This is a genomic window from Caballeronia novacaledonica, from assembly GCF_900258035.1.
In the GTDB taxonomy this organism is placed as follows: Bacteria; Pseudomonadota; Gammaproteobacteria; order Burkholderiales; family Burkholderiaceae; genus Caballeronia; species Caballeronia novacaledonica.
The window spans coordinates 285,242-399,964 of sequence record NZ_OGTP01000001.1 but is presented as its reverse complement, the minus strand read 5'-3'; the positions used below and the strand labels follow the sequence as shown (position 1 = coordinate 399,964).

At 64.1% G+C, this 114,723-nt stretch carries 102 protein-coding genes and 1 pseudogene (2 of these 103 only partly in view); 55 read left to right on the top strand and 48 right to left on the bottom strand.

From position 1 onward, the window contains the following. Positions 1–1,297: the 3' portion of an MFS transporter gene (locus NOV72_RS01805; protein ID WP_106853233.1), read on the top strand. Its footprint begins 167 nt before the window's first position; the window shows 1,297 of its 1,464 coding nt (coding positions 168–1,464); its start codon lies beyond the left edge, outside the window; the stop codon is at positions 1,295–1,297. Between the two features lie 90 nt (positions 1,298–1,387). Then, positions 1,388–1,564 carry a hypothetical protein gene (locus NOV72_RS32140; RefSeq protein WP_181290790.1) on the top strand — a complete coding sequence of 59 codons (177 nt, stop codon included), beginning with the start codon at positions 1,388–1,390 and terminating at the stop codon, positions 1,562–1,564. 88 nt (positions 1,565–1,652) lie between these two features. Here NOV72_RS32140 and NOV72_RS01800 read toward each other — a convergent pair whose 3' ends face one another. Both NOV72_RS01800 and NOV72_RS01795 read right to left on the bottom strand, forming a co-directional pair. Then, a complete protein-coding gene (locus NOV72_RS01800; RefSeq protein ID WP_106852853.1) occupies positions 1,653–1,925 on the bottom strand; it encodes a hypothetical protein in 273 nt (90 codons plus the stop codon). Positions 1,926–2,043: 118 nt separating this feature from the next. Next, positions 2,044–2,862: a helix-turn-helix domain-containing protein gene (locus NOV72_RS01795; RefSeq protein WP_106852852.1), complete on the bottom strand. Its 819-nt coding sequence runs from the start codon at positions 2,860–2,862 to the stop codon at positions 2,044–2,046. Positions 2,863–3,121: 259 nt separating this feature from the next. Between NOV72_RS01795 and motA the strand changes: the two genes are divergently transcribed. Further along, on the top strand, positions 3,122–3,994 hold the full coding sequence (gene motA / locus NOV72_RS01790) for a flagellar motor stator protein MotA (protein WP_106852851.1): 873 nt from the start codon (positions 3,122–3,124) through the stop codon (positions 3,992–3,994). A gap of 18 nt (positions 3,995–4,012) precedes the next feature. Then, positions 4,013–4,993 (top strand): flagellar motor protein MotB, encoded by a 981-nt coding sequence (gene motB / locus NOV72_RS01785; RefSeq protein WP_106852850.1) that lies wholly within the window; start codon positions 4,013–4,015, stop codon positions 4,991–4,993. Positions 4,994–5,043: 50 nt separating this feature from the next. On the opposite strand, the gene NOV72_RS01780 is transcribed toward motB, so the two are convergent. Continuing rightward, positions 5,044–6,375: an Nramp family divalent metal transporter gene (locus NOV72_RS01780; protein WP_106852849.1), complete on the bottom strand. Its 1,332-nt coding sequence runs from the start codon at positions 6,373–6,375 to the stop codon at positions 5,044–5,046. A 305-nt stretch (positions 6,376–6,680) separates the two neighbouring features. Between NOV72_RS01780 and NOV72_RS01775 the strand changes: the two genes are divergently transcribed. From NOV72_RS01775 to NOV72_RS01750, 6 genes are all read left to right on the top strand, one after another. Further along, entirely contained in the window at positions 6,681–6,962 is a 282-nt protein-coding gene (locus NOV72_RS01775; protein ID WP_106853232.1) for a DUF4148 domain-containing protein, read from the top strand. 329 nt (positions 6,963–7,291) lie between these two features. Next, positions 7,292–10,477, top strand: coding sequence for an efflux RND transporter permease subunit (locus NOV72_RS01770; RefSeq protein ID WP_106852848.1), 3,186 nt, complete (start codon positions 7,292–7,294; stop codon positions 10,475–10,477). Between the two features lie 21 nt (positions 10,478–10,498). Then, entirely contained in the window at positions 10,499–11,737 is a 1,239-nt protein-coding gene (locus NOV72_RS01765) for an efflux RND transporter periplasmic adaptor subunit (protein ID WP_106852847.1), read from the top strand. Further along, positions 11,734–13,197, top strand: a complete 1,464-nt coding sequence (locus tag NOV72_RS01760) for an efflux transporter outer membrane subunit (protein WP_106852846.1) — start codon at positions 11,734–11,736, stop codon at positions 13,195–13,197. Before NOV72_RS01765 ends, NOV72_RS01760 begins: the two co-directional genes overlap by 4 nt. Before the next feature lie 108 nt (positions 13,198–13,305). Beyond that, positions 13,306–14,019 carry a heavy metal response regulator transcription factor gene (locus NOV72_RS01755; RefSeq protein WP_106852845.1) on the top strand — a complete coding sequence of 238 codons (714 nt, stop codon included), beginning with the start codon at positions 13,306–13,308 and terminating at the stop codon, positions 14,017–14,019. Further along, complete coding sequence (locus tag NOV72_RS01750) at positions 14,016–15,491, top strand: heavy metal sensor histidine kinase (RefSeq protein ID WP_106852844.1); 1,476 nt, start codon at positions 14,016–14,018, stop codon at positions 15,489–15,491. Before NOV72_RS01755 ends, NOV72_RS01750 begins: the two co-directional genes overlap by 4 nt. A gap of 10 nt (positions 15,492–15,501) precedes the next feature. On the opposite strand, the gene NOV72_RS01745 is transcribed toward NOV72_RS01750, so the two are convergent. The 9 genes from NOV72_RS01745 to NOV72_RS01705 all read right to left on the bottom strand — a co-directional run bounded on the left by NOV72_RS01745 (position 15,502) and on the right by NOV72_RS01705 (position 27,066). After that, on the bottom strand, positions 15,502–16,128 hold the full coding sequence (locus NOV72_RS01745) for a hypothetical protein (protein WP_106852843.1): 627 nt from the start codon (positions 16,126–16,128) through the stop codon (positions 15,502–15,504). Between the two features lie 142 nt (positions 16,129–16,270). Next, positions 16,271–17,242, bottom strand: a complete 972-nt coding sequence (locus NOV72_RS01740) for a hypothetical protein (RefSeq protein WP_106852842.1) — start codon at positions 17,240–17,242, stop codon at positions 16,271–16,273. Positions 17,243–17,384: 142 nt separating this feature from the next. Further along, positions 17,385–17,732, bottom strand: coding sequence for a hypothetical protein (locus NOV72_RS01735; protein ID WP_181290788.1), 348 nt, complete (start codon positions 17,730–17,732; stop codon positions 17,385–17,387). Between the two features lie 124 nt (positions 17,733–17,856). Further along, on the bottom strand, positions 17,857–18,207 hold the full coding sequence (locus NOV72_RS01730; RefSeq protein WP_106852840.1) for a hypothetical protein: 351 nt from the start codon (positions 18,205–18,207) through the stop codon (positions 17,857–17,859). A gap of 644 nt (positions 18,208–18,851) precedes the next feature. Continuing rightward, positions 18,852–21,578, bottom strand: coding sequence for a nitrate reductase (locus NOV72_RS01725; protein WP_425428696.1), 2,727 nt, complete (start codon positions 21,576–21,578; stop codon positions 18,852–18,854). After that, positions 21,575–22,846, bottom strand: coding sequence for an NAD(P)/FAD-dependent oxidoreductase (locus tag NOV72_RS01720; RefSeq protein WP_106853230.1), 1,272 nt, complete (start codon positions 22,844–22,846; stop codon positions 21,575–21,577). Before NOV72_RS01720 ends, NOV72_RS01725 begins: the two co-directional genes overlap by 4 nt. Then, the gene (gene nirD, locus NOV72_RS01715; protein ID WP_106852839.1) at positions 22,843–23,187 is read right to left on the bottom strand and encodes a nitrite reductase small subunit NirD; all 345 of its coding nucleotides are present in this window, start codon (positions 23,185–23,187) and stop codon (positions 22,843–22,845) included. The genes NOV72_RS01720 and nirD overlap by 4 nt, the downstream gene beginning before the upstream one ends. Positions 23,188–23,205: 18 nt before the next feature. After that, positions 23,206–25,728 carry a nitrite reductase large subunit NirB gene (gene nirB, locus NOV72_RS01710; RefSeq protein WP_106852838.1) on the bottom strand — a complete coding sequence of 841 codons (2,523 nt, stop codon included), beginning with the start codon at positions 25,726–25,728 and terminating at the stop codon, positions 23,206–23,208. Between the two features lie 12 nt (positions 25,729–25,740). Continuing rightward, positions 25,741–27,066, bottom strand: coding sequence for an MFS transporter (locus NOV72_RS01705; RefSeq protein WP_106852837.1), 1,326 nt, complete (start codon positions 27,064–27,066; stop codon positions 25,741–25,743). A gap of 588 nt (positions 27,067–27,654) precedes the next feature. Between NOV72_RS01705 and cobA the strand changes: the two genes are divergently transcribed. The 10 genes from cobA to NOV72_RS01655 all read left to right on the top strand — a co-directional run bounded on the left by cobA (position 27,655) and on the right by NOV72_RS01655 (position 39,751). Further along, on the top strand, positions 27,655–28,422 hold the full coding sequence (gene cobA, locus NOV72_RS01695) for a uroporphyrinogen-III C-methyltransferase (RefSeq protein ID WP_106852835.1): 768 nt from the start codon (positions 27,655–27,657) through the stop codon (positions 28,420–28,422). 19 nt (positions 28,423–28,441) lie between these two features. Beyond that, the gene (locus NOV72_RS01690; protein ID WP_106853229.1) at positions 28,442–29,014 is read left to right on the top strand and encodes an ANTAR domain-containing response regulator; all 573 of its coding nucleotides are present in this window, start codon (positions 28,442–28,444) and stop codon (positions 29,012–29,014) included. A gap of 15 nt (positions 29,015–29,029) precedes the next feature. Continuing rightward, positions 29,030–30,151 carry a CmpA/NrtA family ABC transporter substrate-binding protein gene (locus tag NOV72_RS01685; RefSeq protein WP_106852834.1) on the top strand — a complete coding sequence of 374 codons (1,122 nt, stop codon included), beginning with the start codon at positions 29,030–29,032 and terminating at the stop codon, positions 30,149–30,151. Positions 30,152–30,196: 45 nt separating this feature from the next. After that, positions 30,197–30,682, top strand: a complete 486-nt coding sequence (locus tag NOV72_RS01680) for an adenosine-specific kinase (RefSeq protein ID WP_106852833.1) — start codon at positions 30,197–30,199, stop codon at positions 30,680–30,682. Positions 30,683–30,935: 253 nt separating this feature from the next. Beyond that, entirely contained in the window at positions 30,936–31,529 is a 594-nt protein-coding gene (locus NOV72_RS01675; RefSeq protein WP_106852832.1) for a DUF2760 domain-containing protein, read from the top strand. Beyond that, positions 31,526–33,412, top strand: a complete 1,887-nt coding sequence (locus tag NOV72_RS01670; RefSeq protein ID WP_181290787.1) for an Hsp70 family protein — start codon at positions 31,526–31,528, stop codon at positions 33,410–33,412. The genes NOV72_RS01675 and NOV72_RS01670 overlap by 4 nt, the downstream gene beginning before the upstream one ends. Then, complete coding sequence (locus NOV72_RS01665; protein WP_106852831.1) at positions 33,413–36,199, top strand: Hsp70 family protein; 2,787 nt, start codon at positions 33,413–33,415, stop codon at positions 36,197–36,199. A 167-nt stretch (positions 36,200–36,366) separates the two neighbouring features. Continuing rightward, the gene (locus NOV72_RS32135; protein WP_181290786.1) at positions 36,367–36,525 is read left to right on the top strand and encodes a hypothetical protein; all 159 of its coding nucleotides are present in this window, start codon (positions 36,367–36,369) and stop codon (positions 36,523–36,525) included. 257 nt (positions 36,526–36,782) lie between these two features. Then, entirely contained in the window at positions 36,783–38,795 is a 2,013-nt protein-coding gene (locus NOV72_RS01660; RefSeq protein ID WP_245932852.1) for a hybrid sensor histidine kinase/response regulator, read from the top strand. Further along, a complete protein-coding gene (locus NOV72_RS01655) occupies positions 38,792–39,751 on the top strand; it encodes a nucleoside hydrolase (protein ID WP_106852830.1) in 960 nt (319 codons plus the stop codon). Before NOV72_RS01660 ends, NOV72_RS01655 begins: the two co-directional genes overlap by 4 nt. On the opposite strand, the gene NOV72_RS01650 is transcribed toward NOV72_RS01655, so the two are convergent. Next, on the bottom strand, positions 39,740–40,414 hold the full coding sequence (locus NOV72_RS01650; RefSeq protein ID WP_106852829.1) for an alpha/beta hydrolase: 675 nt from the start codon (positions 40,412–40,414) through the stop codon (positions 39,740–39,742). The genes NOV72_RS01655 and NOV72_RS01650 overlap by 12 nt on opposite strands. A gap of 18 nt (positions 40,415–40,432) precedes the next feature. Then, positions 40,433–40,822 carry an MAPEG family protein gene (locus NOV72_RS01645; RefSeq protein WP_106852828.1) on the bottom strand — a complete coding sequence of 130 codons (390 nt, stop codon included), beginning with the start codon at positions 40,820–40,822 and terminating at the stop codon, positions 40,433–40,435. Between the two features lie 104 nt (positions 40,823–40,926). Between NOV72_RS01645 and NOV72_RS01640 the strand changes: the two genes are divergently transcribed. Beyond that, entirely contained in the window at positions 40,927–41,322 is a 396-nt protein-coding gene (locus tag NOV72_RS01640; protein ID WP_106852827.1) for a PPC domain-containing DNA-binding protein, read from the top strand. On the opposite strand, the gene NOV72_RS01635 is transcribed toward NOV72_RS01640, so the two are convergent. The 3 genes from NOV72_RS01635 to NOV72_RS01625 all read right to left on the bottom strand — a co-directional run bounded on the left by NOV72_RS01635 (position 41,306) and on the right by NOV72_RS01625 (position 43,700). After that, positions 41,306–42,157: a metallophosphoesterase family protein gene (locus NOV72_RS01635; RefSeq protein ID WP_106852826.1), complete on the bottom strand. Its 852-nt coding sequence runs from the start codon at positions 42,155–42,157 to the stop codon at positions 41,306–41,308. The genes NOV72_RS01640 and NOV72_RS01635 overlap by 17 nt on opposite strands. After that, complete coding sequence (locus NOV72_RS01630; protein WP_106853226.1) at positions 42,154–43,143, bottom strand: diacylglycerol/lipid kinase family protein; 990 nt, start codon at positions 43,141–43,143, stop codon at positions 42,154–42,156. Before NOV72_RS01630 ends, NOV72_RS01635 begins: the two co-directional genes overlap by 4 nt. A 116-nt stretch (positions 43,144–43,259) precedes the next feature. Beyond that, complete coding sequence (locus tag NOV72_RS01625; RefSeq protein ID WP_106852825.1) at positions 43,260–43,700, bottom strand: CBS domain-containing protein; 441 nt, start codon at positions 43,698–43,700, stop codon at positions 43,260–43,262. A 258-nt stretch (positions 43,701–43,958) separates the two neighbouring features. Here NOV72_RS01625 and NOV72_RS01620 point away from each other — a divergent pair, with 258 nt between their 5' ends. Continuing rightward, positions 43,959–44,912, top strand: coding sequence for a chemotaxis protein (locus tag NOV72_RS01620; RefSeq protein WP_106852824.1), 954 nt, complete (start codon positions 43,959–43,961; stop codon positions 44,910–44,912). Between the two features lie 109 nt (positions 44,913–45,021). Here the strand turns inward: NOV72_RS01620 and NOV72_RS01615 are convergent, their stop codons facing one another. The 3 genes from NOV72_RS01615 to NOV72_RS01605 all read right to left on the bottom strand — a co-directional run bounded on the left by NOV72_RS01615 (position 45,022) and on the right by NOV72_RS01605 (position 46,439). After that, complete coding sequence (locus NOV72_RS01615; RefSeq protein WP_106852823.1) at positions 45,022–45,300, bottom strand: hypothetical protein; 279 nt, start codon at positions 45,298–45,300, stop codon at positions 45,022–45,024. Positions 45,301–45,596: 296 nt separating this feature from the next. After that, positions 45,597–46,031: a response regulator gene (locus NOV72_RS01610; protein ID WP_106852822.1), complete on the bottom strand. Its 435-nt coding sequence runs from the start codon at positions 46,029–46,031 to the stop codon at positions 45,597–45,599. A 63-nt stretch (positions 46,032–46,094) separates the two neighbouring features. Continuing rightward, complete coding sequence (locus tag NOV72_RS01605) at positions 46,095–46,439, bottom strand: hypothetical protein (protein WP_106852821.1); 345 nt, start codon at positions 46,437–46,439, stop codon at positions 46,095–46,097. A 281-nt stretch (positions 46,440–46,720) separates the two neighbouring features. On the opposite strand from NOV72_RS01605, the gene NOV72_RS01600 reads away from it, so the two are divergent. Together NOV72_RS01600 and NOV72_RS01595 are read left to right on the top strand one after the other, a co-directional pair. Next, positions 46,721–47,743, top strand: coding sequence for a transporter (locus NOV72_RS01600; protein ID WP_106853225.1), 1,023 nt, complete (start codon positions 46,721–46,723; stop codon positions 47,741–47,743). A gap of 72 nt (positions 47,744–47,815) precedes the next feature. After that, the gene (locus NOV72_RS01595; RefSeq protein ID WP_106853224.1) at positions 47,816–47,995 is read left to right on the top strand and encodes a CsbD family protein; all 180 of its coding nucleotides are present in this window, start codon (positions 47,816–47,818) and stop codon (positions 47,993–47,995) included. 23 nt (positions 47,996–48,018) lie between these two features. Here NOV72_RS01595 and NOV72_RS01590 read toward each other — a convergent pair whose 3' ends face one another. Continuing rightward, on the bottom strand, positions 48,019–48,486 hold the full coding sequence (locus NOV72_RS01590; protein WP_106852820.1) for a nuclear transport factor 2 family protein: 468 nt from the start codon (positions 48,484–48,486) through the stop codon (positions 48,019–48,021). Positions 48,487–48,583: 97 nt separating this feature from the next. Between NOV72_RS01590 and NOV72_RS01585 the strand changes: the two genes are divergently transcribed. Continuing rightward, on the top strand, positions 48,584–49,168 hold the full coding sequence (locus NOV72_RS01585) for a TetR/AcrR family transcriptional regulator (protein ID WP_106852819.1): 585 nt from the start codon (positions 48,584–48,586) through the stop codon (positions 49,166–49,168). Positions 49,169–49,179: 11 nt separating this feature from the next. Here NOV72_RS01585 and pdxR read toward each other — a convergent pair whose 3' ends face one another. After that, positions 49,180–50,670: a MocR-like pyridoxine biosynthesis transcription factor PdxR gene (gene pdxR / locus NOV72_RS01580; protein ID WP_106852818.1), complete on the bottom strand. Its 1,491-nt coding sequence runs from the start codon at positions 50,668–50,670 to the stop codon at positions 49,180–49,182. Between the two features lie 179 nt (positions 50,671–50,849). Here pdxR and NOV72_RS01575 point away from each other — a divergent pair, with 179 nt between their 5' ends. The 5 genes from NOV72_RS01575 to NOV72_RS01555 all read left to right on the top strand — a co-directional run bounded on the left by NOV72_RS01575 (position 50,850) and on the right by NOV72_RS01555 (position 55,971). Continuing rightward, complete coding sequence (locus tag NOV72_RS01575) at positions 50,850–51,947, top strand: ABC transporter ATP-binding protein (protein WP_106852817.1); 1,098 nt, start codon at positions 50,850–50,852, stop codon at positions 51,945–51,947. 69 nt (positions 51,948–52,016) lie between these two features. Next, positions 52,017–53,051 (top strand): ABC transporter substrate-binding protein, encoded by a 1,035-nt coding sequence (locus tag NOV72_RS01570; RefSeq protein WP_106852816.1) that lies wholly within the window; start codon positions 52,017–52,019, stop codon positions 53,049–53,051. A 65-nt stretch (positions 53,052–53,116) separates the two neighbouring features. Then, the gene (locus NOV72_RS01565) at positions 53,117–54,388 is read left to right on the top strand and encodes an ABC transporter permease (protein WP_106853223.1); all 1,272 of its coding nucleotides are present in this window, start codon (positions 53,117–53,119) and stop codon (positions 54,386–54,388) included. A 3-nt stretch (positions 54,389–54,391) separates the two neighbouring features. Continuing rightward, complete coding sequence (locus tag NOV72_RS01560) at positions 54,392–55,228, top strand: ABC transporter permease (protein ID WP_106852815.1); 837 nt, start codon at positions 54,392–54,394, stop codon at positions 55,226–55,228. Positions 55,229–55,503: 275 nt separating this feature from the next. Then, entirely contained in the window at positions 55,504–55,971 is a 468-nt protein-coding gene (locus NOV72_RS01555; protein WP_245932851.1) for a DUF3331 domain-containing protein, read from the top strand. A gap of 37 nt (positions 55,972–56,008) precedes the next feature. Here NOV72_RS01555 and NOV72_RS01550 read toward each other — a convergent pair whose 3' ends face one another. Continuing rightward, on the bottom strand, positions 56,009–56,623 hold the full coding sequence (locus NOV72_RS01550; protein WP_106852813.1) for an NAD(P)-dependent oxidoreductase: 615 nt from the start codon (positions 56,621–56,623) through the stop codon (positions 56,009–56,011). A gap of 440 nt (positions 56,624–57,063) precedes the next feature. On the opposite strand from NOV72_RS01550, the gene NOV72_RS01545 reads away from it, so the two are divergent. From NOV72_RS01545 to NOV72_RS01495, 11 genes are all read left to right on the top strand, one after another. Further along, positions 57,064–57,261: a hypothetical protein gene (locus tag NOV72_RS01545; RefSeq protein WP_106852812.1), complete on the top strand. Its 198-nt coding sequence runs from the start codon at positions 57,064–57,066 to the stop codon at positions 57,259–57,261. Between the two features lie 541 nt (positions 57,262–57,802). Further along, positions 57,803–58,258 (top strand): cellulose biosynthesis protein BcsD, encoded by a 456-nt coding sequence (bcsD, locus tag NOV72_RS01540; protein WP_106853222.1) that lies wholly within the window; start codon positions 57,803–57,805, stop codon positions 58,256–58,258. 122 nt (positions 58,259–58,380) lie between these two features. Then, the gene (bcsP, locus tag NOV72_RS01535; RefSeq protein ID WP_106852811.1) at positions 58,381–59,127 is read left to right on the top strand and encodes a cellulose biosynthesis protein BcsP; all 747 of its coding nucleotides are present in this window, start codon (positions 58,381–58,383) and stop codon (positions 59,125–59,127) included. Next, entirely contained in the window at positions 59,124–59,912 is a 789-nt protein-coding gene (gene bcsQ, locus NOV72_RS01530) for a cellulose biosynthesis protein BcsQ (RefSeq protein WP_106852810.1), read from the top strand. The genes bcsP and bcsQ overlap by 4 nt, the downstream gene beginning before the upstream one ends. After that, a complete protein-coding gene (bcsA, locus tag NOV72_RS01525) occupies positions 59,909–62,125 on the top strand; it encodes a UDP-forming cellulose synthase catalytic subunit (RefSeq protein ID WP_106852809.1) in 2,217 nt (738 codons plus the stop codon). The genes bcsQ and bcsA overlap by 4 nt, the downstream gene beginning before the upstream one ends. Beyond that, positions 62,125–64,614 (top strand): cellulose biosynthesis cyclic di-GMP-binding regulatory protein BcsB, encoded by a 2,490-nt coding sequence (gene bcsB, locus NOV72_RS01520; protein WP_106852808.1) that lies wholly within the window; start codon positions 62,125–62,127, stop codon positions 64,612–64,614. The genes bcsA and bcsB overlap by 1 nt, the downstream gene beginning before the upstream one ends. A gap of 1 nt (position 64,615) precedes the next feature. Next, positions 64,616–65,758 (top strand): cellulose synthase complex periplasmic endoglucanase BcsZ, encoded by a 1,143-nt coding sequence (bcsZ, locus tag NOV72_RS01515; protein WP_106852807.1) that lies wholly within the window; start codon positions 64,616–64,618, stop codon positions 65,756–65,758. Beyond that, positions 65,752–70,302 (top strand): cellulose synthase subunit BcsC-related outer membrane protein, encoded by a 4,551-nt coding sequence (locus tag NOV72_RS01510; protein ID WP_106852806.1) that lies wholly within the window; start codon positions 65,752–65,754, stop codon positions 70,300–70,302. The genes bcsZ and NOV72_RS01510 overlap by 7 nt, the downstream gene beginning before the upstream one ends. 37 nt (positions 70,303–70,339) lie before the next feature. Next, positions 70,340–71,293, top strand: a complete 954-nt coding sequence (locus NOV72_RS01505; protein ID WP_106852805.1) for a LysR family transcriptional regulator — start codon at positions 70,340–70,342, stop codon at positions 71,291–71,293. Between the two features lie 463 nt (positions 71,294–71,756). Continuing rightward, a complete protein-coding gene (locus NOV72_RS01500) occupies positions 71,757–73,982 on the top strand; it encodes a TonB-dependent receptor (RefSeq protein ID WP_106852804.1) in 2,226 nt (741 codons plus the stop codon). Between the two features lie 55 nt (positions 73,983–74,037). Then, a complete protein-coding gene (locus tag NOV72_RS01495) occupies positions 74,038–74,721 on the top strand; it encodes a Fe2+-dependent dioxygenase (RefSeq protein WP_106853221.1) in 684 nt (227 codons plus the stop codon). Position 74,722: 1 nt separating this feature from the next. On the opposite strand, the pseudogene NOV72_RS01490 reads toward NOV72_RS01495, so the two are convergent. Next, a pseudogene (locus tag NOV72_RS01490) lies at positions 74,723–75,169 on the bottom strand (LysR substrate-binding domain-containing protein); the annotation flags it as partial. Positions 75,170–75,494: 325 nt separating this feature from the next. On the opposite strand from NOV72_RS01490, the gene scpC reads away from it, so the two are divergent. Continuing rightward, entirely contained in the window at positions 75,495–76,991 is a 1,497-nt protein-coding gene (scpC, locus tag NOV72_RS01485; protein WP_106852803.1) for a succinyl-CoA:acetate CoA-transferase ScpC, read from the top strand. A 123-nt stretch (positions 76,992–77,114) separates the two neighbouring features. Continuing rightward, positions 77,115–77,471 (top strand): host attachment protein, encoded by a 357-nt coding sequence (locus NOV72_RS01480; protein WP_106852802.1) that lies wholly within the window; start codon positions 77,115–77,117, stop codon positions 77,469–77,471. Between the two features lie 51 nt (positions 77,472–77,522). On the opposite strand, the gene NOV72_RS01475 is transcribed toward NOV72_RS01480, so the two are convergent. Beyond that, the gene (locus tag NOV72_RS01475; RefSeq protein WP_106852801.1) at positions 77,523–78,911 is read right to left on the bottom strand and encodes an FAD-binding oxidoreductase; all 1,389 of its coding nucleotides are present in this window, start codon (positions 78,909–78,911) and stop codon (positions 77,523–77,525) included. A 401-nt stretch (positions 78,912–79,312) separates the two neighbouring features. After that, on the bottom strand, positions 79,313–84,178 hold the full coding sequence (locus NOV72_RS01470; RefSeq protein ID WP_106852800.1) for an NAD-glutamate dehydrogenase: 4,866 nt from the start codon (positions 84,176–84,178) through the stop codon (positions 79,313–79,315). 224 nt (positions 84,179–84,402) lie between these two features. Here NOV72_RS01470 and NOV72_RS01465 point away from each other — a divergent pair, with 224 nt between their 5' ends. Further along, positions 84,403–84,831 carry a cupin domain-containing protein gene (locus NOV72_RS01465; protein WP_106852799.1) on the top strand — a complete coding sequence of 143 codons (429 nt, stop codon included), beginning with the start codon at positions 84,403–84,405 and terminating at the stop codon, positions 84,829–84,831. Here the strand turns inward: NOV72_RS01465 and NOV72_RS01460 are convergent. Together NOV72_RS01460 and NOV72_RS01455 are read right to left on the bottom strand one after the other, a co-directional pair. Beyond that, positions 84,825–85,319, bottom strand: a complete 495-nt coding sequence (locus NOV72_RS01460) for an LEA/WHy family protein (protein WP_106852798.1) — start codon at positions 85,317–85,319, stop codon at positions 84,825–84,827. The two genes, NOV72_RS01465 and NOV72_RS01460, sit on opposite strands and share 7 nt — an antisense overlap. Positions 85,320–85,346: 27 nt before the next feature. Then, positions 85,347–85,862 (bottom strand): metal-dependent hydrolase, encoded by a 516-nt coding sequence (locus NOV72_RS01455; protein ID WP_106852797.1) that lies wholly within the window; start codon positions 85,860–85,862, stop codon positions 85,347–85,349. 260 nt (positions 85,863–86,122) lie between these two features. On the opposite strand from NOV72_RS01455, the gene NOV72_RS01450 reads away from it, so the two are divergent. Continuing rightward, the gene (locus tag NOV72_RS01450) at positions 86,123–86,629 is read left to right on the top strand and encodes a M48 metallopeptidase family protein (protein WP_106852796.1); all 507 of its coding nucleotides are present in this window, start codon (positions 86,123–86,125) and stop codon (positions 86,627–86,629) included. A 16-nt stretch (positions 86,630–86,645) separates the two neighbouring features. On the opposite strand, the gene NOV72_RS01445 is transcribed toward NOV72_RS01450, so the two are convergent. The 7 genes from NOV72_RS01445 to NOV72_RS01415 all read right to left on the bottom strand — a co-directional run bounded on the left by NOV72_RS01445 (position 86,646) and on the right by NOV72_RS01415 (position 95,765). Further along, positions 86,646–87,347, bottom strand: a complete 702-nt coding sequence (locus tag NOV72_RS01445; RefSeq protein ID WP_106852795.1) for a 4'-phosphopantetheinyl transferase family protein — start codon at positions 87,345–87,347, stop codon at positions 86,646–86,648. A gap of 291 nt (positions 87,348–87,638) precedes the next feature. Continuing rightward, positions 87,639–87,917, bottom strand: a complete 279-nt coding sequence (locus NOV72_RS01440; RefSeq protein ID WP_106852794.1) for a PAAR domain-containing protein — start codon at positions 87,915–87,917, stop codon at positions 87,639–87,641. An 11-nt stretch (positions 87,918–87,928) separates the two neighbouring features. Continuing rightward, a complete protein-coding gene (locus NOV72_RS01435) occupies positions 87,929–88,846 on the bottom strand; it encodes a hypothetical protein (protein ID WP_106852793.1) in 918 nt (305 codons plus the stop codon). Continuing rightward, positions 88,843–90,018, bottom strand: coding sequence for a DUF2515 family protein (locus NOV72_RS01430; RefSeq protein WP_106852792.1), 1,176 nt, complete (start codon positions 90,016–90,018; stop codon positions 88,843–88,845). Before NOV72_RS01430 ends, NOV72_RS01435 begins: the two co-directional genes overlap by 4 nt. Before the next feature lie 12 nt (positions 90,019–90,030). Next, positions 90,031–92,736, bottom strand: a complete 2,706-nt coding sequence (locus NOV72_RS01425; protein ID WP_106852791.1) for a type VI secretion system Vgr family protein — start codon at positions 92,734–92,736, stop codon at positions 90,031–90,033. 97 nt (positions 92,737–92,833) lie between these two features. After that, positions 92,834–94,753, bottom strand: coding sequence for a type VI secretion system baseplate subunit TssF (gene tssF, locus NOV72_RS01420; protein ID WP_106852790.1), 1,920 nt, complete (start codon positions 94,751–94,753; stop codon positions 92,834–92,836). A gap of 568 nt (positions 94,754–95,321) precedes the next feature. Further along, positions 95,322–95,765 carry a DUF3293 domain-containing protein gene (locus NOV72_RS01415; protein WP_245932850.1) on the bottom strand — a complete coding sequence of 148 codons (444 nt, stop codon included), beginning with the start codon at positions 95,763–95,765 and terminating at the stop codon, positions 95,322–95,324. 111 nt (positions 95,766–95,876) lie between these two features. Between NOV72_RS01415 and NOV72_RS01410 the strand changes: the two genes are divergently transcribed. Further along, complete coding sequence (locus tag NOV72_RS01410) at positions 95,877–96,071, top strand: DUF1059 domain-containing protein (protein WP_106852788.1); 195 nt, start codon at positions 95,877–95,879, stop codon at positions 96,069–96,071. 15 nt (positions 96,072–96,086) lie between these two features. Here NOV72_RS01410 and NOV72_RS01405 read toward each other — a convergent pair whose 3' ends face one another. From NOV72_RS01405 to NOV72_RS01385, 5 genes are all read right to left on the bottom strand, one after another. Next, positions 96,087–96,917 carry a GNAT family N-acetyltransferase gene (locus NOV72_RS01405; RefSeq protein ID WP_245932849.1) on the bottom strand — a complete coding sequence of 277 codons (831 nt, stop codon included), beginning with the start codon at positions 96,915–96,917 and terminating at the stop codon, positions 96,087–96,089. A 203-nt stretch (positions 96,918–97,120) separates the two neighbouring features. Continuing rightward, positions 97,121–97,360, bottom strand: a complete 240-nt coding sequence (locus tag NOV72_RS01400; protein ID WP_106852786.1) for a DUF3622 domain-containing protein — start codon at positions 97,358–97,360, stop codon at positions 97,121–97,123. A 298-nt stretch (positions 97,361–97,658) separates the two neighbouring features. Continuing rightward, positions 97,659–98,165 carry a cupin domain-containing protein gene (locus NOV72_RS01395; RefSeq protein ID WP_106852785.1) on the bottom strand — a complete coding sequence of 169 codons (507 nt, stop codon included), beginning with the start codon at positions 98,163–98,165 and terminating at the stop codon, positions 97,659–97,661. Positions 98,166–98,184: 19 nt separating this feature from the next. Further along, positions 98,185–98,979 carry an alpha/beta fold hydrolase gene (locus NOV72_RS01390; protein WP_106853220.1) on the bottom strand — a complete coding sequence of 265 codons (795 nt, stop codon included), beginning with the start codon at positions 98,977–98,979 and terminating at the stop codon, positions 98,185–98,187. Then, complete coding sequence (locus NOV72_RS01385; RefSeq protein ID WP_245932848.1) at positions 98,979–100,013, bottom strand: M14 family zinc carboxypeptidase; 1,035 nt, start codon at positions 100,011–100,013, stop codon at positions 98,979–98,981. Before NOV72_RS01385 ends, NOV72_RS01390 begins: the two co-directional genes overlap by 1 nt. Positions 100,014–100,250: 237 nt before the next feature. On the opposite strand from NOV72_RS01385, the gene NOV72_RS01380 reads away from it, so the two are divergent. Further along, positions 100,251–100,502 (top strand): DUF4148 domain-containing protein, encoded by a 252-nt coding sequence (locus tag NOV72_RS01380; protein WP_106852783.1) that lies wholly within the window; start codon positions 100,251–100,253, stop codon positions 100,500–100,502. An 11-nt stretch (positions 100,503–100,513) separates the two neighbouring features. On the opposite strand, the gene NOV72_RS01375 is transcribed toward NOV72_RS01380, so the two are convergent. Both NOV72_RS01375 and NOV72_RS01370 read right to left on the bottom strand, forming a co-directional pair. Then, positions 100,514–101,695: an acyl-CoA dehydrogenase family protein gene (locus NOV72_RS01375; protein ID WP_106852782.1), complete on the bottom strand. Its 1,182-nt coding sequence runs from the start codon at positions 101,693–101,695 to the stop codon at positions 100,514–100,516. A gap of 71 nt (positions 101,696–101,766) precedes the next feature. Next, on the bottom strand, positions 101,767–102,147 hold the full coding sequence (locus NOV72_RS01370; protein ID WP_106852781.1) for a nucleotide pyrophosphohydrolase: 381 nt from the start codon (positions 102,145–102,147) through the stop codon (positions 101,767–101,769). Between the two features lie 278 nt (positions 102,148–102,425). On the opposite strand from NOV72_RS01370, the gene NOV72_RS01365 reads away from it, so the two are divergent. Continuing rightward, positions 102,426–103,631, top strand: a complete 1,206-nt coding sequence (locus NOV72_RS01365) for an NAD(P)/FAD-dependent oxidoreductase (protein WP_106852780.1) — start codon at positions 102,426–102,428, stop codon at positions 103,629–103,631. 7 nt (positions 103,632–103,638) lie between these two features. On the opposite strand, the gene NOV72_RS01360 is transcribed toward NOV72_RS01365, so the two are convergent. Both NOV72_RS01360 and NOV72_RS01355 read right to left on the bottom strand, forming a co-directional pair. Beyond that, complete coding sequence (locus NOV72_RS01360; RefSeq protein WP_106853219.1) at positions 103,639–104,622, bottom strand: 2-dehydropantoate 2-reductase; 984 nt, start codon at positions 104,620–104,622, stop codon at positions 103,639–103,641. A gap of 70 nt (positions 104,623–104,692) precedes the next feature. After that, positions 104,693–104,881 carry a DUF2970 domain-containing protein gene (locus NOV72_RS01355; protein ID WP_106852779.1) on the bottom strand — a complete coding sequence of 63 codons (189 nt, stop codon included), beginning with the start codon at positions 104,879–104,881 and terminating at the stop codon, positions 104,693–104,695. Between the two features lie 329 nt (positions 104,882–105,210). Between NOV72_RS01355 and NOV72_RS01350 the strand changes: the two genes are divergently transcribed. The 6 genes from NOV72_RS01350 to NOV72_RS01325 all read left to right on the top strand — a co-directional run bounded on the left by NOV72_RS01350 (position 105,211) and on the right by NOV72_RS01325 (position 108,710). After that, the gene (locus tag NOV72_RS01350; RefSeq protein ID WP_106852778.1) at positions 105,211–105,645 is read left to right on the top strand and encodes an Hsp20/alpha crystallin family protein; all 435 of its coding nucleotides are present in this window, start codon (positions 105,211–105,213) and stop codon (positions 105,643–105,645) included. 13 nt (positions 105,646–105,658) lie between these two features. Further along, complete coding sequence (locus NOV72_RS01345) at positions 105,659–106,063, top strand: Hsp20/alpha crystallin family protein (protein ID WP_106852777.1); 405 nt, start codon at positions 105,659–105,661, stop codon at positions 106,061–106,063. Positions 106,064–106,211: 148 nt separating this feature from the next. After that, positions 106,212–106,991 carry an ABC transporter substrate-binding protein gene (locus tag NOV72_RS01340; protein WP_106852776.1) on the top strand — a complete coding sequence of 260 codons (780 nt, stop codon included), beginning with the start codon at positions 106,212–106,214 and terminating at the stop codon, positions 106,989–106,991. Positions 106,992–107,272: 281 nt separating this feature from the next. Next, a complete protein-coding gene (locus NOV72_RS01335) occupies positions 107,273–107,863 on the top strand; it encodes an H-NS histone family protein (protein ID WP_106852775.1) in 591 nt (196 codons plus the stop codon). A 131-nt stretch (positions 107,864–107,994) separates the two neighbouring features. Further along, positions 107,995–108,270 (top strand): hypothetical protein, encoded by a 276-nt coding sequence (locus NOV72_RS01330; RefSeq protein WP_146149934.1) that lies wholly within the window; start codon positions 107,995–107,997, stop codon positions 108,268–108,270. A gap of 179 nt (positions 108,271–108,449) precedes the next feature. Further along, a complete protein-coding gene (locus NOV72_RS01325) occupies positions 108,450–108,710 on the top strand; it encodes a hypothetical protein (protein ID WP_106852773.1) in 261 nt (86 codons plus the stop codon). A gap of 47 nt (positions 108,711–108,757) precedes the next feature. Here the strand turns inward: NOV72_RS01325 and NOV72_RS01320 are convergent, their stop codons facing one another. After that, on the bottom strand, positions 108,758–110,173 hold the full coding sequence (locus NOV72_RS01320; RefSeq protein WP_106853218.1) for an aminotransferase-like domain-containing protein: 1,416 nt from the start codon (positions 110,171–110,173) through the stop codon (positions 108,758–108,760). 147 nt (positions 110,174–110,320) lie between these two features. Between NOV72_RS01320 and aptA the strand changes: the two genes are divergently transcribed. Next, positions 110,321–111,649, top strand: a complete 1,329-nt coding sequence (aptA, locus tag NOV72_RS01315; protein ID WP_106852772.1) for an omega-aminotransferase AptA — start codon at positions 110,321–110,323, stop codon at positions 111,647–111,649. Positions 111,650–111,691: 42 nt separating this feature from the next. Here aptA and NOV72_RS01310 read toward each other — a convergent pair whose 3' ends face one another. The 3 genes in view from NOV72_RS01310 to NOV72_RS01300 are tightly spaced (at most 27 nt apart) and all read right to left on the bottom strand, a layout consistent with a single transcriptional unit that may run on beyond the window. Then, the gene (locus tag NOV72_RS01310) at positions 111,692–112,141 is read right to left on the bottom strand and encodes a PaaI family thioesterase (RefSeq protein WP_106852771.1); all 450 of its coding nucleotides are present in this window, start codon (positions 112,139–112,141) and stop codon (positions 111,692–111,694) included. Further along, positions 112,138–113,601: an efflux transporter outer membrane subunit gene (locus tag NOV72_RS01305; RefSeq protein WP_106852770.1), complete on the bottom strand. Its 1,464-nt coding sequence runs from the start codon at positions 113,599–113,601 to the stop codon at positions 112,138–112,140. Before NOV72_RS01305 ends, NOV72_RS01310 begins: the two co-directional genes overlap by 4 nt. A gap of 27 nt (positions 113,602–113,628) precedes the next feature. Further along, positions 113,629–114,723: the 3' portion of a DHA2 family efflux MFS transporter permease subunit gene (locus NOV72_RS01300; protein ID WP_106852769.1), read on the bottom strand. The gene runs 480 nt beyond the window's last position; only the last 1,095 of its 1,575 coding nucleotides appear in the window; the start codon falls outside the window, past its right edge; the stop codon is at positions 113,629–113,631.

Here is a 114,723-nt window from a genome sequence, read left to right as displayed (position 1 = left end):
ATGGACCGTCGACAGCTACGCGCTCGCCTTCGCCGCGCTGATGCTCTCCGCGGGTTCGCTCGGCGACCGCTTCGGCGCGCGGCGCATGTTCGTGGGCGGCCTCGCGCTTTTCGCGCTGGCGTCGCTCGCGTGCGCCTTTTCGCGCGATGCCGCCGAACTGATCGCGGCGCGCGCCCTGCAAGGCATCGGCGCGGCGGGCATGCTGCCGAACTCGCTCGCGCTCCTGAACGCCGCATGCGGCCATGACCGGCGCGTGCGCGCGCGGGCGGTCGGCTTGTGGACGGCGGCGGGCGCGGTGTCGATCGCGGCGGGGCCGATCGTCGGCGGGCTTTTGATCGCGGCGTTCGGCTGGCGCAGCATCTTCTGGGTCAATCTGCCGATCTGCGCGGCGGGCATCGTGGCGACGCTCCTTTGGGTCGACACCGCGCGCGCCAAGGATGCCGGACATGCGGGCGGCATCGACCTGCCCGGCCAGGCGCTCGCGATCGTCGCGCTCGCGGCGCTCGTCGGCGCGGTGATCGAACTGCGTCCGCTCGGACCGGCGCATCCGCTCGTCGTCGGCGGGCTGGTCCTTGCGCTGGCGGCGGGCGGCGCGTTCATCGCCGTGGAACGCGCAAGCCGCGCGCCGATGCTGCCGCTCTCGCTCTTTGCCGAGCGCACGTTCAGCGCGGCCGTCGTGTTCGGTATCGGGGTGAATCTCACCTATTATGGAATCGTCTTCGTCCTGAGCCTGTATTTGCAGCGTGTGCTCGGTCATACGCCCTTGCAGACGGGCCTCGCATTCCTGCCGCTGACGGGCGGCTTCCTGATCTCGAATCTGGCGAGCGGCCCGGTCGTCGCGCGCTTCGGCTCGCGCGGCCCGATGATATTCGGCGCGCTCCTCGATGCCGCAGGCTTCGCCGCGCTCGGTTTCGTCGATGCGTCGACGCCCACGGCGGCGCTGCTCGTGCCATTCCTGCTGATTCCATCCGGCATGGGCCTCGCGGTTCCGGCGATGACGACCGCGCTGCTCGGCACCGTCGGCCAGGAACGCGCGGGCACGGCGTCGGCGGTGCTCAACACGGCGCGGCAGGCGGCGGGCGCGATCGGCGTCGCGGCGTTCGGCGCGCTCGCGGCGCACGGCGACGGCGCGCCGGACGCGCAACACATCGTCGATGCGGTGCGCTGGTCGGCGGGCATTTCCGTCGTGCTTCTGCTGGGCGCCGCACTGATCGCGCGACAGGTCAAAAATCCGGCGAGCGCGAAGACCGAAGCCACGAAACGCGCGGGCGGCGCGCTTCCCGACAAAGCCGAATGAGAACGGGCGGCAGCGGGAACGCCCGTTGCAACGTCCGGAAAAAGCACGCCGGAAGATTCACTCATTCGAAGGAAGATTCAGGAGATCGCCATGTCGACAATGCCTCGCTCCCCCGACGAACCGCTCGAACCGCTCGAACCGGACCCGGACAAACTGCTCGATCCGGACGCCCCGCCGAACCCCGACGATCCGGACATGCCCGACGGCCCGGATTCCGCCACGCCCATGGTCCCCGCCGATCCGGAGAACGGCGAGCCGCGCATGTGACCCGCTGAACGACCGGCGAGCGGACAAAGCAATGCCCGCGCGGCCGCATGAGCCGCGCGGGCATTGTTTTTGATGGCTTCGGACGCGGCTACAGGCTGGTTGTCTGCACGGTGCCGGTTTCCAGCGCGCGCTCGATCAGCGCTTCCTGCTGCGCCTTGCGCACGGCATCGGCGACGAGCGTATCGGGCGCTTCGACTTCCGCCTTGATCGCGCCGATGATGCCGTCGGCTTCGACGATCACGAGCGACTTCGCCGAATCCGCGCTGCTGATGATGACGCGCGCCGGTCCGCCGCCTTCCGCGATGCTCGCGCAGAACTGCATCTTTTGCCCGCCGATCACTTGCTCGAATGTTTGAATCATCGCTGCCTTCCGCGTTGGTTGGACAAAAGCTGACACAGGCTGCCGCAGCCTGCCCTTTCATTGATCCGCGCATGTGCGCTTGGTTCAATTCTGTAAGCATGCGGCCAGCGACGCAAGCTCAACGTCTCGCGTCGTCGAGTTCGCGGAGGATGGTCGCGGTGGCGTCGTCGGCGGGAAAGAAGGCCTCGATCGCAAGCTCGGACAACGTGATGTCGACGGGCGTGCCGAAAACCGTCGTCGTGCTGAAGAACGACAGCACGCCGTGTGGCGTGCGCATGCGCAAGGGCACGACGACCGGATCGGTTTCCGCTCGTGGCGCGTGCCCGGCATGCGCGGGCGCGGGATACGCTTCGAGTTCCTTCATGAGCGCGGCGAGCGTCGCGTCGCCGGAGACGTCGATCTGCCGGCGCAGCCGCGCGAGCAGATGCGCGCGCCACTCGTGCCAGTTGTCGATGACACCGGCGAGCCCTTGCGGATGCATCGACAGCCGCAGCACGTTCACCGGCGGCGCGAGCCGTGGCGCATCCGCCGATTCGACGAGCGGCGCGAAAGCCGCGTTGGCCGCGATCATCGTCCAGTGACGATCGACGGCGAGCGCGGGATACGGCTCGTGCCCCTTCAGCACGAGATCGACCGCGCGGCGCGCGGCGGCGAGTTGCGGATCGGCCAGCGCGCGCTCGCGATAAAGCGGCGCATAACCGGCCGCGACCAGCAGCGTATTGCGCTCGCGCAGCGGCACGTCGAGTTGCTCGGCGAGGCGCATCAGCATCTCCCGGCTCGGCAGCGAACGGCCCGACTCGACGAAGCTCAGATGGCGCGTGGAGACGTCCGCGACGCCTGCGAGATCGAGCTGGCTCAGGCGTCGCCGCTGGCGCCATTCGCGCAACAGCGTGCCGACGCTCGACGGAACGACGGAGTGTGCAAGGGTCGAATTCATGCCCACGATGTTAGACGAGCACGTGCGCGCGATCCATTACCTGCGACGTCATCGCCCTGAACGACATGAACGCGCAGCGAACGAACGTAAGATTTACCCCGCAAACATTTGCGCAGAAAAACTTGCGCGCGTCACCCTAAATGTCCGGCGTTTAAAAGCCGATAAGCCCCACAACAAGCGAACAATGCGTCGCGAGCCGTGCGCGTCTCAATCCCGAGCACGCAAGGCTCGCGGCGCCCCGGACATTTGCGGAGAAATCATGTTTGTCATCATCGGATGGGTGTTGGTCATCGGCTCGGTGATCGGAAGCTTCATCGGCGTCGGCGGTCACCTCGCGGCCCTCGTTCAACCGTTCGAGCTGCTGTGCATTTTCGGCGCGGCGATCGGCGCGTTCGTCGTGTCGAACCCGACGGCCACGCTCAAGAAAACCCTGCAGTCCATTCCGAAGGCCTTCAAAGGTGGCGGCTACACGAAAGAGAAATACCTCGCGCTGATCGCGCTGCTGTACGAACTGCTGCAAAAGGCGCGCAAGGAAGGAATGATGGCGCTCGAAGCCGATGTCGACGCGCCCGAGTCCAGCCCCGTCTTCCAGAAGTATGAACACGTGATGGCCGATCATCATCTGCTCGATTTCATCGTCGACTATCTGCGCATGATGTCGGCGGGCAACGTCAACGCCCTTGAAATGCAGGATCTGATGGACGAGGAACTGGAGACGCATCACACCGAAAGCTCGGTCGCGGCCAATGCGATCCAGAAGATGGCGGACGGCTTGCCTGCGTTCGGCATCGTCGCGGCGGTGATGGGCGTCGTGCACACGATGGGCTCGGTAGGCGCCGCGCCCGCGGTGCTCGGCGAGATGATCGCGGGCGCGCTCGTCGGCACGTTCCTCGGCATTCTGCTGGCTTATGGCTTCATCGGCCCGCTCGCGGACCTGCTCAACGCCAAGGGCGCGGCCGAAGCGAAGCCGTTCCAGTGCGTGAAGTCCGTGCTGCTCGCGTCGATGAACGGCTATGCGCCGACGATCGCCGTCGAGTTCGGCCGCAAGGTGCTCTTCACCGCCGACCGTCCGAGCTTCAAGGAGCTCGACGAAGCGGTGCGTGCAACCAAGATGCCGAAAGCGGCTTCGTAACTTTACGGCATCGATACCATGGCTGAGAAACCGTCACGCGATCCGCTGCAATCGGTGCTTGCGCCCACCGTCGTCGTGAAGCGCAAGAAGAAAGCGCACGGACACGGTCATCATGGCGGCGCGTGGAAGATCGCCTACGCCGACTTCGTCACCGCGATGATGGCGTTCTTTCTGCTGATGTGGCTGCTCGGCTCGACATCGAAGTACGACAAGGAAGGCATCGAGCAGTACTTCAATACGCCGCTCTCCGCGCTGTTCGGTAACGACGGCGGTGCGTCGGCGCATACGAGCGTCATCACGGGCGGCGGCAAGGATTTGTCGAGCACGCGGCCCGGCGAAGGCAAGAAGAGTCAGACGCAGCCCGTGCCGCAATCGATCGCACGCGCGGCCGTCGCGACCGATGATTTGCAGAAGCTGCAGCAACTCAAGCAGAAGCTGATGGCGCTCATCGAGCAGATGCCCGCGTTGCGCGCGTTCAAGGATCAGATTCGCATCGCGATCACGAGCGAAGGACTGCGCATCGAGATCGTCGATTCGCTCAAGCGGCCGATGTTCGCTTCCGGCAGCTCGAAGCTCGAAGGCTATGTGACGACGATTCTGAGCAACATCGGCGCGTCGTTGAACGATGTCGATAACCGCGTGTCGATCGCGGGCCATACCGATGCCGTGCCCTATTCGGGCGGTCAGGCCGGCTATTCGAACTGGGAACTGTCGAGCGAGCGCGCCAATGCGGCAAGACGTGCGCTCGTTGCGGGCGGCATGAAGGAAAGCAAGGTGCTTCAAGTGCGCGGCCTTGCCGAGGTGCTGCCGCTCAACAAGGATGTCGTCGATGAGCCTACGAACCGGCGCATCAGTATTCTCGTGCTGAACAGGGCCGCCGAGCAGGCGTTCTTCCGCGATGGCGGACGGACCACGGTGGATGAAACGCAGCCGGTCGAGGCGGCGCTTCCGGCGGCGGTGACGGCGAAGTCGAATGCGCCTGTCGCCGTGGTGAAATAAGGCTTTTCGCGAAGCGCCATGTGCTCGACGAGCGCATGGCGCTTTTTTCATCAACCGACCCACTCCGCCGCCGTCTGCACGACGAGCCATGTGTTCGCCGCGCTGATCACCACGAACAGCAGCCACGCGACGAACTTCATATGCGGCTTGTTCGCGAAGGTTCCCATCAAATTTCGATCGTTCGTCATCCGAATCAGTGGATAAAGCGCGAACGGCAACTGCAGGCTCAGCACGACCTGACTCGCGACGAGCAGTTTCCCGACCGCGCCGTTGCCCATCACATACACGCCGATCAACGCGGGCACGAGCGCCAGCGCCCGCGTGATGAATCTTCGCTGATAGCAGGGAATCTTGAGATTCAGGAAGCCTTCCATGATCACCTGGCCCGCGATGGTCCCGGTGAACGTGGAGCTTTGCCCCGAAGCGAATAGCGTCACGGCGAACAGAATCGCGGCGAGCCCCGTTCCGACGATCGGCGCGAGCAACTTGTACGCATCCTCGATTTCGGTGACTTGCGTATGCCCCGTCGCATGAAACGCCGATGCCGCGAGAATCAGAATCGCCGCGTTGATGAGCAGCGCGAGCACGAGCGACACGATGGTGTCGAGCCGCGAAAGCGTGATCGCCGATGCGAGACTCTTCGTATCGCGATTCACCACGCGCGTCTGCACGATCGACGAATGCAAGTACAGGTTATGCGGCATGACGGTCGCGCCGAGAATGCCTATCGCGAGATAGAGCGGCTCGCGATCGCTCAGCGCGTGAATCGAAGGCACGAGCCCCGCCGCGACCGAAGGCCAATGCGGTTTGACGAGCACGAGCTCGACGACATAACCCAGGCCGATCGTCGCGATGAGTCCGAGCATGATCGCTTCGAGATCGCGAAAGTTCTTGCCCTTCAATCCGAGCACGATGAGCGTGTCGAACGCGGTGAGCACGACGCCCCATATCAGCGACACACCGAACAGCAAGTGAAACGCGAGCGCGCCGCCGAGCACTTCCGCGAGATCGCACGCGATGATCGATATCTCCGCCAGCATCCATTGCACGTTCGCGACCGGCTTCGAATAGCGTTCGCGTGAAAGCTGCGCGAGGTCCTTGCCCGTGACGATGCCAAGCCGCATCGAAAGGCATTGCAGCACCATCGCCGCGAGACTCGACAGCACGACCACGAAGAGCAGGCTATAGCCATAGCGCGAACCGGCTTCGAGGTCCGTCGCCCAGTTGCCGGGGTCCATGTAGCCGATGGAAATGAGCAGGCCCGGTCCCGCGAATTGCAGAAGCTTCTTCCAGAGCGGCGCACCCGGCGCGACGGCCACCGAGCCTTTGACTTCCGATGGACAAAACGGCGCGGTGGCCGTGGTCGGTAGATTGAACGGCAATTTGTCGATTCCTGATGCGATGTCGGAGACAACCCGTGACGCACGCGGACGTGCCGCGCACGATGTTCTTTTAAGTCGCTTACAAACCGCCTCACGCGGGCGAGTCTATCACCGGCTGCACACGATTTCAGACAGCCTTCGCTTGTTCAGCGCGAGCTCCAATCTGACCATAGCGCCATCTGATCGCCAGCATGTCGTCACCGTGCGGAACATAGAATTCGGTGGTGGCTGTGGTAAGCGTGCCGACGCTGCATATCGCGCAACCGCACGCCGCGTTCATCCTTCACTCGCATGAGGAGTACGCCATGAAACTGGTCACACGCATCGCCATCGTCGCACTCGCCGCCGCTCCGCTCACCGCGCTCGCGCAATCCGACGGCCTCACGCGCGCACAGGTCAAACAAGATCTGCAACGCGTCGAGCAAGCCGGCTATAACCCGTCAGAGCGCGACGCCTTCTATCCGAACGACATCCAGGCAGCGGAAGCGAAGGTCAACGCGCAAAGCGCCTATGGCGCTTCCACGGACGGCAGCTCGTCATCGGGACGCACGATGTCGACAACACCGCTCGGACAGACGCCGCAGTAAGCAAACAGACATCCTCAACACAGAGACCCGCGCGGCTCCCGTCGATCGCGAATGATCCCGCGCCGTCTCGCCACGTTTTTATACCTGCGCACACGCTCCGCTATTCCCGGCCTGTCTGCAAGCGCGCCCCTACCGTGCGCTTTCGCAAGCTTGCTTTCAAATCGCCTAATCTGACAAGCGCGCCATATTCACGTCATAGTGTCGTTGGCACCCGGCCACTACCATAGCGTCACGGATGGCGAACCGCACGCCTCGTTCCGTCATTGCGTCTCGCGCGCCGCATCCGCCACTTTCGCAGCGCCCTTCCCAAGCATCTTCCGAACGACTCAATGTGGATAGTCAACGTTGCGCTTAAGCGGCCCTACACGTTCATCGTGATGGCCATCATGATTCTGCTGGCGACGCCCTTCGTCCTCTTGACGACGCCCGTGGACGTGCTCCCCGAAATCGATATTCCCGTCGTCAGCATCATCTGGAACTACACGGGCCTTTCCGCGCAGGACATGGCCAATCGCATCACGTCGGTCAACGAGCGCAGCCTCACGACCACCGTGAACAACATCGAGCATATCGAGTCGCAGTCGCTGCCGGGCATCGCGATCATCAAGCTCTTTCTGCAACCGACCGCGAATATCCAGACCGCGATTGCGCAGACCGTCGCCGTCGAGCAGGCGCAATTGAAGCAGATGCCGCCGGGCGCGACGCCGCCGCTCGTCATCAGCTATTCGGCGTCGAGCATTCCGGTGATCCAGCTCGGTCTTTCCAGTCCGAGGCAGTCCGAGCAGGAACTGAACGACACCGCGCTCAACTTCCTGCGGCCGCAACTCGTGACGATTCCCGGCGCGGCCGTGCCTTATCCCTATGGCGGCAAGACGCGTCTCATCTCCGTCGATCTCGACACGCGCGCGCTGCTCGCCAAGGGCCTCACGCCGACCGATGTCGTGCAGGCCGTCAATGCGCAGAACCTGATCCTGCCGACGGGCACCGCGAAGATCGGCCCGCGGGAATACACGATCAACATGAACGGTTCGCCCGCGACCGTCGCGGGCCTGAACGACATTCCCGTGCGCACCGTCAACGGCGCGACGACCTACCTGCGCGAAGTCGCGCACGTGCGCGACGGCTTCTCGCCGCAGACCAACATCGTGCGGCAGGACGGGCATCGCGGCGTGCTGATCTCGGTGCTGAAGAACGGCAATGCTTCGACGCTTTCCATCGTCAACACGCTGCAGGATCTCCTGCCGCAAGCGCGCGCGTCGCTGCCGCCGGAACTCAAGATCAGCGCGCTTTTCGATCAGTCCGTGTTCGTGAAGGCCGCCGTGCAGGGCGTGGTGCGCGAGGCGCTGATCGCCGCCGCGCTCACCGCCGCGATGATCCTGCTCTTTCTCGGCAACTGGCGCAGCACGTGCATCATCGCCATCTCGATCCCGCTCTCGATTCTCTCCTCGCTGATCGTGCTGCATGCGCTCGGGCAGACCATCAACATCATGACGCTGGGCGGCCTCGCGCTCGCGGTCGGCATTCTGGTCGACGACGCGACGGTGACGATCGAGAACATCGAACGACATCTGCATCTGGGCACGAATCTGCACGACGCGATTCTCGAAGGCGCCGGCGAAATCGCGGTGCCCGCGCTCGTCTCGACGCTCTGCATTTGCATCGTGTTCGTGCCGATGTTCTTTCTCACGGGCGTCGCCAAGTTTCTGTTCGTGCCGCTCGCCGAAGCCGTCGTGTTCGCGATGATCGCGTCGTACATTCTGTCGCGCACGCTCGTGCCGACGCTCGCGATGCTCTTGATGGGGCACGCCCACGCACCCGATGCGAAAGCGAAGCCGAACCTCTTCATGCGCCTGCATCGCCGTTTCGATCGCGGCTTCGAGCGCATGCGCGGCGCGTACATCGTCATTCTCTCGACGCTGCTCGTGCGAAGGCGTCTCTTCGCCTCGCTGTTTCTGGGCTTCTGCCTGATCTCGGCGGGCCTCGTGTTCGTGCTCGGCGAAGACTTCTTCCCGAGCGTCGATGCAGGCGATATCCGCATGCACATGCGTGCGCCGACCGGCACGCGCATCGAGGAAACCGCGCGTCTCGCGGATGAAGTCGAAAAGGTCGTGCGCCAGATCGTGCCGCAAGACGAACTCTCGACGATACTCGATAACCTCGGCCTGCCTTATAGCGGCATCAACCTTTCGTACAGCAATGCGGGAACCATCGGCACGCTCGACGGCGAAATACAGGTCGCGCTCAATCCCGATCACGCGCCGACGCAGAAGTACATCGACGAATTGCGCTCGCTCCTGCCGCGCCGCTTTCCCGGCGTCGAGTTCTTCTTTCAGCCGGCGGATATCGTCACGCAGATCCTGAACTTCGGCCTGCCCGCCGCCATCGACGTGCAGATTCAAGGGCAGAACGCGCAGGCGAATTTCGAAGTCGCGAGCAAGCTGATGAAGCAGGTCCGCCTGATTCCCGGCAACGTCGATACGCATATCCAGCAGAAGCTCGACGAACCCGCGATCAACCTGCAAATGGATCGCACGCGTCTGCAACAACTGAATCTTTCCGCGAGCAATGTCGCGCAGAACGTGCTCGTTTCGCTGTCGGGCAGCTCGCAAACCGCGCCGGGTTTCTGGTTCAATCCGCGCAATGGCGTCGAATACAACCTTGCCGTGCAGACGCCGCAGTATCAGGTCTCGTCGATCGACGAGTTGCTGCGCACGCCCGTGTCCGCATCGATCAACGGTCCCACGCAACTGCTCGGCAATCTCGTGCGCATCTCGCCGGAAAATCAGTTCGCGGTGGTCACGCACTACAACATCCGGCCGGTGATCGATCTCTTCGTGAGCGTCGAAGGCCGCGATCTGGGCGGCGTCGCGCGTCAGGTGAATCATCTCGTCGACGAAGCGCGCAAGACGCTTCCGCGCGGCAGCCAGATCATCGTGCGCGGCCAGGTCGAGACGATGCGCACGTCGTTCCTCGGTCTCGGGCTCGGCGTCGCGATGGCGATCGTGCTCGTGTATCTGCTGATCGTCGTGAACTTCCAGTCGTGGATCGATCCGCTCATCATCGTGAGCGCGTTGCCCGCCGCGCTCGCGGGCATCATCTGGATGCTCTTTCTCACCGGCACGCATCTGAGCGTGCCCGCGCTCACCGGCGCGATCATGACGATGGGCGTCGCGACCGCGAACAGCATTCTGATGGTCTCGTTCGCGCGTCAGCGTCTGAACGCCGGCATGCCGCCGCTCACCGCCGCGCTGGAAGCGGGCGCGAGCCGCATACGCCCCGTGCTGATGACCGCGTTCGCGATGATCATCGGCATGATTCCGATGGCGCTCGGTCTCGGCGAAGGCGCGGAGCAGAACGCGCCGCTCGGCCGCGCCGTGATCGGCGGCCTGCTGTTCGCCACGGTTTCCACGCTCTTTTTCGTGCCGCTCGTCTTTGCGGGCATCCATGCGCGTCTCGCGCGCCGCGCCGCGCGCAACGGCCCGGCGCAACACGAAGACGGCAGCGGCCAACACTGACATCACAGCATCCCGACGAACATGACCGAAAAGAACCACGCATCGCTTGCGATTCCCGCGCGCGACCCGAACGAAGGGCCCGCGCTGCCGCCGCGCCATGCCGAATGGAAGCGCGCGAAGATCGCGCTCGTGATCGTGCTCGCGTTGCTTGCGATCGGCGCGGCGCGCACCGTCGTCACCGATGTGCTGCATAGCCGCTCGATCGCTTCGCGCACGCAACAAAACGCGCAGCAGTACGTGAACGTCGTGCTGCCGAAGCAGACCGACGGCGGCGGTGAAACGACCTTGCCGGGCACGTTGCGCGGCTTCGTCGAATCGCCGATCTACGCGCGCGCGACGGGTTATCTGCTGCACTGGTATGTCGATATCGGTACGCGCGTGAAGCAAGGCCAGTTGCTCGCCGATCTCGACACGCCCGAGATCGATCAGGAACTCGCGCAGGCGGTCGCGCAACGCGATCAGACGGCGTCGAGCCTCGGTCTCGCGAAAAGCTCGCTCGAACGCTGGCAGCAATTGCGTCAGCGCGATGCGGTCTCGCAACAGGAACTCGACGAGCGGCAAAGCACCTACAACCAGGACGTCGCGAACCTCGCCGCCGCCGATGCCAACGTGAAGCGCCTGCGTCAGCTCGAAGCGTTCAAGCGCATCGTCGCGCCGTTCGCGGGCGTCGTCACGCAGCGCAATGTCGATGTCGGCGATCTCATCGATGCGGGCAGCGGCACGAGCCGCGCGCTCTTCGCGCTCGCACAGTCCGATCCGTTGCGCGTGTTCGTTCAGTTGCCGCAGGCGTATGCGCAGAACGTGTCGCTCAATCAGGACGTGACCGTCACGCAGGCGGAACTGCCCGGCGAGCAGTTTCACGGCAAGATCACGCACATCTCCGGCGCGATCGACGTGCCCACGCGTTCGTTGCAGATCGAAGTGACACTGCCGAATCCCGATGGCCGCCTGCGTCCCGGCGCATATGTGCAGGTCGCCGTGCCCGCGACCGCGCATGCACGCCTTCTCGTGCCCGGCAATGCGCTGCTGTTCCGCTCGGAAGGCCCGCGTCTCGCGGTCGTCGATGCCGACGGGCACGTGCGTCTGCACAAGATCGTGATCGCGCAGGATCTCGGGCAATCGCTCGAAATCGAGAGCGGCATCGAGGCGACGGACAAGGTCATCATCAACCCGAGCGATTCGGTGGCGGATGGCGATCATGTCGTGATCGCACCGCAGAAGCCGCAGCAGCCCGCTTCGGATAAAAAGGCCGCATCATGAAAGCCGCGCTTTGCATCTCGCTCGTTGCGATGCTCGCCGCGTGCACCGTCGGGCCGGACTATCGCAGGCCGGTCGCCGAAACGCCGCCGACATGGAAGACGGATTCGTACTGGCGCGTGGGCGAGCCCTCGCATGCGCCGCTCGCGCTCGACTGGTGGCAGACATTCGACGACATCACGCTGAACGGTCTCGAAACGCAGGCGCTCGCGCAAAACCAGACGCTCGCCGCCGCGAGCGCGCACTACGCCCAGGCACGCGCGACGCTCGCGCAGACATCGGCGCTCGCGTTGCCCGAAGTCGATCTCGGCGCGAACGCGTCGCGCTCGCGCATCTCGCGGAACCGGCCCGTCAACAACTACGCGACGCCGAACAGCTCGACCGTGCAGAACGATCTGAAGCTCGCGCCGACCGTCGATTACGATCTCGATCTCTTTGGCCGCATTCGGCGCGAAGTGGAAAGCGCGCATGCATCGGCGGACCAATCGCGCGACGATCTCGCGAATGCGCGTCTCGTGCTGACCACCGATCTCGCCGGCGACTACTTCTCGATGCGCGAGCTCGACGCCGAAATCGACGTGCTGAACCGCTCCGTCGATCTTCAGCAGAAAGCGCTCGACTACGTGAAAGCGCAACACGATCTGGGCGCGGTATCCGGCCTCGACGTGTTGCAGCAACAGGCGCTGCTCGACCAGACGCGCGTGCAGGCGCAACTGCTTCTGAATCAGCGCGCGCAATTCGAGCATGCGATCGCCGCGCTCGTCGGCACGCCCGCGCCGCAGTTCTCGATCGCGCCCGCGCTGAGCGAGCGCTCGCTTCCGCCGATTCCGCTCGGCATTCCGAGCGACGTGCTGCAGCGCAGGCCCGACGTTGCATCCGCGGAACGCGCGATGGCCGCGGCCAACGCGCAGATCGGCGTCGCAAAGGCGGCGTTCTTTCCGAGCCTCACGTTGAACGGCACCGTCGGCTGGGAGAGCACCGCGCTCTCCAGCCTGATCTCCGCGCCGAGTCTGCTCTGGACCATCGGCACGATGGCGAGCCAGGTCGTCTTCGATGGCGGCCGCCGCTCGGCCGCCGTCGACTTCGCGAACGAGGGCTATGTCGCGGCCGTCGCGAACTATCGGCAGACCGTGCTCGGGGCGTTTCAGCAGGTGCAGGACGGCATCGTCGGATTGTCGGTGCTGGACGGCGCGGAGAAACAATCGCACGCGGCGGTCGAAGATGCGCGACGATTGCTGTCGCTCGCGAACGATCGCTATTCGGGCGGGCTCGTCGCCTATCTCGATGTGATCACCGCGCAGCAGCAATTGCTCACGAGCGAGCGTCAGGATGTGCAGATTCACGGGCAGCAGCGCACGGTATCGGTGGCGCTCGTGAAGGCGCTGGGCGGCGGCTGGAATGCGAATGACGCGGCGCACGATGAAGAAGTTGCGAATGCAACCAATGCGGCAACCGCTAAATGATCCGCACGCTGACGTTGATCGAAACGTAAGCAGGATGCCCGCGAGACTCGTATAGTAAGCAGTTGGACAATACGGTAAACACACACTGAACGCGCACAGGTGCCAGGCATGAAAGTCCTGATAGTCGAAGACGAACACAAAGTGGTGGATTACCTGCGCTCGGGGCTGACCGAGCAAGGCTGGGTCGTCGACATCGCAATGGACGGCGAGGAAGGCACGCACCTCGCCATCGAATACGACTATGACGTGATCGTGCTCGACGTGATGCTGCCAAGACGCGACGGCTTCTCGGTATTGAAGGCGCTGCGCCTGCAGAAATCGACGCCGGTCATCATGCTCACCGCGCGCGATCACATCAACGATCGCGTGCGCGGCCTGCGCGAAGGCGCGGACGACTATCTCACGAAGCCGTTCTCGTTCCTCGAACTCGTCGAGCGTCTGCATGCGCTCGCGCGCCGCACGCGCGCGCAGGAATCGACGCTTATTTCCGTGGGCGATCTATACGTCGATCTGATCGGCCGCCGCGCGACCCGCGACGGCGTGCGGCTCGATCTCACCGCGAAGGAGTTCCAGTTGCTCTCCGTGCTCGCGCGCCGTCACGGCGACATTCTCTCGAAGACCGCGATCACCGAGCTCGTCTGGGAAGTCGATTTCGAAAGCCACACGAACGTCGTGGAAACGGCGATCAAGCGGCTGCGCGCGAAACTCGACGGACCGTTCCGCACCAAACTGCTGCATACCGTGCGCGGCATGGGCTACGTGCTCGAAGTGCGCGAAGCCCGCGACACGCGCGAAGCAAGGGAAGACGCGAGACCATCATGAACACGCCGTGGGCATCACCGACGGACGAGCCACGCACGCAACGCTCCATCGCGCGGCGCCTTGCCGTGATGTTCGCGCTCGTCGCGCTGTTCGTCTTTTCGCTCGTCGGCTCCGGGCTCTTTCTGGTGCTGCGCGTGCAACTGGAGCAGCATCTGCGCGACTCGCTCGACAATCGCGCGGAAGTCGCGCGGCTCATCGTCACGCACGTATCGAATCCGGATAAATGGAAGATCGCGAAAGAGAAGCTCGCCGACATCACGCCGCGCGACGGCTCCACGCTCTTCGCCGTCTCCAGTAACGATCCGCGCTTCGAATACGGCTCGCCGCCCGCAGGCCATGTGATCAAGCGCGTGATGGGCGGCTATGTGCACTTCCGTCCCGAAGACCGCGCGTACGACATGCTGATGACCACGATGACGATTCCGCCGAACGCGGACCGTCCGCCCTTGCAGCTCTTCGTCGCGATCGATTGCGCGCCCAACGTTCATACGATGCGCGCTTTCGGTCTCGCACTTGCCGCGTTCATGGCGCTATCGACCATCGCGGTGCTGCTGCTGAGTTATTCGGTCGCGCGCTTAGGCCTCGCGCCGCTCGCGCGACTCACACGCGATGCATCGAAGCTGAGCCCGACCAATCGCTCGCAACGCCTGAACACCCGCGCGCTGCCGATGGAGCTGCATGATCTCGCGAAGTCCTTCAACGGCGCGCTCGAACGGCTCGATCACGCATACGGACGGCTCGAATCCTTCAACGCCGATGTCGCGCACGAACTGCGCACGCCCGTGACGATCCTCATCGGTCAGACCGAAGTGGCGCTGACGCGCGACCGTTCCATCGACGAATTGCGTCATACGCTGCAATCGAATCTCGAAGAGTTCGAACGCGTGCGCGCGATCATCAACGACATGCTGTTTCTCGCACGCGCCGATCAGGGCGAGCGCGCAACGGGGCTCGTCGAAGTGTCGCTCGCGGCGGAGGTCAACCGCACGCTCGAGTTTCTGGAAATCCCGATGGAAGAGGCGCAGGTCCGCGCGGTCGCAAGCGGCGATGCCCGCGCTTTCGTCAACACGTCGCTGTTCGGACGCGCGCTGTCCAATCTCGTGATGAACGCAATCCAGCATTGCGCGCCGGGCGCGACGATTGCCGTGTCGATCACGCGCGAACATGGACGCATTCGTATCGCGGTGGCCAATCCGGGCGAGCTGATTCAGCCGCATGTGAAGGAGCATCTCTTCGACCGCTTCTATCGCGCGGAAAGTTCACGCACGAACAGCCGCGAAAATCACGGCCTCGGGCTCGCCATCGTGAAGGCGGTGGCGGAGATGCATCGCGGCACGGTGTCGGCGACGAGCGAGCACGGCATCAACACGTTCTCGTTCTCGGTCGCGCGTTTCGGCAATGAACCCCGCAGCGCGGAGGACGTCGCGTTGCCCGTGCCGCCGGTCGTCGAAACGAAGTCCGCGACTACGTAAAGCCCGCGCGTCACTGACAAAAATATTCGTCCGATACCGCGACCGGCGCTTCGGCGGTCGCCGGCTTGAAATGACTGTACTTGCGATACGTCTTGCCGTTCACCGTCACGGACTCGGCGGTTTCGGTCTCGCCCGAACTCGATGCGATCGCGCTGCTATGCGCTTCGACGTTGCCGTTGCCCCAACTGCTCGCGCGCGCATACGATCCGCCCTTCGACGTATCGGTCTTGCCTTGTTCCGAGATCGTGTTCGTGACGGAATTGCCGAAGCTCTTCGTATCGATCGACGATGCCGGCGGCGTATAACCCCACTTCGACGTGAGCGTGCTCATGTCGATCTGCTGCGGCTTCCATCCGACCACTTTCGCGCCGACAGTGAGCGGCGACAATTCCACCGCGACGATCTGCGTGCCACGCCGCGCGACGAGCAGGCACTTGCCGCTCGAAGTCTGCAAGGGCACATAGCCGCTCGAAGGCAAGAGCGCGAGCGCCTGCGCATCGGGCATCGCCTGCACACCGACCGGGTTCGCGGCCCAGATGACGCCAGCGCTCGCAGCGGCGTGCGCGCTCATCGGTGTCATCGAAACGGTCGCACTCGCCGCGAGCGCGATGGCCGCCATGTTCTTGTGACTCTTCATCGCATGCCTCAGCGGGAAAACGAGGGTTGACTCTCCGGGACCAGTCTTTCAGAGCCAACCCTTCAAAGGGAGAGACGGCCTGGTTACCCAGGCGCGCCTCTTCTGTTCCGCGGCGCCACTTCGCCCCGGACTTGCTGCTTCCTCACTTCACGAGCGAGACTTCAATTTTCTCGCCGATAGGCGCGTTCGCGACTTCGACGCCGTTCGTGCTGTCAGCCTGATCGTACACGCGTGCCGCGACCGGCGTCGGCTGCGCGACCTGTTTCGCGGGCGCCGGCTGAGCCTGCTTCGCGTCGTCCTGCGACTTCAGGTTGACGTCCGGATTGTTCGCGGCGGTCACCGGCAGGCCGAGGCGCGCGCGGACCAGCGGATCGCGATACTTCTCGTCGTCCGACAAGACCGCGTCGGCGCCCGACTTCGCGAGCGGCGTGGTCGTGCCCGGGCACAGATGGCCCGTCGCCTCGACCGCGCGGCGGTTCGCGTCGCTCTGGCACAAGAGTGCGAGCGCGACATCGGTCAGGCCCATCGCGCGAAATTCACGTGCATCGAGACGGCGCACGCAAGCCTGATCGACGAGCGTCGTGCCGCCGGTCGCGCCGAAGCCCGTGATCGACAGGCCGAAGCTGGCCGAGCCCATGCAGGTGTCGGAGAGCGTCGTCGTCAGCGCGGGCGCGGCGATCGCGGGCGTCGTGCGCACCGAGTACGAGCTCTGGTTGTAGTCGACCGTCGTGCGCGTGTCGAAGGCGCTCGAGCCGGGGCCGGATGCCGCCTTGTTGGTCGCGTCGGTGCCGCTCGCGTCCGTGCCGGAATTCGTGAGCTGCGGCATCGACAGCGAGATGTTCACGTTCGACGAACCGCCCTGCGCCGACGAATGTCCGCCGCTCGCGGTCGCGACACCCAGACCGCCCACCGACGACGAATTGGACTTGGTGTTGGCCGTCGAATTCGCCGACGTGTTGATGTTGTTCAGGCTCGAGCCGCCGCCCTGGCCGATGCCCGTGGACGTCGAACCCGAAACCGAGCCCGACGAGGAATTGGCCGTGGTGTCGGCGTAGGCCAGTTGTGTTGCGCAAAACAGAACCGCGCACGCCAGTTGCAATGTGGTCTTGTTCATTTGGTGCTCCGGAAGGAAGGGAACGGCACGACGCATGACGGTCCCGGACGACTTAGAGTTTTTTTATAGGGTTCGGCAAAGGCGGAGTCTTGCAAGCACGCGCTCGTCATGACGCCGCCCCTGCCTTGGATCACAGACCGGCTTAGCGCCAGCCGCCGCCCAGCTTGCTCCACGCGTTGGCCGCTGCATCCGCGCCCGACGTGCCGCCGGCTTTTGCGGTGCCGTGACCGAAGCCGCCTGCGTTCGACGTGTTGGTGTGGCTCGTCGTGGCGTTCGTGATGTTGCCCGTCACGCCGAAGCCGCTGCCGGCGAGCGCTTGCGCATTGCCGTTGGCCGTGCCGTAATCGGCGGCGGTGAAGTGGCCGAAACCCGAAACCGAAGCGGCCGTCGAGCCGCCCGAGGTCGAGGAGGAGCCGGAGTTCGTGCTCGTGGCCATCGCGGCGACGGAGACGAACGAGAGCAGTGCAGCAGCGATCAGAGTACGTTTCATGATTGGCATTCCTTAACGTATGAACAAGATTGGATTTCGTTGTTTTTTTCTTCGAACTGCGGTCACGTCGACTTCAGGAAAGCGAACCCCGTTGCGGCGAAGTTCGCCGTCCGTCGCCGCGTGCTTAGTGCCAGCCGCCGCCCAGCTTGCTCCAGGCGTTCGCAGCAGCGTCGGCGCCCGAGGTGCCCGTTGCCGACGAACCGCCGAAGCCCTTGCCGCCCGCCGACGACGTGTTGATGTGGCCGGTCGTCGCGTTGGTCGCGTTGCCCGTCACGCCGAAGCCTTGGCCAGCGATCGCCGACGCGTTGCCGTTGGCGATACCCGAGTTGCTCGCGGTGAACGCGCCGTAGCCGAACACGGCCGCTGCGGTGTTGCCGCCCGAGGTCGAGCTCGAGCTGGAGTTCGTGCCCGTTGCGAAAGCCGCGGCGGAAACGAGGGAGAGGACGGCGGCTGCTGCGATCAGTTTGCGTTGCATGGTGAGTCTCCAAGTGTAGGCGCACGGGTTTATCCAGCTACATCGACGCCAGTATGTAGCGGGCACGACAACAAACTCTTTTAGTTAGCATTCCTATTTCATATGCAAGACTGAATTTCGCCTTGGTGAATCAGCACGAAAATCAGCGAGCGTGTGGAACAGGATGCGCCTTGGGCGCGAGCTAACCGGTCAGAGGCGGTGCGAGGTGCGAACGTCGCGGACTTCGATCAACTGATGTCGCGGCTCGTGCAACAGGTCGAGGTATGCTTGCGACGGGGCTTGAGCCTCCGTCGGGCGGATCGTGGCGCATTGGCCTTCCGCATGGTCGATTCGATTTGCGTTCTTCATCGCAATCCCCGTATCACTCTTTTGATGTATTCAGGCTTTGGTCTTTCAATTGCCTGTGTTTTGATGTGACTGTACGGAAGATGAACCGGGCGATGCGTGGGGTAACCAACACTAGATTTCACGTCGTAACAATTCGTGAGAAAATTGGGTTGTCCACCGCTCATTCGGGCAGCACGACACGCCGGAAACGCCCTGTTTTCGGGGCTTTCCGAGGGTTCACCCGAATAGTGGGAGGGCTTGCGGACGTAAAAAACGGGCGACATGCGCCCGTATTTGCAACATTGACACGAACAAAGTCAGACCGTGCTCAACCGCGCCATCTCCGTCTCGACCACGAGCTTCTTCAGCTCCGGCACGCACGACCCGCAGTTGCCGCCCGCCTTCAGACACGACGTGATCTCGGCCGCCGTTTTCAGTCCCTTGTCGCGGATCGCGTTGCAGATCGTGGTGCGTCCGACGCCGAAGCACGAGCACACGGTCGGCCCCGTGTCCTCGCCTTTGGCCGAAGGCTGGCCGAGCAGAAGACTCGCGCGGTCTTCGTCGTCGAGCCGGTCCTTGTCGAAGAGCGTCGCGAGCCATGCGCGCGCGGGCAGATCGGGCCGCTCGGAGATGAACACGCAACTCTCGATGCGCTCATCCACCACGTGCGCCGCGCGATACACGCCCGCGCTCTTGTCTTCGTATTCGATCCAGTCCGCGTGTTGATCGTCGATATGAAAGAGCGCACGCGCCCACTCGTGATGATCGCCATGCGCTGTATCGAAGCGATTGCGGCCCGCCATTTCGTAACGCACGTGGCGCGCGCCATGCACGCGGGTCCAGTGCGTGACCAGGTCGAGATCGGGTGCGGTGCGAGACAGCGAAAAGCCGTGCCACGACACGTGAAATTTTTCGATCGCAACGGGCGTGTGCTTGAACTCCGGCTCGCCGGAAACAGGATCGACGACGGGATTGACCACCGCACCGACGCGGGCATCGGATGCGACCTGATCGTTCCAGTGAATCGGCACGAACACGCTGCCGCGCGGCATGCCGCCGCCGTGCTGCACGCGCGCGATCATGGAACCCCAGCGGCTCGACACGCGCGCCAGTTCGCCTTCGCGCACGCCGCATGCGAGCGCGTCTTGCGGATGCATGTCGATGAACGATTCGCTGATGTGTCCCGCAAGCTTCGCGGACCGTCCCGTGCGCGTCATCGTGTGCCATTGATCGCGCACGCGTCCCGTGTTGAGCACGAGCGGATAGTCTTCGTCGGGCGCGTTGACGGGATCGCGCGGCGCGGTAGGAACGAAGCGCGCGCGCCCGTCCGCGTGACTGAAGCGGCGCGTTTCGAAGAGCCTCGCGGTGCTGCCTTCCTCGACGGAGCGCAGCGGCCATTGCGTCGGCTCCAGCGCGTCGTATTGCGCGCGATCGAGGCCCGTCAGCCCGCCTATGTTGAACGCGCGATGCACGCCTGTGGACGCATCGTTGCGATACGCCGAGAGACGCGCGTGCTCGTCGAAGATCTCATGCGGACCCGCGAAATCGAAGCCTTCGAAGCCCATGCGCCGCGCGACATCGCAGATAATTTGCCAGTCCGCGCGCGCCTCGCCCGGCGCCGGAATGAACGCGCGCTGGCGCGAGATGCGCCGCTCCGAGTTCGTCACGGTGCCGTCTTTCTCGCCCCAGCCGAGTGCGGGCAGCAGCACGTCGGCGAACGCGTTGGTATCGGTTTTCTCGATGATGTCCGAGCTCACCACGAGTTCGCATCGTTCGAGCGCGCGCTTGACGCGTTCGCCATCGGGCAGGCTCACGACCGGATTGGTGCCCATCACCCACACCGCTTTCACGCGGCCCGAGTCGATTGCATCGAACAACTCGACTGCCTTCAATCCGGCGCGTTTCGCGATCGCAGGCGAATTCCAGAACGTCTGCACGATCTCGCCTTGCAGCGGATCACCGAGTTCGAGATGCGCGGCAAGCGTATTCGCGAGGCCTCCGACTTCGCGGCCGCCCATCGCGTTGGGCTGACCCGTGAAAGAAAACGGCCCCATGCCCGGCTTGCCGATGCGCCCTGTCGCGAGATGACAGTTGATGATGCCGTTGACCTTGTCCGTGCCCGCGCTCGACTGATTCACGCCCTGCGAATAGACGGTCACCACACGTTCCGTGCGTGCGAACAGCCGATAGAACGCCATCAGGTCATGCTGATCGAGCTTGCAGTCCTTCGCGGTTTGCGCGAGATCGGAAGACCCTGCCGCGGTGAGCGCATCGTCGAAACCGCGGGTATGTGCATCGACGAAAGCGGCATCGGTCGCACCGTGTTCCGCGAGGAAGGCGAGCAGCCCGTTGAAGAGCCGCACGTCGCTGCCGGGCTTGAGCGGCAGATGCAGATCGGCCATTTCGCACGTCGCGGTATGGCGCGGATCGATCACGACGATCTTCATCTCGGGCCGCTTCTCCTTCATCTTCACGATGCGCTGGAAGAGAATCGGATGGCACCACGCCGTGTTCGATCCCACCAGCACGACGAGGTCCGCGAGTTCGAGATCTTCGTAATTCATCGGCACGAGGTCTTCGCCGAATGCGCGCTTGTGCCCCGCCACCGACGACGACATGCACAGCCGCGAATTCGTATCGATGTTCGCGCTGCCGATATAGCCTTTCATCAGCTTGTTGGCGACGTAATAGTCCTCGGTCAGCAACTGGCCCGACACATACAACGCGACCGCCTCCGGACCATGCTCCGCGATGATGCGCGAAAAGCCGTTCGCGACCGTGTCGATCGCGTTATCCCATGATATTTCGGATAGCGAACCGTTATGCCTGTCGCGTAGCTTGGGCGCGAGCAGACGCCCTTCGGGTCCGACCGTTTCGCCGAGCGCCGAGCCCTTCACGCACAGACGTCCGAAGTTCGACGGATGCGCTTCATCGCCGGAAATCGCGACTTCGATTGCAGTCCTGGGCGTCGCTTTCACGCCGCAGCCGACGCCGCAGTAAGGGCACGTGGTCTTTACCGAAACCGGAACGATGGGAATGCTCAATTTGAAATCTCACTTTCGCAAAGCGCCTTGCCGAACAGCAATTTCCCGCGCAGATGCGATACGTCCGTGCGGCGCTGAATCAGATCGAAGTACCAGCCGCCGTCTTTCACGTCGCCATACAACACCGCGCCGATCAGCCGTCCCGCCTGCAACACGAGACGCTTGTAGACGCCACGGCGCGGATCGCGCAGTACGACATCCTCGCTGTCGTCGCCGCCGATGAAATCGCCCGCCGAATACAGATCGACGCCCGTCACCTTCAGCTTGGTCGCGGTCGCGCGCTGCACATAGCGGCGATGCCCCGCGCCCGCGAGATGCGCGCCCGCCACGCGCGCCTGATCCCAGATCGGTGCGACGAGACCGAACGTCGCCGAACGATGCTGCACGCATTCGCCCACCGCATAGACGCGCGGATCGAAGGTCTGCAACGTGTCGTCGACGACGATCGCGCGCTCGCAATGCAAACCGGCTTCTTTCGCGAGCGCGATGTTGGGCCGCACGCCCGCCGTCATCACGACGAGGTCCGCGTCGATCTGCGTGCCGTCCGCGAAACGCACCGCGCGCACGCGGTCCTCGCCGATGATTTCGGTCGTCTGCGCAGCCATCGCGAAACGCAGGCCCTTTGCTTCGAGCGAACGCCTGAGCAGCGCGGAAGCGGTCGCATCGAGTTGACGATCCATCAGGCTTTCGCTCGAATGCACGACGGTCACCGACATGCCCTGGCGCTGCAAGCCATTGGCCGCTTCGAGCCCGAGCAGGCCGCCGCCGATAATCACCGCATGACGATGATCTCGCGCCGCCTCCAGCATCGTTTCGACATCCTGAATGTCTCTGAACGCGATCACGCCGGGGAGATCGCAACCGGGCACGGAAATGATGAACGGCTTCGAGCCGGTCGCGATCAGCAGGCGGTCGTAACGCGCCTCGACGCCCTTCTGCGAACGGACGATGCGCCGCCCGCGATCGATTTCGATGACCGCGTCGCCCGCATGCAGTTTGATGCCGTTCGCGTCGTACCACTCGCGCGTATTGAGAATGATGTCGTCGACGGACTTCTCGCCCGCGAGCACCGGCGACAACAGAATGCGGTTGTAGTTGCCGTACGGCTCGGCGCCGAACACGGTGATGTCGTACAGACTCGGCGCGATCTTGAGCAGTTCCTCGACCGTGCGCATGCCCGCCATGCCGTTGCCGATGACGACGAGGCGCTGGCGCGGCACGACATCGCTCAGCGAGGCCATGCCCGCGACCGCATATTCGGTCTTCATGCCGCGACCCACACCTTGCCGCCCGCGACCTTCGCGCGATACGCGCTCACGGAAAGCCCGGGCGTTTCAATGCATTCGCCGGTGCGCAGATCGAAGTGCTGCTTATAGATCGGCGATGCGACGACGATGCGCTCGCCCAGATTCCCGACGATGCCGCGCGACAGTACGGCCGCTTGCGAATGCGGATCGTAGTTATCGATTGCGTAGACGGCCGAGTCTTCACCCGCGAGATGAAACACCGCGACCTGCGTGCCCTTCACGAGCGCGCAGACGCCTGTGTCCGGCACGATATCGCTGAGTTCGCACACGGCGGTCCAGTCCTGTTCGATGCGTTCGTTCACGATCCTTCTCCCGGTGCATTAAACGGTTTCAACGAGCTTCGACTTGCGTTCTTCCAGCGTGGCCGGACGAATCTGGCCGCGCTCTTCCACGAAGGTCACGTTCGCATCGCCCGCATCGCTGTTGACGAAGTGGCGGAAGCGCCTGCGCGTCTGCGGATCGGTGACGGCTTTCTTCCACTCGTCCTCGTACGTATCGACGACGAGCTGCATCTCCGCTTCGAGTTCGGCGGCGATATCGAGCGTGTCGTTGATGACCACGTCGATCAGATAATCGAGGCCGCCTTCGAGGTTGTCGCGCCACACGCTCGTGCGTTGCAGGCGATCCGCCGTGCGCACGTAGAACATCAGGAAGCGGTCGATGTAACGCACGAGCGTGTCGTGATCGAGATCGGACGCGATGAGTTCGGCGTGACGCGGCTTCATGCCGCCGTTGCCGCAGACGTAAAGGTTCCAGCCTTTTTCCGTCGCGATCACGCCGACGTCCTTGCCTTGCGCTTCGGCACATTCGCGCGTGCAGCCCGACACGCCGAACTTGATCTTGTGCGGCGTGCGCAGGCCCTTGTAGCGATTCTCCAGTTCGATCGCGAGACCGACCGAATCGCCGACGCCGAAGCGGCACCATGTCGAGCCGACGCACGACTTCACCGTGCGCAGCGCCTTGCCATACGCATGACCCGACTCGAAGCCCGCCGCGATGAGCTCCTCCCAGATGAACGGCAACTGCTCGACACGCGCGCCGAACATGTCGACACGCTGGCCGCCCGTGATCTTCGTATAGAGGCCGTACTTCTTCGCGACCTGCCCGACCGCGATCAGTCCGTCGGGCGTCACTTCGCCGCCCGGCATGCGCGGCACGACGCTATACGTGCCATCGCGCTGAATGTTCGCGAGGTAGTAGTCGTTCGAATCCTGCAGGCTCGCGTGTTCCTTCTTCAGCACGAATTCGTTCCAGCACGATGCGAGAATGCTCGCGACCGCCGGCTTGCAGATATCGCAGCCGCGCCCCTTGCCGTGCTTCGCGAGCAGCGCAGCGAACGTGCGATGCCCTTCCACGCGCGCGATGTGATAAAGCTCCTGACGCGAATACGGGAAGTGCTCGCACAGATGATTGTTCACGGCGAGACCTTGCCGCTTCATCTCCGACTTCATCACCTGCGTGACGAGCGGCACGCAGCCGCCGCACGACGCGCCCGCCTTGCACGACGACTTGATCGCGCCGATGCTCGTCGCGCCCGCGCAAACGGCCGCGCAAATTTCCGCCTTGCTCACGTTGTTGCACGAACAGATCTGCGCGCCGTCGGGCAATGCTTCGACGCCGAGCGCAGGCTTCGCCTTGCCATCGCTTTGCGGGAGGATGAGAAACTCCGGCGCTTCGGGCAACTCGATCCTGTTCAGCATCATCTGCAGCAGCGTGCCGTATTCGCTCGCATCGCCGACCATCACGCCGCCCAGCAGAAATTTGCCGCAATCGGACACGACGATCTTCTTGTAGACCTGGCGGCGCTCGTCGCTGTACTGATACGTGCGGCTGCCGGGCGTCTTGCCGTGCGCATCGCCGATGCTCGCGACATCGACACCCATCAGCTTGAGCTTCGTGCTCATGTCCGCGCCCGCGAACGCCGCTTCCTCGCCGATGATCTGCTTCGCGACGATGCGCGCCATGTCGTAGCCGGGCGCAACGAGGCCGAACAACTGCCCTTTCCACAGCGCGCATTCGCCAATGGCGAAGATGTCGGCATCGCTCGTGCGGCAGGCGTCGTCGATCACGATGCCGCCACGCGCGCCGATCGTAAGGCCCGCGGCGCGCGCGATGTCGTCACGCGGACGAATGCCCGCGGAGAACACGATCATGTCGGTGTCGAGATGCGTGTCGTCGGCGAAGTTCATGCGGTTGACCGCGCCTTCGCCTTCGACGATCGCAAGCGTGTTCTTGCCGGTATGCACCGTAACGCCGAGCTCTTCGATCTTTGCGCGCAATACGCGGCCGCCGCCGTCATCGACCTGCACGGCCATCAGGCGCGGTGCGAATTCGATCACATGCGTTTCGAGCCCCATGTCGCGCAATGCCTTTGCCGCTTCGAGACCGAGCAGACCGCCGCCGACCACCGTGCCCGTCTTCGCGCGCGCGCCGAAGGCTTGCATGGCTTCGAGATCCTCGATCGTGCGATACACGAAGCAGCCCTCGCGATCCTTGCCGTCGATGGGCGGCACGAACGGATAGGAACCGGTCGCGAGCACGAGCTTGTCGTAGCTCAGCACCGCGCCGGTCGAAGCGCTGACGGTGCGCGCCGCGCGATCGATCGAAACGGCGCGCGCGTTCAGCTTCAATCCATAGCCCGAACGCTCGAAAAAGCCTGCTTCGACGAGCGAAAGTTCATCCGCGCTCTTGCCTGTGAAGAATTCGGTCAGATGCACGCGGTCATACGCGGCGCGCGGTTCTTCACACAGCACCGTCACGTCGAGCGCTTCGTTGCCGCTCCCGGCGAGACATTCGAGGAACTTGTGGCCGACCATGCCGTGCCCGATGACGACGATTTTCATTAGGATGCCTTTTCAGTTCGCAATGACGTTGTTGGCTGCGAGCGCGCTTTCGCGCAACGCCGCCTCGCGTGCCTTGTGTTCGGGCGAGAAACGCACCGCGAGCGCGCACAGCGCCGTGCCCGCGACGACCACGCCGAGCATCGAGAGCGTCGCCTGCGCGTTGCCGAGTCCCTTCATCAGAAAGCCCGCCGCGACCGCGCCGACGTTGCCGCCCGCGCCGATCACGCCGGCCACGCCGCCGAGCGCCTTGCGATCGATGAACGGAACCAGCGCGTACGTCGCGCCGCACGCCATATGCGTGAAGAGACCGAACGTCAGCATCGCGACGATCGCGAGCACGACGCTCGACGCATGCGCGAAGGCATAGAGACCGATGCCTTCGCCCGCGATCAGCGCGAAGAGCAGCGTCGCGCGGATATCGAGGCCTTTCTTCGCCGCCGCTTTATCGGAAAGCCAGCCGCCGAGCGCGCGCGCGAAGAGCGCGAGCAGGCCGAAGCTGCCCGCCGCCATGCCCGCCTGACCGAGCGTGAGATTGAAGTGATCGACGTAGTACACCGCCGCCATGTTGTGGATGAACACTTCGACGCCGAAGCACGCGCCGTACGTCACGAACAACATCCACACGCGATAGTTCGCGCATGCGGTGAGGAAGCTCTGCCAGCCGCCCTTCTTGCCGCCGTCGATGGCGATGCCCGCGCGGCGCAGCGTCGCGAAATCACCCTGCGGACAGTCCTGCGTATAGCGCCAGTAGAAGAACGCCATCACCGGCATCGCGATGCCCGGCACGATGAGCGCGACGCGCCATGCCGATGCTTCGCCCGTGCCGAGCGCGATCGCGGCCGCGACGAAGAGCGGAATGATCGCCTGCGCGGCGCCCGCGCCAGCGTTGCCCCAGCCGGCGGTCGTCGCGTTCGCGGTGCCGACGACGTTCGGCGCGAACATCACCGACGTGTGGTACTGCGTGATGACGAAGCTCGCGCCGATCGCGCCGATCGCGAGACGGCACCAGAGGAAGCTGTCGTAGCCCGTCGAAAGCGCCGCGCCGAGCACGGGCGCCGAACCGGCGAGCAGCAGCGCGCTGTACACCTTGCGCGGTCCGAAGCGATCGCACATCGGACCGACGACGAGGCGCACCAGAATCGTCACGGCGACGGCCGCGATGTTGATGTTGGCGACCTGATCCGCAGTGAGGCCATACTCGCGCTTGATGAGCGGCATCAGCGGCGCGCAGGCGAACCACGCGAAGAAGCACACGAAGAACGCCATCCACGTGAGATGGAAGGCGCGCATCGGCGCGCTGCGCATGCTGAAGAGATCGATCCGGGTGGCTTTGTCCATCGTCTTTCCGCAAAAAAGAAAGGCGTCCCGCGCATTCGACCGGGAAGCCGATGCGGGGGACGCCGTTGTCCGATGCCCGCACATATTCACGTGCCGGGCGCTGTATTCAGGGCGGATCGCCGTTGATCCGATGGCGAGACATAAGGCAAGGGCTGTGCCATGCATTGCGCATCGGCTTGAAATCCCCGATGCATATGGCTTTGCGGAATACATGCACTACGTGTGCGCACGCGCATCGCGGCGCGTTTCGATGCAGACGGGCACAGCGATGGTGCGACGCAGCACTGTTGACGTGCGCGGGTTCTGTACGAACCGGTTAATCCCTTCGTCACTCGAACGACGCACGCTCGCGCCGAAGCGGTGCCGTATGCCGCGTTCGCGCACAAGGGCGGTGCGATGAACATCGCTTCTGCAACCGTTTTCGCACAATGGCCCGCTTATTGCATTGATAAAAGCACTGCGGGCAACGGCGTTCGCGGCCTCTCGAATCGGAAGAGCAAGGACAAAGGCGTCCCCATCGTGCAGCGACACGAGCGGACGCTATCGGCGTTTGCCGCGCCGATGCGCCCACAGGACAGGTAAGCAACGATGAACACCATCAAAGGCAAAGTCACTCTATTGAGCGCGGGTCCCGGCGATATCGACCTGCTGACCCTGCGCGCCGCGAAAGCGCTCGCGTCCGCCGACATCCTGCTTCTCGACGATCTCGCCAACGCCGACATCGTCACGCTCGCGCCGCATGCGCGCGTGATTCGCGTCGGCAAACGCGGCGGCTGCAAGTCGACGCCGCAAGCGTTCATTCAGCGCCTCATGCAGCGCTACGCGAAGAAGGGATTGCATGTGGTGCGCGTGAAAGGCGGCGACGCCCTGCTCTTCGGCCGCGCGGGCGAAGAGATCGCCGCATTGCGTGAAGCGCATGTCCCGGTCGATATCGTCAACGGCGTGTCGTCGGGCTTCGCGGCGGCTGCGGGTCTCGGCATCTCGCTCACGCATCGCGATCATTGTCAGGGCGTGACCTTCGTCACCGCGCACATGCAGGATCACAGTCAGCCCGACTGGGCCGCGCTCGCCGCCACCGGCACCACGCTCGCGATCTACATGGGCATGAGCCGTATCGCGAGCCTCACGGCATCGTTGATGGACACGTTGCCTTCGAACACGCCCGCCGCCGTCGTGCAGAACGCGGGATCGCCGCAAGAGAAGCGGCTCGCCACGACGCTCGGCCGGCTCGCCGATGAAGCCGTCGCCGCCGGGCTCGGCAGTCCCGCGGTGATTCTCGTCGGCGGCGCGATCGGAGAAGCGGCTGAATTCGCGGCGCGCGCGGCAAGCGCCAAAGGCTTCGCTCATGCCGCATGAAGCGGGTTCCGCGTCCCGCATGCTGCGCGTACTTCTCGTCACCGACACCGACAAGCCCATCGGCGATCTGCGCGAGCAACTCGCGCGCATGGGCTACGACATGCTCGCCGAAGTCGCCGCGCCTTCGGCCTTGCACGAGGCCGTCGAGAGCCAGAAGCCCGATGTCGTCATCATCGATACCGAATCGCCCTCGCGCGACACGCTCGAACAACTCGCCGTGATGAACAAGGCCGCGCCGCGTCCCGTGCTGATGTTCAGCAACGACGCGGATCAGCAATTCATCCGCGCGGCGGTCGGCGCGGGCGTTACCGCGTATTCCGTCGAAGGGCTCGCGCCCGCGCGGCTCGCGCCGATCATCGAAGTCGCGCTCGCGCGTTTCGCGCATGAAGAACAATTGCGTCTGCGTCTCGCGCAAGTCGAGGATGAACTGGCGCAGCGCAAGGTCATCGATCGCGCAAAACGCCTGCTGATGGACAAGCGCGGCATGTCCGAAAACGATGCCTACGCGGCCCTTCGCAAGCGCGCGATGGATCAGGGCGTGAAGGTCGCGGAGATCGCGCGCCAACTGCTCGCGCTGTCCGACTTGCTCTAGCTTTTTCGACATCTTATGAACATCACTTCTTCCCCGCCCGAACGCACGCATCTGCGGCTCGGCTTCGTCGCGCTTTCCGATGCCGCGCCGCTCGCCGTCGCCGCGTTGCGCGAACTCGGCGCGCGGCACGGCATCGCGATCGAACTGTGCCGCCAGCCGTCGTGGGCCGCCGTGCGCGACAAGCTGCTCTCCGGCGAAATCGACGCCGCGCACGCGCTCTATGGGCTCGTGTACGGCGTGCAACTGGGCATCGGCGGGCCGCAAGCGGACATGGCGGTGCTGATGGTCCTCAATCGCAACGGTCAGGCGATCACGCTGTCGCGTCCGCTCGCCGATGCGATTCGAGGCGGCGCGAGCGTGAAGGATGCGCTGCGAACGCTCGAACGCAAGCCCGTCATCGCGCAGACGTTTCCGACCGGCACGCACGCGATGTGGCTCTACTACTGGCTCGCGGCGCACGGCGTGCATCCGTTGCGCGACGTGCAGAGCGTCGTGATTCCGCCGCCGCGCATGGCCGATGCGCTCGTCGAAGGCGCGCTCGACGGCTTCTGCGCGGGCGAGCCGTGGCACGCGGTCGCCGAGGCGCGCAATGCGGGCGGAACGGTCGCGTACACGAGCGAGATCTGGCCGGATCACCCGGAAAAAGTGCTCGCGTGCCGGCGCGATTTCGCGGCGCTCTATCCGGCGACGGCGCGCGCGCTCGTGCGCACGATGCTCGACGCGTGCGCATGGCTCGATTCGACCGCGCATCGCACGGAGATCGTGCAGGCGCTGGCGTCGGAAACGTTGCTCGGCGTGCCGTCTCGACTGATCGAACCGCGCCTCGTCGCCGCGGACGGCGGCGCTGCGCGCGCGCTGCCGGTGCGCTTCTTCGATGGCGGCGCGGTCAACTATCCGCGCGTATCGGACGGACTGTGGTTCATCACGCAATACCGGCGCTGGGGCCTGCTCGACGCCGATATCGACGATGCGGGCATCGCGGCGAGCGTCAATCAGACGGCGCTGTACCGCGACGCGGCGCAGGCGGCGGGCGTCGCGCTGCCCGCCGAGCGGCACGCAGCCACGTTCTGCGATGCCCGCGTCTGGGACGGCGGCGATGCGGCGGCGTATCTCGCGGGCTTCGAAATGCGCGCGTAGAAAAGCGCCTACCATGGAATCTCCAGCGCGCACCGGAGATTCGCCATGGAACTGCTCGCCATCGCCATCGACAAGCCCGAGGACACCAACTTCATCCTCGGCCAGTCGCATTTCATCAAGACGGTCGAGGATCTGCACGAAGCGCTCGTCGGCGCGGTGCCGGGCATTCGCTTCGGGCTCGCGTTCTGCGAGGCGTCGGGCAAGCGGCTCGTGCGCACGTCGGGCACCGACGACGGGCTCGTCGAGATGGCCGCGCGCAATGCGCAAAGCATCGGCGCGGGGCACAGTTTCATCATCGTGCTCGGCGACGGCTTCTTTCCCGTGAACGTGCTCAATACGGTGAAGGCCGTGCCGGAGGTCTGCCGCATCTTCTGCGCGACCGCCAATCCGACGCAGGTGCTCGTCGCGCAGACGGATCAGGGGCGCGGGATCGTCGGCGTGGTCGACGGCCTGCCGCCGCTCGGCGTGGAGACCGCCGAAGACGTCCAGTGGCGCAAGGACCTCTTGCGCAAGATCGGCTACAAGGCCTGAGCGCCCCCGAAACCCGCGCCGCGCCTTGACTTGGCGGCGCAAATCGCGAGAATGTGGCCCGCCGCCGCGCGCCGCGCCCGCGTTTTTTCCGGCCGGGCCGCGACATCATGGAAAATACCGGGATACGGTATAAACGCCGTTAGCGTTCACCTGCAGCATTCCCGGCTTCACCCCCGCCGACACGGCACCGAACACCGGCCACCCGCGCCGCCCGAGGATAGGGTCGTCCTCGCGCGGCCTACAGGAGCATCACATGACCGACATGAATCCAGGCTTTTTCGGCAGGATAGGCATTGCCTTCGGCGTCTTCTTCGGCGTTCTGGGCAACGCAGCGTTCGCGGGCCGCGTGCAGCGCCTGCGCGAAGCGCCCGAAGCGCCCGATTTCACGACCGAAGCGCCGAAGCCCGCCGCCGCGCCCGTGCAGCCGGCGCCCGCGCCCGCACCCGCGCCGTCCGTGCTGAAGGAAGCAAGCCCGGTCGCCGCGCTTCAGTTGCTCGGCCTTCTGCAACGCGATGCGCGTTTCATCGATTTCGTCGAAGAGGACATCGCCAATTACAGCGATGCCGATATCGGCGCGGCCGCCCGCCTCGTGCACGACGGCTGCCGCGCGGTGCTGCGCGAACACTTCACGATCAAGCCCGTGCGCACGGAAGCCGAAGGCAGCCGCGTCACATTGCAGGAAGGCTTCGATGCGGCCGCTGTCCGTCTGACGGGCAATGTCGTCGGCAAGCCGCCCTTCAGCGGCAACGTCAGCCATCGCGGCTGGAAGGTCGAAGACACGCGCCTGCCGAAGCTCGCGCCGTCCCATGATGCAAGCATCGTCGCGCCGGCGGAGGTGGAACTGTGAGCGATATCGACAGCAACGAAAACCACGCGCGCTACTCCATCGGCGTCGATCTCGGCACGACGCATTGCGCGCTCTCCTACGTCGACATGAGCGCGAGCGACGGCGAAAAGACCGCGCAAGGCGTGCTGCCGATCTCGCAACTGACCGCGCCCGGCGCCGCCGAAGAGCGCGATCTGCTGCCCTCGTTCCTCTATTTGCCGCACGAGAACGAACTCGCGCCCGGCGATCTGACGCTGCCGTGGACGCAGGAACGCAAGTTCATCGTCGGCGAGCTGGCGCGAAGCCGTGGCGCGGGCACGCCGATCCGGCTCGTCTCCAGCGCGAAAAGCTGGCTGTGCCATCCGGGCGTCGACCGGCGCGCGGCGATCCTGCCGTCCGACGCGCCCGAGGAAGTCGAGCGCGTGTCGCCGATGGAAAGCTCGGTGCGCTATCTCACGCACTTGCGCGAAGCGTGGAATCACGCGCATCCGGACGCGCCGTTCGATCAGCAAGACGTCACCGTGACGATTCCCGCGTCGTTCGATCCCGCCGCGCGCGAACTCACCGCCGAAGCCGCCGCGGCCGCCGGCTACACGCGCATGACGCTGCTCGAAGAGCCGCAGGCCGCGCTCTATAGCTGGATCCAGAAGTCGAGCGGCGGCTGGCGCAAGCAGGTCAACGTGGGCGACGTGATTCTCGTCGTCGATGTCGGCGGCGGCACGACCGACCTGTCGCTGATCGCGGTCGTCGAGCGCGAAGGCAATCTGGAACTGCATCGCGTCGCGGTCGGCGAACATATTCTGCTCGGCGGCGACAACATGGATCTCGCGCTCGCGCACACGGTCGCGCGCAAGCTCGCGCAAGCGGGCACGCAGCCCGATCCGTGGCAGTTGCGCGCCCTCACCTACGCGTGCCGCGCGGCGAAGGAAACGCTGCTTTCCGATCCGTCCGCCGACGCCGTGCCGCTCGTCGTGCCGAGCCGCGGCTCGAAGCTGATCGGCGGTTCGTTGCGCACCGAGCTTACGCGCGCCGAACTCACGCAAATCCTGCTCGAAGGCTTTTTTCCGCAAGTCGATGCATCGGCGCGGCCCGTTTCGCGCGCGCGCGTCGGTCTCACGCAACTCGGTCTGCCCTACGCGCAGGACGCCGCCGTCACGCGCCATCTCGCCGCGTTCCTCGGCCGTCAGGTCAACGCGCTCGCCGAAGTCGAAGGCTTGCGGCACGAAACGCCGCCGGGCGCGACGCTTTTGCATCCGACCGTCGTGCTCTTCAACGGCGGCGTTTTCAAGTCGCCGCTGCTCGTCGAGCGCGTGATGTCGACGCTGAACTCGTGGCTCGCCGCCGAAAACGCGCCGCCCGCGCGTCTGCTCGAAGGCGCGGACCTCGATCTCGCCGTCGCGCGCGGCGCGGCCTATTACGGTTACGTGCGGCGCGGCAAAGGCGTGCGCATTCGCGGCGGCACGGCGCGCGCGTATTACGTCGCGGTCGAATCGGCGATGCCCGCCGTGCCCGGACTGGAGCCGCCCGTCCAGGCGCTGTGTGTCGCGCCGTTCGGCATGGAGGAAGGCACCGACGCCGAGTTGCCCGCGCAGGAATTCGGGCTCGTCGTCGGCGAGCCGGTGCATTTCCGCTTCTTCGGCTCGTCGGTGCGGCGGCAGGATCAGGTCGGCACGCTTCTCGACTACTGGCAGCCGGACGAATTGCAGGAACTGGAGGAGATCGAGGCGTCGCTGCCGCCGGAAGGCCGCACGCCCGGCGAAGTCGTGCCCGTCAAGCTGCATGCGCGCGTGACCGAAGCGGGCACGCTCGAACTCGAAGCGATTCCGCGCGGTTCGTCCGAGCGCTGGAAAGTCGAGTTCGACGTGCGCGGCGGCGTGAGCGCGGATCAGGGCATGGGCCTGTAAGTGTCCGCGCGCAAGAAAAAGGTCTCGGGCGCGCGGTACAGCGTCGGCATCGATCTGGGAACGAGCAACACCGTCGTCGCGTATGCGCCGGCCGGATCGAGCGATATCCGCGTGTTCGAGATCGACCAGCTCGTCGGCGCGGGCGAAGTCGCCGCGCGGCCGCTGCTGCCTTCGCTGCGCTATCACTTCGCGCCCGGCGAACTCAAATCCGCCGATCTGCAATTGCCGTGGGGCGAGATGGAAGCGCCCGCCGTCATCGGCACTTTCGCGCGCAAGCTCGGCGCGAATGTGCCGGGACGGCTCGTGTCGAGCGCGAAGAGCTGGCTGTCGCATGCGGCGGTCGATCGCCTCGCGCCCATTCTCCCGTGGGGCGCGGGCGACGACGTCGAAAAAATCTCGCCCGTGATCGCGAGCGCAAGCTATCTGGCGCACGTGCACGCCGCGTGGAACGAGCGCTTTCCCGACGCGCCGCTCGACGCGCAGGACGTCGTGCTGACCGTTCCCGCCTCGTTCGATGAAGGCGCGCGCGCCCTCACGCTCGAAGCGGCGCGCATGGCGGGGCTCGAATCGCTGCGGCTGCTGGAGGAGCCGCAAGCCGCGTTCTACGACTGGCTGTTTCACCATCGCGAGACGCTCGCCGGCGAATTGGCCGCGACGCGGCTCGTGATGATCGTCGATGTCGGCGGCGGCACGACCGACCTCACGCTCATCCAGGTCGCGATGGAAAACGGCGAGCCGGTGCTCACGCGCATCGGCGTGGGCAACCATCTGATGCTCGGCGGCGACAACATGGATCTCGCGCTCGCGCATCTCGTCGAGCGGCGTCTCGCGGACAGCGACGCGCGCCTGTCCGCCGCGCGCCTGTCGCAACTGGTCGAGCGCTGCCGCGCCGCGAAAGAGCAGTTGCTCGGCGCAAACGCGCCGGATTCCGCGTCGATCACGCTGCTCGGCGCGGGCGCGAAGCTCGTCGGCGGCGCGCGTTCGGCGGATGTCACGCGCGACGAAATCGAGCGAATCATCGTCGACGGCTTCTTTCCGATGGTGTCCGCGAGCGACCGGCCGGGCCGTGCGCGCGGCGGCATCGTCGAATTCGGGCTGCCGTATGCGAGCGACCCGGCCATCACGCGGCACATCGCGGCCTTTCTCGGCCAGCACGCGGGCGAGGCGCGCAAGGCGCTCGGCGCGAGCGATGAAACGATCGCCATTCCGGACACCTTGCTGCTGAACGGCGGCGTGTTTCGCGCCGCACCGCTCGCGCGCCGCATCGCCGATACGCTTTCCGGCTGGCGCGGCGCAGCGGTCAACGTGCTCGCGAACGGCGATCCCGATGTCGCGGTCGCGCGCGGCGCGGTCGCCTATGCGCTCGCGCGCGCGGGCCATGCGCCGAAGATCGGCGGCGGCTCGGCGCGCAGCTTCTTTTTGCTGCTCGAAGACGACGACGCCGCGATGCGCGGCGTCTGCGTCCTGCCGCGCGGCACGGAAGAAGGCCAGCCGATCCATCTCGCCGACCGGACTTTCGCGCTCACGCTCGGCGCGCCGGTGCGCTTTCACCTGGCGTCGTCGGTGACGGAAACGGCGTTCGCGGCGGGCGAACTGGCGGACCTCGCGGCCGCATCGGGCGATTTCGTGCGTCTGCCGCCGGTCGCGACCGTGGTCGATCCGCACGCCGCCGACAAAGGCAAAGCGCGCGAAACCGCGGTTCAGTTGACGACATCGCTCACGGAAGTCGGCACGCTGGAGATGCATTGCATCGCCGTCGACGATCCCGCGAAACGCTGGCTGCTCGAATTTCAGCTACGCCGCGAAGCGCCCCAAAGCGACGACGCCGCGAGCGAATCGCATCCGGCGCTGCCGAAAGCCGTCGAACTCATCGACCGCACGTTCGGCGCGAAATCGCACGACGTCGGCCCGAAGGAAGCCAAACGCCTGCGCGCGCAGCTCGAACAGACGCTCGGCGCGCGCGACACGTGGGACATCGCGCTTTTGCGCGAACTGTTCGGCGCGTTGTTCGAGCGCGCGAAGAAGCGCCGCCGAAGCGCCGATCACGAGCGCCTGTGGCTCAATCTCGCGGGCTACTGCATGCGGCCGGGCTTCGGGCATCCGCTCGACGAATGGCGCGTCGAGCAGTTGTGGACGCTCTTCGATCAGGGCATCCAGTACAGCAACGAAAGCCAGATCTGGTCCGAATGGTGGACGCTGTGGCGCCGCGCCGCCGGCGGTCTTCCCGAAGCGGCGCAGTTGCGCCTCCTGGACGACATGGCCTTCGTGCTCCAGCCGCCGGGAACCAGCCGCTATCGGAAGGCGGCGGGCGCGGCGCGCGCGGGCTACGAGGACATGGTCCGGCTCGCGGCGTCGCTGGAGCGCGTGCCCGTCGAGCGCAAGATCGAAGTCGGCGAGTGGCTGCTCACGCGCCTGAAAAAGCCTTCGGAGAACGTGCAGAGCTGGTGGGCGGTCGGCCGCATCGGTGCGCGCGCGCCCTTCTATGGCAGCGCGCACGGCGTCGTGCCGCCGGAAGTCGCCGTCATGTGGCTCGATTCGATTCTCGCGCTCGACTGGAAGAAAGTCGATCCCGCCGCGTTCGCCGCCGTGCAGATCGCGCGCATGACCGGCGACCGCTCGCGCGACCTGCCCGGCGAGGCGCGCGCGGCCGTCGTGCAACGCCTCGAAACGATAGGCGCGGCGCAGGCGTGGATCGCGATGGTCCGCGAGACCGTCGAACTCGATCGCGCCGACGAAGGCCGCGTCTTCGGCGAAACGCTGCCTGCGGGATTGAAGCTCATCCGCTGACCACGAGACGCGCCGCGCATCGCATCGCATCGCATCGAAATGCTTCGTCCTCAGAAGTTTTTTTGGCGCAAGCGTTGCGCGCACGCCCCGCCGGCTCTTGAATACCGGCTGAGCGCATCCTATGGTTATCAGTGTGTCGATATGGACACACACTGAAGGAGGTCAGCATGCCATCCCCACGCAAGGCTCAAGCGAGCCAACCCGCCGAAACCGAAATGTCGAGCCGCAAGAAAACGGCCGGCAGCAAGGCATCGCCCGCGAAAGCTGCAGGCGCGAAGGAAATGCAGGTCACGAAGCGCAGCACCAAGGCCAAGCCGAAAAGCTGAACGGCCATCCGAAGTTTCGCCCTCGTCATCGTGCGGGGGGCATTTGATGTGGCTGTCCTTCGAATCGGCGGGCGCGAATCACTCGCTCGCCGATCGGCTCGGATCTCCTCCCTCCTCCGCTGGGCCTTCCCGCATACCGCCAGAACACGCCTCGAAAAAGACGCGATATTTCCGGATATAACGGCTGATGGCTAAAAAAAGGCGTATTTGTATGACCGCATTGGCCTAAAGTAGATATCCCGATTCCGTGAGCGAGCATGAAGATGGCCGTACCGCAACGCGCCGCCCGCGTGCGCAATTCAGGAATGCTTCTCGCGGCCGCCCGTGAGGCCGGCGCGAGTCTGGTGCGCAATCTCTCGATTCCGGCGCCGTTTTCCGATCCCGCGCTGGAGGCGCAGTTCCTCGAAGACCACAGTCAGCGTTTCTGCGCGTTCCGGCGTGCGTCGACGTTGCTTGCGCTCGCCATCTGGACGTGCTTTCTCTGGTGGGATTTCAGCTTTGCGCGCGGCAATCAGGCGCTCGACTCGCGCCTCGCCGATATCCTCGCGCTGCGCTTCGCGGGTATCGCGCTGCTGTTCTTCGTCGGCGTGCTGGTGCTGCGGCCGTCGTTCCGCTCGCACGCGAGCTCGCAGCGCATCATTCTCACGGGCATTTACGGGCTGCTCTGCCTGATTCTCGCAATGGTCGCGATCACGCCCGCGCCCTATAACTACACGCAGCACTTCATCGGGCTGTGTCTCGCGCTCTTCTTCCAGTTCAGCTTCTTCTACCTGCGTTCGCGCGTCGCGCTGACCGCCGGGATCATCACGCTGGCGTCGATCGTCGTTTTGCAAGTCATCATTCATCTGCTCAACCCGGAGGATTTTTTCGCCGGGCTGTTCTATATGTTCAACGTCGTGGTCGTGGGGCACGGCGTCTGCACGCACGCCGAACGCGTTTCGCGCGAGCGTTACAGTTCGGAGCGCGCGCTCGCGTCGCTCAATGACGAATTGCGCGCCGCCAACGTTTCGCTGGGACGCAAGAATCGCGAGCTCGAAGTGTCGAAAAAGGATCAGGAGAACAAGACGAACGCGCTGCTCGCGCTGCGCGAACAGCAGATGATCGCCGCGCAGACGGCGAGCCGCGAGAAGTCCAACTTCCTCGCCGCCGCGACGCACGACCTGCGCCAGCCGATGCACGCGCTCAACCTGTTTCTGCAGGCCGCCGCCGAAGCCATCCGCAACGGCGAATTCGATCAGGCCGAGCGGCTCATCAACGAATGCGGGCGCTCGTCGGTGATTCTCGCGCGGCTTCTGAACGCGGTGCTCGATCTGTCGCGGCTGGAATCGGGCCGCGTCGTGCCGCGCTATCACGTGTTCGACGTGCGGCAGACCGTCGAGGAAGCCGCCGAGCAGTTGCGTCCGTTCGCAATGAGCCGGGGCGTCGAATTGCGGCTGCGGCTGCCGAAGGAAGACGTGGTCTGCGTGCGCAGCGACGCGCACTGGCTCGGGCGCGCGGTCGCGAATCTCGTGTCGAACGGCATCAAGTACGCGGATCAGAGCAAGTCGTCGAAGCCAACGGTGATCGTCGGCGTGGTGCGTTCCGCGACGCGCGCGCGCATCGACGTGCTGGATAACGGCATCGGCATTCCGGCGGATTATTTCGATGCGATCTTCCAGCCGTTCTTTCAGGTCGACAATCCCGAGCAGGATCGCGACAAGGGGCTGGGCCTCGGGCTGTCGATCGTCAATGCGGTGATGTCGATGCTCGACCAGCATCGCATCGAACTGAAGTCCACCGAAGGGCGCGGCTCGCGCTTCTCGCTCGAAATGCCGCTGTGCGGGCCGTCGCCCGACAAGCCGTCGGCGCGCGCGCCGGCGCGTTCCGACGCGGATGAAATGGCGCAGCTCAAGGGGCGCTACGTGCTGCTCGTGGAAGACGACGGCCTCGTGCGCGCCTCCACCGAAGCGCTGCTTTCGCAATGGGGCGTGCTCTACGACTCCGCCGCGAGCTTCGAAGAATTCCGTTCGATTCTCGGCGACATCGAGCGCTTCCCGGATCTCATCATCACGGACTTCCGGCTGCGCGACGCCACCGCCCGCGAAGTGGCGATGCTCGGCGCGGCGCGGCTCGGGCGGCCGTGTCCGTGTCTCGTCGTGACGGGCGAACCGGCGGCGAGCATCGTGCCGCTCGCGTGCGAGCAGGATGTGCTCTCCAAGCCGGTCAGCCCGGCGGACCTGCGGCGCGGCATGCTCGCGCTGATCGCAGGCGTTTGCACCGCGATCGCATGACGAAGCACACGATCCTCTACGACACCGATCCGGGCATCGACGACGCCCTCGCGCTCTTGTTCCTGGCGCGGCATCCGGATATCGCACTCGCCGGCATCACGAGCGTGTTCGGCAATGCAGGCATCGACACGACGACCACGAACGCGCTGTATCTGGCGTCGCGCTTCGCGCCGGACGTGCCGGTCGCGCGCGGCGCGGCTGCGCCGTTGCAACAGCCTGCGCCGGAGCCGATCGCGCACATCCACGGCAACGATGCGCTCGGCGATGTCGAGCGCATCGGTCGCGTGGACAAGCAGACGGACGGGCGCGCGGCGCATCGCTTCATCGTCGATACGGTGCGGGCGAATCCCGGCGAGATCACGCTGCTCGCCGTCGGCCCGATGACCAATCTCGCGCTCGCGCTAAAGGAAGATCCGGAAATCGCCACGCTCGTGCGTGAAGTCGTCGTGATGGGCGGCGCGTTCGGCTTTCACGGCACGCTCGGCAACGCGACGCCCGCCGCCGAAGCCAACATGCACGCCGATCCGCACGCGGCGGATATCGTCTTCGGCGCGCCGTGGAAAATGTCGATCGTCGGCCTCGACGTCACGCACGAAACCGTCATGACGACGGCGTTCCTCGCATCCCTGCGCGACGAAGCGGGCGCTGCGGGCCGCTTCGTGTGGGACGTGTCGCGCTTCTACGAGCGGTTTCACGCGCACGGCGGCATGTCGCGCGGCATCTACGCGCACGATTATTCGGCGGCGGCGTTCGTCGTCGCGCGCGAACTCTACACAACGCGCCGCGGCCCGGTGCGCGTGCTCACCGAAGGCATCGCGACGGGTTTGACGATACAAAAACCCTTGTCGATGCCCGAAACTGCGCCCGACTGGGACACGCGCCCCGCCTGCGATGTGTGCATCGGCGTGGATGCGGACGCCGTGCTCGATCTCTTCGCCCGAACCCTAAGCAACTAGCCGCGCGCCGAGCCACTGGCGCAGCGCCTCGACTTCTTCCATGCAGACCGAATGCGGCATCGGATAGGTGTGCCATTCGACGTCGCAGCCCTGCGCGCGCGCGAATTCGCACGCCTGCTCGCCGAGGCTCACGTTGAGCACGTCGTCGAAATTGCCGTGCGCGGCGAAGATCGAAATGGAGCGATTCGCGTCGGAGAGCGATTCGTCGATCACGCCTTCGGACGGAATGTAGCCCGACAGCACGATCAGCCCGGCGAGCTTTTCCGGATGCGTGAGGCCCGCGTGATAGGCCATCGCGCCGCCCTGCGAAAAGCCCGCGATGAAAATGCGCTCGCTCGGAATGCCGCGCGCGTTCTGTTCCGCGATGAACGCGCGCACGCGCTCCACCGACTTCACGATGCCCGCCTCGTCCACGCGCCGGTTGATGCCCTCGAACGACAGAATGTCGTACCACGCGCGCATCACGTAGCCGTTGTTGGCGGTGACGGCGATCTCCGGCGCATTCGGAAAGACGAAGCGGATGGCGGGGGCATCGGCGAGACGCAACTCGGGCACGAGCGGCACGAAGTCGTTGGCGTCGGCGCCCAGGCCGTGCATCAGGATGACGGCGAATTCGGGATTCGGCGCGGTTTCGATCTCGATGGTCGAAGGTTGATCGGTCATTGCCTTTCACTCCTCTCGTCAGATGATGGGAACGAGAATCTGCACGATGCCGACGACCGACACCAGCCACACCAGCGTTCGCACGAACGGCACGCCCGCCACGTAGAGCGGAACATAAACCACGCGCGCGACGAAATACGCCAGCGCGCCGTAATGCGTGAGCGGGTTCTCGCGCCCCGTCACGTGCACGATCAGCACCGCGACGGCGAAGATCGGCAAGGTCTCGAACAGATTCGACTGCGCGCGCATCAGGCGGCCGGAAAGCCTGCCGGGCGGCGGCGTGGCGGCATCGCGCGGGCCGGCCTGATAGCGCAGGCCGACTTCGCGATTGCGCACTACGGCCGGGAGCAACACTTGCACCAGCGCGAGCACGAGCGTCCAGGCCAGCATCGTCAGTTCGAAACTCATGGCGTCTCCATGGAAAGATATAGCCACTTCGGGTCGCGCCCATGATGCCATCACGATTCGCGAGCGTGTAGTCTTGAATGCGATCCGCCCGGAGTCTTTCATTCATGCATGCGATGACCCTACGTCTGTCACCCGGCGACGACCTGCGCGCCGCGCTCGACCACGCATTCCGCACGCACGGACTTTCGGCGGCTTTCGTGCTGCAGGGAATCGGCAGCCTGAGCGTCGCGCGGCTGCGGTTCGCGGGCCGCGAGGAAGCGGCCGAACTGCGCGGCGACCTCGAAATCCTGACACTCGCCGGCAGCTTGTCCGCGCAAGGTCCGCACCTGCACACGAGCCTCTCCGACGCCGACGGCCGCGTGACCGGCGGCCACGTCGCGCCGGGCTGCATCGTGCGCACGACGGCGGAAATCGTCGTCGCGAACCTGCCGGACGAACGCTACACGCGCGAGCACGACGCCGCGACGGGCTTCGCGGAACTCGTCATCCGGACAGCGTGAGCGCGATCTCGGGCTTTGCGCCGTCGAGCACGAGATCGTGGCGCGCGATCATCTCGAACGCTTCGCTCGTCTCCGAATAATCCCAGCGCTCGACCGTGGTTTGCCGCGCGCCGCCGTCGCCCGTGCGCGCGTCGTGGCGAATCACGTTCACCGAATTGTCGATCGTGCCGCGCGTGCGCCGCGACAGCGCCGTTCCCGCCTGCACCGCCCACATGCGGCGCATGACGCCCGCGAACGTATCGTGCAGCGGCAGCACGTACGGCAAATGGATATGCCCGCCGAGAATCAGATCCGCGCCCGCGCGCGCCCAGCGCTGCACCGCGCGCTCGCGTCCGTGGAGCAGGTTTTTTTCGTCCTGCGCGCGCGTGACCGCCACCGGCTGATGCGTGACCACGACGCGCAGTTGCGCCGCGCCCGCCGCTTCCAGACGCGCGGCGACGCGCCTGATCTGCCGCATCGACACTTCGCCGTCCTTGTGACGATATGCGCGCGTCGTGTTCACGCCCAGCACGAGCAGTTCGGCCGATTCGAAGCTCGGTTCGAGATCGGCGCCGAACGCGCGCTGATGGTTCGCATACGGATAACACAGCCGCGCGAGCGGATCGAAGAGCGGAATGTCGTGATTGCCGGGGATGACGAGCGTCGGGGTTGCGCCGAGCGCATCGACGAAGGCGCGCGCCGCGTCGAACTGATGCCTGCGGGCGCGCTGCGTGATGTCGCCCGAAAGCACGACGAGATCGGGCGACAGCGCACCGGCGAGACGCAGGAGCGCGGCGGCGACCTGCGGCCGCTCGGTGCCGAAATGCGTATCGGAAATCTGCAACAGCAAGGTCATGAGCGATTCGCTTCGGCCACCGTCGGTTCGGGCTTGAGCAGAAGAAGCGGCTTGTCGGACACGTGGAATTCGAGCGGCATTTTCAGCTTCGCGATCTCGCCATCGGTCGCGATCTTGACCGGCCTGCGCCGCTTGGAAGGATGCATCACGGTGATGCGCTCGAACGTGAAGCTCACGACATGATCCGAATCCGACAAGCGCCCCGCCGCGCCATGCAGCGACAGCCACAGATGCATGAGCCGCCCCACCGGACGGGGCGCAATCGCGACCAGCAAGCCCTGTTCCAGCGCGCGCGCTTCGTCCGGCATGCCGATCTGCTCCATCTGCAGCCGGTTGTTGCCGACGAAGAGCGTGGACGAGCGAATGTCGGTCGTGCTGCCGTCGTCGTGATCGATATGCAGACGCAAGTGCCGATGCGGCTTCAGCAGCGTGAACAGCGCCGACCACAGCGCGACGAGCCGGCTGCGTCCGAATTGCCGCTTGTAGATTTCGCGATCTTCCAGCAGCCGCGGATAAAGGCCGAGACTCGCGTTGACGAGAAACATGCGCCCGTTGACGAAGCCGACCTGCACCGGATACGCGCGCGCGTCGAGCAGGAGTTGCGTCGATTGGTCGAGGTCGGCGGGAATGCCGTGGTCGCGGCTGAAGTAGTTGAACGTGCCGCGCGGCAGCACCGCGAACGGGCAACCGGCGTCGTGCGCGGCGTGCGCGACCGTGCAGAGCGTGCCGTCGCCGCCCGCGCCGACGAGCACGCCGTCCTGCGCGCAGGCCGCCGCCGCGGTTTCGCGGGCGACGCCGACGAGGCGGCGCGGATCGTCGACGACGCGCAACTCGAAACGCCTGCCCGCCGCGCCGAGTTCGCGTTCGAGCACGGCGCGTGTCGCGTCGGCCTGACGGCGGCCCGAGCCCGCGTTCATCACGATGAGGAACGGCGCGCCTGCGGCAAGCGTCTTTGCTGTTTCGGCGGATGCGGCTGTCGGGGTCATCGGCGGCGCTCCTTCGTTATCCGCGCGCAAAAATGCGCGGCGCGGCGGACTCCGCGCTCGCGCGCAAAGTCAGCCGATTATAACGAAATGCTTACAGCCGGAACGCCGACCGGCGCTTACGTATGCTCGCCGCGAATGTAGTACTCGAGCTGCTGAATGGTGAACTGCTGCTCGGAGATGATGTTCTTCACCAGATCGCCGATGGAGATCATGCCGACGAGCTTGCCGCCGTCGATCACCGGCAGGTGGCGCATGCGCTTGTCGGTCATGAGCGCCATGCAGTCGTCGGTGGTTTGATCGGGGCGCACGTAGCGCACCTGCGAGGTCATGATGTCGCGCACGGGCGTCTGCCTCGACGCGCGGTCCATCAGAACGACTTTGCGCGCATAGTCGCGCTCGGTCATGATGCCGACGATTTCATCGCCCTCCGTGACGATCACCGCGCCGATCTGCCTGTCGGCCATCATCTTGATCGCATCGAAGACCGACGCCGTTGCGGCAATCGTATAGACCGTGTGGTCGGGTTTCGAGTTGAGAACCTGTGCGACTGTTGCCATCGAGCGCCTCCGTTATGAGCGGGGAACGTTGTTGCGCCTGGGCGACGGGTTTTCTTGCGCCTTAGTGGAGCGTAAAGCCTTGCGCGCCCCGCCTTCATAGGCATTAACCCGACCATTCGAAAAAGTATAGGCGAACGCCGCACGCGCCCTGCATTCTGCGCGCCTTCTGTTTCAGCTTCAGTTTCGCCGACGGATGCCGCTAACAGGCACATACACGACGGCAACGCGGCGCGACGCACCGCTTAGAGGGAGAACGAGGTGAGCAGTTCACAACAGGATATCGAGCAGCGCGTGCGGCTCGCGGGCAGCAACATGTTCGAATTGCTACTGTTCAGGCTCGGCGAGGCGCCGGGCTCGGAACAGCGCGAGCTTTACGGCATCAACGTTTTCAAGGTGCGCGAAATTCTCGCGATGCCGACGATCACGGCCGTGGCCGGATCGAGCGACGAGATTCTGGGCGTCGCGGATATCCGCGGACAGATCATTCCCGTGATCGACCTCGCGCGCATCACCGGTTGCCGGCCGAAAAACGGGCCGAAGATCCTCCTCGTCACGGAGTTCGCGCGCACCACGCAAGGCTTCGCGGTCGAGGAAGTCGACGATATCGTGCGGCTCGAATGGAATCAGGTGTTGTCGGCGGAATCGCACTCGGGCGGCAAGACCGTGACGAGCTTCGCGCGGCTCGACGGCAACGTCGACGGCTCGCGGCTCGCGCAGGTGCTCGATGTCGAGCGCATCGTGCGTGACGTGCTGCCGTCGCAGGAAACCGATATCACCGAGGCGAACACCGGGCGTCTGCAATTGAAACCCGGCGCGCGCGTGCTCGCGGCGGACGATTCGGGCGTCGCGCGGGCGCTCATCGAGCAAAGTCTCACCGCGATGGGCGTGCCCTTCGTGATGACCAAGACGGGCCAGGAAGCATGGGACGTGCTGGAAGCCGCGCTGAGAAAAGCGCAGAAGGAAGGCACGGAGGTCGCGGATCATATCGCGCTCGTGCTCACCGATCTGGAAATGCCGGAAATGGACGGCTTCACGCTCACGCGCCGCATCAAGGCGGAAACGGGGCTGATGCACATTCCGGTGGTGATTCACTCGTCGCTGTCGGGATCGGCGAACGAGCAGCATGTGCGCAAGGTCGGCGCGAATGCGTATGTTTCGAAGTTCGAGGCGTCGGAACTCGCCAATGTGATGCGCGGCGCGCTCGCTGCCTGAAAAGCGATCGGCGCCCGCTGAACGCGGACCTTTTGAGTCCGTGTCGGCGGGCGCCGAAGCGCTCTTTCAACCGATACGCCCGGCGGATAAGCCGGGCCAGCCGATTCGATTAGTGACCGAAGAAGACCGATTGCGGGTTGTTGCTCGATTGCGCCGCACGGTTGCCCGATTGAGACAGCGTGTCGCGCGAGCCGCCGAAAGCGGTCGAGTTCGTGCCGTTGGCGTGTTCTTCAGCGGCGATCGTTTGTGCGCTCGGGCCTTGTTGCGAAGCCGGCGCGCCAACTGCCGGACGGTAGAACGGAGCCGGACCGTAGCCGCTTGCGAAAGCGGGAGCGGCGAGCGTGGCGGAAGCGGCGATCAGAAGGGTAGCGATGAGATTGCGTTTCATGGTGTGCTCCAAAGACGGTTGACGTTCGGTCAGAAAGCGCCGCAGCGGTCTTGCGAGAAACTGTCTGCTACGTCGATGAAGCGCAGTGTATACCCCTACTATCGCTTTTTTATCTCCATTAATTTCAATTCAGTTTTCGCCGTGCGCCAACAATCGCTGGCCGCACGAATGTGCGGATTTGTCCCAAATGCACGCCCGGCAAGCGATCGCGCGTGTTGCGCCGCAACTTGACGGAACGCGCTGCTTCCCAGGGACAGAACAATTGATTGTCGAACGAACGTTCGATATTCGCGCGCTCAATGCACGAGCTTCCCGATCAGGCGAACGAGCGCGGCGGGCGGGTTGCCCTTTTGACAGTAGCCGTCGAAACCGGAATGGACGCCTTCGCGCCGCACGGTTTCCTCGCCGAGCGCCGTGAACGCGATGATCACCGCGTCGCGCGTGCGTGCGATCCGGCGAAGCACGCGCGCGGTCGCGAAGCCGTCGTGCTCCGGCATGGTGATATCGAGAATGACGACGTGCGGTATCCAGCCATCGACCGCGCGCAGCGCATCGACGCCGGAGAGCGCGAAGCGCGTGTCGAAACCGTCCGATTCGAGCGCGGCCGAAAGCGCTTCGGCGCTGTGAACGTTGTCATCGACGACGAGAATGCGCCACGGGTCGCGGTCGATGTCGACGCTACGGTCGGTCCACAGGGAGCAGTGAGAAGAGGAATGTGGGGAGACAGGCATGGGCACTGACCGAAAGCACATGCCGGCGTTGCAGCACGTTCTGCGCCTGCGCTCCCGCGAAACTCACGCGTCGCCGTCTTTCTTGCCCTTGCGACGCTTTCCCGACGCCCCTTCCGTCTCGCGCAGGCGCGCGTTCGCCTCGACGAGCGATGCCGCGTCGCACTGGCGCAACGCGAGATCCACTTCCCCGATTGCGCCGAAAAGCGCGGCCTGCTCGGCGTCGTCCAGCGGCGCCGCGTCGGGCCCGGAGATGCGGCGCGCTTCCTTGTCGAGCCGTTTCAGAAGCTTCGCGCCGAAGCGGGTATCCACCACGCCTTCGCGCGCGAGCCCCGCGATCAACGACGCGAGACGGATCAGCCCGCCCGCCGTGGTTTGCGTCGCCCCGTCCAGATCGTCACGGTCTTCCACTGCGTTCTCCCAAGGTTGGCACGCGACGCCGCGCGGGCGGCCGATTCGATGCGGGCGCCGCGTATGCGCCCTTCTTGCGTGGCGCGATCATACGCCGACAATATGACATTCATATTTGCACACGCCGACGCGCCCGTGGCATTCGTTACACTTCGTTTGCGCGTTACGATCGCGATTCGGGGCACGACCGATGGCACACTACCGCGTGGCGGCGCGCACAGTGTCGAAGCCCGCATCGACAGCAGACACGCCGACATCCCAGAATGCAACCGAATGCCCGCATGAATCCCGCTACCTTGCAAAGATCGCCTTACGGCTCCGATTTCTCCGGCCTCGTCTGCGGCTTCCGGTTTCATGTCGATCAGCCCGGCGAGCCGATCGACGCCGAAGCCGCGAGCGAATGGCTCGCCCGCGACGACACGACCCGGGAATTCGTCTGGCTGCACTTCGATCTCGCGAACAGCGCCTGCGAGCGCTGGATGCGCGGACGCCTCGGCCTGCCCGACGCCTTCTTCGAGACGCTCAACGACGGTTCGCACTCGACGCGCATCGAGCACCAGGAAGGCGCGCTTTTCGCCGTCATCAACGACGTGATGTTCAACTTCGAGCTGACGCCCGCCGAAATCGCGACGCTGTGGGTCTACACGCATCAGAAACTGCTCGTCACGGCGCGCCTCAAGCCCTTGCGTTCGATCGACTCGCTGCGCGAATCGGTCAGACGCGGCGAGATATTCCGCTCGCCCGCCGAATTGCTCGCGCACCTCCTGCGCGATCAGGCGGACCTGCTCGTGCATATCGTGCGGCGCACGAGCGTCGAGGTCGACGGCATCGAGGATCGTTTTCTTTCGATGCGCGGCGCGGCGACCCGCAGCGATCTCGGCGGCCTGCGGCGCGTGCTCGTGAGACTGCAGCGTCTGCTCGCACCCGAGCCCGGCTCCGTGTTCCGTCTGCTCGCGCGGCCGCCGCGCTGGCTTCATTCGCAGGACATTCAGGATCTGCGCGACGCGACCGAAGAGTTTTCGCTCGTGCTCAACGATCTCGCGGGACTCGTCGAGCGCATCAAGCTCCTGCAGGAAGAAATCGCGACGCGCATGGACGAGCAAAGCAACCGCACGCTGTTCACGCTGACGCTCGTCACCGTGCTCGCACTGCCGATCAACATCATCGCGGGTTTCTTCGGCATGAATGTGGGCGGCATTCCGCTCGCGGAGAATCATCACGGCTTCTGGCTGCTGGTCGCGATCGTCGCGACGTTCACCGTGCTCGCCGGATGGTGGGCATTCCGCCGCCGCCGCGACATGTAGCGAAGCCGGCGGGCATGAACGATGCGAAGTTCCCGGACGAGGCTCGTGCCTCGCCAAACGTCGGAGGACATCGTGGACAAGAACCGCATCGAAGGTACGGCTCGCCAGATGAAAGGCATCGTGCGCGAGGCCGTCGGCAAGGCCACCGGCAACCGTGGCACGCAAATGCGCGGCACCGCCGAAAAAGTAGCGGGCAAGATGCAAGCCAAGCTGGGCGCGGCAGTCGACGCCGCGCGCCGCATCAAGAAGTAAGCGCTGCGCCCGGCGTCAAAGCTTCAGAAGCCCAGGTCGCTCAGGCTCGGATGATCGTCGGGCCGGCGGCCGAGCGGCCAGTGATATTTGCGATCCGCTTCCTTGATCGGCAGATCGTTGATCGACGCATGGCGATGCGTCATCAGTCCCGCCTCGTTGAATTCCCAGTTCTCGTTGCCGAAGCTTCTGTACCAGTTGTTGGCGTCGTCGTGCCATTCGTAAGCGAAGCGCACGGCAATGCGATTGCCCTTGTACGCCCATAGCTCCTTGATCAGCCGATAGTCGAGTTCGCGCGCCCATTTGCGGCGCAGGAACGCGACCACTTCCTCGCGCCCGTTCGCGAACTCCGCGCGATTGCGCCAGCGCGTGTCCACGCTGTACGCGAGCGATACGCGCTCGGGTTCGCGCGTGTTCCACGCATCTTCGGCGAGGCGGACTTTGAGCGTGGCGGATGCTTCATCGAACGGCGGAAACGGCGGCTTGGATTCCATGGCGATTCCTCTTCTATCAAGCGATGAAATAGGTAGACAGGTCTGTCTACTGGACGCACTCTAGCGCAGGTAGACGAACCTGTCTACAATCGATTGCATGAATACTCTGGCTTCTCCATTCGATCTCTCCGGGCTCGCGCCGGACGCGCGCATTCTGCATACCGCGCACGATCTCTTCTATCGGGACGGCATTCGCGCAACGGGCATCGATCGCGTGATCGCCGAATCGGGCGTCGCGAAGAAGACGTTCTATCGCTACTTTCCGAGCAAGGACGATCTGATCGTCGCGTTCCTGGAATTCCGTCACGATAACTGGATGACGTGGTTCCGCGATGCGCTCGCGCGCCACGGCGGCACGCTCAATGCGCTCGTGCCCGCGCTGGCGGAATGGTTCGGCGGCGAAAGTTATCGCGGTTGCGCGTTCATCAATTCGGTCGTCGAAGTCGGCGCGACGTTGCCGCAAGCGGTCGATATTTCGCGGCGTCACAAGCGCGACATGACCGCGGCGATCCGCACGCTGATGCCGGGTGCGCGCACGGCGAAAGCAGACGCGCAGGCACTCGCGCTGGCGGTGGATGGCGCGATCGTCGCCGCGCAATTCGCCGAGTCGCCCGCGGATGCGTTGAAAGCGCTTGCACGCGTGGTGCGGGCGGTCGCGGCGGCGCAACGGGGCAATCCGTAACGGCGCCGGATTCACACGACCGCAACCGGCGATATCGCCTGTTCGACGACATCCGCGAGCCTCGCAAAATGAGGCGCGATCTGATCGTTCGGCACGCACGCGTAGCCGAGCATCAAACCCTTTCTCGCCGCGAGCCGGTTCAGGTAATAGTTGTCGAGCGGCCGCGTGACCACGCCGGCCGAAAGCGCGCTCGCGGCGATCGCCCGGTCGTCGGCGAAATCGGGCAGATCGAGCACGAAGTGCAGGCCGGCTTCATCGCCCCGCACGGACAGCGAATCGCCGAAACGCGCCCGGATCGCGTTGATCAGCAGTTCGCGCCGCTCGCCGTACAGGCCGCGCATGCGGCGCACATGCGACGTCAGATGGCCGTCGAGAATGAACTCGGTGAGCACGGCCTGCTGCATCAACTGCCCCTCGCGATAGAGCTCGGCGACGCCCGTGCGAAAGGAATCGACGAGATTGTCCGGCACCACCATATAGCCCATGCGCAACCCCGGATAAAGCATCTTCCCGAGACTGCCGACATAGATGACCTGTCCCGCGTCGTCGAGCCCTTGCAGCGATGACAGCGGCCGGCTGCCATAGCGGAACTCGCTGTCGTAATCGTCCTCGATGATCCACACCTTGTGCTGGCGCGCAAACTCCAGCAGCGCGCGGCGTCGCGCGAGACTCATCACCATGCCGAGCGGATATTGATGCGACGGCGTCACGAGCGCGATGCGCGGCGGCTCCGCCATGTCGCGCGCGGCGGGATTGAGTCCTTCTTCGTCGACGGGAATCGGCACGAGCGTCAGCCCCGACGACTGCAGCACGCTGCGCACGCCCCAGTAGCACGGTTCCTCGACCCACGCGCGATCGCCGAAATCGGTGAGCAGGCGCACGGCGAGATCGATGGACTGGTGAATGCCCGTCGTGATGATGATCTGGTCCGGCTGACACTTCACCGAGCGCGCGACGCGCAAATAATCCGACAGCGCGCGCCGCAGCGGCCGGTAGCCGCCGCCCGGCGCGTACGTGAGCAGTTCAGGGCTCGCGCGCTTCCACAGGCGCGCCTGCAGGCGGCTCCACGTGCGCGCGGGAAATTCCGCGACGTCCGGCACGCCGGGCATGAACGCGCCCCACTGCTTCGGCGACACGCCCGCCTGCGCGATCAGACGCTCGCCGCGGCGCGAGATCGTGCACGGCGCCTTCGCTTCCCCGGCTTGCTCTTTCGCGCCGATGGCGCCATCGCGCGGCGCCGTGTCGGCGACATAGGTGCCGCTGCCGGTCGTCGACGTGACATAGCCTTCGGCGGTGAGCTGATCGTAGACATGCAGCACGGTATTGCGGGCGATGCCCAGATCCGTCGCCAGCATCCGCGAACTCGGCAGCTTGGTGCCCGGCGCGAGCTGGCCCGTCAGAACGGCCTGCTGCATGAGTTCGAGCACTTGCCGGTACATCGGCTCGGCGGCGGAACGGTCGAGCCGCGCGCTCAGCCAGTCGGCCAGGATGATGGTATCCATGAGTCTCCCATCGCTCGGAGCCACTTGTCCGTAGCGCCCAAGTGGTTCTATTTTGAATATTGAAATGGCTCCCCATTGTAGAACCGTGGCGGGCTATAGTTATCGCGAGCAGTGGAAATAATTTCCGGGCGCCGCGAGGCGGTCGGCAGTATCAGGGTTTTCCGAAGGAGACACGGAAGATGAAATCCGATCAGGTGATCGTCAGCTTTCGCGGCGTGCGAAAGACGTACGACGGCGAAACGCTCGTCGTCAAATCGCTCGATCTCGATATCTATCAGGGCGAATTCCTCACGCTGCTCGGGCCGTCCGGCTCCGGCAAGACCACCTGCCTCATGATGCTCGCGGGCTTCGAATTCCCCACCGGCGGCGAAATCTGGCTCGACGGCAAGCTCCTCAACAAGGTGCCGCCGCATAAGCGCGACATCGGCATGGTGTTTCAGAACTACGCGCTCTTTCCGCATCTGTCGGTGCAGCAGAACGTCGAATATCCGCTGACGGTGCGCAAGATGTCCGCCGAAGAGCGCGCGCATCGCGTGAACAACGCGCTCAAGATGGTCCGCATGGAGAGCTTCGCGAAGCGTTATCCGGCGCAGCTTTCCGGCGGCCAGCAGCAGCGTATCGCGCTGGCGCGCGCGCTCGTGTTCGAGCCCAAGCTCGTGCTCATGGACGAGCCGCTCGGCGCGCTCGACAAGCAATTGCGCGAGCACATGCAGATCGAGCTGAAGGCGCTGCACGAAAAACTCGGCGTCACCTTCGTCTACGTCACGCACGATCAAGGCGAAGCGCTCACGATGTCCGACCGCGTCGCGGTGTTCGACAAGGGCATCGTGCAGCAGCTCGACACCGTCGATCACCTGTATGAAGCGCCCTGCAACGAGTTCGTCGCGAACTTCATCGGCGACAGCAACCGGCTGCGCGGCACCATCGAGCAGATTCAGGGCGACTTCTGCGATCTCCGTCTCGCCGACGGCACGCGTCTGTCCGGGCTCAACGTCGCGAACGCGAAACCGGGTGCGCCGGCCATTGCGTGCATCCGGCCGGAACGCATGAAGCTCACGCAGGGCAACGGCCACGCGAACGGCAACGTCAACGCGCTCGCGGGCGAAGCGAAGAGCCTCATCTATTTCGGCGATCACGTGCGCATGCGCTGCGGCGTGCGCGAGCAGGACGAATGCTTCGTCAAGGTGCCGCTCGGCACCGCCGCGCTCGACGGCTTCATGCCCGGCGCGCCCGTCGCGCTCGAATTCGCGCCGGAGCATCTGCGTGTGTTCGCCTGAAACACGCGTTCGCCTTTATCGGCAGCAGTTCCACTGACAAAACCAAGTCAAAGAAGAGAGGAAACCATCATGAAGAAGTTCGCACTGTGTTCCATGGCGGCGGCGCTCGCGTGCATGTCGGCGGCGTCGGGCGCGGCGGAAATCACCGTCGTCAATTTCGGCGGCGCGAACGGCGACGCGCAGAAAGTCGCGTTCAATCAGCCGTTCGAGCAGTCGTCGAAGAACAAGGTCACGGCCGTCGAGTACAACGGCGAGCAGGCCAAGGTCAAGGCGATGGTCGAAGCGAAGCACGTGAACTGGGACGTGGTCGAAGTCGAATCGGGCGATCTCGGCCGCGGCTGCGACGAAGGTCTTTATGAAAAGCTCGACTGGTCGAAGATCGGCAAGAAGTCGGACCTCGTGCCCGAATCGCCGCAAACCTGCGGTGTCGGCTTCTTCGTGTGGTCGACGGCGCTCGCCTACAACGGCGACAAGCTGAAAAGCGCGCCGGCGGGCTGGGCGGACTTCTGGGACACGAAGAAATTCCCCGGCAAGCGCGGCATGCGCAAGGGCGCGCGCTACAACCTCGAATTCGCGCTGATGGCCGACGGCGTCGCGCCGAAGGACGTCTACAAGGTGCTCGGCACGAAGGCCGGCGCGGACCGCGCGTTCAAGAAGCTCGACGAACTCAAGCCGAATATCCAGTGGTGGGAAGCGGGCGCGCAGCCGCCGCAGTTCCTCGTCGCGGGCGATGTCGTGATGTCGACCGCATATAACGGCCGTATCGACGCGGCGCGCAAGGAAGGCAAGAACCTGAAGGTCGTGTGGAACGGCAGCATCTACGACCTCGACTACTGGGCAATTCCGAAGGGCTCGCCGAACAAGGACGTCGCGCAGCAGTTCATCGCGTATTCGGTGTCGCAGAAGCCGCAGGAAGTCTACGCGAAGAACATCGCGTACGGCCCGGTGAACAAGTCCGCGATCTCCGCGCTCGACGCGAAGACCAAGGCCGACATGCCGAATTCGCCGGAGAACGCGAAGAACGCGGTGCTGCAGGACATGGCGTTCTGGACCGATCACGGCGACGAGCTCGAGCAGCGCTTCACCGCGTGGGCGTCGAAGTAAGCGCATCACAGGCAGCGAGACGGTCGCGCTTGTCGAAGCGCGACCGCAAAGAAGGAGACTCAAGCGTGAACACCATGACGATCCCCGCGGATGAATCGCGCGAATCGAGCGCGCGTCTGAAGCGCGAACTGAAGATCGCCGATGCGAAAAAGCGCGCCATGGCGCTCATGCTCATCGCGCCGCTCGCCATTTTTCTGTTTCTGATTTTCGTGGTGCCGATCGGCGCGCTGCTCACGCGTGCGATCGAAAATCCCGAAGTCGCAAACGCGCTGCCGCACACCGGCGCGGCGCTCGCGAAATGGGACCGCAAGGCGCCGCCATCGGACGAAGCTTACGCAGCGCTTGCGCAAGACCTCACCGCGATCTCCGACGGCGACTCGATGGGCGCGCTCGCGCGGCGCCTGAACACCGAAATTCCGGGCTACCGCTCGCTCGTCGCGAAAACCACTCGCGCGATGCCGCTCACCGGCGACGACGGCAAGCCGCTGCCCGCCGCGCAGATCAAGGCGAAGATTCTCGACATCGACGACCGCTGGAACGACCCCGCCTATTGGCAGGCGATCGCGAAGAACGCGGGCCGCTATTCGCCGTTCTACGTCCTCGCGTCGCTGGATCACAAGCAGGACGGCTTCGGCAATATCGTTCACGCGGATCCGGATCAATCGATCTATCTCAACGTCTTCAGCCGCACTTTCGTGATCGGCTTCGGCGTGACGTTGTTCGCGCTGCTGCTCGGCTATCCGCTCGCCTACTGGATTTCGACGCTGCCCGAACGCCGCGCCAATCTCGTGATGGTGCTCGTGCTGATTCCGTTCTGGACGTCGGTGCTGGTGCGCGTCGCCGCGTGGATCGTGCTGCTGCAAAGCGAAGGGCTCGTGAACAAGGCGCTGCTCGGCAGCGGGCTGATCGGCTCGCCGCTCGCGCTGCTCTTCAACCGCGTGGGCGTCTATATCTCGATGACGCACATTCTCCTGCCCTTCATGATCCTGCCGCTCTACAGCGTGATGAAGTCCGTGCCGCCGACCTATCAGCGCGCGGCCGTTTCGCTCGGCAGTCATCCGTTCGCCGCGTTCTGGCGCGTGTATGTGCCGCAGACTTATCCGGGCATCGGCGCGGGCGTGCTGCTCGTGTTCATTCTCGCGATCGGTTACTACATCACGCCGGCGCTGCTCGGCGGGCCGAACGATCAGATGGTCAGCTATTACATCGCCTATTTCACGAACGTGACGATCAACTGGGGCATGGCGTGCGCGCTCGGCGCGCTGCTGCTCGCCGCGACGCTGCTGCTCTACGTGGTCTACGGCCGCTTCACCCGCTCAAACGTGAGCCTGGGGTAAAGAATGAAACTCGCCAAACCGATGTTCGCGCCGCACACGTCCGCCATCGAACGCGTCTGGTATTTCGCGTTGCGCATCATCTGCGTGCTGACGCTGCTCTATCTGATCTTGCCGGTGCTCGCCATCGTGCCGCTGTCGTTTTCGTCGAGCACGTTCCTGGTCTACCCGATTCCCGGCTGGTCGATGCGCTGGTATCACAACCTCGTCATGTCCGACGAGTGGCGCATGGCCGCGAAGAACAGCTTCATCGTCGCGCCTTCCGCGACGCTCGTCGCGACGATCCTGGGCACGCTCGCGGCGGTCGGCCTCACGAAGGCGAATTTTCTCGGCAAGAGCGTGCTCATGGCCGTGCTCATTTCGCCGATGATCGTGCCGGTGATCGTCGTGGGCGTCGGCATGTATCTGTTTTTCGCGCCGCTTGGCATCGCCAATACGTATTTCGGGCTGATTCTGGCGCACGCGGCGCTCGGCGTGCCGTTCGTCGTGACGACCGTCGGCGCGACGCTGCAGAATTTCAACTACAACCTCGTCCGCGCGAGTCAGTCGCTCGGCGCAAGTCCGCTAAAGACGTTCTTCCGCGTGACGCTGCCGGTGATCGCGCCGGGCGTGATTTCGGGCGCGCTGTTCGCGTTCGCCACGTCCTTCGACGAAGTCGTAGTCACGCTCTTTCTCGCCGGCGCCGATCAGACGACGCTGCCACGGCAGATGTTCACCGGCATCCGCGAAAACATCAGTCCGACGATCGCCGCGCTCGCGACGATCCTCATCGTGTTTTCGACGAGTTTGTTGCTTGCGCTTGAATGGTTGCGTGGACGTGCGGCGGCGCGCGCGGTGGCCTGACGAGCACGCCGGCGCGTTTTGCCGGACAATTCGCGGAAATCTCGAACAAATCCATCGTGAAACTGGGTGATTGTGGCCGATAGCGCCGTCAGCGTCGGTCCGCAAGCTGCCTTACGAATCGCCTGAACGCCCGCCAGTCAAGGCGCTACGCAGGTTCTCCACGCTCCTCGCCCGATTATTCGTAAGAGCGGGATAGTGTATTCACTGATGCAGTATTTATCGGAATATGCTTAATGACGTACGTTCTAGGTCGAGTCAAAGCCTGGAACAATGCCATGACAGCTTTTACGAAAAGAGCGGACCCGTGGTCACAGACGGTTCACCTGCTCGAAGCGATGCCCACGGACATCGCTCGCACAGCTCCATCCCAGAAATCCGCGCGCGCGGAGAGCGCGTTTCTCGACCGTCTGACGCGCGACTGGAATCGCACGCACCCGCATCATTCGAATGACCGGTTGCCGTTCCCGCAGGCGATCGTCCGCGTGATCGAGCGTCCGAGCAGCGCGACGGCGCTCGTGTACTGGTCCGATCCCGGCACCTGCCATTACGGTTATCAGGGCTGGCGCGCCACCACGGCGACGGCCGAAGGCGTGTGCTCGCTATCGGGAATGCCGGTTCATCGCGGCGATCAGGTCTATCGGCCGTCGCAGCGCGATCCGAAGCCGCAGAATGCGGCGGCGATGATCCTCGCCGCCGCGATGCCCAAAAACGCCGAGGAAATGGAAGTCGATCTGGAAAGCTGACGCGAAAGCGGCGGCATGCGCCGCCGCACGCGTTCGCTCAATAGCCGACCGTGATGCGCTGCCGGATATGCGCGCCGCGCTCGAATTCGTCGAAGAAGGCGATTGCGTAGTCGTCGAAGGAAATCCAGCTCCGGCCGGTACTGTCGACGAGCAATTCATCCACGCCCAGGCGGAATTTTTGCGTGCGCGGACCGGGCACGAACTCCGCCGACGGCGAAACGAAAGTCCAGTCGACATCGCGTTCGCGACGCAGCGCATCGAGAAAAGCCGCGCCTGCCGTGGCTTCGGGCTTGTACGCGTCGGGGAAACCCGGCAAATCGAGCACGCGCTGGCCAGGCGCCGCATACAGGCTGCCGGCACCGCCGACGACCAGCAGTCGCCGCACGCCGACGCGCCTCATCGGCTCGACGATCGCGCTTTCCGGAACCGTCGCGAAGCGCGTTGCGCTGAACACCGCGTCGTGTCCGGCGAGCGAGGATGCCAGCGCGTCCGCATCCAGCACATCGACGTCCTCGGCGCGCACGCCCTCCCGCTTTTCGAGCGCGGAAGCGTGGCGCGCGATTGCGGTGACCGTGTGCCCGCGCCGCAACGCTTCCTCCAGCAAACGGCTGCCGACATTGCCCGTCGCTCCGATAATCGCGATTTTGCTCATGCCACGTCCTCCTTTCCTTTCATGGCGTCGCACCGGCGTCGTCGAAACAGCCGGTTCATGTTAAAGGGAAATAAACCGTCGCACCGCCGCCGCTTTCGAGAGCGCGCATTTCTACATCAGACGAAAACGGAGAATCAATTAGCGCACGGTCATTTGTAAAAGCATACGTAATAGACATATGATCATGCAATTTTCGGGCCGATTCCAGTCTCGATCCGCAATATCGACACATCACTGTCATAATCAAACTGCGCTTTCGGACGCGCACGCTGCCGTTACACTAGAGGCCCCGCACTCTCTCTAAACGCAACATTGCGGCGATTACCGGCGCGCCGCGCGCAGCGGTTTCAGAGCGAGTTCCCAAATCGAAGTCGCCAAAATGTCATGACATTGGTTTATATTGCAGTTCCTCGCCGCTCCATTACCGGAAGGAGTTAATCGTGAAGAATCCGCAATTGCAGGGTGCCATCGAAGGACGCGACAATCCGGCAGGCGAAACCGCCTACGAATCGATTCCGGTTCGCGCAGTCCAAAAGGAGTCCGCCGACGAACCCGGCTACTCCGATTCGCTGGACATCCCGCTCAATTACGGCATTGTGATGGACGCAGTCAGAGACGCAGTGCGCGCGAATCCCTGAACGTTCCAGTTTCCATGCAAGGCGCCCCACTCGGGGCGCTTTTTTTTCGACCTCGCCCGTCGCTCGAAGCAAAAAGTCTTCTGCCGGACGGCAAGTAATTACTGCTACTTTAGTACGACCAATCAAACGTTTGCCGAGTGACAAGATCATACGATTCCGCCGGAAGTCAATCGGTGCGAATCAGAGACAACACGTCGATTCATCGCATTAACGAGATGGTACACTGCCGCCTCCGCCGCGCCGGGCGGCCCGCACCGGGATTTCGCGACAGGCGCGCGCGTGTCGAACCTTCGTCCATCCCCGTGGGCGCCGAACCTCCGAATTGGGTCGTTCGCCACGTCCTGTTCACCCGATCCAACGCGAAATTCCGCTGATAGTCTTTCCACTGGCGAAAACAATCGCATTGAAGTAAGTTCAGACGTGTAATAGCGCCTGGACAAACGTCCGGATCAATGCTCGCGGGTTAAAGGGATGGCCGGCGAGGACGTAAACAAGAATGTTCAACCACGCGCTGTGGCTCGCGCCCTGCCGAACCCAAAACATGGCCGCTATTTTCAATTACCTGTTGGACAGCCAGATTTCCCGGCAATGGCGTGGCCTGCTGGCCGCCCTTGCGGACGAATTCGAAGCGCAGATCGGCCGTAACGAACTGCGTCAGTTGATGCATCGCGTGGGCAGCCGCTTCGCCGAGGCCCGGCCGCTGCCGCCCTGCGATTCGACATCGGCGCTCGCCGACGCGCTCAACGCGTTATGGCACGACACCGACTGGGGTTTCGTCGAACTCTCCGACGAACGCGACTATCTGAGCATCGTGCATTACTGCGCGCCGCTGCCCGCCTTCGGCGAAAGCGCGCTCGCGTGGACGCCCGCGTTTCTCGAAGGGGCGTATCAGCAGTGGCTCGCCGCGCTCGGCGCGCAAGGACTGGCGATCCGTCAGGCGAGCGAATTCGGCGACGACGCGGCCATCGAATTCAGGCTCGCGCGCGTCGCGGCCTGAAGCGTTTTTAGCGTTATTCGACCGCCGCCTCGATGCGGCGGCATCGAGCGTTCCGGCGGGCGACTCCAGACGAGCAGCATCGGCCAGGCATCAGGAAACAGGCACGACGAGGAAGCGGCATCATGAATACTTCGCGCGACATCGAGAAGCTGTTCGATCATTTCGGCGGCAATGCAGGCAACTATCAGGAAATCGGCCGGGAGAACGAGGCCACGACGGCGCGCACCCGCTGGCCGCTGCTCGCCACGCTCGACTTCGCACAGCCGGCGATTCCCGAAATCGCGCCGCGCCGCGACGCGCAACTGAACGCCTCGCGCGCACGTTCGAGCGAAACGCCCGACGAGCCGGCCGACAAGCCGACGCCGATTCATCGCGGCAAGCAGCCGCTCTTCACGCGGCCGCATCGCCGCACGATTCCGGCCGTCAATCCGCCCGCTGCGGCGTCGCTGAGCGCGTTGCGCTTTTCGGTGCTCGGCGAAGCGGCGTCGAACGAAACCGGAACGACCGCGGATCCGGCTCCCGCGCCCGCCGCGCCGGCCGAATCGAAGCCCGTGGCGAATGCCGTCGGCACGCAAGCGCCGGCCACGTTCGGCTCGAACTTTCTGGCGCGCCGCACGCCCGCTCAGGCCGTGCCGATACCGCCCGCCGTCAAGACACCTCGCACGCCCGAACCCGCGCCCGCCGCGCCTCAGTCGATTCTCGGCAAGCTCTTCAAGCAGCCGGTGCAAAACGTCCCGGGCGCGCCCGCCGGCTCGCTCGACGCCATGTTCGAGCGCCTGCGCCACGCCCGTTCGCAGGACGACGAATCCACGAACACGCAAGCGGGCGCCGGCCACGCCGCTCACGCAAGCCGTCACTCACGCTCATGAAAGTCATCACGGTAGTTTCCGCGAAGGGCGGCGTCGGCAAGACGACGCTCGCCGCCAATCTCGCTTCGGTGCTCGCCGCGCGCAATCGTCGCGTGATCGTGCTCGATCTCGATCCGCAGAACGCGCTGCGCCTGCATTTCGGCATTCCGCTCGACAGCATCGACGGCATTTCGCGCGCGACGCTCGCAGGCGACCCGTGGCAAACGGTGATGTTCGACGGCGTCGACGGCGTGACCGTGCTGCCCTACGGCGCCGTGATCGAGGACGACCGCCGCCGCTTCGAAGCGCTCGTCGACAGCGATCCCGCGTGGCTCGCCCACTCGCTCCAGTCGCTCGCGCTCGACGCCGGCGACATCGTCATCGTCGATACGCCGCCGGGTTCGTCCGTCTATACGCGCACCGCGCTGACGGCGGCGAACTTCGCGCTGAACGTCGTGCTGGCCGACGCCGCGTCCTACGCCGCGATCCCCGGCATGGAGCGCATGATCGACGCCTACGCCGCGCCGCGCCCGGATTTCGGCGGCCAGGGCTACGTCGTGAATCAGGTCGATCAGTCGCGCCAGTTGGCCAAAGACGTGCTGAAGGTGCTGCGCAACATGCTCGGCACGAAGCTGTTCCCCGGCGTGATCCATCAGGACGAAGGCGTTTCCGAGTCGCTTGCGTGCGACACGACGCTCATTCATTACGATCCGCTTTCGCAAGCCGCCGCCGATCTGCGTGCGTGCGGCGACTGGCTCCTCTCCGCCGTCGACGCGATGGCCGCCTCGTCGAGGAAGCTCGCATGAGTTCCGCCAAGATCCCGTCGCCCGAAACCGAGGTCAGCGTCGCGACCTCGCGCCTCGAACGTTTCGTCGATGCGGGCATCTGGGGCAGCCGCGTCGTCGTGATTCTGCTCACGATCTTCGCCGCGTTCGCGCTGTATTTCGTCGTCACGGTGCCGCTCGCGTTCGGTCAGCAGCTCGCCTTCGCGACGATCTGCTTCGTGTGCGCGCTCGGTTTCCGGCGCCTGCAAGGCCAGTACGCGACGCTCGTGATGATCATGCTGTCGATCGTCGCGTCGGGCCGCTACATGTTCTGGCGTCTCACCGAAACGACTTATTGGGAACGTCCGCTCGACGCCGCGTGGGGCCTCCTGCTGGTCGTGGCCGAAGTTTACGCGTCGCTCGTGCTCCTGCTCGGCTACTTCCAGACCGCGTGGCCCTTGAAGCGCAAGCCGCTGCCGCTGCCCGCCGATCGCAGCCAGTGGCCGACCGTCGACGTCTTCATCCCGACTTACAACGAGCCGCTCTCGGTCGTGAAGCCGACCATTTACGCGGCGCTCGCGCTCGACTATCCGTCCGACAAACTCGCCATCCACGTGCTCGACGACGGCCGCCGCCCCGAGTTCAAGACGTTCTGCGAGGAAATCGGCGTCAACTGGACGATCCGCACGCACAACCGGCACGCGAAGGCCGGCAACATCAACGAGGCGCTCAAGATCACGAAGGGCGAATTCCTCGCGATCTTCGACTGCGACCACATTCCGACGCGCTCCTTCCTGCAAATCTGCCTCGGCTGGTTTCTGCGCGACAAGCTGCTGTCGATGTTGCAGACGCCGCACCACTTCTTCTCGCCCGATCCGTTCGAGCGCAATCTCGGCACGTTCCGCAAGGTGCCGAACGAAGGCGAGCTGTTCTACGGCCTCGTGCAGGACGGCAACGATCTCTGGAACGCGACCTTCTTCTGCGGCTCGTGCGCGGTGCTGCGCCGCTCGATGGTGGAAGAGATCGGCGGCATCGCGGTCGAGACGGTGACGGAAGACGCGCACACCGCGCTCAAGCTGCATCGGCTCGGCTATACGACCGCGTATCTCGCGATTCCGCAGGCGGCGGGCCTGGCGACGGAAAGTCTGTCGGGGCATATCGGCCAGCGCATCCGCTGGGCGCGCGGCATGACGCAGATTTTCCGGATCGACAATCCGCTGACCGGCAAGGGCCTCAAGATCGGCCAGCGGCTCTGTTATCTGAACGGCATGCTGCACTTCTTCTATGGCGTGCCGCGTCTCGTGTTCCTGACCGCGCCGCTGTCGTATCTGTTTTTCGGGGCGCACGTGATCGAAGCGGCGGCGAGCACCATCGCGATCTTCGCGCTGCCGCACATGATGCACGCGAGCATCACCAATTCGCGCATGCAGCGCAGCTTCCGCCATTCGTTCTGGGCCGAAGTGTATGAGTCCGTGCTCGCGTCGTACATCACCGCGCCGACGCTGCTCGCGGTCATCAACCCGAAGCTCGGCAAGTTCAACGTGACGGCCAAGGGCGGCCAGATCGCGAAGGATTACTTCGACTGGTACATCTCGCGGCCTTACCTGTTCCTGCTGCTGCTGAACCTGCTCGGCTTCGTCGCGGGCATCGTGCATATCGTCATGTACTGGCACGTTCGCAGCGAAGTGAACACGACCATCCTCAATCTCTGCTGGACGGTCTACAACATGCTGATTCTCGGCGCGTCGGTGGCGGCGGCGAGCGAGCGCAAGCAGGTGCGCGCGACGCATCGCGTGACCATGAAAATGCCGGTGATGCTCAAGTTCTCGACCGGCCGCACGCTCGCGTGCGAGACCATCGATTACTCGGAGGGCGGCGTCGGCGTCGCGCTGCCGAGCAAGATCGAAGTGCCGATGCACGAGCGCGTCACCGTTTCCCTCTTTCGCGGCGACGAGGAATACGCGTTCCCGGCGACCGTCGGTTATACCGAGCCGGGCCGCGTCGGCCTGCGTTTCTCGCAGCTCACGCGCGAGCAGGAATACGACTTCGTCAAGACGACTTTCGCGCGCGCGGATGCCTGGACCGGCTGGTCCGAGGGACGCCGCCCGGATACGCCGCTGCGCGGCCTGTCGCACGTGCTGCTGGTGGGCACGCGCGGCATTGCAGGTTTGTTCGAGCATTTGTACAGCGACCTTCGTACCTGGATGAACAAGCGCCCAGTCGATGTGAAGAAGCTGAAAACCAAAGACCAATAATGGGCACGGGTATGTCGAAGTTGCGCGTTGAAAAACAAACGGGCGAGCGCGCGCCGCGTTTTTGCGAAAGACCGCTGGGCCGCGCGCTGGCCGCTTTCATGGCCTTGCAGACCGCGTTCGCGGCGCCGTTCGCTTCCATCGCGGCGGCGGCGGAAGCCAATGCGCCGGCGGGCGGCACGCAGCAGGCGACCGGCGTCGGCGCCGTGCCCGCGCCGAGTCCGGCCGTCGTGTACAACGCCGCCGCGATCCAGCAGCCGGCGCTCGCGATGCCCGTTCCCGCGTTTTCCGGCAAGCCCGACAAGCCGCTCACGTCGCGCATCCCGACGACCGCCGATCCCGGCACGCTCGTGCCCGGCGGACGCCGCCAGACGCTGACTTTCGCCGACTACGGCGCGCTCGATCCATTGCAATTGCGCGGCACCGATGGCCAGAACGGCATCGCGTTCTCGGTGCGTGGCGACGAAGTCGTGACCGGCGCGATCCTGCATCTCATCTACAGCTATTCGCCGTCGCTGTTGCCGTCGATCTCGCAACTGAAGGTGCTCATCAACGGCGAAGTGGCCGCGACGCTGCCGGTGCCGCGCGATCAGGCCGGCGTGCTGGTCGCGCGCGACGTGGCGATCGATCCGCGCTTCATCACCGAGTTCAATCACCTCAACGTGCAGTTGATCGGGCACTACACGCAGCAATGCGAAGACCCGTCGAGCTCGACGCTCTGGGCGACCGTCAGCAACGCGAGCTCGCTCGATCTCACGTATGCGTCGATCGCCAACAAGCCCGATCTCGCCGCGCTGCCGCAGCCGTTCTTCGACCGCCGCGACGTGCGCCGCCTCGAACTGCCGTTCGTGTTCGCGGGCAAGCCGAGTCTCGCCGCGCTGGAATCCGCGGGCATGGTCGCGTCGTATTTCGGCTCGCTCGCGGGCTATCGCGGCGCGATCTTCCCGGCGCAGACCGACAACGTGCCGCTGTCGGGCAACGCCGTGGTGTTCGCCGTCGGCGATGCGAAGGTCGCGGGCGTCGATATTCCGCCGGTCTCCGGTCCGACCATCGCGCTCGTCGAACGCGACGCGAACGCGCGTGGCCGCCTCCTGCTCGTGCTCGGCCGCGACGACAACGAACTGAAGCTCGCCGCGAAGGCGCTCGGCGTCGGCCAGAACACGCTGTCCGGCACGAGCGCGACGATCACGCAGTTCAACGACCTGCAGCCGCGCCGCCCGTACGACGCGCCGAACTGGCTGCCGACCGACCGCCCCGTGCGTTTCGGCGAACTCGCGGAAGCGCGCGACCTGACCGCCCACGGCTACGACGCCGACGCCGTGCGCGTGAATCTGCGCGTGCCGCCCGATCTCTTCATGTGGCAGACGAAGGGCGTGCCGATCGACCTCGGCTATCGCTACACGGTGCGCCCGGCGCCGGACCGCTCGTCGCTCAACATCAGCGTGAACAACGGCTTCGTGCAGTCGCTGCGCATTCCGGCGGTATCGACATCGACGTTCGATCTCGGCACGTACTTCAGCCGCGTGATGCCGGACAAGACCGTCGCCGCGCGCCGCGAGATCTACTTGCCGCCGCTGCTCATCACGCCGCGCGCGCAGTTGCGCCTGCACTTCTACTACGACATCCCGAAGACCGGCGAATGCCAGGGCCGCGTGCTGGATAACGTCGTCGGCGCGGTGGATCCGAATTCGACCATCGATCTTTCGGGCTTCCCGCACTATATGGCGTTGCCGGATCTGGCCGCGTTCGCGAACGGCGGCTTCCCGTTCACGCGCCTGGCCGATCTTTCGCAGACGGCGGTCGTGCTGCCGAACGAGCCGAATTCCGCCGACTACAGCCTGTATCTGCTGGAAATGGGCCGCATGGGCGCATCGACGGGCTATCCGGTGACGGGCGTCACCGTGACGAGCGCGAGCGATGTCGACCGTTTCGCCGACAAGGACCTGCTGATCCTCGGCTCGCCGGGCCGTCAGCCGCTGTTGCAGCGCTGGGCCAAACAGATGCCCTTCTCCGGCGACGGCGACGCGCGCACCTTCCAGCTCTCCGATGTCGCGTTCAAGCTCGTCGACTGGTGGCATGGCGAGCAAGGTCCAGAACGCTCGCCCGCGCGGGCGGATCTCTCGCTCGTCAGCGCCAACGGCGACGCGCTCCTGACCGGCTTCGAATCGCCGCTGAAGAGCGGACGCAGCGCGGTGGCGCTCATCAGCGCGGCCGGCCAGTCCGACGCCGACCTGTCCGCCGCCCTGCTCGACAACGATTTGCTGCCGTCGATTCAAGGCGCGATGGCCGTGATCCACGGCCGCACGGTGACGGTGACATCGAACGGCGAGGCGTATTACGTCGGCCATCTTTCGCCGATGCACTACATGCGCTGGGCGCTGTCGTCGCATCCGCTTTTGCTGGTGCTCGGCGGCGTGTTCGCCGCGCTCGTCATCGCCGCCCTGTTCTACCGCGCGCTGCGCTCGATCGCCGCGCGGCGCCTGAGGGACTGATATGCGGGTATCCACCGCCAAGATTTTCGCCGGTGCAGTCATCGCCGCTTCGGCGGCGGGCGCCGAGGCGGCGCAGCAATGCGACTGGCCGGCGTATCGCCTCTTCGTCGAGCGTGTCGTGCAGGCCGATGGCCGCGTCGTAGACCGTTCGACCGAAGCGCAGCAAACCACGTCCGAAGGCCAGTCGTATGCGATGTTTTTCGCGCTCGCCGCGAACGACCGCGCGACGTTCGACCGTCTGCTCAACTGGACGCGCACGAATCTGTCGGCCAGCCAGTTCGATGCGGCCAACCTGCGCCTGCCCGCGTGGCAATGGGGCAAGAAGCCGGACGGCTCGTTCGGCGTGATGGACCCGAACCCGGCCTCCGATTCGGATCTGTGGATCGCCTACGACCTCTTTCAGGCCGGCCGTCTGTGGAAGGAGCCGATGTACACGAAGCTCGCCTATGCGCTCGCGACGCAGATCGTGAAGCAGGAAATCGTCGATCTGCCGGGCCTCGGTCCGATGCTGCTGCCGGGTCCGCAAGGCTTTCGCGTCGGCGATGTCACGCGTCTGAATCCGAGCTATCTGCCGCTGCCGGTGTTGCGCGGCCTCGCGCACGAAATGCCCGACGGTCCGTGGACGAAGCTCGCCCAGAACGCCGCGAAGATGATCAAGGTCACGTCGCCGCGCGGCTACGCGCCGGACTGGGCCGCGTATCAGAACGGCCAGTTCGTCGTCGATCCGAAGAACGGCGATATCGGCAGCTACGACGCGATCCGCGTCTATCTGTGGGCCGGCATGACGCCGATGAGCGATCCGCTCGCGCGCCCGTGGCTCGACGCGCTCGGCGGCATGCGCCAGAGCGTCGCGCAGACGGGTTTCCCGCCGGAGAAGGTATCGACCATCAGCGGCGCGGCGAGCGGCGAAGGTCCGCTGTCGTACTGGGGCGCGCTCGCGCCGTACTTCAAGGCGCTGAACGACGAACGCGGCCTCGGCCTCGCGCGCACGCATCTCGAAGCGCTGGTCGCGCCGCCGGGCGCGGGACGCGAGCCGGTCTACTACGACCGCGTGCTCGGCCTGTTCGGCGGCGGTTTCGTCGACGGGCATTATCGCTTCGATGAAAACGGCCGTCTCGCGCCGAACTGGAGAAGCGCATGCTGATCCAGACGAAGAAACGCGTGATCGCGGCGCTGCTCTGCGCCGCGCCGGCAATCGCGTTCGCGCAGACCGCCGATCCGCTCACGGTGCTCATCGATCAGGGCAAGTACTGGCAGGCGCACAAGCGCGGCGATCTCGCGGAGCAGGCGTGGCAGAAGGTGCTGCGCATCAATCCGAAGCAGCCCGACGCGCTCTTCGGCATGGGCATGGTGCTCGCCGACCGCAAGGACGGCAGCGGCGCGCAGCAGTATCTCGCGCAGTTGCGGCAGGTCGCGCCGAACTATCCGAACATCGACGAACTCGGCCGGCGTCTGGGCGAAACCAGTTCGCGCGATCAGACCGTCAACGACGCGCGGCGTCTCGCGCAGAGCGGACAAAGCGCGTCGGCGGTGCAGGAATACAAACGCGCGATCGAAGGCAAGCCCGCGACGCCCGAGCTTCAGCTCGAGTATTACCAGGCGCTCGCCGCCACGCCGCAAGGCTGGGACGAAGCGCGCCGCGGTCTCGAACAACTGGCGCGCCAGAATCCCGACGATCCGCGCTATCAGCTTGCGTATGCGCAGCATCTGACGTATCGCGACACGACCCGGCGCGACGGCATCGCACGGCTCGCGAAGCTTTCGAGCGACAGTTCCGTCGGCACGGATGCGAAAAAGAGCTGGCGGCAGGCGCTGTTGTGGCTGGGCGCGCGCGCATCGGATGCGCCGCTTTATCAGGCTTATCTGCAAGTTTCGCCGGACGACGCCGCCGTGAAAGCGCGCTTCGATTCGATGGTCCAGCAGGACAAGTCCGCCCGCGAACGCGCGCAGGCCGGCGCCGCCGTCGATGCGCGCGGACGCACCGTCGCGGAAGGTTTCACCGCGCTCGATCGCGGCGATCTCGTGACGGCGCGCGCACGTTTTTCGTCGGTGCTCGCGAGCGATCCGAACGACGCCGACGCGCTCGGCGGCATGGGCGTCGCGGCGCTCAAACAGGAGCGTTTCGCGGAGGCGCGCACGTATCTCGAACGCGCGTCGCGCGCGGGCAATCCGGCACGCTGGAAGGACGCGCTCACGAGCGCGACCTACTGGACCTATACGAGCGACGCGATCGGCGCGCGCAGCAACGGCCAGATCGCGCAGGCCAAGGCGCTTTTCGAGCGCGCCATCGCGATCAATCCGTCCGATGTCACCGCTCAGGTGCTGCTCGGCGAAATGCTGCTCGCAAACGGCGATCCGCGCGGCGCGGAACAGGCGTATCGCATGGCGCTGCGCCGTCAGGCCGACAATCCCGATGCGATTCGCGGGCTCGTCGGCGCGCTGGCCGCGCAAGGTCGCGGCGACGAAGCGCTCGAATTCGCCAATCGGCTGAATACGGAGCAGCAGGCAAAAGCGGGCGGCATCAACAAGCTGCGCGGCGAAGCGCAGGCGGCTCAGGCGCGCGCCGCCGAAGCGCGCGGCGATCTCGGCGCGGCGCGCAGTCTTTTCGAAGACGCGCTGCTCAACAATCCCGACGATCCGTGGCTGCGGCTCGACCTCGCGCGCATCTACGTGCGTCAGGGCGCGGTCGGCAATGCGCGCAGCATGATGGACGGCCTGCTCGCCACGCATCCCGACATGACCGACGCGCTCTACGCGAGCGCGCTGCTCTCCGCCGAAACGCAGGACTGGTCGGCGGGCCTTGCGCAACTCGAGCGCATTCCCGCCGCGCAGCGCACGCCGGCGATGACCGCGTTGCAGCATCGTCTGTGGGTGCAACAGCAAGCCGAACTCGCGACGCGCACCGCCGCCGCGGGCCAGCGCCAGCAGGCTTTCGCGATCCTGCGCCGCGCCGAGCCGGTCGCCGCGGGCAACGCGGAACTGATGGGCGCGGTGGCGTCGGCGTATGTGAAGGCGGGCGATCCGCAACGGGCGCTGTCGCTCGTGCGCGGGGCGATCGCCAATGCGCCGAACGACACCGGCCTGCTGCTGCAATACGCGGGCATTCTGTCGGCGACGCAGCAGGACGCCGAGCTCGGCTCCGTGATGCGCCGCCTTCAGTCGATGCCGTTGACCACGCAGCAGCGTGCGGACTTCAACAATCTGAACGTGGGGATCGTCGTGGCGCGGGCGGATGTCGTGCGCAGGCAAGGCGATCTCGCCGCCGCCTACGACGTGATCTCGCCGTGGCTCGCCGCGATGCCCGACAACGCGGATCTGCAGGCGGCGCTCGGCCGCATGTACACGTCGGCGGGCGACGACCGCAATGCGCTCACCTGCTATCAGAACGCGCTGTCGCGCCGTCCCGAGGACATCGGCCTGCAGACGGCCGCGATGTCCGCCGCGAGCGGCGTGCGCGATTTCAAGCTCGCCGAGACCTACGCGAATCAGGCCTATCAGGCCGCGCCGAACGATCCGGGCGTGCTCGCCGCGATCGGGCGGATGTATCGCGCGCAAGGCAAGCTCGATCTCGCCGCGCAGTTCCTGCAGCGCTCGCTCCTCGCCGCCAACACGCCGGCGCCGGTGGCGCCGGCGCAGGGACGCGGCAATGTTCCGCCGGGCTGGGAAAGCGCGATGAGCCGCATCGGCTCGAATCCGCTGCCCGGCACCAATCCGTTCGAAGGCAAGACGGCCGTCGATACGGCGTCGAATCCGGCGCTCGCTTCGGGCGCGTCTTATCGTCAGGTTCTTCCTCAAAGCTATTCGCAGCCCGTGCCGAACTATCTGCCGCCTCCTCAGCCCGCGCCTTATACGACGCCGTATGTCGCGCCTTCCTCCGCTCCGCCGGCGATGCCCAACGCCGCGCCGCGTTCGGCTTCGAGCGGCGGATACGGCCCGGACATGTACGGCTCGGGGCAATCGGGCGCGCCGTTGCAGCCTTATCCGGGACAGGATGCGGGTTATCAGCAAGCGCCGGCGTATCAGCCGTATCCGCAGCAGCAGGGTTATCCGCAGCAGCAAGGCTATCCGCAGCAGCAGGCGTATCCGCAGCAAGCGCCCTACGCCGCACAGGATCCGTACGCGCAGCCCTGGCCGATGTCGCCCGGCGCGCGCGACGCGCAGTCGAATGCCTACGCCCCGCCGCCCGCAGCCGCGACGACGAAGAAAAAGCAGGCGTCATCGCGCAAGCCGGCGCCGACGCGTCCCGCCGATCCCTACGCCTACGGCGCGCCGCCGCAACAGCCACAACAGCCGCCATACGCGCAGGCGCCGTACGGCCAGCAGCCCTACTACGCGCCGCCGCAACAGTACGCGCAGCAGCCGTATATCCCGCAGCCGCCGGCGGGCTATGCGCAGCCTTACTATCCAACGCAGGCGCAGCCGTCTCAGCGCGCCGCGGCGGCCGCGACGATGAGCGCGGGCGGCGTTCCCGTTCCGGTCGCGAATTCGCAGACCGCGGGCGTCGCGGAAGAACTCGCGCAGATCAATCGCGAGCAGGCGAGCACGATTTCCGGCGGGCTCATCTTCCGCAGCCGCGACGGCGAGGACGGCCTCTCCAACCTGACCGATATCGAAGCGCCCATCGAAGGCCGCATCAAGGCGGGCAACGGGCACGTGATCGTGCGCGCGACGCCCGTCACGCTCGATGCCGGCACCGCGAGCAGCCAGCCCAACACGCTCGCGCGCTTCGGCTCGGGCCTCGGCGCGACCGCCACGCCGCCGACGAACAACTACGGCTCGCAGACGGCGACGGGCGTCGGCCTCTCGGTCGGCTATGAGAATCGCAACTTCAAGGGCGATGTCGGCACGACGCCGCTCGGCTTCCGCGAAACCAATGTCGTCGGCGGATTGCAGTATCAGAACGCGATCAGCGACAAGGTCTCGTACTCGCTCGCCGTCGCCCGCCGCGCCGTCACCGACAGCCTGCTCTCCTACGCGGGCGCGCGCGATCAGGGCGCGGGCCTCGAATGGGGCGGCGTGACATCGACGGGCGCGCGCGCCGACCTCGGCTGGGACGACGGCACGAGCGGCGTCTACCTGAACGCGGCGTATCAGTTCCTCGACGGCAAGCAGGTCGCGACCAACAACGCGGTGAAGGGCGGCGGCGGCATCTACACGCGCATCTTTAAGGATGCGGACCAGATGCTGACCGTCGGCGCGAACACCACGCTGATGCACTACGACAAGAACCTGTCGTACTTCACGTACGGGCAAGGCGGCTACTTCAGCCCGCAGCAGTACGTGATCCTGAATTTCCCGGTCGAATACGCGGGACGCACGGGCCTGTTCACCTACGACCTGAAGGGCTCGATCGGCGTGCAGCACTATCGTCAGGATGCGTCGAACTATTTCCCGACGAACTCGACGTATCAGACGATCGCCGCGAACTCCGGCGCGACGCCGGACGCGGGCGCGGTGTATCCCGGCCAGAGCAAGACAGGCGTGTCGTACTCGCTCGGCGCGACGGGCGAATACCAGCTCGCGCCGCAGCTCGCCTTTGGCGCGACGGCATCGTTCGGCAACGCGTATCAGTATCGCGAGTGGCTCGCCGCCGTCTACGTGCGCTACAGCTTCACGCGTCAGAGCGGCGCGGCGCCGGTGTTTCCGCCGCAGGCGTTCAGCTCGCCGTATCTGTCGCTGTCGAACTGATTCTGTTGCGTGCCCACGCACAACCAGGATCGGCCGAATGAAAACGCAAAGCGCGCTCGTCGCGAACAACGATCAGTTCCTGCGCGACCTGCAGTTGTTCTGCATCGTCGCGCGGCGTTCGAGCTTCATCGCCGCGGCCACCGAGACGGGCATCTCGCCCGCGCACGTCAGCAAGCGCATCGCGATGCTGGAGACGGCGCTCGGCGTCAAGCTCTTCATGCGCACGACGCGCCGCGTCTCGATCACGAGCGACGGCGAAGCGGCCTTCCAGTGGGCGCAAAAAATTCTCGACGACGTGCAAGGCATGGCCGATGCCTTCGCCGGACTCGACGATCCGCGCGGGCTGCTGCGCATCGGCACGAGTCTGCGTCTCGGGCGCGAGCACGTTTCGCCCGCGCTCACCATGCTCAGGCGGCGTCATCCGGGCCTCGAAATCTGGCTCGAACTGCTCGACCGGCGCGTCGATCTTCTCGGCGACAACTTCGATATCGACATTCGCGTCGGCGAAGTGCTGGAGCCGCATCTGATCGCGCACAAGATCGTCGAAAGCTTTCGCGTGCTCGCCGCCGCGCCCGCGTATCTCGAACGGCGCGGCGCGCCGAAAACGCTCGCCGAACTCGCGCAGCACGACTGCCTGCTTTTTCGCGGACGCGATCAGCGCTTCGGCGTCTGGCGGCTCTCCGGTCCGAACGGCGAGGAAAGCGTGAAGGTGACGGGACCGATCGCCTCGAACCATAGCGACATCGTGCGGCAATGGGCCGAGGAAGGCTTCGGCATCGTGATGGGTTCGATCTGGGACGTCGCCGCCAGCCTGCAGGACGGCCGGCTCGTGCCGGTGCTGCCCGCCTACCGGCAGCGCGCGGACGTGTGGGCGGTGACGTCGGCGCGCTCGTCGCATTCCGCGAAGATCCGCGTGTGCATCGACTTTCTCAGACAGCAACTGACGAACGGTCCTTACGCGCTCGTTACGTCCGGCGTGGCCGGGTTTTGACGTCGTCGCGAATGACGGGCGGTAAAAAGGTAATCCGCCACTTTTTGTCCGCAATGCGCGCGGATTGAATCGGCGCAACCTTTCACTTTGCACGCGCGTGCCCTTCGAAGCCTTATCGCGCGGGGCTCGTCGAACTTTCACGCCGCGCCGGAAGCCACAGCCTCTCCGTTGCACGGACGTCACGGAAGACGGAAAAAAAGCCCATCCCCTTCAAGTGTTTCTTTCCAAATGTTTCTGCGGCATGTAATGATACTGATTCGCATTTAACGAATCGCGACGATAGGCTCACTCGATGAAGCCCGTCGCGAACAACGGGCGCTGACAGGGCGCCGCCGCCGGTACTCACTCGACGACGTCGCCCGCGCGCTTTGATCCGGCCTCGATTCGGCTCGATCAACGTCGGCACGCGAAAACCCGCTTCGCTGCCGATTCGGATTTCACTAACAAGCATCGGGGAAACGACATGTTGAGAAAGACGCCGCTCGCCGCGGCACTGGTCACTATTGTCGCGGCGCCTATGGCCGCGCCGCTTTACGCCCAGACCGCATCGCCAAAGGCTTCATCGCAAATCGCGCAGCAAGCTCCAGGCGCGCCCGCCGACACCGCTCCCGAAACCGCCTCGCTGCCCGCCGTCAACGTGACGGGACAGGCGGACGCGCCGGATTTCCAGCCGGAGACGTCGAGCGTCGGCGCGAAGGTGCCGACCGCGCTGCGCGACATTCCGCAGGATGTGGTCGTGGTGCCGAAAGCGGTGCTGAATTCGCAAGCGGTGAGCTCGTTCTCCGATGCGCTGCGCAACGTGCCGGGCGTCACGCTCGGCGCGGCCGAAGGCGGCCAGATCGGCAACAACATCAATCTGCGCGGCTTCTCGGCGCGTACGGACATCTATCTCGACGGTTTCCGCGATCGCGGCCAGTACTATCGCGACACCTTCAATCTCGAATCGATCGACGTGCTGTACGGCCCGTCGTCGCTGTACTTCGGACGCGGCTCGACGGGCGGCGTGATCAATCAGGTCAGCAAGCAGCCGAGCCTGAAGCCGCGCGCCGATGTCACGCTGCAGGCGGGCACGCATGACCGCTATCGCACGACGGTCGACATCAACCAGCCGATGACGGAGACCTCGGCGTTCCGCATCAACGCCTTCGGCCAGTCGCTCGGCTCGACGCGCGACGAGATGATCAACAAGGATTACGGCATCGCGCCGGAGGTGAAGTTCGGTATCGGCACGCCGACGCAGGTGACGCTGTCCGCGCTGATCCAGCACAACCGCGACCAGCCCGACTACGGCATTCCGCCGTTGAACGGCCACCCGGCGCCCGTCGACACGAAGACGTTCTACGGCTTCACCGACGACCGCACGATCCAGGACGTGCAGACGGTGAACGCGCGCGTGGAGCATCGCTTCGACGACATGTTCACGCTGCGCAACCAGACGCAGTTCAGCCACTACAGCACCGAGGCGCGCGCGACCAACGCCGCGGCCGTGCTGACGGGCCCGCTCGGCTCATCGCCCGCGCTCTCGAACGGCAACTACACGACGCTGCCGCTGTCGTCGCTGTTCGTGCGTCTGCAAGGCAAGGACCGCAACATCAACGATCACTCGGTCTACAACACGACCGACCTGCAGGGAAAGTTCGCGACGGGCTTCCTCAAGCACGACATGCTCGCCGGCGTCGATCTGAGCCACGAAACGTACAGCAACCAGAGCTTCACCGCGACCACGCCGGGCCTGCCGTCGAACACGCTCGCGATCGTGCCGCTCGTCGATCCGCCGTACGTGCCGCGTCCTGCGAACTATCGCGAGGTGGCGACCAATCTCGCGGAATCGAGCGCGAACGGCATCGGTCTCTATTTGAACGATACGATCTCGATCGGCGAGCACTGGAAGTGGGTCGGCGGCGTGCGCTGGGACCGCTACGAGGCGGCGATTCACAACTCGATCAACCAGCCCGGCTACGCGACGCAGACGAACTACTTCACGAGCGTGCGCACGGGCGTCGTGTGGCAGCCGGCGGACTGGCAGTCGTATTACGTTTCGTACGGCACGTCGTTCAATCCGTCGCTCGAAGCGCTCACGCTCACCAACGGCCAGCAAAACACGCCGCCCGAACACAACCGCTCGTACGAAATCGGTTCGAAGTGGGACTTGCTGAACGGCGGGCTGTCGGTCACGCAGTCGCTCTTCAATATCGACAAGACCAATGCGCGCACGCTGGCATCGGACGGCAGCTATACGCTCGACGGCGACGTGCGCGTGCGCGGCTATCAGTTGGGCGTCGCGGGCCACATCACGCGTCAATGGCAGATGTTCGGCGGCTACACGTACATGGACGGCACCGTGCAGAAGGCCTTCGACGGCACCACGGGCAACCAGCTCGCCAACACGCCGCATCACATGCTCACGCTGTGGACCACGTACGACTTCACGCCGGTATGGCAGGTCGGCGGCGGGCCGTCGTATGTGTCGTCGCGCTATGCGGCGAACAACAATCTGGTCGAAGTGGGCGGCTACGTGCGCTGGGACGTGATGGCCGCGTATCATCAGAAGCGCTACGATATCCAGTTCAACGTGCAGAACATGTTCGACAAGAAGTACTACGACGCCCTGATTCCGTCCGACGGCGGACGCGCGGTGCCGGGTCTTGGCCGCACGTTCATCGCGACGTTGAATTACCGCTTCCGTTGATGTGATTGCGAGCGCGCCGTGCGGCATGCGGCGCGCGTTCGCGAAGGCAAGAACAATGATCCTCTCGATACCGAACGTGCTGAGCCAGGAAGACGCCGCCACGATGCGCGCGCGACTCGAAGCCAGCGACTCCTGGGTCGATGGCCGCGCGACCGCCGGCTATCAGGGCGCGCCGGTCAAGCGCAACATGCAGATCGCGGAAGGCTCGCCGGTCGCGCTCGAAATGGGCGACGCGATCGTCGCCGTGCTCGAACGTCATCCGCTTTTCATCAGCGCCGTGTTGCCGAATCGCGTTTATCCGCCGCTCTTCAACCGCTATGAAGGCGGCATGCAGTTCGGCAGTCATGTCGACGGCGCCATTCGCATCGTGCCCGGTCATGGCGCGCGCGTGCGCACCGATGTCTCCATCACGCTCTTTCTCACGCCGCCCGACGAGTATGACGGCGGCGAACTCGTTATCGAAGATACCTTCGGCGTGCAGGAAGTGAAGCTGCCCGCCGGCCATGCGATCGTTTATCCCGCGACGAGTCTGCATCAGGTGCGGCCCGTCACGCGCGGTGCGCGCGTATCGAGCTTCTTCTGGGCGCAGAGCCTCGTGCGCGACGACGCTCAACGCGCCCTGCTCTTCGATCTCGACAATTCCATACAGCGCCTGAACGCGACCAACGGCGACGTAGCCGCGAAGCGCTCGCTCGTCGGCTGCTATCACAACCTGCTGCGCATGTGGAGCGATACGTGAGTTACGCCGCGCGCAGGACGTTCGAAGGCGTCTGCGTCACTTGCGCGAGCCATGCTTCGTCGCGCGCGATCACGTCCGGCAGATGCGCGCGCAGGAATTCCACCCACGTGCGCGTCTTCGCATCGACGAATTTGCGCAACGCATAGAGCGCATAGAGATTCGTGCGCTGCAACGTGTGACGCGGCAACACGCGCACGAGCGAGCCATTGCGCAGCCCTTCGATCGCGGCATAGAGCGGCAACATGCCGATGCCCATGCCTTCGCGGATCGCGACCACGAGCGATTCGGCGATATTCACCTGCACCGTTCCGCTGATCTGCAAGGTCTCGCGGCCCGCGGGCCCTTCGAACGTCCATTCGCGCGCGCGAATATAGTCCGGCGATGCGCACAGAATGCTGAAGGTCTCGCCCAGCTTGTGCGAGATCACTTCCGAATCCGACGACGCGCCTGCAGCAGGCAGAACTCCACGCACTCGCGCTGACGTCATGGGTCGCGGCCTAAGCCCGTCGATCCTTCCGCCGCATGCAAATGTGCCTTCCTGACGCAGCGATTAATTCACGGCATCCCGCGACCTATAGTGGAGTCGATTCATCGTCCGCGCTCATTTGCCGCACGTTCGCAGCGGGTTCAGACGCGCGAATGTGCATCCGGTTCGATCAAGCGCAAAGTGGTAGTGCATTGGAACAATGTCTTGCAACGTTGCGATCTCTACGGCAAAACGCGCTACCTATAATCGCCTTCGGTTAAACGAAGCATTTGGAAGATAGACGTCGATGTACGAAGACCGTATTCGCTGTGCCGCCTTGCGCGGAAAGATCACCTCGGCCGCCGACGCGGCCCGGCTCGTGCGCGACGGCATGACCGTCGGCGCAAGCGGCTTCACGCGCGCGGGCGACGCGAAGGCCGTGCCGCTCGAAATAGCGCGCCGCGCCCGCGAGGAAAGTGAGCCGTTGCGCATCACGCTCATGACGGGCGCGTCGCTCGGACATGACACCGACCGCATCCTGACCGAAGCCGGCGTGCTCGCGCGCCGCCTGCCGTTTCAGGTCGATACGACGCTGCGCCGCGCGATCAATCGCGGCGACGTGATGTTCGTCGACCAGCACCTGTCCGAAACCGTCGAACTGCTGCGCGCGAATCGCCTCGGCAAACTCGATCTCGCGATCATCGAGGCCGCCGCGATCACCGAGACAGGCGGCATCGTGCCGACGACTTCCGTCGGCAATTCCGCGAGCTTCGCGATACTCGCCGAACGCGTGATCGTCGAGATCAATCTGGCGCAGCCGGCCGCGCTCGAAGGGCTGCACGACATCTGGATTCCCGAGCGCCGGCCGCAACGCGAGCCGCTGCCGATCGTGCGTGCGCATGACAGGATCGGCGCGACGGCCATCGATATTCCGATCGACAAGATCGCCGCCATCGTCATCACGGACACGCCGGACAGTTCGTCCACCGTATTGCCCGCCGATCAAGACACTGCGCTGATCGCCGGGCATCTCATCGAGTTCTTTCAGCATGAAGTCTCGCGCGGGCGTCTGCCGAAACAATTGCCGCCGCTGCAGGCGGGCATCGGCACGATCGCGAATGCGGTGCTGTCGGGATTCGCCGCGTCGCCGTTCGAAGCGCTGACGATCTATTCCGAAGTGCTCCAGGACTCGACCTTCGATCTCCTCGATTCCGGCAAGGCCACGTTCGCATCGGGCGCGTCGATCACGCTGTCCGAAGCGCGCCAGAAGAAGGTGTTCGGCGATATCGACCGCTATCGCAACCGGCTCGTGTTGCGGCCGCAGGAAGTGAGCAACCATCCGGAGGTCATCCGGCGTCTCGGTCTCATCGCGATCAACACGGCGCTCGAAGCCGACATCTACGGCAACGTGAATTCGACGCACGTCGGCGGCACGCACATGATGAACGGCATCGGCGGTTCGGGCGATTTCGCGCGCAACGCGGCCTATGCGGTGTTCGCAACGAAATCGGTCGCGAAGGACGGACGCATTTCGAGCATCGTGCCGATGGTGCCCCATTGCGATCACAACGAGCACGATGTCGATATCGTCGTGACCGAGCGCGGGCTCGCCAATCTCACCGGCCTCGCGCCACGCGAACGCGCGATGAGCGTGATCCGGAACTGCGCGCATCCGCTTTATCGCGATCTGTTGCTCGACTATTACCGCGATGCAGCAGCGCTCGGCGGACACACGCCGCATCGTCTGGATCAGGCATTTTCGTTTCACACGCGCTTTGCAGCGAACGGTTCGATGATGCCCTGACGACTCGTCGCGCGCGTTATGCTGCGCCGCGAAAGCGAATGCCGCGCGATTACGAAGCCGCTGCACGAAGATTAGGCGCACAATGGCGGGAGCCTGCTTGGGCTGGCGAACAGGAGGAGGATCATGACCGCCATCACCTGGGTTCTTGCCGCCGATGCCAGCCGTGCCCGGATCTTCGAAACGCAGGGATTGAAGCTCGACCTGCGGCAAGTCGAGGACATCAGGAATCCGGCTCCGCGTGCGGCGGAAACGGCGGAAAGGGACCGGGAAGCATTCGCGAAAACCGTCGGCGAGTATCTCGAACAAAGCCGCCTGCATCAACGATTCGATCGCTTGCGCCTCGCGGTCGAACCCAAGTTTCTCGGCATGTTGCGAAATTATCTGAGCGGTGAAACGCTCAAGCTCGTGTACGAAGACGTCAACGGCGACGTGCCGAACACGGACACGCGCGACATGCGCCGTCAACTCGACCGCCCCTGAACATCATGCAAGACGCGCCGTTGCCCGCGAAGCGCAACGGCGCGCAATGCATTACGCGGCGGGCATGACGTTCTGATTGCTGCGGAACACGTTGTCCGGATCGTAACGACGCTTCACTTCGGCGAGCCGCTCGTAATTCGGGCCATACGCCGCCTTCACGCGATCGCCCTCTTCGCCCGTCATGAAGTTCACGTACACGCTGCCGATCGCGTGCGGCGTCATTGCGGCAAACATGTCGCGCGACCACTTCGTGCACTTCTCGTCGTCGGCGGCGTCGCTCCATCGGCCGTGAATGTTGATCGTGTAAATCGAATCGCGATTCGCATAAGCCGTTGCATCGACGGGAACGCGGTTCGTCTGACCGCCCATCGCGCCGATGAATACTTCGCATTGCGTCGACGGAAGCGTCTTCACCGCATTCGTCAGGATGCCGAATGTTTCGTCGTTGAGACTCGCGAAATTGTGCGACTTCCAGTAGTTGCGCTCGCCTGGCGTCAGCAGCGGATCGAACGCTTTCTGCCATGCGGTGAACGGCATCGCGCCGAGATGCTCGCCATACGGCGTGCCGAAGCGGCGCACGGGCGCAAGCATGCTTTCGCCGTTTTCGACTGGCCCGACATAGCAGCTCGCCAGCACGACGACCGGCTTGCCGTGCGCGTCTTCGGGCAGGAACGGCAACGGCGGCGCGAGACGCAGCACGGCCCACACGGTCAGCTCGTCGGGGCATTGCGCCACGAACTCGCGATATTTCGGCAGAACTTCGTCCGCCTGTTCGAGCGGATACACGACGAGGCCGCCATAGATCTGCGGACCGAGCTCGTGCAGCTTATATTCGAACAGCGTCACGACGCCGAAGTTGCCGCCGCCGCCGCGCAATGCCCAGAAGAGATCGGGCTCGCTGTCCGCGCTCACGCGCCGCCAAGTGCCGTCCGCCGTGACGATCTCCGCCGCGACGAGATTGTCGACCGTCACGCCGAACTTGCGGCTGATCCACCCGAAGCCGCCGCCGAGCGTGAGGCCCGCGATGCCCGTCGTCGAATTGATGCCGAGCGGCGTCGCGAGACCGAATGCCTGCGCTTCGTGATCGAAGTCGGCGAGCAGCGCGCCGGGTTCGACATAAGCACGCTTCGCTTGCGGATCGATCCGCACGGACTTCAGCGCGGAGAGATCGATCATCAAGGCGTCGTCGCTGACTGCGCTGCCCGCAATGTTGTGCGACCCGCCGCGAATCGAAACCAGCAAGCCCTTATCGCGCGCGAACGCAAGCGCGGCGATCACGTCGGCCGTGCCCGCGCAGCGCACGATGAGCGCGGGACGCCTGTCGATGGTCGCGTTCCAGACCTTGCGTGCTTCGTCGTAGTCGGCTTCCGACGGTGAGATGACCCTGCCTCTCACCGACGCCTTGAGGGTGTCGATCGCTTCGCCTGAGATGTTGATCATTGTGAGACCTCGCTGCTAAGTGAGCGCTGCGACGTTTCCGACCCTGCCAGTTGGTACGCGAAAGCGCAAGGAACCCGCCATCGGATCGCGCGTGGCATGTCGATCGGATGCACACCGGATGGATCGCGAGAACGGGAATGAAATGCGAAGAGCGGACGTTGCGTCCGCTCGTTATTTAATGCTTCGGCTTACGCGATGTAAAGCGCCCGACCCGTCAAATCGCGCATGCGATATAGCATGTATCGGACAAAGTTTCCGACAGGCTCGCTAACGAATTTAGCGCTTCACGAATTTGTTTCGGATCACTGATTTACTTAATTTAATTAAGGACACGCTGCTTACTTATAAAACGAAACGGGCGTCTCGCGACGCCCGTCCACTTGCATCACGGCGCAACGCACCTAAGCCCGCTCCAGCACCGCCATCTCCCGCACCACTACCAGCAACATGGAAAGACTCGCCCCGCCGCTCGCCCGCAGTTCCGCCAAGAGCCGCGTATAGCGATCCAGCGCGTCCTGCCGTTTCGCGCGCCAGCTTTCGACGATCACGTCGGGCGCATCGATGCCGCGCGACTGTTCGAGGGCGCTCACGGTCAGCGCACGCTTCAATCGCGCGAGCTCTTCCAGCGCCGCCGCGCGCGCGAGCAAATCCCAGTGCGTCGCGATCGGCAGCGCCATTGCCCGTTCGGCGATGCCACGATAGTCGAGCAGCGTGCCGATGCCGAAATACACGCTCGCGACGAGTTCGAGACTGCGCTCCGAGCACGCCGCCACTTCCGCGCTGTCGAGCACCGCCGTCGCGATTTCGCCGCTCGCGACGCGCGCCGCGAGGCTGCTCTCGACGCCCGCATCTTCCAGTTCGCGCCGGCGCGCATACCACGCGTCGAGTTGCGTCGCGGGCAGAAGCGCGGGCAGTTGCGGCGCGAGCCGGTGCACCGCCTCGCGGCAGCGCGCGAGCACGCCTCGCGCTTCGTTGGCAGCGGAGCCGTTGTGCTTCAGATGACGCAGGAACCAGAGCGACGTATCGTCGAGCAGACGCACGACATCGACGAACATGCGCGCCTGCACTTCATCCGCGACGATATTGTCGAGCCCGTCGATGCTGCGCCACAGATCGTCGAGATCGAACACGTCGCGCACCATCAGCGCCGCGCGCACGATATCGCTCGGGCACGCATCGGTTTCTTCCATCAGCCGATGCACGAACGTGCAGCCCACGCGATTGACGAGCGCATTGGTCAGATGCGTCGCGAGGATTTCGCGCTTCAGCGGATGGCGCTGCATGGTCTCGCTATAGCGCTGCTGCAAGGGCTTCGGGAAATAGTCGGGCAACATGTCCGCGACGAGCGCATCTTCGGGCACGTTCGATTCGAGCAGTTCGTCGTAGAGCCACATCTTGCCGTACGCGAGCAGCACCGCGCGCTCGGGCGACGTCAGCCCCGACTTCGCGGCCGCGCGCTCGTTGATCTCGTCATCCGAAGGCAGGAACTCGATCCTGCGCTTCAGGCGGCCCGCGCGCTCGAGGAAGCGCATCATGCGCGCCTCGGCATCGAGCGTCTCGGCCTCGTGACGCTTCGCGATCGAGAGCGCCTGCGTCTGCGCGTAGTTGTCCTTGAGCACGAGCAGGCCGACTTCATCGGTCATCTCGGCGAGCAGCGCGTTGCGTTGCTTCTCGGTCATCTCGCCATCCGCGACGACGAGCCCGAGCAGAATCTTTATATTTACTTCGTGATCCGAACAATCGACGCCTGCCGAGTTGTCGATCGCATCCGTATTCATGCGTCCGCCGTGCTGCGCGAACTCGATGCGCCCCAGTTGCGTGAACCCGAGATTGCCGCCTTCCGCGACGACCTTCACACGCAGTTCCGCGCCGTTCACGCGCACGGCGTCATTGGTGCGGTCGCCGACTTGCTGATGTGTCTCCGCGCTCGATTTCACGTACGTGCCCACGCCGCCGTTATAGAGCAGATCGGCTTCGGCGAGCAGGATCGCGCGAATGAGCTCGTTCGGCGCGAGCACCGAGGCGCTGATGCCGAGCGCGGCCTGCACTTGCGGCGAGATCGGAATCGACTTCGCCGTGCGCGGATAGACACCGCCGCCCGTCGAGATCAGCGCGGCGTCGTAGTCGGCCCAGCTCGAACGCGGCAGCGCGAAGAGACGCGCGCGTTCTTCGAAGCTCGTCGCCGCATCCGGCAGGGGATCGAGAAACACGTGCCGATGATCGAACGCCGCGATCAGCCTGATATGACGCGACAGCAGCATGCCGTTGCCGAACACGTCGCCGGACATGTCGCCGACGCCGACCACGGTGAAATCCGTCGTCTGCGTATCGAAGTTCATCTCGCGGAAATGGCGCTTCACCGATTCCCACGCGCCGCGCGCGGTGATACCCATCTTCTTGTGGTCGTAGCCGACCGAACCGCCGGACGCGAAGGCATCGTCGAGCCAGAAGCCGTATTCGTGCGCAATCGCGTTCGCGTAGTCGGAGAACGTCGCCGTGCCCTTGTCCGCCGCGACGACGAGATAGGGATCGTCGGGATCGTGGCGCACGACATCCGGCGGCGGCACGATGCCATCGGGCGTGCGGTTGTCGGTCACGTCGAGCAGGCCGCGCAGGAACATCTGATAGCACGCGACGCCTTCGTTGAGAAACGCTTCGCGGTCCGTCGCCGGCGGCGGATTCTTCACGACGAAGCCGCCCTTCGATCCCACCGGCACGATCACCGTGTTCTTCACCATCTGCGCTTTCATGAGGCCGAGCACTTCCGTGCGGAAATCTTCGCGGCGATCCGACCAGCGCAGCCCGCCGCGCGCGACACGTCCACCTCGCAAGTGCACGCCTTCCACGCGCGGCGCATAGACCCAGATCTCGAACATCGGCTTGGGCTCGGGCAGGCCCGGCACGTTCGAAGGATCGAGCTTGAACGACACATACGGACGTGGCTGGCCGTGCGCATCGCGATGGAAATGGTTCGTGCGCACCGTCGCCGTGATGACGCCGAGGAACTGACGCAAGATGCGGTCTTCGTCGAGATTCGGCACCTGATCGAGCGCCGCTTCGATATCCGCGAGCGCGCGTTCGGCGGCCTTGTCGCGATCTTCCGCCGATCCGCCGCGCGCCGGATCGAAGCGCACCATGAAGAGTTGCAAGAGCTTCTTCGCGATCAGCGGATTGCCGATCAGCGCGCGCTCGATATACGCATCGCTGAACGTGGAGCCGACTTGTCGCAGATACTTCGCATACGCGCGCATGATGGTCACGTCGCGCGCGCCGAACTCCGCGCGCAACACGAGGCGGTTGTAGTCGTCGTTCTCGATCTCGCCCGACCACACGCTCGCGAACGCGTTCTCGAAGAGCGGCTTCACGCGATCGATATCGAACTCGACGTCGTCCTGCAATTCGAGGCCGAAATCGTGGACCCATGCGTTGGGCGCGCCGGTCGGCTCGATCAGATACGGCCGCTCTTCATCGACGCGCACGCCGAGATGTTCGAGCATCGGCAGGCTGTGCGACAAGGCGATCGGATCGCCGACGCGATACACCTTGAAGCGGAACGCGCGCCGCCCGGCTTCGATCGGACGATACAGACTCATCGACAGACCGCCGGGGCGCGTGTGCGTCGCCTCGATCAACTCGATATCGCGTACCGCCGTGCGCGCCGGATAGTCTTCGCGATAACCGGCGGGGAACGAATCGGCATAGCGCTGCAGCAGACGGTTGCCCGCTTCTTCGCCGTGACTGTCGATGAGCGCGTCGGCGAGATCGTCCTGCCAGCGGCGCGCGACCTGCACGACGCGCGCTTCGAGTTCGCGCGTATCGACTTCGGGCATCGCGCCCCGGTCGGCACGCACGACGATATGAATCCGCGCCAGCGGCGATTCCGACAAGAGCGGCGTGAACTCGATGCTCTTGCCGTTGAACGCCTCCATCAGCACGCGGCCGATGCGGCGGCGCAGGTCGGTGTTGAACTTGTCGCGCGGCACGAAGACGAGGCACGACACGAAACGGTCGAAGCGGTCGCGGCGCACGAACAGCCGCGTGCGCTGATGTTCCTGAAGGCGCAGCACGCCGATCGCGATATCGAAGAGCACGTCTTCGTCGGCCTGGAAAAGCTCGTCGCGCGGATACTGCTCCAGCACCGTGATGAGCGACTTCGCCAGATGCCCTTTTTCAAGGAAACCCGCGCGCCGCACGATGTTCGCGCATTTGCGGCGCACGATCGGGATTTCGGACGTCGGCACGAGATACGCGGTCGATGTGTACAGGCCGAGAAAACGCCGCTCGCCTGTCACCTTGCCATCGGGCGACGTGCGCTTCACGCCGACATAGTCGAGATAGCCCGGCCGATGCACCGTTGCGCGCGAATTGGCTTTCGTCAGAAAGATGGGCGCCGCGCCCTCGATGATCGCGGCGGCGCCCGGCGGCAGCGGCGTCACGTCGCTCGCGGAGGGCGCGCGCAAGGTCTCGCGCAAGATGCCCAGGCCCGAGCCCGCCACGCCGCGCAACGCGGGACCGCCTTCGTGCTCGACGAGTTCGTAATCGCGGCAGCCGAGGAACGTGAAATGATCCGCGACCATCCATTCGAGGAACGCGCGGGACTCGATGCCGTCGGGCGTCGTGTCGCGCGTCTTCAGATCGCCGATCGCGACGCGCGCCGCTTCGACCACCTTCGGCCAGTCTTCGACCGCCGCGCGCACGTCGCCGAGCACGCGCGCGATGCTGTCGCGCACTTCTTCGAGACGCTCGCCGTCGCCGCAGCGGTCCACTTCGAAATGGATGAACGATTCGAGCTCGGAATTGCCGTCGCCCGCTTCGGCGTGCCCCTGACCGATCCGCTCGATCTCGCCCGCGTGCGCGCCCTTGCCGGACCGCCACACGCGAAACACCGGATGAATCGCCGAATGCAGCGCGAGGCCGAGGCGGTTCAACTCCATCGTCACCGAGTCGACGAGAAACGGCATGTCGTCGTTGACGATCTCGATGACCGTGTGATCCGAGTGCCAGCCGTGCTGCTCCAGATTCGGGTTATAGACGCGCAGCACCTCGCGCCCGCGCACGAACTTCTGCGCCGTCTGCCAGTGGGCCATCGCGGCGCCGTAGAGATCGGCGACATCGCGGCTCGCGATGTCCTCGACATCGACCTGCTCGTAGTAATAGCGAAGAAGCGGCTCGATGACCTTGAAGGCAGGCTCCGGCAAGCGTCCTCTCGCAAAGTCGAGGAGATCGTTGATGAGCTGTTCGACCCGCGCTTCGTTCTTGACCAGCATGGTGTCCTCCCGAGGCATTCGGTTGCGATGCGGTTACGGCGCTCTTCGGATCAGTCAACGCGATTATGCGCCGGCCCGCGCCTTTGGCCCTGGGTCGGGCATGTGCGGTTGCACAAACACGGTGCGCGCCTTTCGGCTACCTTAGCCGGGCCGCGTGACCTTTGCGCGACATCGGGATTCGGCTATTGTCGATAGCGGCGCATCGAGCCGACGGAGGAATCGCCATGCAGGTCACCACGCAAGAGACAGCGCAGCAGACGGTCGTTACCGTGCGGCCGCAGGAAAAGCTCGCGACGGTTCAGCATCTGCCTTATTTCATCGGATTGTCGGCGGCGACGGCCGGCACGCGCGGCCTCGCGATGCATCTCGTCGTCGTGCCGCCGGGCGGGCGTGGCGAACCGCATGTCCACGTGGGCTACGAGACGGGCATCTACATACTCGAAGGACGCATCGAGACGCGCTATGGGCCGGGACTGGCGGAGTCGGTCATCAACGAGCCGGGCGACTTCGTCTTCATTCCGCCTGGCGTGCCGCATCAGCCGGTCAATCTCAGCGCGACCGAACCTGCGCGCGCGGTGATCGCCCGCAACGACGCCAACGAGGCGGATCGCGTCGTGCCTTACGATCCGCGGGAAGCGTCGGCGTCTCAGTAGCCGGACGAACCCGATCCGGGAAGATCGACATAGCCGCTGTCGGAGAAGCGCGCGCCGCCGAACGCGCCGCCCGCGAGCTTGCCGCGCACCGCGTACGACACCTTGCTGACCCCGTTGCCGCTCGCAAAGCCGAACGCCTGGCGCGCGACCGAGAACGCCGACACCGTCACCGGCACGGACACCACCAGTTCGCCGAAACGCGGCACGGTCCCGCGCTGATCGCTCACGCCGCTCGCGAACGCGCGGCCGTTGAGGTCGAGATCGAGCGCGACGCCGTCGAAGTCGACCGGCGCATCGTTCGGATTCTGCACGCGCAGCTTCACGGCGAAGCGCATTTCGAGCCCTTGCCCTTCGAGCGGCTCGATGCCCGCGACCGTCACGCGCATTGCATCGCGGTTGAAGAGGCCTGCGCAACCATCGAGCGCAAGGATTGCGAGCAACGCGGCGAAGAAGAGAAGGAAGCGAACGCGCGTGTGATTCGGTTGCATGAGAACGTGACTCCTCGCGATGTCGTGCTAGATGTGCAGCGCATTCAGCAGCATGCGTCCGTAGGCATGATGAAACCAGACATCGTCGACGACGAAAAGCGCCGCAGCCCACGAACCCGCGACGATGATCAGATCGCAATGCCCGCTCGTCCACAGTCTGAGGGAATGTCGCCCGGCGATCCACGGCACGCCGAGCGGATTCGGCCAGTCCGCGAAGAGATGCATGAGGCCGCCGCACGCGAAGCCGAACGCGACCGACGCCGCCGGATGCCGCCCGAGAAAGTGATACGAAAGCGCGAACAGCGCGGCCCAGCCGATGCCCCAGTGCGTGAGCGTGCGATGCGTGATCCAGAGTCTGCGCGCGCGCGTCCACCACGCGACTTCGAGCCAGTCGGGCGCGGTGGCCCCGGCGATGCCCCCGAGCAGCGCCAGCGCGCCCGCCAGCATGTCCGCGGTCGCGGCTTTTATCGGATGCATCACGACCGCCGCCGCGATGATGCCCGCCGCCCAACCGGTCGCATGATGCGCCTTACTCGATGCCATCGATAAACCTGCCTTTTGTCACCCGTTTCTTGAGAGCGCGCATGTTCGCACGGCGGGCTCATTCGAAGCCGGGCTGAAACATAAACTTACGGAATTGCGCGCATCGAAACACGCTTGTCGTCATGACGGCGGCGAGGCGGCGCGGCGTTGACTAAAATGATGGGTAGATTGCTGCGCAATTCACGCTGCGGACGCCGCCGATTGCGTCCCACGCCCGCCTGCGCATCAGGCATTGAACGTATCTTTCCAATCCGGCCGTCATGCAACACCTGAAATACCTGAGCGCCTATCCGAACACGCTACAGGACAAGGTGCGCCGACTGATCGCCCAGCAACAACTGGGCGCCTATCTCGACGCGCGCTATCCGAACAAGCACGCGGTTCAGTCCGATCGCGCGCTTTATGAATATTGCTCGGGCCTGAAGCAGGAGTTCCTGCGCGTCGCGCCCGCCATCGACAAGGTCTTCTACGACAGCAAGCTCGACGTGCTGCGTCACGCGCTCGGCCTGCACACCGCGATTTCGCGCGTGCAGGGCGCGAAGCTCAAGGCGAAGAAGGAAATTCGCATCGCATCGCTCTTCAGGGACACGGCGCCTGAATTTCTGCGGATGATCGTCGTACACGAGCTTGCGCATCTGAAGGAAAGCGATCACAACAAGGCGTTCTATCGGCTGTGCGAGTTGATGCAGCCGGGCTACCATCAGATCGAGTTCGACTTGCGGCTTTATCTCACGCAGCGCGATCTTGCGCGTACCAAGTTGGCGTGAGCGTCGCTGCGTTGCATCAATATGACCAGGCGAGCGCGGCTGCGTATCCCGAAGGCGCGTCGAGCGCGATTGCGTCGAACGCGCCGCCTTCGCGCGTGAGCGTGTAGCGAACGCCGTCGCGCGGCAGCACCGGGAAGCTCGTCATCGTGATCGCCGCGCCCCCGATGCCGACGCCGTGCGCCTTCAACACCGCCTCCTTCGCCGTCCAGCAGTCGAAGAACGTGGCGCTTCGTGCGTGCTCGTCGGGCATCGCTTCGATCTCGCGGCGGTCCACATCCGCGAGCACGGCGGGCGCAAGTTCGCGCCAATCGAACGTTGCGCGGGCTTCTTCGATATCGACGCCCACGCGCCTTTTCTTCGATATCGCGATGAGGCCGAATGCGCCCGAATGCGACACGTTGAAGTCCGGCGCGTCCGGATGCGCGAGGAACGGCCGGCCCCGATCGTCGGCCTCGAGCATCAGACTCGCGGCATCGCGATGCGTCTCGGCGGCGAGCACATGCCGCAGCACGCAACGCATCACGCCGAAACGCGCGACATCCGCGTGGCGCAGGAAGCGCGCCGCGCGCGCGCGTTCGCTTGCGTTCATCACGGCGTGGGCCGCGCTGTCGAGCGGCGCGGAAAGATCGATTTGAACTTGCCACACGCGCACGTCGGTGGGTGTGTCGGCGGGAAGCGGGATGGGCTGGATGTCGAAGGGAAGCGTCGATTCCGTCATTTGGGTGCGTACTGGGCCTCGCCGTTGCCGAAGGAGAATGAATATACACCAAGGGGTGTCGTGTGAATGAGACGGGGACAGCGTGGGGGGCCACCCGGCGGGGCTATCGCCTACGAGCCGTGTTGAGTTCGAATCCTCATCCGTTGCGCGTTTCGTGCTCACTCGCCTCGCCTTGAAGTTCGACGTTACGGTACAACTGGCCGTTCCGATCGAACACCTCGCGCCGCATCGAGAACAACCGGCCGCACCCAGCGCATGACCGCCTTTCGGACCGCCCCGTTTAGACATTATTTAATCGAATACCTGGGCAATCAGTGTGGCACCGCAGGATGTCATATGACCCTCAAGCGCAACGGGGGCGCCAAAATCGGAGCTATTTTCGCACCCTTCGGTTATTTCAAACAAATGAGGCTCACATTTTGGGCAGGTGACCTTATCGCCTTTACGTGCAACCGGAATTTCGCCTCGCCCCCAGGTCGATGATGGACTGCCTGAAATCACCCGGCCGCCGTGGCTGGTCACATCGCCAACCACTATCTGCGCTTTGCCGTTTATCGTTGCTCTTTCCATTTGAACGATCCTCAGCGCGTGCTGTCGTGGGAATCTTGCAGACTCTTGATGGGCGGGTCTTGATAAGCTGTGTCGATCGTGTAACCCGCAGCCTTGAGTTCAGCCTCCCTTCTTAGTCTGTCTTGGTGATACTTAGCAAGCTCAGCGGGGATCAACTCCTTCCAATTTTCTATTTTTTCTGCGTCGCCCGGGAAATAACCAACCCCATAGAAGGCGTATTCACTCTTCATTTCGACGCCAAGCAAATACGTACTCTTCCCGACGAATCCGCCCATGTTGCTCTCGTCGACCACGACTTCAAGATACACACCATCTGCCTCGAAAACCCATTTTGGACGGTTTTTCACCGCCGATTTCCATTCTTCAATTGTTGGGATATAAGTGGAATCCAGCGAATAGATGCCATCGACACTGGACAACGAATTATATTGCCAAGCTTGTTTGCCGCCGAGACGGGGTCGATTTGTTGATATGTAGCGTTTCCAGCCCGCCGCCCGCAGTTGTGAGAGGAACCTCATAACGCGATCGCGAGCGGCTTCATGGGTGTCAGCCTCTTCCGGACTCACGCCGAAGTTGATGTTCCAATCATAAATTCCCTCAGGCACATCTTTGTCAGCGGATCCAAGTATAGATAAGACGTTCTCGACCACGAAACTGTGAGGTCCGTGAGCGAATTCAACCGTGCCCAGTGCTCCTTGCTGCCACACTTGTTGATAAAAGGTAGCGCCGGTTGGATGATTGTCAATGGAAGAACCCGAACCGTTGAGATCGGAGAGTTGAGGTTTACCGAGTCGAATGAGTGAGTGAGTCTGAGGCATGTCTTTCTCAAAATTGGATGTTGAACCAGCCGTCCAACTAAATGCGTGAACATAGAATGCGATGAGTGCCGCTGCTACAAGCAGCGACACGAAGATAGAGATCTTCTTCATGGAGCGATTCGTTCGTCACCCCAGCTCTTTATGACTTCGAGGTAACTACGCATTTTCTCCTGCCGATTACCCTGCATGAGTCTGTGATACTTGTTCGCGACATTCTTGATCCAGTCCATCCGCTGCCTGTAATTCTCGAGAACCAATCGATCCTTCGCATCAGGCCGGAACTCCATGTCATCCGATTCATAGTCGGGCGTCATGACAAGCTGGAGGTTTGGCACCAACGCGCGGATCACCGGCGAGAGCGCAATGTCAGATCCGTCGGTCAATCCATACTTCATCATTTCAATGGAGTTCTTGATCGCAGTGTCGTCCGCTGTCGCCAACGCACTTCGTTGATTTCCAAGCCACCATTGGAAATCACGATCGTCGTATATCAAACCCTGCAGCACTTCCCCTTGTTCATGCTGAGCTATAGATAGCAGATGACTAAGCGCAATAGATGGCTTATCCATTTCGCTCGCCATCTCCCAAGAGGCGACTTTCTTGAAACCATCGTCAACAAGAGGTGTCAATTGCAGATAACCTTTCTTTTCTTTTTTCTGACCCGTCTCGCCGTTAACCACGTACGGAACTTTATCAATCGACGTGGCATGATCCTTCTGCCGCGTGAAATTGTTCTTGACTTGCTCAACGAAGTCGTTGCTATTGCGGGATCCTGCGCATTTCTTGAACGTGTCGCTACCTGCCGCATAAGCATAAAACCACGCCAACACGTCGTTGAAGAGCCATAGATTTCCTCGCCCCAATCCCTCGATCAATACTGACCAGCGCGCCGCGTACTTCACCTGCCATTGATGAAGCGTTGCAGCGACCTGCTTTGAAGCAAATGCGCCCAGCCCCAACCAATAGAAGCGACCGATCTTTTTCGTGTCGCCGAGATGGAAGTCTTCAAGATATACACGCGCATACGCAGCTGCAATGCGTCGCGCCCGAAGCTCGTAATTGCTTATGAATTCAGGCGTTGCTTTCTCAATCTGTCGATTCGAGACATGCGGATCACCTTCGCGATAGTCCGGCATGTGATCGTGCGTCGGCGCATGCGTCACAAGCTGGCGCATCGCAAATTGCTGAGCGAGCGACCAGATAATGTAGCAATCGCATTGCGCATCGACGCACGTTTTCTGCTCCGGATTCGTCGTGCCGGTTGCGGTAAGGTTAGCTGTCACAGAAAGTTCCTCTTATTGTTGTTGTACGCCTGAAATCGAAGTACGACCTGAAGCAGCGGCGAATTCGTCCCAATGCAATTCGAACTTCACGTTTTCTGCCTGTTCGGTATTGACCAATGGCGTGCGCCCGGCGGCGTCCGTGCGGAAGACGTGCCCGCCTGACGGCGCTTGCACCCGATAGTCCACGCCCGGCAACGGTTGTCCGGTGGGCGAGAGCACGCGGAACATCTCGTCGTTCGCCTGCACGTCCGGTAGCCCTTGCGGACTCACACCGATCGGCTTGGGCGGCAAATTCTTGGCTTGGGCGTTGACCTCGTACACGCCACCGCCCACGGTGATCTTTCCGCTTTTCAAACTGATATAGCTGTCGCCGCCATGAATCATGACCTCTTCGCTCGCTTTGATCGTGATGCGATTAGCGGTCTGCGTAATCTCGAGCTTCGCAAGCAGATTGATGCTTTTCTTGAGCGCCTGTACGTCGATATCCTCGGCGTATGACACCATGCGGATGCCGAGTTTGTAGGCGAAGAAGCGAATTGCCTTACGCGCGGAGGCGAGCAAGTTGCCACCCGTGTTCGCCGCAAAATGTCCGCCAGTAGTGATGGCGGTATGTTCCCCGCTGTGAAGATTGACGTTTCGAGCGGCGGTTTGCGCAATGTCAGCCGCCGAAGCAAGCAGCAGATGCGGCTTGGTCGGGCCTGAAACGGCAGCGGCATCTTGGGAAGCCGCTCCTTGTCCTTGCAATTCGGCAACTTGGGCTTTTAAGGGATGCGAAAGGTCAAGTCGATCCTGCGGGTCCTGCGCGTGAGCCTGTACCGCAGCATGAGCGAGCACGTCTTGCTGCTCGTTGGCCTGCGTCAATCGCTGGACCGTCTCGCCCATGTCCATCGCAGGCGAGCCGGCACCACTGCGCGTCTCGGCCGTGACGAGCATGCCGCGATTCGCCCGCAGCACGCCCCACGCGTCCGTGGCCAACTCCCATCCCAGCCCGCGCGCCTGCTGACGCCCGTCGCTGTACACGATGCGCGTGTTGTACCCCAGCACCAGCCGCGAATTGGCCTGATCGCTCGCCACCTGCACCTGCTGCTTGCCGGGCGTATCGTCTGTGACCACGTAGTTGTGGCCTTGACCTTCCAATGCATGACTCACCAGACCCGTCAGAGCCATGTTCTTCGGCAACTCGAACGGCGGCGGGTTAAACTGATTCACCTTGCTTGATAAGACGAACGGCTTGTCTGGATCGCCTTCGTGATAGCCGATGGTGACCTCATCGCCGATGCGCGGCACCGACATCAAGCTATGCGGGCCGCCATGCCATGGCAAGGACACGCGCACCCAGCAACTCGAGTTCTGATCTTTCTTACCTATCCGGTCCCATTTGAAAAAAATCTTTACGCGTCCGTACGCGTCGAGCCATATAGGTTCGTTCTCCGGCCCCGTCACCACCGCCGTTTCCGGATGTGCGCGCGGCTTCTCCTTCGGCTTTAACTTGAAGAACGCATTGCTTGGCTGTACCACGAAGTCGGTCTTGCAGTGGTAGTGCGCATCGGCACCCGGCGATACTGCCAATTCGTCCGCATTACGCACGTCGATCGACGTCGACACCACCAGATACTGTTCGTTGACCTCTTTCTGCGGGTGGCCCTCCAATTGGAACGTACGGCCTGTCATCAGCCCGCGCGCATTGGCCGAGCCGTAGGCACGCAGGCCCTCACAACGCAACGCCTCGACACGCACCCACGCGAGATAGTTACCTTCATTGCGCAGATCGTTCGGCTGACCCGACAGGCCCATCGCGCCCGCGAGCGGCTGCGTGTAGTCGCCCCAGTGATACTGCTCGATGTTGTCGCGCGAGGACTTGCTGTATTTGTACTGGGTCACATCGAACGTGCCGTTCGATTGCGTGTAATCGTAGTCGTTGAGTGTCACCTCGCCCGGCGTGATTTGGCGCGAGACGCTCAGACTGTGAATATGCTCTTCATCAATACGCTCTGCTTCGGGCGCGTGATAGAGTATCGTGTCGTAAGCGTTGCCATGTTTCTTGTGCGAGCCGGGTGAATCGCACAGCACCAAGGTCATGCCATCGAAGTGATAATAAATACCCCATTCGCTCCAGAGCTGACTTAAAAAATCATAATCGCTCTGCCAGAACTGCCGAACATAGTCGCGTTTCGGAAAAACGTTGTTGTTCAGCATGGTTCTGGCCAAGCGCATGTCCCAAGGGAACTTGTAGTTTCCGCCCTTGAGCACGGTCTCCGTGATGTCCAAGACACTCATATCTTGGAATAATCGGTTATCGCTATTTTGAGATGCAAGCCAGAGCCACGGCCTCACTGTGAACTGATAATAAACACGTCGCTCATCGCTACCGGTCTGCTCGACTTCGGTGATGATGCCTTCGATGGTGCGCACGCCCGCACCGATGTTGCCCGCGCCCTGATTGCCGGGCAAACCTGGTATGAAAGTCCCTTTTCCTTCAAACTCCACGGAAATTATGATCGTCTTACCGATCAACTCATCCGGCTTGATCAGTTCGCGCGCCTTATAGATGCGGAACGTGGGGCTGTCCAGCGACGCAAATTCGACTTCGTACTTAAAGAGCTCGCCAAGCGCCTCAACGCCCCTGACGCGCTGAGGCAGCAAAATATCGGTACCGCCCCAGGTGGGCAGTGCCGCGCACGCCACCTTCAGCGTGCGGCTCTGTAACGGATTGAACATCGGAATGTTTCTCCCTGATTCTTGTGTTTAAGGTCACGGCTTGCGCCGCGCGGGGAATGGCTTTATTCGGTGATTGGCCGCTGGCGTTTGCCTCGTTTCAGGCGATGCCGCGCGTGCCGGGACGTGGCGCCCACTCGGCAATGCAGCCGCGCTGCTTGACCTGCAGTCGGGTCTTGGTGAACGAGTGCGAGGAAGCATGTCGTGCGAGATAGTGTTCGAGCACGAGACCCAGCGCGTAAGGACTGATGCCGTCGAAACCGTCTTCATCCACCGTGACCGTGCATCCGAGCGCGCGCACCATCGGCGGCACGTTCTGCCAGACAACGCAATGGATCGGCTCGACTGTGGTCGCGACGAGACTCTCGACCTGTCGTGTGAGCGCAGGCATGTCGTCCGCCAGATAAAGCCGCAGCAAGCGGCGCAAGCCCTCACCGGGATTCGGTTCGTCGTGAGTGTCGTCGAAGCTCGCAAGTCCGATGCCGAGTTGCGCGAACAGTCGCCACGCCTGAGGGCCCGAGGCGAGCGGCGGCCTCGAACGGCTCGGTGCGCGTACCAGTCCAACGCTCGAGAGCGGCGCCGATCCCGGCATCGTCAGATCCTGCACGCCGTCACAGCGCATGAGTCCGGGGAGATCGCGATTGGTCAGCCACGCATCGACGGACAAATAGTTGATCCGATCGCCCTCTGGGTGGTTCTCCAGCAGGTAAGGCTGCCCGTCACGGCCGACCAGCGAAAGGAGTGAGTCGGTGCTCACATACGGCGCGCGCGTGCCATACGAACGTCCGTTGGCTTTGGACAGGGACTGCTCCCGACGTACCGTGAAATAGCGCTCGTGGTCCTCTTCGTCGTGCAGCAAGGGCCGATGCAGCGGATGGAACAGCAACTCCTCCGAGTCCACCTTGTTCTGGACCTGACCGATCGCCATGTCCACCGAATGCATTTCGTAGTCGAGCGGCTTCTTCTCGAACGGCACCAGACGCACGAGCCGACCACCCTCTTCGACCTTTACCGGCACGGTTCGCACTTTGAAGAGGTTCACCACCGGCACGCAGAATAGGGCGAACTGCTCGACATCCACGCGCTCGGCCAACTCGTTCGTAGGCCGATCCAGCAGCACAACGATCTCGGTTTCGCATCCGTCGATACGCGCGAGACCGGCTTTGAGTCCGGTCAGCGTGAAGAAGTAAAACCGGCTCGGGCAGGCGAAATACTCCTGCATCAGGTTGTGACCCAGAAACTTAGGCCCAGCGAGCGGCAAGACCGCGTCATCTGGACCGAGTCCGTCCTGAACGACGGCCTCGGATGCCACCACGTGCGGCCTGTAGCCCGCCTCGCCAAAGCGCCCCGGTTCGCCGATAACCGACGCCAGCGCACTCGTATGAATCAGCTCGTGCAGGTGGGAGGCGACGCGTTCCCCGCCCGAGAGATAAATCTGCAACCGATCCAGTCCCTGCAACGAGGAAAACGGCACACCCTCCATCGTACGCAGACGCAGGCGTAGCGCGCCCCGCACGCGACGCTCAGTCGACACGTAACGGTCCAGCCCCTGAATATCGGGAGGGACGTGAGTCAGCCGGGCACGCTCCAGCATGACGGGGTATAAGGACACATCCTGCGTCGTTCGGAAGGTGCAGAGGGTTTGCTCGCCGTCGGGCAAGCTCAACGAGGCCAGTTCCGTGCCACGCCTGACGATATAGCCGGTACTGAAGCCCTTCGCCTTGCCACCGGGATAGAAGCGCGCAATGGAGATCGAAGGCGTGGGCGACAGATAGCTCGGATAGATACACGCCAGCATCGCGCGGGTTACCTGCGAAAACGCGTCTTCGAAGCGCATCTGCATGCGCGCGTTCACGAACGCGGCCGATTCGAGCAGACGATTGACGTAGGGATCGCCAATGGTTCCCGCGACCATGCCGAGGCGCGCCGCGATCTTGGGATGATCGCGAGCGAACTCTTCAGCCAGTTCCTGCATGAAGCGCAGTTCGCCAAGGTAGGCGTCGAGCAAGCGCGGGTCCATGCGACTCATGTCAGGCAAGGCGAGCAAAATAGCATGCGCTGGCAGACGCAACGGCGTCGAGTACCCGTGGTGAATGCATAGAGTTTCGACGCTTCTTATGCATTCCTAATCCATAAAATAATATGAGGATTCGAACTTATCACTCCGCCCCCAATGCAGACATGCGATTCTTCCTAGAAATTAAATTCGTCCGTCCGCGGATTGTTTGCGGTTTTACCGTGCTCATGGTTTGCGACGAAAGAGCCGCGGAAGTGACGTTGACGTGACCGCATGCTCGGGGAGCTGAATGCCGCCCTCATGTCCTCCGACATCGCTCACAGCGTTATGGTCGCCTTCGACATAGACGACGGCCCAGCGTAAGGGATAGGAGCAGCGCGCCAAGCATGCAGATGCGTCCGAGACGAGTCATAACCGGATGCTTCACGCGAACTTGGTGAAGGGCCGCGCCCGAAGATCGTGGATCACATCCCCGCCAGATAGTGCGCCATCACGCGCTCGGCACTCAGCGCGTGATCGTAGACCGCCACCTCTCCGACCAGACCGTTCATCGCACCCACGGTCCAGAGTTTCAGCGATAGTCCGGATGCAGCAGCAATTGCGGCAAGCCCGCGCGATCGACGTACACCACGGCGTTCTGCGCGAATTCGGTCATCAACGCATCGGCGGTGCCGTGCGTCGCGCCGAGCACGAAGAGGCTCGACTCGGCGACCCAGACGTTCATCGGATCGATACCCTCGCCCCGCAGCGCATGCAAGCCCAATTGCCCGACGCGCTCGATCAGCCCGTTTTGACGCGCCGCGTTCTCTTCGCGCGCGAGCACTCGACCGAACGGATTGAACGCTGTGACGAAGACCGCGCTCGCGACATCATGTTTCGCGAGCAACGAAGCCGCTTCGGCATTCACGACGCCGATTGTCATGTCGATAATCGGCTGCGCATCGATCCGATAGATCGCCGCGCGATACGCAGCGAGCGTCGTTTCGGCCAGACGATGAAGATGATCGTGACTCAAGTGCGGGCTCGCGAATGGCGCAGACATCACACGTTACCGGAGCGTGTGCGCACGTGCAAACATCGGCGCGCCGCCTATACTTTGATGAGCGTCTCATGCGAGGAGGATGTCATGACACGCAAGTACATCGATTGCCGCGAATGCCCGAGCGATGTGAAGTGCAGCATCGTTCTTTCCGCCGACAGCGACGACGAGCTGATGGAAGCGGCCGTGCAGCATGCCGTCGCCGTGCATCGGCATACCGATTCGCCCGAGCTGCGCTCGCAGTTGAAGACGCTTTTCCACGAAGGCACGCCGCCTGCCTGATCGCAGGCTTCGGGCTCAACCGAGCTCGAAAGTCGTCACGCCGAACACGTTCGCAAGCGGCACGTCCGGGGCCGCTCGCGTGTACATGCGCGCCGTTTCGAAGACGCTCTTCATGTCGTGCTCGACGGCGAGCGCGACGGCCGCCGGATTGCTTTCGGGCGCGTCGAGAAACACGGTTTCGCCCGGCAGCACCGACACGAGCGCGCGATACAGCGCGCGCGCAATCGTGAGATCGTCGGCGAAAAGCGGACCGATCTTGTGTCCCGTGCCGCAGCGCCGGATCACGGCGAGGCCGCGCACCGCGTCGCCATCGAGCGCGGCGAGTGCGCGCACGTGCTCCTGCGGTTGCGACAACCACGCACGCAGGAACGCGGCGCGCTCGCAAGCGAACATGCGCGTGTCGTAGTTCAGCAGACGGTTGAAGGGAACGGTGGTCGCATCGGCGATCGTCACGCCATCGACGGGATCTTCATCCGCCGCCGCGACGCCCTCGTAACGCACGTTCCGATACGCGAGCACGAATCCCGATTTCCGATAGTTCGGCTGCTGCGCGAGCACGCCGTCGAGCCCGATATTGCGCGCGCCGAGATAGCGCATGCCCTCGTTCCACAAGCGCATGCCGAAACCCTTGCCGCGCCACTCCGGACGCACGAGATAAAGGCCGATGAAACCGAATGCGTCGCCATATGCAATTGCGGAGATGCAGCCGATGGGCGCGCCGTCCCACGTGCCGATGAAAAAGCCGTGCGGGTCGGCGGCGAAGAAAGCGCGGGCGTCATCGAGCCCCGGATTCCATCCTTCGGTCGCGGCCCAGTTGAGCGCGACATCGACATCGCGCAATGTCATGCGGCGTATCGCGAAGCGGGAATCGTCGGGTGCCGCGCCGGATGGACAGGGAACGGACGACATAAGGGCACGCCTCGTCGAAATGCGGGGGGCGTTCAGTGTCGCGCGTTTCTGGTGCAAGGGAAAGATGCAGCGAGGAATCGGGACTACAAGGGGACGAATGGACCGCGGAAGAATCTCGAGGCGAACGTGAGTCGCCCCGATCAGGTGTACCCTTGACGCCGCTCGCTGCCGCTGAAACTCTGGCGCGAGCGCCACTCTTCCGAGCGCAGGGCTTGCTCGCCGTCCTCGCGCGCTTCTTCCTCGGAGTCGAAGCCTTCATCGCTATACGCGACGACCTTCATTCCGCCTCCCGCCGCTCGCTCGACGGTGATGCCCCAATGCCATCCGCCTTCCTGATGGAAGATATGCAGAGTCGGCTTAGACGATTTGGTCAGTTCCATATGTGCGGCTCCTTCAGGAAGTCCGTAACGCTTACCGGCGCTGCCCGATGAAACGCTCTGTGTTTCCCGGCGTTTGTTTATTCGTGTCGATGATTCAGGTTGCGTGAAGCGCAAAGTCGCGCCATCCGCCAGGAACAGCATACGCAATGCGATGCTGCGTTGCAACACGAGGTTTCCCTAGGCGTCGTCCAGGCGGTACACGCATTACAAGAATTAACAAGAAATAGCCGCCGGGCAGCGATTGTTACGTGCAGTAAGCGTCGATACGCCCGCGAGTCGGTATCTTCGAGCGTGCTCTCTATTCGCCGTCCCAGTAGCCGAGCGAATCGCTCACGCGAAAGACGGCGCGCAAGCCTTTCACACCGGGTTCATCGGCGACGAGCACGGCTTGACGGCCCGTATCCGGATACTCGACCACTTCGGGCGACTGCATCGTGCTGATCGCAAGGTAGCGCAGCGGCCCTGTGCCCGTATTGACGATCTGATGCGCCGTTTCGGAATCGCCCGGCGGACAGGCGATGACATCGCCCGCGCGAATCGCATGCGTCTCGTTGCCGAGCCGCACCTCGCCCGCGCCTTCGATGACGAAGAACATTTCCTCGTTCACGCGATGATGATGAAACGGAAACGCGCGCGTGCCCGCTTCCAGCACGATGAGGCTATAGCCGAGTTTCTTCGCGCCGAGCATGCCGCCGATACGCGCGATACGCGGCGCAAAGCGTTCGGCGGCGGCGCCCGTCGGGGCGAATTCGGGCGGCAGCGGTTGGGGATCGAGCGTATCGAGATTGACGATGGGCGGTTTCATATCGGCTTGAGTAGCGAAGTCATGCGCTGGCCGCGCGAATGTCATACGTGCGTTCATACTCGCCGAGCCATGCGGCGATGGCCTCGCACGTCCAGTCGGCGTCGTCGTGCGGAAGATCGTGGCCGGCCCACGGATGCACTTTGTGCGATGCGCGCCATTGCTTCGCGATGCGCGCCGAGCATATCGGATCGACAAGCCGATCCGCCGCCGACGATAGCAGTAACGCTGGACAGCGCGGCGCATCGCGTGCCGCGCGAAAGCGTGCAGCGGCCGCGAGTTGACGCAGTGCATTCGCCGCGCTCGCGCCATGTGTGCGCCGAAGCGCAGACCAGCGCACGATGTCCGCATCGCGCGTGTCGTGGCGATTGCACGTGAGATCGAGGATCGTCGCTTCGCATCGCTCGGGCTGCGTCCATGTCATCGCAATGCGCAAAAGCATGGGCCATGCAGCGGGCCGCAGGCGTTCGGTCAGACGCGCGAACGGACGCATGCTCGTGTTGATCAGCACGAGCCGCTCGACTTCGCCCGCGTGACGTTCCGCCCAAGCGGTCGCGACCATGGCGCCGAGCGACATCGCGAGCACGCGGCACGGCAGGCGCACCTTCAGCGCGGCGCAGCGTTCGCGCACGAATTCCATCATCGTGATGACGGACTGCGGCGCAGCACGCGAATGTTCGACGCCATTGCCCGGCAGATCGATACACACCACACGCTCGCCCGCGCCGACGAGCCCATGCGCAGCGAGCGCCGCATCGAACGCGCCCCAGTGACGCGCTTCGCGTGTGAGACCGCGAAGGAGCACCCAATCGCTCATCATGCGCCCGTGCGCTGCCAGTGTTCGCGCGCGCGTCGCAGCACGTCGTCGCGGAAGTCGCCGCTCGGCAGCCAGCGGCGCGACGAGAATGCGGCGCGCGTGAGGAAATCGAAGAAGTTGGGATGACGCCGCAGCACGCGCCGCGTGCGATGCGCCTTGATCGGATTGAAGATGCCGAGGCGCGAGAACACCTGCGCCGGATTCTTGCGGATCCAGCGCCACGAGCCGAGTTCGAGCGTCATCGGCAGAAAGATGTTGGGCGCGCGCGAGCGGTCGTATGCGAAGTCCCACAGGTCGCCGTGCAACAGGTATTGATGGCTTTGCGGCTCGAATGCGTAACCATGATGCGGATACGATTCCTCGAACATCGTCTTCAACAGAAACATTTCTGGCAAATGCGCCATCTGGCGCTCGGTGCCCGCATACGGAAACCAGATGCTGTCGTCCCAGCCGAATCCCGAATGACAATCGAGCGCGAAGCTGAGCGGCCGCGACATCAACTGCTCTTCGACCACCGCGAGCAGCGCCGCGCTCTCCACTTCCATGCGGCCGTCCACCGGCCCGCGATACCACGGCAGCCACGGCCCGATGCGCTGGCCGCCCGCGAGAAACGGCACGCGTCCCTCGGCGCTTTGCGGCGCGTTGCGCATCAGGTCGACGCCGTTCGGATTCGCACGGGTGCGCGCGAACATGCCGCCGGGATTGACGATCGGCATGAAGATAAGACGGATCGCGCGCAATTGATGATGCAGCGTGTCGTCCCAGTCGAGGCGCCGCAGCAGCGCGCGCATGTATTCGAGCACGAGCTGCGTGCCGATGCATTCGAGCCCGTGCACGCCGCCGAAGAAGCCGATTGCGGGCGCTTGCGGATCTTCCGTGCCGATCGATGCGGTCAAAATGGGAAACGATTCATGACGCGCGCGCACTTCGCCGATGGTGCGCCACGCGAAGCGCGCGCCGCCAGCGACGCGTATCGCCTTCAGTTCGTCCATCTCCGGAAAACTGCTGGTGACGGCGACGCTCGAGGTACTCATGACTGCGGCCTTTTTGTCGAGTTTTCGTTGGCTCAGGCTTTGTTTCGGTGCTGCGCCGGAATTTCCCCGCTTGAAAAAATGAGTATAGGGCGATTCATCAGTACACGACATATTCAATATCACACACCGGGCACGCAAAACGCTCTACGTATGAGGCGCCCCCAAAACGCGTTCTGTACCTTTGCGTTCTGTCACCTAGAATGAAATCGCCGTGTTATGCGGTGTGAGGGTTTCGTCATGTCATCCATTCCCCGTCTTATCATTGGCGCGCTGGCATTGTGCTGCGCCGCCTCCGCGCTCGCGCAACCGCAGGCGCAAACCAGCGATCCGAACGCGCCGAAAACCCGCGCGCAGGTCCGGCAGGAATTCCTGCTCTGGCGCTCGGTCGGCTACGATCCGAATGACTGGCTGAACTATCCCGACAACGCGATTCGCGCGAGCCGCATCATCGCGCAACGCCAGGCGCGCGGTCAGACCACCGTGCAGTGAACCGGCATTCGTCAGGCAGATTCGGCGTGCGGCTTCGGCCCGCGCAAAATCCGCCGCGCGATGCTGAAGCGATGCACTTCCGACGGACCGTCGTAGATCCGGAAGGCGCGCATGTCCGCGAAAATCCGCGCGACGACGGTCTCGTGCGTGACGCCCTGTCCGCCGAGCACCTGCACCGAGCGATCGACGACGCGCCATAGCGCCTCCGACGACACGACCTTCGCGATGCTCGACTCGTGCTTGCCGAGCACGCCCTGATCGAGCACCCAGGCGCAATGCCAGATGGCGAGGCGCGTCACGTGCAGATCCATTTCGTTGTCGGCGAGCATGAAGCCGACGCCCTCGTGCTCGCCCAACGCGCGGCCGAACGCCTGACGTTCGCGCGCATAGGTCGTCGCGACATCGTGCGCGCGGCGCGCGGCGCCGAGCCAGCGCATGCAGTGCGTGAGACGCGCGGGCGAGAGCCGGACTTGCGCGTAACGAAACCCTTCGCCCGGCTCGCCCAGCACGTTCTCCTTCGGCACGCGCAAACCCTCGAAGCGCACGACGGCGTGGCCGCCGGGAAAGCACGTGTCGAGCGAATCCATCGCCCGTTCGATGACGATGCCCGGGCTCGACATGTCGGCGAGAAACATGGTCGCGGGGCCGTCGGCGAATTTCGCCATGATGATCGCGAACGCCGCGCCTTCCGCGCCCGTGATGAACCACTTGCGGCCATCGATCACGTAGTCGTCGCCGTCCCGCGTCGCGATGGTCTGCAGCATCGCAGGATCGGCGCCCGCGCCCGGCGGCGGTTCGGTCATGCAGAAACACGAGCGGATGTCGCCCGCCGCGAGGGGACGCAGCCAGCGCTCCTTCTGCTGCGGCGTGGCGACGGCTTCGAGCAGATGCATGTTCCCTTCGTCGGGCGCGGCGATGTTCAGCGCCACGGGACCGAGCGGCGAATAACCGGCCTCTTCGAACAGAATGGCCTTCGCGACGTGATTCAGACCGAGCCCGCCGAATTCGGGCGATACGTGACTCGACAACAGCCCCGCCTTGCGCCCCTTCGCGACCAGTTCGGCGCGCAGCGACTCGTTCGGACCATGCGGCGTGCAACGCGGATCGCGCTCGAAGGGCATGATTTCTTCAGCGATGAAAGCGCGCACGCGCGCCTGCAAATCGATAAGTTCGGGCGAGAGCGAAAAGTCCATCGGCAATCCTTTAACGGAACGGGCTGGAGCGAAGCTTAACCGCGCGAGGGCGTCTCGCGCCACCGTGCATGTCACTCGTCGTACTCGGTGTATTTGCGCGCGTCGCCCTTCACTTTGTGCGCCGGATACTTCGACCGGTTCAGCGCCATTTTTTCGATCAACGCGCAATGCAGATCGACGTCGAGCGAGTCGGCGAGCATCACGAGATACGCGAACACGTCCGCCATCTCGTGACGGATCGCGCGCAGCTTCGCTTCGTCGAGTTCGGTCTTCTCGCCGGTAGCGAGCCACGTGAACGGTTCGAGCAACTCGCTCGCCTCGACGGACAGCGCCGCCGCGAGATTCTTCGGCGAGTGGAAGCGGCTCCAGTCCCGCTCGCGCACGAACTCGCGCAGCATGTCGCGCATCTGGACGAGTTCGCTTCCGCCTTCCCGCTGGTTTTGCTGCTCCATGACCTTCCTCTGATGTCTGAATCCTTCGCGTAGCTTAACGCGGCGATCGAGCTTCTTCACGCCGATGCTTTCAACTACGCCTCGGTGAGTCCCAGATCAGCGTCACAGTGTCTGGAATTCGCCAACATCAAGCTCGAACACGTGAGTTCGAGACAATTCCGCACACGGCGGACAATTTTCTTGCACCGATTAACTACGACTCATATAATCGCAGTTAATCGATGACGAAGACAACCGTCCGTCGAACGACCCCAATATCGAATCCAAGGAGCATCGAAATGTCCAAGCGCATTCTGGTAATCGGAGCCGGCTTCGCCGGCATGTGGAGCGCCCTGTCCGCCGCGCGTCTCATCGATCAGCACGGCCGCACGGATATCGAAGTCGTACTGGTCGCGCCGGAGCCGCATCTGCATGTGCGTCCGCGTCTGTATGAAGAAAACGCCGCGGGCATGAAGGCGCCGCTCCTGGATATCTTCGCGTCCACGGGCGTGAGGTTCGTTCAGGGTACGGTGGAGCGCATTCACGTCGAGCGTCAGGAAGTCGACTTGCTCGGCGCGGACGGCACGCCGTCGTCGTTGAACTACGACCGTCTCGTTCTGGCGACCGGCAGCCGCCTATTCCGCCCGCAGATTCAGGGGCTCGCGCAGCACGCGTTCAGCGTCGATCAGGTCGATGAAGCCGCCGCGCTCGAAGCGCATATCAAGGCGCTCGCGACGCAGCCCGATACGCCCGCGCGCAACACGGTGGTCGTCGCCGGCGGCGGATTCACGGGCATCGAAACGGCGGCGGAAATGCCGGCGCGCTTGCGCGCGGCGCTCGGCACGAATGCGGAGGTGCGGGTCGTCATCGTCGAGCGCAACGCGGAGATCGGCCCGGACCTCGGAGCGGGTCCGCGTCCGGTCATCGTCGAGGCGCTCGAATCGCTGGGCGTGGAGTGGCGGCTCGGGGCGGCGGTGACATCGGTCGATGCGAACGGTCTCTCCACGTCCGATGGCGAGCGCATCGAGGCAAGCACGGTGATCTGGACCGCCGGCGTGCGCGCGAGCGCGCTGACCGCGCAGATTCCCGCCGAACGCGACGCGCTCGGTCGCCTGCATGTGGATCGCAATCTGCGCGTGCGCGGTGTCGACACGGTCTACGCAACGGGCGACGTCGCCTACGCCGCCACCGACGACGAAGGCAATCACGCGATGATGTCCTGCCAGCACGCGATGAACCTCGGCCGCTCGGCGGGTCACAACGTTGCAGCGGATTTGCTCGGCGACGCGCCGATTCCGTACAGCCAGCCGAAATACGTGACGTGTCTCGATCTGGGTCCGTGGGGCGCGGTCTATACGGAAGGCTGGGAGCGCGAGGTGAAGATGTCGGGCGCAGAGGCGAAGCAACTGAAGACGCGCATCAACACCGAGTGGATTTATCCGCCGAGCGCGGAGCGGGCCGAAGCGTTCGCGGCTGCGGACCCGCTGCGTATCGTCGTGGCGTAAAGCGGGCTCACGCCGCCGGATAGAGCCCGCGCGTGCGCGCATGCAGGCGCGCGAGTCCCAGCAGGGCATCGGTGAACGGCGTCGGCACGCCGGTCATCATGCCCAGTTCGCGCACCGACGCGACGAGCGCATCGAGCTCGACCGCCTTGCCCGCTTCCACGTCCTGCAACATCGACGTTTTCATCGCGCCGAGCTTGAGCGTGACGGCGTGACGGTCCTTCGGTTCCTGCTCGATGGGAATGCCGAAGCGCGCGCCGATCTCCTTCGCTTCGAGCATCACGCTGGTCACGAAGCCGCGCACGAGGTCGTCGCTCAAAATGCGGTCGGTGGTCGCGCCGGTGATCGCGCTGATGGGGTTCATCGTCATGTTGCCCCACAGCTTGAACCAGACGTCGCGTTGAATCTGCGGGGAGAGCGTGGCGTCGAAGCCGGACTTCGAGAAGAGCGACACGAGCGATTCGGTGCGTGCAGTCGGCGCGCCCGACGCTTCGCCGAGAATCAGACCTTTGCCCTGCCGATGCCGGATGACGCCCGGCGCTTCGACGAAGCAGCTTGCATGCACGACGCAGCCGACGGTCTGCGCGCCCGGAATCGCGGCGGCGATCGCGCCGTGCGGATCGACCGAAGACAAACGCTTGCCCGCGAAAGGCGCGCCGAGTCCGTCGCAGAACCACCAGGGCACGCCGTTCATCGCGGTGAGCACGGTGGTGTCGCGTGTAAGCAGCGGCGCGATCTGCGCGGCGACGGCTTCCATCGCGGGCGCCTTCACCGCCACGACGACGAGATCCTGCGCGCCGAGCTCCACGGGTTCGGCGCTCGCCGCGACTTTCACGGTATGCGCTGCATCGGTTTCGACGAGCCGCAGCCCTTCCTTCTTCAATGCGTCGAGCGTCGCGCCGCGCGCGACCACGCCGACATCGCAGCCCGCCTGCGCGAGCTTCACGCCGATCCACCCGCCGATGGCGCCCGCGCCATATACGCATACTTTCATGGTCCGATCCTCGCTCGTGGCAATCATCCGATCGCCATTGTAAGAGCGGGACGTCGTGCGCGCCGCGCGTTCAGTGCGCGATACCCGTGGCGAGCTTCGCGACCGTCAGCAGCGTCAAACCGAAAGCGCCCGCGAGCATCACGGCGACGACCGGCAACAGCGGCAGCTTCACCTGCGCGAAATCGGCGTTGTGCGACGCGCGCTTGCGCACGCCGAAGAAGCTCCAAAACACGATACGCATCATCTTCAAGAGTTCCATGATCGGCTCCTTCGCCTGTATTCGAATCGATCTCTCACACAGGGATGTTGCACGCGGCGCGATATGAAAAACAGCAGCAGTTGCGATGTATTCGGCGGTAGCAGAATGGCGCGCGACTCGCACGCAAGCGCGCATTCGAACCGATATAAGCGCGCTCCGACGCCTTTCAAGAGCCGCCGCGCGAAAATAAATCGTGCTTGAAACATAGCGCTCCGGTATTGAAACGATAGCCTTCGCACCTACTTTCGATGCACAGGCAGCGAGAACCCGCGCTGTCGTTTCAACTTCCTGCTGCCGGCCTCGATGGCCGCACTATCGGAGACTGGACCATGAGTGACTTTTATTTTGGCGGCGACGTTTTCTCGGAGCTGGATCGCGTGCAACGGCATGTGTCCTCGCTCTTCGGCAATCTTCCTTCGAGCATTCGATCGAGCCGTGCGGATGCTTTCCCTCGTCTGAATATCGGCAGCACGGATGACGCGATTCATATCGTCGCGTTCGCGCCGGGCGTCGAGCCCGCTTCGCTCGATGTCACCGTCGACAAGGGCACGCTCACCATCAGCGGCGAACGCAAGGCGCAGGCAAACGTGGAAGGCGCGCGCACTTATGCGAAAGAGCGCTTCTCCGGCAGCTTCCGCCGCGTGATCGAATTGCCGCAGAACGCGGACGCGGACAAGGTCGAAGCGCGCTATGAGAACGGCACGCTGTCCATCACCATCGGCAAGCGCGAAGCGTCGAAGCCGCGCGCAATCACCATTCAGTAAGAGGGAAAACATCATGACCGAGAATACGCAAGTCGCCCCGCAACATGCGAACGAAGTGGCGCGCAAGAACGAAGACGCAGTGCGCCGCGCGACGGTGACGCCCGCGGTCGATATCGTCGAAGATAGCCACGGCATCACGCTGTGGGCGGATCTGCCCGGCGTGTCGCGCGAGAAACTCGACGTGAAGGTTCACGATGCCCGTCTCAGCATCGAAGCCGAAGCGGAACTGCCCGTGCAAGGCGCGGTGCGTGTGCATCATGCCGAATTGCGCGCGCCGCGTTTCGCTCGCGCTTTCACGGTGAGCGATGATTTCGACACCGCTAAGATCGACGCCAATCTCAACAACGGCGTGCTCAGGCTCACGATTCCGCGTCGCGAAGAAGCGCGTCCGCGCCGCGTCGAAGTGCGCGCGGGCTAAGCGACGCAAACAAAACCATAGCTTCCGATTCGAACGGCCGCGATCTTTTCGCGGCCGTTTTTCTTTTTGTGCTCCACGCACGCCTCTATAATCGTCAGCGGCGGTACACGCCGCCTACACTCGAAAACTCATAAAAGAAGGGACTATCGTGAAGAGGCTGTTGACGGTGTTGTTGGGTTCGATGCTGGCCGTATCGATCGGAGCGCATGCAAAAGAATGGTCGACGATCCGCTTCGGTGTCGATGCAAGTTATCCGCCTTTCGAATCGAAAGCACCCGACGGCACGCTGGTCGGCTTCGACATCGATGTCGGCAATGAACTCTGCCGGCGTCTCAACGCGAAGTGCGTGTGGGTCGAGAATGCATTCGACGGCATGATTCCGGGCCTCAAATCGCGCAAGTTCGACGGCGTGCTCTCCACGATGTCGATGACGCCCGCGCGCGTCAAGCAGATCGCGTTCTCGAGCAAGCTGTTCCATGTGCCCACGCGCCTCGTCGCGAAACGCGATTCGAGCGTCCAGCCGACGGCGGATTCGCTCGCGGGCAAGACGGTCGGCGTCGAGCAAGGCTCGATGCAGGAAACCTACGCAAAGGTGCATTGGGGCGCGAAGGGCGTGAAGGTCGTGTCCTATGCGGATCAGGATCAGGTTTATCAGGACTTGCTCGCCGGCCGTCTCGACGCATCGCTGCAAAATGCCGTGCAGGCGGAACGCGGCTTTCTCGATACACCGCGCGGCAAGCCCTATGGCTTCGCGGGCGGTGCGCTGGACGACAGCGCGATCTTCGGGCCGGGCACGGCTATCGGCTTGCGCAAGGAAGACACCGACCTGAAGGACAAGCTCGACGGCGCCATCGCCGCGATGATCAAGGACGGCACCTACAAGCGCATCGAGCAGAAGTACTTCGACTTCGATATCTACGGCGAGTAACGACGATGACGCAGCCCGCGAACGTCGAGCCAATGTGCATCGTGCCGCCGCGCGCTTCGTCGAAAGCCTCGACGATCTGCTGCGGCATCGGCGAAAGTGTTTCATCGGCACGCTGGACCCGTGCGCATCGATCGAATTCGCGTGCGGCTGAACGTGAAAGCCGTGTATGTTCAGGGGCCTGCGGACGCACGTCACACCGCATCGACGATTCAATCGAGAAGTGCGTCGATGAAACGAGAATGGGCACCGAATGACGCCCCACGACCAAAGAGGAGACAAACATGGCGACACTCAAGCAAATCCAGACGAAGCTGAAGAAACTTCAGGCGCAGGCCGAGCAATTGATCGCGAAGCGCGCGCAAGCCGTGCTCGACGATATCCGCGCGATGATGGAACGGCACGGCCTTACAACCGAAGATATCGACCGCCACGGGAAAAAAGGCAAACGCACCGCGAAGCCGAAAGTCGCCTTGCCCGCGCCGGCGGGTCGTCATCAGGCGATGACGAAGCTCGCGAAGAAAGGCAAGCTGCCCGCGAAGTATCGCAATCCGAAGACGGGTGAAACGTGGAGCGGCTGGGCGCGCCCGCCCGCGTGGATCGCCAATGTGAAGGATCGCAGCAAGTTTCTGATCGATGCGGAAGGCGCGGAGAAAGCGGCCAAACCGAAGGCGGCCGCAAAGAAGGCGGCGGCAAAGAAAGTGGCCGCGAAGAAAACCAAAGCAGCGCAAGCGAGCGCGCCCGCTGCAAAGAAAACGGCTGCGGCGAAACGCGGCGCGCCACGCAAACGCGCTGCGAAAACCGCGGTTCAGCAGGAGAATACGAGCGCTCCGTCGGCGTCGGCCACTGCCGGCGACGCACCGGCATCGAGTTGACGTTTTTCCAGGAAGGCAAGGAAAGAATTGACATGCGTGCGCGGCCATCGTCGCGCGCGCTCGAAGCGCTCGTGCTTCGGCATGGACTTTGCGTTGCTTCAGATACCTATGCAAAGAGTCTCGAGGGCGCCATGCATCATTCGATCGAACCGCACGAACTGACGAAGATCGATATAGCGTGCTTTCACGTCGTACAAGTTTCCGACGGCACCTTCACCGTCGTGTTGTGGGAAGCACCCGAACGCGACGCGTACGATCCATTGGTGCTGCACTCGCATCCATCGACACTCACGATTCGTCTGTGCGATCCGCTCAATCCCGTGCGCCGCAAAGATGTCTGCGAACGCTTGCAGGCACATCTCGCGGCATCGCGAGCGCGGCGGACACGACGCGAAGCCATCGCGTAATCCCATTGTTTGAGATCGACGAAAACTCAATTGGCTTTTCGTGCGATTAAAAAGGCGTTCAGTCCTTCTACACTGCGTTCGCATGTCGGGGACGTTTCGTAACGAACGACGCGATTCTCCGATTGCGGTTGTCACTGCCCGATAACCGCATCTCTTCATACTTTCGTCGGAGCAATCTCGTGAACAAGCGACTCGCAGTGAGCTTTGTTATCGCATTGAGTTCTCTTTTCGCCGGTTCGGCATTCGCAAGCGGCTATGGCCCGGCGCCGCATTATCGTCCCGATGTCGGTGCGCCCGCCTCGCAGCATGGCGTGAGCGCGCAGACGTTCGCAGCGGAAGAAGCCGTGCAGCAACGCGGTGATTTCGGCGATACGGAACGCACGGCGCAAGTTCAGCGCGGACAGTTTTCGGCATCGGCTGCTTCGCAAGTGGCGCAATAACTTTGCGATCGACGCTGGCAGGATGATTCGTTTCTATCCTGTCAGCGTCAAAAAGCTTTGATCGTTCTTTCCAGAAAAGTCCACAGCGCATCGTCCGCGGAATAAGGGACGTTGAATCTGAAGCACGCGCTTTCCGCGTCGTCGGGGCGGAAATAAGAACCGGGCGCGAGCCATATGCCGTGCTGCAATGCGCGCGTGGCGACTGCGCTTCCTTCTGCGGGATGAATCGGCAACGCGCCCCACACGAACAGACCCGCACGCGGACGCCGGAACAGTTCGATGCCCAGCGCGTCCATGCGATCTTCCACCAGCGCATGCGCGTCCTTCAGCTTATCCACGACGAATTCCACGTGCCGCGCGTAGCGTCCTTCCGTCAGCACTTTTTCGACGATGCGTTCCGTCGCCTCCGATGACGTCAGCCCCACGGCCATCTTCGTGCGCGCCAGTTCGCGCAACACATCGCGCTCCGCGACGACATAACCGCAGCGCAGCGCGGGCGTGATCGTCTTCGCAAAGCCGCCGACGTAGAGCACGCGGCTCAGCCCTTCCATCGCCGCGAGCAAGGGCGCGCCGGGCGGCGCGAGTTCGCGGTTCACATCGTCCTCGACGACCCACAGGCCGTGACGCTCCGCGATCTGCATCAAACGGAACGCCGACGCCATGTTGAAGGTCGCGCCCGTCGGATTCTGCAACGTCGTATTGAGAAAGACCGCTTTCGGCCGATGCTCGATGACGATGCCCTCGAACACGTCCGTATCGATGCCCGCGACGGTGCGCGGCACGCCATGCACCCGAAGCCCGGCGAGCCGCAGAATCTGCAGCAGATTGCAGTACCCCGGATCTTCGACGACGACCGCATCGCCCGGACGCAACAGCGTGCGCACGATGAGATCGAGCGCCTGCGTCGCGCCCGCCGTCAACAGCACGTTCGACGCCGCATCGACCGGCAGGCCGCGACGGTCCAGTTGCTCCGCGATCCGCTCGCGCAGCGGCGCGAAGCCATACGGATGCCCGTAATCCGCGATGCGCGCCGCCGGTACACGGCTCACCGCGCGCAGCGCATGCTGCAGGCCGCTCTCGTTGACCCACTCGTTCGGCAGCCAGCCGCAGCCGGATTTGATCGGCACGGAATGATCGGCGAATACGTCGGACAGAAGCCAGGTCGCGGTGAGGCTCGGCGGCTGCCATTCGACAGCCTGCACGCGCTCGCTGCGCCCGCGCGCGGCCACGCGATAGCCCGAGCCGCGCCGCGCGGTGACGAGGCCCATCGACACGAGCCGGCCATAGGCTTCGGTCACCGTGAATGTGCTGAGACTTTCGGCCTCGGCGAGACGCCGCACCGACGGCAGCAGCGCGCCCGCGCGCAGCGTCTGCTCTTCGATCGCGGATGAAAACGCGCGCACCAGTTGTTCGACGAGCGTCGGCGCCTGCCGCGTGCCGCGCTCCAGCTTGAGTTCGATCATGGATTCGAGGATAGCGCGGTCATCGCGCATCGGCCAAGACAGTTCGCTGCATTTTGCCAGCACAGTTGGCAGCGCAGTGATCCAACTGTCTATGCCGCGCAATTTTGCCGGGGAATACAGTGGCCGTACTTCTTCAGGAGACCCGTAATGAATGCTCGCCCCGTGATCGAAGATCTTTCGTCGTTCTGGATGCCGTTCACCGCCAATCGCCAGTTCAAGGCCGCGCCGCGTCTGCTCGAAAGCGCGAAGGGCATGTATTACCGCTCGACCGACGGCCGCGAAGTGCTCGACGGCACCGCCGGCCTCTGGTGCGTGAACGCGGGCCATTGCCGGGACGAGATCGTCGACGCGGTGCAGAAGGCGCTTTCGACGCTCGACTTCGCGCCGACCTTCCAGATGGGCCATCCGCTCGCATTCGAAGCCGCGACGAAGGTCGCCGGTCTGATGCCCGAAGGGCTCGATCGCATCTTCTTCACGAACTCGGGCTCCGAGTCGGTGGATACGGCGCTGAAGATCGCGCTCGCGTATCACCGCGCGCGCGGCGAAGGCCAGCGCACGCGGCTGATCGGCCGCGAGCGCGGCTATCACGGCGTCGGCTTCGGCGGCATTTCGGTCGGCGGCATCGCACCGAATCGCAAGACGTTCTCGGGCGCGCTGCTGCCGTCGGTCGATCATCTGCCGCACACGCACGATCTCGCGCACAACGCGTTCACGAAGGGTCAACCGGCATGGGGCGATCATTTCGCCGACGATCTGGAACGCATCGTCGCGCTGCACGATCCGTCGACGATCGCGGCCGTGATCGTCGAGCCGCTCGCCGGTTCCACGGGCGTGCTCGTGCCGCCGAAGGGCTATTTGCAGAAGCTGCGGGACATCTGCACGAAGTACGGCATTCTTCTGATTTTCGATGAGGTCATCACCGGCTTCGGGCGTCTGGGCAAGGCGACGGCGAGCGAGTATTTCGGCGTGACACCCGACCTCATCACGATGGCCAAGGCGATCAACAACGCGACGATTCCGATGGGCGCCGTCGCCGCGCATCGCAACGTGCACGACACGGTCGTCGATGCGGGCGCCGCGAACGCCATCGAACTGTTCCACGGCTACACGTATTCGGCGCACCCGGTCGCGACCGCCGCGGCCATCGCGACGCTCGATCTGTATCAGCGCGACAAGCTGTTCGAGCGCGCCGCGTCGAAGGCGGAGAAGTTCGAAAGTGCCGTGCACGCGCTGCGCGATGCGCCGTTCGTGAAGGACATCCGCAATCTCGGGCTCGTCGCGGGCATCGAACTGGATTCGCGCGACGGCGCGCCGGGCGCGCGTGCGTATGAAGTGTTCGTCAAGTGCTTCGAAGCGGGCGCGCTCGTGCGCTATACCGGCGATATCCTCGCGTTCTCGCCGCCGCTCATCATCGAAGACGATCAGATCGATCAGCTTTTCGGCACCGTGAGAAAGGCGCTGGAAAGCGTGAAATAAGCGGCTTCGAAGCGCCGTCCGATAGCCCGGCTCGCCGGGCTTTTATCGCTCCATGACAAGCAATGTCGATGTCGCCGAGGCGAGCAGTCTGCCGCTCGCGTCCTTGAGCGTCGCTTCGGCGAACGCGGCGCGGCGTCCGATCGACAGCACGCGCCCTTCCGCGCGCAGCAAGCCCGAATCGCGCGTGACCGCCTTGTGATAGGCCACTTTCAATTCGAGCGTCGTATAGGCTTGCGTCGCGGTGAGGCACGAATGCACCGAGCAGCCACAGGCGGAATCGAGCAGCGTCGCGGCGTAGCCGCCGTGCACGGTGCCGATCGGGTTATAGGCGTGATCGCCCGGCACGCCGACGAACACCGCCCTGCCCGCTTCGACTTCGATGAAGTCGAAATCCAACGACTCCAGAATGCCCGGCCTACGCCCGGAAACGATCAGCTTGCGCAGTTGCGCGAGACCGTTCAGGCCCGCGGCGGTTTCTTCGATCAGGCTCATTTCGTCGTCTCCGTTTTGTCGCTGGCGGTCTTGATCACGTCGTCATCGCCGGTCACGCTCCAGCCGCCGCCCAGCGAGCGATACAGCGCCACCGCCGCGAGCGCATGTTCGCGTTTCGATTGATTCAAGGCATCGGCGTCGCGCAGATACGATTGCTGCGCGTCGAGCACATCGAGAAAGCTGGCCGCGCCGCCTTTGTACAACTGCGTCGACAGCGTGAGCGATTGACCCGATGCCGAGAGCGCATCGGTCAGGCGCGCGGTCGATTCCGTCGTGCTGACGAGATCGCTGCGCGTATCTTCGACATCCTTCAGCGCTTCGAGCATCGTCTGACGCAGATGCAGTTCCGATTCGCGCATCTTGCTCTGGTTCTGCTCGATGTCCGCCGTGATGCGCCCCGCGTTGAAGATCGGGCTCGTCGCGTTGAGCGCGGCCGAGAAGAGGTTGTCGGTGAGCGTCGGCAAGCCGAGATACGACGACGCGAGCAAGCCATCCGACAAGCGCAGCGAAAACTTCGGATAACGCTCCGCACGCGCGACGCCGACTTCCGCCGCGCGCTGCTGCACGGTCGCATACGCGACGAGCACATCGGGACGGCGCAACAGCGCTTCGGACGGCAGCATCTGCGGCGCGCCGTTCGCGGGCACCGGAACGACGGGCACGGCGCCCGGATTCGCGAGCATCAGCTTGTCGATGGATTCCGGCGTGCGGCCCGAATACACCGCGATCAGGCTCAACTGATGCTGAATCGTGGCCTGCGTGCGCGGCACGCGCGATTGCAGATCGCTCAACTGATTCTGCGCGCGCGCGACGTCGAGTTGCGTCGAGAGGCCGTATTGCAGGCGGCGTTGCGTGAGCTTCAACGCACGCTCGCGAATCTCCAGATTGTCTTGCAGGATCTTCAGTTCGGCTTGCGCCCAGCGCAGATCGACATACGCGGCGGCGGTGTCGGCGGCGAGCGCGAGCCTGACCTGATCCGCGGCGTGTTCACGTCCGACGAGTTGCGCCTGCGATGCGAGCAATTCCAGGCGCTCGCCGCCGAACACATCGGGCGTCCAGCTCAATGTCAGGCCGAAGCCCGCCTGCTTCACATAGCCGAGCGGCGGCGGCGTGTTCTGGCGCGCGTACGATCCGCCCGCGCCCGCATCGAGTTGCGGAAGCAGTGCGGCGCGGCGTTGCGTCGTGATCGCCTGCGCCTGCTTCACGCGCTCGACCGCCGCCTGAACGTCGAGGTTGTCGTTCAGCACCGACGCGACCAGTTCATGCATCACCGGATCGTTGAACTGATTCCACCACGCAGTTGGATCGACGGCCTGTTTCGGCACGTCGACGCTCCAGTCGGCGGGCGCGGTCGCAGTCACGGTCGCGGGAAGATCGGCGTGTGTCTCGGGCTGCACCGCGCACGCGGCGAGCGCGAGACATGTCACGCCCGCAAGTATTTCGACGAGAAGTTTCTTCATGATCGAAGCATCCAGATAAGACTCAATTCAATGCGCGTCGGAGGAAGGCGGCGCGTTCGTGATCGGCTTCGCGAAGATCACCGTCACGAGGCCGAAGAGAAAGCACAGCGCGAGCACGTAGAAGCAGTCGGCGAAAGTCAGCACGAGCGCCTCGCGCGTCACGAGCGCTTGCAGCGATGCGAGACCCGCCTGCGACGCATCCAGCGCATCGCCCGCGACGGAGGCGAGATGCGCGGAGCTGCGCGACAGCAGATCCTCGATGACGGGCCGGCCGATCGTCACGTTCTCGTTCAGGCGCAGGTAGTGCAGATTGAGGCGGTCGTTGAGCATCGTCGCACTCACCGCGATGCCGATCGCCCCGCCGAGATTGCGCATCAGATTGAAGAGCCCGCTCGCCGATTTGAGCCGCGACGGCGGCAGCGAACCGAGCGCCATCGTGACGATAGGCGGCACCGCGAATTGCTGGCCGATGCCGCGCAGCGCCTGCGGCAGAAGGAACTGTTGCCAGCCCCAATCGTGCGTCAGCGGCGTATAGAAGTAACAGCCCGCGCCGAAGCAGATCAGACCGAACGCGAGCAGCACACGCATGTCGAGGAAACGCGACGCGAAACCGTACACACCGATGGAAAGCAACTGGAAGCAACCGACGGAAAGCAGCGCAAGACCCGTATGCAGCGAGTCGAAGCCGCGCACGCGCGCGAGAAACACCGGCGTCAGAAACACCGACACGAAGATGCCGATGCCCGTCACGAACGACAGCACACTGCCGATCGCGAAGTTGCGCACCGCGAGCGCGCGCAGATCGACGATCGGGTCTTTCGCCGTGAACGCATGCACGAGGAACAGGAAACCGCAGATCCCTGAAATCCATGCACACGTGACGATGATGTCATCGCCGAACCAGTTCTTGCGCGGGCCTTCCTCCAGCACGTATTCCAGACAGCCCAGAAAGCCCGACATCAGCACGATGCCGAGATAGTCGCCCTTCTTCAGCAACGAAAGATTCGGCTCGTCGACATGCACGTACTTCGGCACGAGCAGCGCGACGACGAGACCCGGCACGACGTTCAGATAGAAGAGCCAGTGCCACGACCATTGATCGGTGATCCATCCGCCGATCAC

Excerpts from the sequence above, each read along its gene's own strand:
- NOV72_RS01650 (WP_106852829.1), bottom strand. The coding sequence starts at position 40,414 with ATGACCGATCAACCTTCGACCATCGAGATCGAAACCGCGCCGAATCCC.
- NOV72_RS01625 (WP_106852825.1), bottom strand. The coding sequence starts at position 43,700 with ATGGCAACAGTCGCACAGGTTCTCAACTCGAAACCCGACCACACGGTC.
- NOV72_RS01440 (WP_106852794.1), bottom strand. The coding sequence starts at position 87,917 with ATGGAAAGAGCAACGATAAACGGCAAAGCGCAGATAGTGGTTGGCGAT.
- NOV72_RS01680 (WP_106852833.1), top strand. The coding sequence starts at position 30,197 with ATGGAACTGCTCGCCATCGCCATCGACAAGCCCGAGGACACCAACTTC.
- NOV72_RS01660 (WP_245932852.1), top strand. The coding sequence starts at position 36,783 with ATGAAGATGGCCGTACCGCAACGCGCCGCCCGCGTGCGCAATTCAGGA.
- NOV72_RS01720 (WP_106853230.1), bottom strand. The coding sequence starts at position 22,846 with ATGAAGACCGAATATGCGGTCGCGGGCATGGCCTCGCTGAGCGATGTC.
- NOV72_RS01405 (WP_245932849.1), bottom strand. The coding sequence starts at position 96,917 with ATGACATTGCGCGATGTCGATGTCGCGCTCAACTGGGCCGCGACCGAA.
- NOV72_RS01735 (WP_181290788.1), bottom strand. The coding sequence starts at position 17,732 with ATGAAACGTACTCTGATCGCTGCTGCACTGCTCTCGTTCGTCTCCGTC.
- NOV72_RS01310 (WP_106852771.1), bottom strand. The coding sequence starts at position 112,141 with ATGAGCCTGATCGAAGAAACCGCCGCGGGCCTGAACGGTCTCGCGCAA.
- bcsA (WP_106852809.1), top strand. The coding sequence starts at position 59,909 with ATGAGTTCCGCCAAGATCCCGTCGCCCGAAACCGAGGTCAGCGTCGCG.
- NOV72_RS01705 (WP_106852837.1), bottom strand. The coding sequence starts at position 27,066 with ATGGACAAAGCCACCCGGATCGATCTCTTCAGCATGCGCAGCGCGCCG.
- NOV72_RS01675 (WP_106852832.1), top strand. The coding sequence starts at position 30,936 with ATGACCGACATGAATCCAGGCTTTTTCGGCAGGATAGGCATTGCCTTC.
- NOV72_RS01370 (WP_106852781.1), bottom strand. The coding sequence starts at position 102,147 with ATGGAGCAGCAAAACCAGCGGGAAGGCGGAAGCGAACTCGTCCAGATG.
- NOV72_RS01635 (WP_106852826.1), bottom strand. The coding sequence starts at position 42,157 with ATGACCTTGCTGTTGCAGATTTCCGATACGCATTTCGGCACCGAGCGG.
- NOV72_RS01500 (WP_106852804.1), top strand. The coding sequence starts at position 71,757 with ATGTTGAGAAAGACGCCGCTCGCCGCGGCACTGGTCACTATTGTCGCG.
- NOV72_RS01450 (WP_106852796.1), top strand. The coding sequence starts at position 86,123 with ATGCAACACCTGAAATACCTGAGCGCCTATCCGAACACGCTACAGGAC.
- NOV72_RS01480 (WP_106852802.1), top strand. The coding sequence starts at position 77,115 with ATGACCGCCATCACCTGGGTTCTTGCCGCCGATGCCAGCCGTGCCCGG.
- NOV72_RS01765 (WP_106852847.1), top strand. The coding sequence starts at position 10,499 with ATGACCGAAAAGAACCACGCATCGCTTGCGATTCCCGCGCGCGACCCG.
- bcsZ (WP_106852807.1), top strand. The coding sequence starts at position 64,616 with ATGCGGGTATCCACCGCCAAGATTTTCGCCGGTGCAGTCATCGCCGCT.
- NOV72_RS32140 (WP_181290790.1), top strand. The coding sequence starts at position 1,388 with ATGTCGACAATGCCTCGCTCCCCCGACGAACCGCTCGAACCGCTCGAA.
- NOV72_RS01385 (WP_245932848.1), bottom strand. The coding sequence starts at position 100,013 with ATGAGTACCTCGAGCGTCGCCGTCACCAGCAGTTTTCCGGAGATGGAC.
- NOV72_RS01475 (WP_106852801.1), bottom strand. The coding sequence starts at position 78,911 with ATGATCAACATCTCAGGCGAAGCGATCGACACCCTCAAGGCGTCGGTG.
- NOV72_RS01350 (WP_106852778.1), top strand. The coding sequence starts at position 105,211 with ATGAGTGACTTTTATTTTGGCGGCGACGTTTTCTCGGAGCTGGATCGC.
- NOV72_RS01585 (WP_106852819.1), top strand. The coding sequence starts at position 48,584 with ATGAATACTCTGGCTTCTCCATTCGATCTCTCCGGGCTCGCGCCGGAC.
- NOV72_RS01600 (WP_106853225.1), top strand. The coding sequence starts at position 46,721 with ATGAATCCCGCTACCTTGCAAAGATCGCCTTACGGCTCCGATTTCTCC.
- NOV72_RS32135 (WP_181290786.1), top strand. The coding sequence starts at position 36,367 with ATGCCATCCCCACGCAAGGCTCAAGCGAGCCAACCCGCCGAAACCGAA.
- NOV72_RS01690 (WP_106853229.1), top strand. The coding sequence starts at position 28,442 with ATGCTGCGCGTACTTCTCGTCACCGACACCGACAAGCCCATCGGCGAT.
- NOV72_RS01400 (WP_106852786.1), bottom strand. The coding sequence starts at position 97,360 with ATGGAACTGACCAAATCGTCTAAGCCGACTCTGCATATCTTCCATCAG.
- NOV72_RS01320 (WP_106853218.1), bottom strand. The coding sequence starts at position 110,173 with ATGATCGAACTCAAGCTGGAGCGCGGCACGCGGCAGGCGCCGACGCTC.
- pdxR (WP_106852818.1), bottom strand. The coding sequence starts at position 50,670 with ATGGATACCATCATCCTGGCCGACTGGCTGAGCGCGCGGCTCGACCGT.
- NOV72_RS01355 (WP_106852779.1), bottom strand. The coding sequence starts at position 104,881 with ATGGAACTCTTGAAGATGATGCGTATCGTGTTTTGGAGCTTCTTCGGC.
- NOV72_RS01365 (WP_106852780.1), top strand. The coding sequence starts at position 102,426 with ATGTCCAAGCGCATTCTGGTAATCGGAGCCGGCTTCGCCGGCATGTGG.
- NOV72_RS01630 (WP_106853226.1), bottom strand. The coding sequence starts at position 43,143 with ATGACCCCGACAGCCGCATCCGCCGAAACAGCAAAGACGCTTGCCGCA.
- nirB (WP_106852838.1), bottom strand. The coding sequence starts at position 25,728 with ATGAAAATCGTCGTCATCGGGCACGGCATGGTCGGCCACAAGTTCCTC.
- NOV72_RS01335 (WP_106852775.1), top strand. The coding sequence starts at position 107,273 with ATGGCGACACTCAAGCAAATCCAGACGAAGCTGAAGAAACTTCAGGCG.
- bcsB (WP_106852808.1), top strand. The coding sequence starts at position 62,125 with ATGGGCACGGGTATGTCGAAGTTGCGCGTTGAAAAACAAACGGGCGAG.
- NOV72_RS01590 (WP_106852820.1), bottom strand. The coding sequence starts at position 48,486 with ATGGAATCCAAGCCGCCGTTTCCGCCGTTCGATGAAGCATCCGCCACG.
- NOV72_RS01685 (WP_106852834.1), top strand. The coding sequence starts at position 29,030 with ATGAACATCACTTCTTCCCCGCCCGAACGCACGCATCTGCGGCTCGGC.
- NOV72_RS01445 (WP_106852795.1), bottom strand. The coding sequence starts at position 87,347 with ATGACGGAATCGACGCTTCCCTTCGACATCCAGCCCATCCCGCTTCCC.
- NOV72_RS01800 (WP_106852853.1), bottom strand. The coding sequence starts at position 1,925 with ATGATTCAAACATTCGAGCAAGTGATCGGCGGGCAAAAGATGCAGTTC.
- aptA (WP_106852772.1), top strand. The coding sequence starts at position 110,321 with ATGAATGCTCGCCCCGTGATCGAAGATCTTTCGTCGTTCTGGATGCCG.
- NOV72_RS01470 (WP_106852800.1), bottom strand. The coding sequence starts at position 84,178 with ATGCTGGTCAAGAACGAAGCGCGGGTCGAACAGCTCATCAACGATCTC.
- NOV72_RS01750 (WP_106852844.1), top strand. The coding sequence starts at position 14,016 with ATGAACACGCCGTGGGCATCACCGACGGACGAGCCACGCACGCAACGC.
- cobA (WP_106852835.1), top strand. The coding sequence starts at position 27,655 with ATGAACACCATCAAAGGCAAAGTCACTCTATTGAGCGCGGGTCCCGGC.
- NOV72_RS01435 (WP_106852793.1), bottom strand. The coding sequence starts at position 88,846 with ATGAAGAAGATCTCTATCTTCGTGTCGCTGCTTGTAGCAGCGGCACTC.
- NOV72_RS01610 (WP_106852822.1), bottom strand. The coding sequence starts at position 46,031 with ATGCCTGTCTCCCCACATTCCTCTTCTCACTGCTCCCTGTGGACCGAC.
- motB (WP_106852850.1), top strand. The coding sequence starts at position 4,013 with ATGGCTGAGAAACCGTCACGCGATCCGCTGCAATCGGTGCTTGCGCCC.
- NOV72_RS01460 (WP_106852798.1), bottom strand. The coding sequence starts at position 85,319 with ATGCAACCGAATCACACGCGCGTTCGCTTCCTTCTCTTCTTCGCCGCG.
- NOV72_RS01615 (WP_106852823.1), bottom strand. The coding sequence starts at position 45,300 with ATGAAACGCAATCTCATCGCTACCCTTCTGATCGCCGCTTCCGCCACG.
- motA (WP_106852851.1), top strand. The coding sequence starts at position 3,122 with ATGTTTGTCATCATCGGATGGGTGTTGGTCATCGGCTCGGTGATCGGA.
- NOV72_RS01425 (WP_106852791.1), bottom strand. The coding sequence starts at position 92,736 with ATGTTCAATCCGTTACAGAGCCGCACGCTGAAGGTGGCGTGCGCGGCA.
- tssF (WP_106852790.1), bottom strand. The coding sequence starts at position 94,753 with ATGGACCCGCGCTTGCTCGACGCCTACCTTGGCGAACTGCGCTTCATG.
- NOV72_RS01555 (WP_245932851.1), top strand. The coding sequence starts at position 55,504 with ATGACAGCTTTTACGAAAAGAGCGGACCCGTGGTCACAGACGGTTCAC.
- NOV72_RS01795 (WP_106852852.1), bottom strand. The coding sequence starts at position 2,862 with ATGAATTCGACCCTTGCACACTCCGTCGTTCCGTCGAGCGTCGGCACG.
- NOV72_RS01330 (WP_146149934.1), top strand. The coding sequence starts at position 107,995 with ATGCATCATTCGATCGAACCGCACGAACTGACGAAGATCGATATAGCG.
- NOV72_RS01345 (WP_106852777.1), top strand. The coding sequence starts at position 105,659 with ATGACCGAGAATACGCAAGTCGCCCCGCAACATGCGAACGAAGTGGCG.
- NOV72_RS01505 (WP_106852805.1), top strand. The coding sequence starts at position 70,340 with ATGAAAACGCAAAGCGCGCTCGTCGCGAACAACGATCAGTTCCTGCGC.
- bcsD (WP_106853222.1), top strand. The coding sequence starts at position 57,803 with ATGGCCGCTATTTTCAATTACCTGTTGGACAGCCAGATTTCCCGGCAA.
- NOV72_RS01745 (WP_106852843.1), bottom strand. The coding sequence starts at position 16,128 with ATGAAGAGTCACAAGAACATGGCGGCCATCGCGCTCGCGGCGAGTGCG.
- NOV72_RS01640 (WP_106852827.1), top strand. The coding sequence starts at position 40,927 with ATGCATGCGATGACCCTACGTCTGTCACCCGGCGACGACCTGCGCGCC.
- NOV72_RS01730 (WP_106852840.1), bottom strand. The coding sequence starts at position 18,207 with ATGCAACGCAAACTGATCGCAGCAGCCGCCGTCCTCTCCCTCGTTTCC.
- NOV72_RS01410 (WP_106852788.1), top strand. The coding sequence starts at position 95,877 with ATGACACGCAAGTACATCGATTGCCGCGAATGCCCGAGCGATGTGAAG.
- NOV72_RS01775 (WP_106853232.1), top strand. The coding sequence starts at position 6,681 with ATGAAACTGGTCACACGCATCGCCATCGTCGCACTCGCCGCCGCTCCG.
- NOV72_RS01455 (WP_106852797.1), bottom strand. The coding sequence starts at position 85,862 with ATGGCATCGAGTAAGGCGCATCATGCGACCGGTTGGGCGGCGGGCATC.
- NOV72_RS01760 (WP_106852846.1), top strand. The coding sequence starts at position 11,734 with ATGAAAGCCGCGCTTTGCATCTCGCTCGTTGCGATGCTCGCCGCGTGC.
- NOV72_RS01375 (WP_106852782.1), bottom strand. The coding sequence starts at position 101,695 with ATGGACTTTTCGCTCTCGCCCGAACTTATCGATTTGCAGGCGCGCGTG.
- NOV72_RS01360 (WP_106853219.1), bottom strand. The coding sequence starts at position 104,622 with ATGAAAGTATGCGTATATGGCGCGGGCGCCATCGGCGGGTGGATCGGC.
- NOV72_RS01395 (WP_106852785.1), bottom strand. The coding sequence starts at position 98,165 with ATGAAACCGCCCATCGTCAATCTCGATACGCTCGATCCCCAACCGCTG.
- bcsP (WP_106852811.1), top strand. The coding sequence starts at position 58,381 with ATGAATACTTCGCGCGACATCGAGAAGCTGTTCGATCATTTCGGCGGC.
- NOV72_RS01390 (WP_106853220.1), bottom strand. The coding sequence starts at position 98,979 with ATGAGCGATTGGGTGCTCCTTCGCGGTCTCACACGCGAAGCGCGTCAC.
- NOV72_RS01510 (WP_106852806.1), top strand. The coding sequence starts at position 65,752 with ATGCTGATCCAGACGAAGAAACGCGTGATCGCGGCGCTGCTCTGCGCC.
- NOV72_RS01770 (WP_106852848.1), top strand. The coding sequence starts at position 7,292 with ATGTGGATAGTCAACGTTGCGCTTAAGCGGCCCTACACGTTCATCGTG.
- NOV72_RS01550 (WP_106852813.1), bottom strand. The coding sequence starts at position 56,623 with ATGAGCAAAATCGCGATTATCGGAGCGACGGGCAATGTCGGCAGCCGT.
- NOV72_RS01560 (WP_106852815.1), top strand. The coding sequence starts at position 54,392 with ATGAAACTCGCCAAACCGATGTTCGCGCCGCACACGTCCGCCATCGAA.
- NOV72_RS01380 (WP_106852783.1), top strand. The coding sequence starts at position 100,251 with ATGTCATCCATTCCCCGTCTTATCATTGGCGCGCTGGCATTGTGCTGC.
- NOV72_RS01645 (WP_106852828.1), bottom strand. The coding sequence starts at position 40,822 with ATGAGTTTCGAACTGACGATGCTGGCCTGGACGCTCGTGCTCGCGCTG.
- bcsQ (WP_106852810.1), top strand. The coding sequence starts at position 59,124 with ATGAAAGTCATCACGGTAGTTTCCGCGAAGGGCGGCGTCGGCAAGACG.
- NOV72_RS01465 (WP_106852799.1), top strand. The coding sequence starts at position 84,403 with ATGCAGGTCACCACGCAAGAGACAGCGCAGCAGACGGTCGTTACCGTG.
- NOV72_RS01570 (WP_106852816.1), top strand. The coding sequence starts at position 52,017 with ATGAAGAAGTTCGCACTGTGTTCCATGGCGGCGGCGCTCGCGTGCATG.
- NOV72_RS01305 (WP_106852770.1), bottom strand. The coding sequence starts at position 113,601 with ATGAAGAAACTTCTCGTCGAAATACTTGCGGGCGTGACATGTCTCGCG.
- NOV72_RS01740 (WP_106852842.1), bottom strand. The coding sequence starts at position 17,242 with ATGAACAAGACCACATTGCAACTGGCGTGCGCGGTTCTGTTTTGCGCA.
- scpC (WP_106852803.1), top strand. The coding sequence starts at position 75,495 with ATGTACGAAGACCGTATTCGCTGTGCCGCCTTGCGCGGAAAGATCACC.
- NOV72_RS01495 (WP_106853221.1), top strand. The coding sequence starts at position 74,038 with ATGATCCTCTCGATACCGAACGTGCTGAGCCAGGAAGACGCCGCCACG.
- NOV72_RS01755 (WP_106852845.1), top strand. The coding sequence starts at position 13,306 with ATGAAAGTCCTGATAGTCGAAGACGAACACAAAGTGGTGGATTACCTG.
- NOV72_RS01575 (WP_106852817.1), top strand. The coding sequence starts at position 50,850 with ATGAAATCCGATCAGGTGATCGTCAGCTTTCGCGGCGTGCGAAAGACG.
- NOV72_RS01655 (WP_106852830.1), top strand. The coding sequence starts at position 38,792 with ATGACGAAGCACACGATCCTCTACGACACCGATCCGGGCATCGACGAC.